The organism is Streptomyces sp. NPDC015130, assembly GCF_043080005.1.
GTDB lineage: Bacteria > Actinomycetota > Actinomycetes > Streptomycetales > Streptomycetaceae > Streptomyces.
This window is the reverse complement of sequence record NZ_JBIBVC010000006.1, coordinates 342584-455903: the sequence shown is the minus strand read 5'-3', so window position 1 is coordinate 455903 and position 113320 is coordinate 342584. Positions and strand designations below refer to the sequence as shown.

The window sequence follows — 113320 nt, the reverse complement described above, 5'->3', positions numbered from 1 at the left end:
TGTTCTGGGCGCGCGGCTACGAGGCGACGACGATGTCGGACCTCGTGGAGCACCTCGGCGTCGGCCGCGCCAGCATCTACGCGACCTTCGGCAACAAGCACGACCTGTACATGAAGGCGATGGACCGCTACCTGGAGACCCGGGACCCGGCGCTCGTCGAGGAGCTGTCCTCGCCGGGCCCGGCCCTGCCGGCGGTCCGGGCGCTCGTCCGCCGCTTCGCCGCGGAGGCGGCGACCGAGGGCGAGCGGCTGAACGGCTGCTTCGTCACCAACTCGGCGGCGGAGCTGGCCCCGCACGACGCGGCGGTCGCCCACCGGGTCGAGCTCAGCTGGGAGCAGATCGAGACGCTGCTGCACGGGGCGCTCGTCCGGGCCCGCGCCGGGGGCGAGCTCCCGGCGGACCGGGACCCGCGCGCGCTGGCCCGGATGCTGCTGGTCCTGCTCCAGGGGATCAGGGTGGTCGGCAAGGCCTCGACGGACCCGGGCAGGGTCCTGGACGCGGCGGAGCAGGCACTGGGACTGCTGGACTGAGGAGCGGGCGCCCGCAGGGGCGCCCTTTCTTCGGGACTGATATTGGAATGAACGGTCAAGTACAGAACTGCTCAGGAACAGAACTCACCGCTCGGGGGGAACGAGTCATGGAAGCGACGAGGACGGCGCGGACGGCGGTCAGGGAGCCCGCGGAGGCGGACGGCCTGGGGGCCCGCACCCGCGGCGGTTTCCTCCTGCTCGGAGGTGTGCAGATGACGCTCGTCTTCACGCTCGCCGCCCTCGCCGTCCCCCTCCCCCGCATCGGCACCGAGTTCCGGCTCGACCGCGCCGACCTGATCCTGCTGAGCGCCGCCTACGGACTGACCTTCGCCGGGCTGCTCCTGCTCGGCGGCCGGCTCGCCGACCGCTTCGGCGGACGACGGACCCTCACCTCCGGGCTCCTGGTCTTCGGCGCCGCCTCCGCCCTGGCACCGCTCGCCCCCGGGTACGAGACGCTGCTCGCCGCCCGCTTCGGGCAGGGCGTCGGCGCGGCGCTCGTCGCCCCGGCCGCGATGGCCGTGCTCCGGGCGCTGTTCCCGGCACCGGCCGCGTACGGCAGGGCGATGGCCACCTGGGGCGGGCTCTCCGTGCTCGGCGCGACCGCCGGGAACCTGCTCTCGGGCGTGATCGCGGCCGCCGCCTCCTGGCGCGGCACCTTCGCCGTCCCGGTCGCCGTGACCCTCGCCGCGCTGCTCCTCGCACCCCGGCTGCTGCCCGCGACCCCGCCCGGTGCGGGCCGGGCCCTGGACCTGCCCGGCGCGCTGCTCGCGACCACCGGGATCACGCTCGCCAGCTTCGGGCTCGTCCTCACCGACGCGCACCCCTGGGGCTCCGCCCCGGTCCTCGTCCCGCTGCTCACCGGCCTCGTCCTGCTCGCCGCCTTCGCGGCGGTGGAACGGCGGACGGACGACCCGCTCCTGCCGCCGGACTTCCTGCGCGACGGCCGCCGCCTCCTGGGGCTCGCGGCGATCGGCCTCACGGCCGCCGGGACGGCGACGGTCTTCGTCCTGCTGTCCCTCGCCCTCCAGGAGGGCCGCGGCTGGTCCGCGCTCGTCACCTCCGCCGCCTTCGTACCCTTCGCGGTCGCTCTGCTCGGCTCGGGCCGCCTCGCGGCCCCGCTGATCGGGCGGTACGGCGCCGGCCGGGTGACCGGGGCCGGGCTCGGCACCGCCGCCGCCGGGCTCGGGCTGCTCGCCGCGACCGGCTTCGACGGCTCCGTCCCGTACGCGTACGGGCTGCTGCCCGGTCTCCTGCTGCTGCCGGCCGGTGGCGCCCTGTCGTTCGCGGGCGCCGCCGTCCTCGCCACCGACGGCGTCCCGGCACACCGCGCGGGGCTCGCGGGCGGCGTCCTGAACACGGCGATGGAGCTCGGGCCGACCGTGCTCTTCGCCGCCCTGCTCACCCTCGGCGGCGACGCGGTGTCGCTGGCGGCCTCGGCCGTCCTGTTCGCCGCCCTCGCCGTCGCCCTCGCGGCCACCACGATCCGCACCGCGTAGAAGCACCTCAAGCAGAAGCAACGCAAGCAGAAGCACCTCAAGCAGAAGCATTCACAAGGGAGTCCACAGACATGTCCGCAGCATCCGCGTCCGCAACCGCCTCCGTATCCGCGTCCGCCTCCGTGCCCGTTTCCTCCGCGCGCTTCGCCGGCCGCACCGCCCTCGTCACCGGCGGCGGCTCCGGCCTCGGCCGGGTCATCGCGCTCGCCTTCGCCGCCGAGGGCGCGAAGGTCGTCGTCGCGGGCCGGACCGCCGGGCCGCTCGACGAGACGGTCGCCCTGATCGAGGCCGCCGGAGGCACCGCGGCGGCGGTGACGGCCGACGTCTCCGGAGCCGAGTCCACGCGGGAGCTGGTCCGGCACACGGTCGAGCTCTTCGGGGGTCTCGACGTCGCCGTCAACAACGCCGGGGTCTTCCGGGGCGGCCACAGCGCGGCCGACTTCCCGCTGGAGGACTGGCACACGCTGCTCGACATCAACGTGACGGGGGTGCTGCACGCCCTCCAGGCCGAGGTGGCGCACATGCGGGCGCACGGCGGCGGGGCGATCGTGAACGTCTCGTCGAACCTGGGGGCGCACGTCCGGTTCCCCGGGATCTTCGGCTACCAGGTCTCGAAGGCGGCCGTCTCCGCCCTGACCAGGGCCGCGGCGCTGGACCACATCGCCGACGGGGTCCGCATCAACGCGGTCAGCCCGGGCGCGTCGGAGTCCTCGATGTCGCTGCTGCCCGGCGAGACCGAGGCCGAGCGTGCGGTCCGGATGAAGGAGCAGTCCCCGCTCGGCCGGATCTCGTCGGCCGCCGAGATCGCGGCGGCCGTCCTGTACCTCGCCTCGGACGCGGCGGGCTCCGCCGTCGGCACCGACCTGGTGATCGACGGCGGGGTCTCCGCCTGACGTACACGGCGACGCGGGGCCGGCCGGGACTCAGCCCTGGGCGGCCTTCGGGTCCATCCAGAAGACCTCCCAGTGGTGGCCGTCCGGGTCGGCGAAGGACCGGCCGTACATGAAGCCCATGTCCATCGGCTCCTTCGCCGGGGAGCCGCCGGCGGCGAGGGCCGCGTCGGCCAGCTCGTCGGCCTTGGCCTTGCTCTCGGCGCTGAGCGTGATGAGCACCTCGGTGGCCTTCGTGGCGTCGGCGATCGTCTTGCCCGGGGCGGTGAAGCTCTTGAACTTCTCCTCGGTGAGCAGCATGGCGAAGATCGTGTCGCTGATGACGACGCAGGCGGCGGTCTCGTCGGTGAAGTCCGGGTTGATGGAGTAGCCGAGCTTCTCGTAGAAGGCCTTGCTGGCGTCGAGGTCCTTCACGGGCAGGTTGACGAAGATCATCTGCGGGGCCATGACGTGCTCTCTTCCGTCGGGCGGCCGGGGTGCTCGGTGCGTTCCGGCGCTGTCGAGAGGTAAGACGGGCGTCCCGCCCGGAACTCATCGCTCTCCCGGGAAATTCTCCGAAGATTTCTCCGGTCAGGCCACCGAGCGCAGCTCGAACGCCGCCAACGGGACGAATCCGCCGCCACCGCCCGCGGTCGCCGCGTCCGGCCCGGCCAGCCGCCGCAGCATCGCGACGGCGATCCGCTCGCCCTGCGCCTTGGCCCGCTCGGCCCTCGGGCCCTCGTGGAGGCCGTCGACGGTGGCGCGCCAGAGCTGCGTCCAGCGTCCGAAGTGGGCGGCGGTGAGCGGGCGCGCGGAGTGGAGGGCGGCGTGCGGCGCGAAGGCGTCCCGTCCGTAGTCGGCGGTACGGAGGAGGGCGCGCTCCCAGAAGTCGGTGATCCGCGGCAGGTGGACCTCCAGGTCCGTGCCGGCGATCTCGGTGAAGAAGGGACCGATGAGCGGGTCCGCGAAGGCGGCCGTGTAGAAGCGGCGCAGGACGACGTCGAGGTCGTCGCGGTCGCTGATGTCCCGGGCGGTGGCGCTCATGCCTCCCAGTCTGCCTGCCCGGCCCCCCGTTCCCCCAGTGCCGAACGTCCCGGACGCCCCGTACTCCCCTCACACCCCAGCCCTCCCCGAGCACGGCCCTTCGCCCCGTCCCCGCCTCTTCCACGTCACCGCTTGTTGATGCACCGTCAACGCGGGACTTCTAGGTTCCGGAAGCGCGCGACCCCGCCGCCGACCGGCGCGGGGCGGTTCATCACCCTCTTCAGGAGTGAGACGTGGAGCGACGCAGTTTCCTGCGTGGAGCGGTCATCGGCACCTCCGCCGCCGCCTTCGGCGGCAGCCTCTGGCACGGAGCGGCCTTCGCCGCCCCCGCCCAGCCCGGCGCGGGCCCCTACGGGGCGCTCGGCGCGGCGGACTCGAACGGCATCCTGCTGCCGGCCGGGTTCACCAGCCGGGTGATCGCCCGGTCCGGCCAGACCGTGACCGGCACCTCCTACACCTGGCACAACGCCCCCGACGGCGGCGCCTGCTTCGCCGACGGCACCGGCTGGATCTACGTCTCGAACTCGGAGATCAACCCGAGCGGCGGCGCGAGCGCGGTGAGGTTCAACTCCGCGGGCACGATCACCGGCGCGTACCGGATCCTCTCCAACACCCGCCAGAACTGCGCGGGCGGCGCCACGCCGTGGAACACCTGGCTGTCCTGCGAGGAGGTCTCCCTCGGCTACGTCTACGAGTCGAACCCGTGGGGCGGCACGAGCTACCGCCGCGACGCGATGGGCCGGTTCAAGCACGAGGCCGCCGCGGCCGACCCGGTCCGCCAGGCGATCTACCTGACCGAGGACGAGTCGGACGGCTGCTTCTACCGCTTCCTGCCGACCACCTGGGGCAACCTCTCCTCCGGCACCCTCCAGGTCTTCAAGGCCGGCACCGGCACCTCCGGCACCTTCACCTGGCAGAACGTGCCGGACCCGGACGGCTCGCCGACCACCACCCGCAACCAGGTCTCCGGCGCCAAGCGCTTCAACGGCGGCGAGGGCTGCTACTACGCGGACGACACCGTCTGGTTCACCACCAAGGGCGACAACCGCGTCTGGCAGGTGAACCTCGCCGCCGGCACGTACGAGCTGGCCTACGACGACTCGCTGGTCTCCGGCGGCGGCGCCCCGCTGACGGGTGTCGACAACGTCACCGGCACCACCTCCGGCGACCTGTTCGTCTCCGAGGACGGCGGCAACATGGAGATCTGCGTCATCACCCCGGACGACGTCGTCGCCCCGTTCCTCCGGATCACCGGCCAGTCCGGCTCCGAGATCACCGGACCGGCCTTCTCCCCCGACGGCTCGCGCCTCTACTTCTCCAGCCAGCGGGGCACGAGCGGCAGCTCCTCGGGCGGCATCACCTACGAGGTGACCGGCCCGTTCCGCGCGTAGCTCGCCGTGTGACATCGCAGTTCCACCGGCCGTTGGGCGCCGCCGAGCAAGGCGGCGCCCAACGGCGTCAGTGTGTGCAGGACCGCGTTGCCGTGGCGGAGGGTCGCGATGAGCCCGGCCTCCCGGAGCACGCCCGCGTGCTGGCTGGCGGAGGCGAGCGAGACCCCCGCGCGGCGCGCGAGCTCGCTCGTCGTACCGCCGTCCCCGATGGCGTGCAGGACCGTCGAGCGGGTCTGGCCGACCAGCTTGGCGAGCGAGGAGCCGCCCGGCTCGCGGACGGTCGGCGCCTCGCCGTGGGTGACGGGGTAGACGAGGACCGGCGGCAGCTCGGGGTCGCGCAGTACGACCGGAGTGCCCCGGCAGAAGTACGAGGGCTGGAGCAGCAGCCCCCGCCCGTCGAGGTGGACGTCCCGGTCGACCGGGTAGTCGGCCTCCAGGACGGGCGCGCGCCAGCGCAGCATCGGCGGCAGCGAGGCGAGCAGTTCGTCGGCGCCGCCGTCGAGCAGGGCCCGGCCGCGGCGCGCCCGGTCGGCCTCCACGCGGGCCCGGATGTGCGGCCAGTACGGCTCGATCGCGGCCCTGTGGTAGCTCCGCAGGGCCCCCACGAGCCGGTCGAAGGGCTCCGCCCCGCCGTCGGCGAGGGCCCGCAGCGAATGGGGCACGGTCCGGGCGCCGGAGCGGTCGGCGGCGAGCAGGGAGAGCTCGCCGCGGAGCCGGCCGGCGTCGGTCGCGCGGATCGCCTGGAGGCCCTCGTCGAGGCCGTGGACGCCCTCGGCGGGCGTCAGGAAGTCGGGAAAATAGCCGCGGCTGGGAACGAGCGCGGCGAGGAGGCGGGTCTCACCGCCGAGCCGCGAGCGGGCCGCCGAGCGCCATTCCCGGTACACGACGGATCCGCGCCGGTCCCTTAAGCGGTGAAAGCTGAGAATGGTTTCCCACAGAACATCCGGCCGGGCGGCCGTCCGCACCCCCGCCAAGTCGTTTCCGGTGAAATGAATCCGCAGCATGACGTCCCCACCTGTGCACTCGCAACCACCCCCGACGACGAGTATGCACAGCATCACAGCACGTTACCAGGGTGTTTCAGCCACAGTTGAAAAGCATCGCGGCGATCGGGGCGGAAACGAAAAGCTGTGCGGGTCGGGCAGGAAACCTTCAGGACCGAGGTGACGTGGCGAAGACCGTGGGGGGCTTTGCGCGTCCGGCGGCGGTCGGCGAGGTTGCGGCTCACCTGCCCGACATCGGTAAAGGGCGCGGCCTCCGGGTGGGGATCCGGGGGTCGCGCCCGCCCCGTTCTTTGCGTCGAGGAAACAGGAAAGTTCAATGGCCAATAATTCAATCGGCCGAAATTGAACAGGAACTCACATCTGATCGACGATCAAGCAAAATGAGCGGCCTCGATCGGGCTGAAACACGACGGGGCGGACACCTCCGCACAAAGGTGTCCGCCCCGTCTCTCTTTGGTGCCCGGGCCCGCCGCCCGCCGGTGAGGGTCGAAAGTGACCGGCGGCGGCCCGGTGGTTCCGCTATTTCCGCTGCTGAACGGGGGTTCAGCAGGGGTCGGCGCCGCTGCTGAACGGGGGTTCAGCCCGGGCCGGTACCGCTGCTGAACCGGCGTTCAGGAGGGCCCGACCGCCGCTCCTGAACACCGGTTCAGCAGGACTCAGCGGCTGTCGCTGCCCTTCGCCTCGGCCGCGGCACGGCCGGCCTCCAGACGCGCCACCGGGATCCGGAAGGGCGAGCAGGAGACGTAGTCGAGGCCGACCTCGTGGAAGAAGTGCACCGACTCCGGGTCGCCGCCGTGCTCGCCGCAGACACCGAGCTTGATGTCGGGGCGGGTGGCCCGGCCGGCCTGGACGGCGCTGCGCACGAGCGCGCCGACACCGTCCTTGTCGATGGTCTCGAAGGGGCTGACGCCGAAGATGCCCTTCTCCAGGTACGCGGTGAAGAACGAGGCCTCCACGTCGTCGCGGGAGAAGCCCCAGACCGTCTGCGTCAGGTCGTTCGTGCCGAAGGAGAAGAACTCCGCGGCCTCGGCGATCTGGCCGGCGGTCACGGCGGCGCGCGGCAGCTCGATCATGGTGCCGAGCGCGAGCTTCAGCTCGACGCCGGTCTGCGCCTGGACCTCGGCGATGACCTGCTCGGCCTCCTCGCGGACGATCTCCAGCTCCTGGACGGTGCCGACGAGCGGGATCATGATCTCGACGCGCGGGTCGCCCTTGGCGTCGACGCGCTGGGCGGCGGCCTCGGCGATGGCGCGGACCTGCATGGTGAACAGGCCGGGGATGACCAGGCCGAGGCGGACACCGCGCAGACCCAGCATCGGGTTCTGCTCGTGCAGGCGGTGCACGGCCTGGAGCAGGCGCAGGTCGTTCTCGTGCGGTTCCTTGCGGGACTCGGCGAGGGCGACGCGCACCGACAGCTCGGTGATGTCGGGGAGGAACTCGTGCAGCGGCGGGTCGAGCAGGCGGACCGTGACGGGCAGCCCGTCCATGGCCTCGAAGAGCTCGATGAAGTCCTGCTTCTGCAGCGGCAGGAGGGCCTTCAGCGACTCCTCGCGCTCGGCGTCCGTGTCGGCGAGGATCAGGCGCTCGACGTACTGGCGGCGCTCACCGAGGAACATGTGCTCGGTGCGGCACAGGCCGATGCCCTGGGCGCCGAAGCGGCGGGCGCGCAGCGCGTCCTCGGCGTTGTCGGCGTTGGCGCGGACGCGCAGGCGGCGGACGCGGTCCGCGTAGGCCATGACGCGGTGCACGGCGGCGACGAGCTCGTCGGCGTCGTCGGCGCCGGCGTGCATGCGGCCCTCGAAGTACTCGACGACCGGGGACGGCACGACGGGTACCTCACCGAGGTACACCTTGCCGGTGGAGCCGTCGATGGAGACGACGTCGCCCTCCTCGACGACCTGGCCGTCGGCCGTGGTCATCCGGCGGCGCTTGGTGTCGACCTCGAGCTCCTCGGCGCCGCAGACACAGGTCTTGCCCATGCCGCGGGCGACGACGGCGGCGTGCGAGGTCTTGCCGCCGCGCGAGGTGAGGATGCCCTCGGCGGCGATCATGCCGTCCAGGTCGTCCGGGTTGGTCTCGCGGCGGATCAGGATGACCTTCTCGCCGGAGCGGGACCACTTGACCGCGGTGTACGAGTCGAAGACGGCCTTGCCGACGGCGGCGCCCGGGGAGGCGGCGATGCCGCGCCCGATCTGCTCGACCTTCGCGTTCTCGTCGAACTTCGGGAACATGAGCTGCGCGAGCTGGGCGCCGGTGACGCGCTGGAGCGCCTCGGCCTCGTCGATCAGGCCCTGGTCCACGAGCTGCGTGGCGATGCGGAAGGCGGCACCGGCGGTGCGCTTGCCGACGCGGGTCTGGAGCATCCAGAGCTGGCCGCGCTCGATGGTGAACTCGATGTCGCAGAGATCCTTGTAGTGGGTCTCCAGGGTCTCCATGATGTGCATGAGCTGGTCGTACGACTTCTTGTCGATCGACTCGAGGTCGGCCAGCGGCACGGTGTTGCGGATACCGGCGACGACGTCCTCGCCCTGCGCGTTCTGCAGGTAGTCGCCGTAGACGCCGGCGTGGCCGGAGGCGGGGTCGCGGGTGAAGGCGACGCCGGTGCCGGAGTCCGGGCCGAGGTTGCCGAAGACCATCGAGCAGACGTTGACGGCGGTGCCGAGGTCGCCCGGGATGCGCTCCTGGCGGCGGTACAGCTTCGCGCGGTCGGTGTTCCAGGAGTTGAAGACGGCCTCGATGGCGAGGTCCATCTGCTCACGCGCGTCCTGGGGGAAGTCGCGGCCGGTCTGGGCCTTCACGATCTTCTTGAACTGCTTGACGACCTTCTTGAGGTCGGCGGCGTCCAGGTCGGTGTCGCTGGCGACCTTCTTCGCGGCCTTGGCCTCGTCGAGGGCCTCCTCGAAGAGCTCGCCGTCGACGCCGAGCACGGTCTTGCCGAACATCTGGATGAGGCGGCGGTACGAGTCCCACGCGAAGCGCTCGTTGTCGGCCTGGCGGGCGAGGCCGGTCACGGACTCGTCGGAGAGGCCGATGTTGAGGACCGTGTCCATCATGCCCGGCATGGAGAACTTGGCTCCGGAGCGGACCGAGACCAGCAGAGGGTCGTCGGCCTGGCCCAGCTTCTTGCCCATCTGCTGCTCGAGCGCGTCGAGGTGGGCGCTCACCTCGTCGCGCAGCGCGACGGGCTCCGAACCGCTCTCGAGGTAGACCTTGCACGCCTCGGTGGTGATCGTGAAGCCGGGGGGAACCGGCAGGCCGAGGTTGGTCATCTCGGCGAGGTTCGCGCCCTTGCCACCGAGCAGGTCCTTCAGGTCCCTGTTGCCCTCGGTGAAGTCGTAGACGAACTTCTGATCATTAATTTCCGACACGGGTCCCGACTCCTCGATGACTCGGTTGGCTGCCCTGACGGCGAGGAACATACCCAGATCGAAGGCGTCTGTGGAGGTACGCCTGCCGGTCACATGGTCTTAACCACCCGTCCGCCAGCACATCGAAAGTAACTGAGAGGTAGCTTCCGCTTTCAGACCCCGAAGCTCAGATAACCCAAAATAGAGGTTCGCCGCTCACTTGAGCGTACATCACAGCACTTGCGTTCACTTCTTGAACGCAAAAAGGGTGGCACCCAGTGCCACCCTTCAGGCTGTGCAGCCGTCCGTTACCTGCTCATGTGAGCACCACCCCCCTCAGGGGTGGCGAGGATCACTCCTCAGGAACGGTCGATTCCTGCCCGGATCTCACCCGCCGGACGTGTCCAGCTCTGCGTCCTCGCTCACGCCCGCGCAGTCGTACGGGTCCTTCAACCAGCCGTCCGGCAGGACAACTCGGTTGTTTCCGGACGTACGACCCCGAGGGCCGTCCGCGCCGACGGGCCACGGCTGGTCCAGGTCGAGCTCGCTCAACTGAGCGCTCAGCTCGTCCAGGGAGGAGGTGACGGCGAGCTTCTTACGCATCTCGGAGCCGACCGCGAAGCCCTTCAGGTACCAGGCCACATGCTTGCGGAAGTCGATGACACCGCGTGCCTCGTCGCCCAGCCACTCGCCGAGCAGCCGCGCGTGCTTCACCATCGCGTCCGCGACCACCCGCAGTCCCGGCTGGGCGTACTCCCCCGTGCCCTCGAAGCCCGCCACGAGGTCGCCGAAGAGCCACGGACGGCCCAGGCAGCCGCGCCCGACGACGACACCGTCGCAGCCCGTCTCCCGCATCATCCGCAGGGCGTCGTCGGCCGACCAGATGTCGCCGTTGCCGAGGACCGGGATCTCGGGCACGTGCTCCTTGAGGCGCGCGATGGCGTCCCAGTCCGCCGTGCCGCCGTAGTGCTGGGCCGCGGTCCGCCCGTGGAGGGCGATCGCCGTGACGCCCTCCTCGACCGCGATCCGGCCCGCGTCGAGGTAGGTGATGTGGTCGTCGTCGATGCCCTTGCGCATCTTCATCGTGACCGGCAGGTCGCCCGCGTTGCTCACGGCCTCGTGCAGGATCGCGCGCAGCAGCGGCCGCTTGTACGGGAGGGCCGAGCCGCCGCCCTTCCGCGTCACCTTGGGGACGGGGCAGCCGAAGTTCAGGTCGATGTGGTCGGCGAGGTCCTCGTCGACGATCATCCGCACGGCCTTGCCGACCGTCACGGGGTCCACCCCGTACAGCTGGATCGAGCGCGGCTTCTCGGTCTCGTCGAACCGGATGAGCTGCATCGTCTTCTCGTTGCGCTCGACCAGGGCGCGCGTCGTGATCATCTCGCTCACGAACAGCCCCTTGCCGCCGCTGAACTCGCGGCAGAGGGTACGGAAGGGGGCGTTGGTGATGCCGGCCATCGGGGCGAGCACCACCGGCGGCTGCACGATGTGCGGCCCGATGGCGAGAGGGGAGAACGCGGTCATTGGGCCATTGTCGCGCACTGCGCCGGTCATTAGTTAGCCGTACTATCCGAACATGCCGGAGCTCACACGCGCGCGGCTCCGTCCTCCTCGGTGACCAGGGCGAGGAGCCGCTCCACGCCGGCCCGGGTCGTCTCGTCCACGGGGACGTACGTCACGAGGCACGGCCCGGAGGTCGGGCCGAGCCACAGGTTGGTGTGCTCGAACCGGAGCACACCGACGAGGGCGTTGTGGATGACCTTGGTGCGCCCGCCCGGGGCGACCACGTCGTGCCGGGCCCAGATCCTCCGGAACTCGGGCGACGCCGCTTCGAGCCGCTGGACGAGCGCCTTCCAGGCGGGCTCCGCGAGGTGCTCGGCCATGGCGGCGCGGAGCTTCCCGGCGAGGACGGGGAGGAGGTCCGGCAGATCGGTGGCGGCGGCCCGGAAGTCCGCGTCGGTGCAGGCCAGCCAGAGGGAGTTCCGGTCCTCGCGGGGCAGGGCGTCCAGGTCGCGGAAGAGCCGCCCGAAGGTGCGGTTGTAGGCGAGGAAGTCGAACCTGCTGTTCTGGACGGCGGCGGGCAGCGGCTCCAGCTGGTCGAGCATCTTCCGCAGCGCGGGCGTGACGGCCGGGGAGCTCGTCCCGGGGTGCGGGTCGGAGTGCCCGGCGAGGGCGAAGAGGTGGCTCCGCTCGGTCGGGTCAAAAAGCAGCGCGTCGGCGAGGGCGTCGAGGACCTGCGGGGAGACCTGGATGTCGCGGGCCTGTTCCAGCCAGGTGTACCAGGTGACGCCGACGGCGGAGAGGTGGGCGACCTCCTCGCGGCGCAGGCCGGGGGTCCGGCGACGGCGGCCCCTGGGCAGGCCGACCTGCTCGGGGGTGATGCGCTCGCGGCGGCTGCGGAGGAAGGCGGCGAGCTCGTGCCGCCGGTCCGCGGGCGAGGCCGCGCCGGTCGCCGGCACGGGAGCCGCGGCCACGGGCGTCGTCATGATCGTCACTCCTCCAGCGTGCCAAGGCGGCCGGCCGGTTGCCAGGTAGTGCTTGTACCAGGATAAGGAGACTCTGGTACCAGTCTGAGCGCGCGCGGATCGTCGAAGGCGTGACTTCGACCTCCGCCTCCCCCTCCGCCTCCGCCCGGTCCGGCGCACCGACCGCCGGCCGGGGCGCCGGCGCCTCGCCGCTCGGCCCGCTGGGCCTGTTCACCGTTCTCCTCGGGGCCGCGCTGCCGCTGATCGACTTCTTCATCGTCAACGTCGCCCTGCCCTCCGTCGGCCGGGACCTGGCGGCCGGCCCCTCGCTGCTGGAACTCGTCGTGACCGGCTACGGCCTGTCGTACGCCGTCCTCCTCGTCCTCGGCGGACGCCTCGGAGACCTCTTCGGCCGCCGCCGTCTCTTCCTCGCCGGCATGACCGCCTTCGGCCTGACCTCGCTGGCCTGCGGGCTCGCGCCGGACGCGTGGACCCTCGTCGCGGCCCGGGTGGCCCAGGGCGCCGCGGCGGCCCTGATGCTGCCGCAGGTGCTCGCGACCATCCACGCCTCGACGTCGGGACCGCGCCGGGCGAAGGCGCTGAGCCTGTACGGGGCGACCGCCGGCCTGTCGATGGTGACCGGTCAGATCCTGGGCGGCGTCCTCGTCGCCGCCGACGTCGCGGGCACGGGCTGGCGCTCGGTCTTCCTGGTGAACGTGCCGGTGGCGGTCGTGGGCCTGCTGCTCGCCCTGCGGACCGTGCCGGAGACCCGCGCGGACCGGCCGGCCCCGGTCGACGTCCGGGGCACCCTGCTCCTCGCGGTCGCGCTGCTCACCCTGCTCGCCCCGCTGACGGAGGGCCGAACGGCCGGGTGGCCGCCGTGGACCTGGGTCTCGCTCGCGGTGTCCCCGTGTGCGGCGGCGGCCTTCTGGCGGGTGGAGCGGCGGGCGGAGGAGCGGGGCGACACCCCGCTGGTCCCGCCGAGCCTGCTCGGCCTGGTCTCGCTGCGGCGCGGGCTGCTCCTGGTGCTGCCGCTGTCCGGCGGCTTCGGCGGCTTCATGTTCGTGATCGCGGTGGCGCTCCAGCAGGGCCTGGGCCTGGGTGCGGTGGCCTCGGGTCTGGCGCTCGTCCCGATGGCGGTGGCCTTCTTCGGGGCCTCGCTGGCGGGTCCCCGGCTCGTACGGCGGTGGGGCACCCGGGTGGTTCCGGCGGGCGCCCTGCTCCAGGCGCTCGGCCTGGGGCTGATCGCCCTGACGGCCTGGCGGTCCTGGCCGGATCTGTCGGTGGGGCGCCTGCTCCCCGGGATGGCCCTCGCGGGCCTCGGGCAGGGGCTCCAGCTCCCGGTGCTCTTCCGGGTGGTGCTCTCGGACGTGCCGCCGGAGCGGGCGGGCGTGGGCAGCGGGGTCCTGGTGACGACGCAGCAGACGGCGCTGACGCTGGGCGTCGCCACCCTCGGCACGCTCTTCCTGAGCCTGTCCGCCGCCGGCCCGGAGTCGGGGACGGCCCTGACGGTGACGCTGCTCCTCCAGCTCGCGGCGGCGCTCGTGACCGCGGTGCTCGCGCTGCGGCTGCCGAGGAACCTGGGCTGAGAGAAGGGCCCGGGGTGGCGACACCCCGGGCCCTCCGCTCACTCGGTGACCGCTACTCCTGGCCGCTCTCGGCGGCCCCGGCTCCCTGCGCGCGCTCGCGCATCTTGCGCAGGAGCTCCTGCTTCTGGTCGTCGGCGGTCCGGCGGACGGTGCCGCGGCTCCGTCCGGTGCCGTGCTGGTCGGCGCGGGACAGCTTCTTGCGCTGTCCGCCGACGCCGAGGAGGTCGTTTCGGCTCTTGCCCATGGGGGTTCTCCCAATCAGTGAGGTGGGCGATGGTCGGTCGGCCTGTGCGGCGCGCTCACTCGTAGATCTGGAAGAACAGAGACATGCCGCTGACGCTACCCCGGCGCCGAAAGGGCGGCACCCGTTTTTCCCCACGCCCCCACCCCACTCCACCCCCACCTGACCCCCGCCCCACCCCCACCTCACCCAGCCTCCCCCACTCTCCCTCCCCCTTCCGACAGATGACAGATATTGAAATCTGTCATCGCACATGTCATGGTTGTCCCATGACCACGAACCAGAACCCCGCCCCCGCCCTCGTCCCCACCCGCCGGCTCGGCACCACCGGCCCCGCGGTCTCCGCCCTCGGCCTCGGCTGCATGGGCATGTCCGCGCTGTACGGGGAGAGCGACCGCGCCGAGTCGATCGCCACCCTCCACGCCGCGCTGGACGCCGGGGTGACCCTGCTCGACACGGGTGACTTCTACGGAATGGGGCACAACGAGCTCCTGATCGCCGAAGCGCTCCGCAGCGCCCCGGCGGCCGCCCGCGAGCAGGCGCTGACCAGCGTGAAGTTCGGCGCGCTGCGCACGGTCGAGGGCGGCTTCACCGGGTACGACGGCCGCCCGGCCGCGGTGAAGAACTTCGCGGCGTACTCGCTCCAGCGCCTCGGCACCGACCACATCGACATCTACCGGATCGCCCGTGTCGACCCCGACGTCCCGATCGAGGAGACCGTCGGCGCGATCGCCGAGCTGGTCGAGGCGGGCCACGTCCGCCACATCGGTCTCTCCGAGGTCGGCGCGGACACCCTGCGCAGGGCGGCGGCGGTGGCCCCGATCGCCGACCTCCAGATCGAGTACTCGCTGATCTCCCGCTCCATCGAGGAGAAGATCCTCCCGGCCGCGCGCGAGCTGGGCATCGGCGTCACGGCGTACGGAGTGCTGTCGCGCGGCCTGATCAGCGGCCACTTCACCCGGGACCGCGAGCTGGCGCCGGACGACTTCCGGGGCATGAGCCCGCGCTTCCAGGGCGACAACCTCCACCGGAACCTCGACCTGGTGGACCGGCTGCGGGCGCTCGCCGAGGCGAAGGGCGTCACGGTCGCGCAGACCGCCATCGCCTGGGTCCTCGCGCAGGGCGAACGACAGGGCGCGGACATCGTCCCGCTGGTCGGCGCCCGCCGCCGGGACCGGCTCGCGGAGGCGCTCGGCGCCCTGGACGTCACGCTCGACGCCGCCGACCTCGCGGCGATCGAGGAGGCCGTCCCGGCGGGCGCCGCGGCCGGCGAGCGCTACCCGGCCGCGCAGATGGCCCACCTGGACAGCGAGCGCTGACAGGTACTGTCGTCGCATGGCCGCCACCGAGACCCTGACCGCCGAGCGCATCCTCGAAGCCACCGAGGAGGTGCTCCGGCGTTACGGCCCCGCGAAGGCGACCGTCGTCGACGTGGCCCGGGTCCTCGGCGTCAGCCACGGCAGCGTGTACCGCCACTTCCGTACGAAGGCGGCCCTCCGCGAGGCGGTCACCGAGCGGTGGCTGGAGCGGACGATCGTCGCCCTGCGCCCGTACGTCGACGGCGGCGAGCCCGCGGACGAGCGGCTCACCGGCTGGCTCACGGCCCTCTTCACCCTGAAGCGGCGCAAGGCGGGCGGCGACCCCGAGCTGATGGCCACGTTCCAGGTCCTGATCGGCGAGAACAGCGCGGTCGTCGACCGGCACGAGGACCACCTCGTCGAGCAGATCGCCCGGATCCTGGCGGACGGCCGCACCGAGAACCTGTTCGCCGCCCCGGAGAAGGACGCCACGACGACGGCCCGCGCGGTCTTCGACGCCACGGACCGCTTCCACAACCCGGCCCACGCCGCCGACTGGTCGGCCCCGGACGTCGAGGAAGCCTTCACGGCGGTCGTCTCCCTGGTCCAGCGGGCACTGAAGGCCTGACGGTCACGGCCCTGAGGGTCATGACCCGGCATGCACGTGAAGGCCCCCGGTTCCGAGGACGGAACCGGGGGCCTTCGCGTACGGACGATCAGATTCAGCAGCCGAGGAGGCGGCTGCCCAGGTAGCCCTGGATCTGGTCGAGGGAGACGCGCTCCTGCTTCATGGTGTCGCGCTCGCGCACGGTCACCGCGTTGTCGTCGAGGGTGTCGAAGTCGACGGTCACGCAGAACGGGGTGCCGATCTCGTCCTGACGGCGGTAGCGGCGGCCGATGGCGCCGGCGTCGTCGAACTCGATGTTCCAGTTCTGCCGCAGGTCCGCCGCCAGGCCCTTGGCCTTCGGGGAGAGCTGCGGGTTGCGGGAGAGCGGCAGGACGGCGACCTTGACCGGGGCCAGGCGCGGGTCGAGGCGCAGCACGACGCGCTTCTCCATGACGCCCTTGGCGTTGGGGGCCTCGTCCTCGTTGTACGCGTCGAGGAGGAAGGCCAGCATCGCGCGGCCGACACCGGCGGCGGGCTCGATGACGTACGGCGTGTAGCGCTCGCCGGTCTCCTGGTCCAGGTACGTGAGGTTGGCGCCGGAGGCCTTGGAGTGCGCGTTCAGGTCGTAGTCGGTGCGGTTGGCGACGCCCTCCAGCTCGCCCCACTCGCTGCCGCCGAACTGGAAGCGGTACTCGATGTCGGCGGTGCGCTTCGAGTAGTGGGAGAGCTTCTCCTTCGGGTGCTCGTACCAGCGCATGTTCTCCTCACGGAGACCCAGGCCCGTGTACCAGTTCCAGCGCTGCTCCATCCAGTATTCCTGCCACTGCTCGTCCTCGCCCGGCTTGACGAAGAACTCCATCTCCATCTGCTCGAACTCGCGCGTGCGGAAGATGAAGTTGCCCGGAGTGATCTCGTTCCGGAAGGACTTGCCCATCTGGCCGATGCCGAACGGGGGCTTCTTGCGCGAGGTCTGCTGGACCTGGCCGAAGTTGGTGAAGATGCCCTGGGCGGTCTCGGGACGCAGGTAGGCGACGGAGCCGGTGTCCTGGGTCGGGCCGAGGTGCGTGGAGAGCAGGCCGGAGAACTGCTTGGGCTCGGTGAAGGTGCCCTTGTTGCCGCAGTTGGGGCAGTTGAGGTCGGCGAAGCCGTTCTCGGGGAGACGGCCGTGCTTCGCCTCGTACGCCTCCTCCAGGTGGTCCGCGCGGAAGCGCTTGTGGCAGGAGGTGCACTCGGTCAGCGGGTCGGTGAACGTGGCGACGTGACCGGAGGCCTCCCAGACCTCGGTGGCCAGGATCACCGACGAGTCGATGCCGACGACGTCCTCGCGCGCGGTGACCATGTAACGCCACCACTGGCGCTTGAGGTTCTCCTTGAGCTCGACACCCAGCGGTCCGTAGTCCCAGGCGGCACGCTGGCCGCCGTAGATCTCACTGCACGGGTAGACGAAGCCACGGCGCTTGCTCAGGCTGACGATGGTGTCGATCTTGTCGGCGGCCACGGTGCTCTCTTCATTACGACGACGAAGTGCGAATGCCACAGGTTACCGGCGCCCGCACCCCCCGTATCAAATCGGTTCTGCGACGGGGAGCGAGCGGCCCGGGCGCGGGGCCCGTCCGACCACCGCCCGACCACCCCGGCGACCGCACCGTGGGCCGCACCGTGGGCCGGACCACACATACGACAATTGACAATCGTTTCCAGTTTTGTTGAAAATGAGTGTCATGAACGTACGTCGCCTGATACCCGCCACCGCCGTCACCGGAGCCGTCGCGCTCGGTCTCGTCACCCTGTCCGCCTGCGCCGGAACCTCCGACGCCGCCGACAAGGGGAGCAGCGGCAAGCTGGACGTGGTCGCGTCGTTCTACCCCATGCAGTACCTGGCCGAGCAGATAGGCGGCGGCCACGTCTCCGTCGACACGCTCACCAAGCCCGGCGTCGAACCCCACGACCTGGAGCTCAAGCCGCGGCAGATCGGCGAGCTCGGCGAGGCCGACGTCATCCTCTACCTCAAGGGCATCCAGCCCGCCGTCGACGACGCCATCGCCCAGGCCGGCGTCGAGAACACCGTCGACGCCGCCGGCCTCACGAAGCTCGAGGCGCACGGCACCGAGGCCGGCCACGAGGGCGAGTCCGCCGAGGAGCACGCCGCACACGGCGAGGAGCACGGCGCCGAGGAAGCCGGGCACGAGGGCCACGAGGGCCACGACCACAGCACCGAGGCCGGCACCGACCCGCACATCTGGCTCGACCCCGTGAAGTACGCCGAGGTCGCCAAGGGCGTCGGCGCCGCCCTGGAGAAGGCCGACCCGGCCCACGCCACGGACTACAAGAAGAACACCGCCGCCCTGGTGAAGAAGCTCGGCGACCTGGACACCCAGTTCGAGACGGGCCTGAAGAACACCACCACCAGGACCTTCATCACCACGCACTCCGCCTTCGGCTACCTCGCCGAGCGCTACGGCCTGGAGCAGGAGGGCATCACCGGCATCGACCCCGAGTCCGAGCCGAGCCCCGCCCGCATCAAGGAACTCCAGGACATCGCGAAGAAGGACAAGGTCTCCACCGTCTTCTTCGAGACCCTCGCGAGCGACAAGACCGCGAAGACCCTCGCGGGCGACACCGGTCTCACGACCGACGTGCTCGACCCGCTGGAGGGAATCACGGACAAGTCCAAGGGCGATGACTACATCGAGGTCATGCAGTCCAACCTCGCCGCGCTGAAGAAGGCCCTCGGCGCCAAGTGACCACAGCAGCACAGCAGGAGGCACGAGCCATGGCCCAGGAACTGGATCCGGAACCCGTCATCTCCGTCCGCGGAGCCACGGCGGCCCTCGGCGCCCGGCCCGTCCTCCGGGGCGTCGACCTCACCGTCCGCCGCGGTGAGGTCGTCGCCCTGCTCGGTGCCAACGGCTCCGGCAAGTCCACCGCCGTCCGCTCCGTCATCGGCCAGGTGCCGCTGACCGGCGGCCGGATCGAGCTGTTCGGCACGGAGCAGAAGCGGTTCCGCGACTGGTCCCGCGTCGGCTACGTACCGCAGCGCACCACCGCGGCGAGCGGCGTCCCCGCGACCATCCGCGAGGTCGTCGCCTCCGGCCGGCTCTCCCGCCGCCGCTTCGGCTGGCTGACGAAGGCCGACAAGGCCGCCGTCGAAGCCGCCATCGACCTCGTCGGCCTCACCGACCGCGCCAGGGACTCCGTCTCCGCGCTCTCCGGAGGCCAGCACCAGCGCGTCCTCATCGCGCGGGCGCTCGCCTCCGAGCCCGAGCTGCTGATCATGGACGAGCCGATGGCCGGCGTGGACCTCGCGAGCCAGGAGATCCTCGCGGCGACCCTGCGCGAGCAGGTCGCGGGCGGCACCTCCGTCCTCCTCGTCCTGCACGAGCTGGGACCGCTGGAGCCGCTGATCGACCGGGCGGTCGTCCTGCGCGACGGCTGCGTCGTCCACGACGGCCCGCCGCCCGAGGCGGTCGGGCAGCACGCGCTCCCCGGCCACGACCACGTCCATCCGCACGCGGCCGGTGAGCCGCTCCGTACGGGTCTGCTGACCTGAGGAAGCAGACCTGATCATGGAAATGCTCGAACTCGCCTTCATGCAGCGCGCGCTCCTCGCGGCCGTGCTCGTCGGCATCACCGCGCCCGCCGTCGGCATCTACCTCGTCCAGCGCCGCCAGGCGCTGATGGGCGACGGCATCGGCCACGTCGCCATGACCGGCGTCGGTCTCGGCTTCCTGCTGAACTCCAGCCCCGTCTGGATGGCGACCCTGGTCGCCATCGCCGGTTCGGTCGCCATGGAGCTGATCCGGGCGTACGGGAAGACCCGCGGCGACCTCGCGCTCGCTCTGCTCTTCTACGGCGGCATGGCCGGCGGCGTCCTCCTGATCAACCTCTCGCCGACCGGCTCCAACGCCAACCTCAGCTCGTACCTCTTCGGCTCGCTCTCCACCGTCTCGTCCGAGGACATCATCGCGATCGCGGTCCTCGCCGCCTTCGTGGTCCTGGTCACGGTCGGCCTGCGCCGCCAGCTCTTCGCCGTCAGCCAGGACGAGGAGTTCGCCCGGGTCACCGGTCTGCCGGTGCGCGCCCTGAACCTGCTCGTCGCGGTCACCGCCGCGGTGACGGTCACGGTCGCGATGCGGGTCGTGGGCCTGCTGCTGGTCAGCGCGCTCATGGTGGTGCCGGTGGCGGCCGCCCAGCAGCTGTCGAAGTCGTTCCGCACGACCTTCGTCCTCGCCGTGGCGACCGGCGTCACGGTCACCCTGGCGGGCACGGCCACCTCGTACTACCAGGACGTCCCGCCCGGCGCGACGATCGTCCTGTACGCGATCGGCGTCTTCGTCCTCCTGACGCTCCTGGCCACCCCGCTCGCCAAGCGGCGGGCCCGGGCGGGCGAGGCGGGCGCGGAGGGCTGCGACGCACCGCAGCCGCCGCGGCCCCGGGCGAGCGACGACGTGAAGGTCTGACCGGCGGTACGAGGTCTGACCGCGGGCGCACGGGGGGCTGGCAGAATGGCGGGGGCAGACAAGCATTCAAGGAGGCCCCCGTGGTGACGGCAGGACCCCCCGTACGAGGCCGCTCGACCAAGCAGCGGGCCGCCGTGTCGGCGGCGCTGAACGAGGTGGACGAGTTCCGCAGCGCCCAGGAGCTGCACGACATGCTCAAGCACCGCGGCGACTCGGTCGGCCTCACCACCGTCTACCGGACGCTCCAGTCCCTCGCGGACGCGGGCGAGGTCGACGCGCTGCGCACGAGCGACGGCGAGACGGTCTACCGCCGCTGCTCGACCGGCGACCACCACCACCACCTGGTCTGCCGCGTCTGCGGCAAGGCCGTGGAGGTGGAGGGCCCGATGGTGGAGCAGTGGGCCGAGACGATCGCCTCGGAGCACGGCTTCGTGAACGTGGCGCACACGGTCGAGATCTTCGGCACGTGCGCGGAGTGCGCCGAGGAGTAGCCCGTACGCAGACGGGAGGGCCCGCACCGGACGCATCCGGTGCGGGCCCTCCCGCGCGTTCACACCCGCGCGATGTTCCGGTCCAGGAGCGCCCGCAGCCGCTCCTCCTCGCCGGGCCCGGCGAGCCCCCGCTTCGGCAGGTACGCGAAGCCGCTGCCGGTCCTGTCCGCGGTGAGCAGGACGAAGAGCCGGGGCGTCTCGACGTACCGGGGCATCAGCGCCCACCGGATCGTCGTCTCGGTGTCCGGCAGGCTCCAGCGGCCCCCGGCCTCGTCGACGACGGCGGTGGCCTCGCCCTGGGACCGGACCGCCATGAAGAAGGCGCGGGCCGTCAGCCAGGGCGTCAGCTCGGCGCCGGCCACGGCCACGAGGCCGAGCCCCGCCATCTTGGCCACCGTGCCCGGCTCGGGCGTGGGCGGCAGCAGGGCGAGGACGCAGACGAGAAGGGCGAGAGCGCAGGCGCCCCACGCCGCCCACCGCACCAGCCGCCACCAGAGGAGGGTCCGCATCCGGATCCGTACGGCCTCGTGCACGTCCTCGAAGACGGCCGGGTAGACCAGCTCGACGGGGCGCCCGGCCTGCTCGCCCTGCCCGACCCGTTCGTTCGCTTCCACGGAACTTCCCCCCGGAGAGTGATCAGGCCTTGTCGAGGACGGCCAGGTCGGCCGGGTCGACGCCGCCGAAGCGGCGGTCGCGGGACGCGTACTCGACACAGGCGCGCCACAGGTCGCGGCGGTCGAAGTCCGGCCACAGCACGTCCTGGAAGACCATCTCGGCGTACGCGCTCTGCCAGATCAGGTAGTTGGAGGTGCGCTGCTCGCCGCTGGGCCGCAGGAAGAGGTCCACGTCCGGCATGTCCGGGTAGTACAGGTACTTCTGGACGGTCTTCTCGGTGATCTTCGCCGGGTCGAGCCTGCCCGCCTTCACGTCCTCCGCGAGCGCCTGCGCGGCGTCCGTGAGCTCCGCGCGGCCGCCGTAGTTCATGCAGAAGTAGAGCGTGAGCCTGGTGTTGTCCCTGGTCTGCTCCTGCGCGACCTGGAGCTCCTTGGCCACCGACTTCCACAGCTTGGGCATCCGGCCGACCCAGCGCACGCGGATGCCGAGCTCGTCGAGCTGGTCGCGGGTCTTGCGGATGAAGTCGCGGTTGAAGTTCATGAGGAAGCGCACCTCCTCGGGCGAGCGCTTCCAGTTCTCGGTGGAGAAGGCGTAGAGCGAGATCGATCCGACGCCCATCTCGATCGCGCCCTGGAGGACGTCGAGCACCTGCTCGGCGCCGACCTTGTGCCCCTCGGTGCGCGGCAGACCGCGCTCCTTGGCCCAGCGGCCGTTGCCGTCCATGACGATCGCGACGTGCTCCGGGACGAACTCGGGCTGGAGCTTCGGCGGGCGGGCACCGGAAGGGTGCGGCTCGGGGGTGCTGTACTCCCGACGCTGCCGCCCGAGAAGTCGTCCGATGGCCATGGGTGGTCTCTCCTAGTTCTTCTCTACGTACCGCAGGGAGCGCAGGCCGCGCTCCAGGTGCCAGTGCAGATAGGCGGACACGAGTCCGCTGCCCTCCCTGACGTGACGCGGCTCGCACGCGTCCGCCGTCGCCCAGTCGCCGGTGAGCAGCGCGCTGAGCAGGCCGATGGCCTCCGCAGAGGGTACGACGCTTCCGGGCACCCGGCAGTCGCCGCATATGACTCCGCCTGCCCCGACCGAGAAGAACCGGTTCGGGCCGGGGAGTCCGCATTTCGCGCAGTCGTCGAAGCTGGGCGCGTAGCCGTTCACGGCGAGCGAGCGGAGGAGGAAGGCGTCGAGGATGAGGTGCGGCGCGTGCTCGCCCCTGGCGAGCGTCCGCAGGCCTCCGACCAGCAGCAGGTACTGCTGCACGGCGGGTTCGCCCTCGTGGTCGGTGAACCGCTCCGCCGTCTCCAGCATGGCCGTGCCGGCGGTGTACCGGGCGTAGTCGGTGACGATCCCGCCGCCGTACGCGGCGATCGTCTCGCTCTGTGTGCAGAGCGGCAGCCCGCGGCCGACCAGCTCACTCCCCCGGGCGAAGAACTGCACGTCCACGTGGGAGAAGGGTTCGAGCCGCGCCCCGAACTTCGACTTCGTCCGCCGCACCCCGCGCGCCACAGCGCGTACGCGCCCGTGACCGCGCGTGAGGATCGTGATGATGCGGTCCGCTTCACCCAGCTTCTGGGTGCGCAGCACGATGCCGTCGTCGCGGAACAGACTCATGGGCCCATTCTCCCGTACGGCGGGGGCGTTCCGACCGCGGGGAACGCCTTCCGCATCCGGGCGAGGAGGACCGCGGCCGCCGGCGCCGCGGGTCCGTCCGCCGGCCAGGCGAGGGCGACGCGGCCGCGGAGGTCCGGTTCGGCGAGAGGGAGGGTACGGAGTCCCAGCTCGGCCGCCGCCCCGGGCGGGAGCTCGGGGAGGACGGCGACCCCGAGGCCGCGGGCGGCGAGCCGCGCGAGGAGCAGCGGGGCGGCGGCCTCGAAGGCGACGCGCGGCCGGAAGCCCGCCCGGGCGCAGGCGTGCTCCAGCACCCCGCGCAGACCGGTGCCGTGCGGCAGGCTGATCAGGGGACGGCCGTCGAGGGCGGCGAGCGGGAGTGCCGCCCGGCCGTCCTCGACGGTGGCGAGCAGCGGGTCGTCCGGGGCGGCAGCGACGATCAGGGGTACGTCGACGAGGACCTGGAGGTCGACGCCCTGCGGGGGCCCGTCGTCGGCGAGGCCGATCACGGCGAGGTCGAGTTCGCCCCGGCGCAGAGCGGTGAGCATCCGCTCCGAGGTGTCCTCGGTGAGGGAGATCTCGACCTGCGGGTGGTCGTCGTGGAAATCGGCCAGGACGGCGGCCACGTCGAACTCCTCGACGGCGGCTCCGGACACGAGCCCGATCGTGACCTGCCCCCGGACGAGCCCGGAGAACTCGTCCACGGTCCGCCGCAGCCCCTCGACGGCCGCGAGCGCCGCCCGCGCGAAGGGGAGGACCGCCTCGCCGACGGCGGTCGTGGTCACGGTCCGCCCGGAGCGGTCGAGCAGCGGCTGCCCGAGCTCCCGCTCCAGCTGCCGGATCTGCGCGCTCACGCCCGGCTGCGCGAGATGGAGGCGGGCGGCGGCGCGGGTGAAGTTTGCCTCCTCGACGACGGCGAGGAAGTACTGCAGCTGGCGAAGCTCCATAAGCAGTGATTCTAGTGAGGAGAAGAACTGGCTCTTGGACTTATGGCAGGTCGTTGACCACGCTGGTGGCCATGGAGACCACGACGACGGAGACACAGGCCGGGACACGGGCCCGGTTGCGGGCCGAGATCGCGGCCGAGCGGCGCGAACTGGCCGACGTCCTGGACGGGCTGACCGACGAACAGTGGGACGCGCCGACGCTGTGCGGAGGCTGGCGCGTACGGGAGGTCGCCGGCCACATGAGCATGGGGTTCCGGTACTCCTTCGGCAGGACGGCGCTGGAGCTCGCCCGCGCCCGCGGCAACCTGCACCGGATGACCGACCGCCTCGCGCGCCGGGACGCCACGGCCCTCACCCCGCACGAACTCGCGGCAGCCCTGCGGGACAACGCCCACCATCCCTGGACGCCACCGGTGGGCGGGCTGACATCGGCCCTCGGCCACGACGTGATCCACGGCCTGGACATCACCGTCCCGCTCGGCCTCGGGCGCCGGATCCCCGAGGAGCGCCTGCGGATCCTGCTGGGCACGGTCACACCTCGGACGCTCCGCTTCTTCGGGGCGGACCTCGCCGGCACCGTCCTGCGGGCCACCGACCTGGACTGGTCGTACGGGACCGGCTCCCGGGCGGTGCGCCGCCCCGCCCAGGAACTCCTGCTGCTCGCCTACGGACGCACGCTCCACCGGCCGGAGTGACGGGCACCGTCCGGCCGGTGGCGCGCGACCTTCAGGGCACCTCGCCCCGGCTCCGGGCGTTCACGTGGGCCGTGGCGGCGCTCAGCCGCTCGGACGAGGTCGCCTCGCGCACACCCTCGGGCTCCACGTCCCATTCCCGCCCGCCACCGAGCGGCCGGATCTGGACGTAGGGCCCTTCGTGCCCCATGACCTTCCCGACCCGTCCGGTGCGGATCTCCACGACGTACGACCCGATGGGCAGCGTCATGTCCTGTTCTCCTCCCCCGGCAGCAGGGCCGCGGCGATGAGCCGCGCCGTTTCCGCCGTGCAGCATCCCAATTCCACGAGCGGCCTCGGAGGGTCGGCGGCGAGGGTGACGACGTCGAGCCCGAGCGAGGGAAGAGTGATACCCGCCCTCGCGAGCGCCTCGCGCAATTCCGTCACTGCCTCTTGAGTGGCTTCGAGTGCCCCCGTGGTCGTCTTCATGGTGTCTTCCTTCACCAACGTATGCCTTTCTGAATCCATTTCCCGCTTCGCCTCACCATGGTGGGCCCGGATCCGTAGGATCGGCAGATGCACAGGTCGTACAACTGCGGTGTAGGGTTGGATAGTTAATCCATGGCCAAGGGCAAGCAGGACGAGGCGTGGGAGTTCTTCGGGGAGCTCCTCAAGGAGCGCCGCGAGGCTTCTCGCCTCTCGCAGGGCGAGCTGGGTGGACGCGTGTTCGTGTCCGGCGGATACATCGGACTTTTCGAGCAGGGAATTCGAAAGCCGCAGCTGGACGTGGCGAAGAGAATCGACGAAGTCCTACAAACCGGCGGTATTTTCGAACGCACGGTACGACAACTCATCAACAGGTCGCCGTACGCCTCTTATTTCCACGAAGTGGCGGAGCTGGAGAAGGTGGCGACGAAGATCTGCGAGTTCGCGCCGCCGGTGGTGCCGGGGCTGATGCAGACGGCGAGGTACGCCGAGGCCGTGACCCTCGGGGGCAACCCGTTCGCCACGAAGGAGTACGTGCAGGAGAAGGTCACCTCACGACCGGACCGGGCCCGGATCCTCAAGGACGTCACAAGGCCCGAGTATTGGGCCATCCTGCTCCGGCCCCGTCCTCCTCGTCCCGGCCGCCGCCTGGTCCGCCTTCGTCGCCTCCCTGGCCGACTGACGGACACAAGGGCTTCACCGGCCTTCACGCGGCCCTTACGATCACCGCCATGCCGAACCTCTCGTCCATACCCGTCCTCACGGGCAACGACCGCACCAACCTCACAGTCATCCCCGAGGGGTTGCTCCTGCGCAGTCGCCACAAGGACCTCAACATCCCGGCGGAGGCCGTGGCCCGCGTGCGGGCCGAAGGGACATCGGTCGCCGTCGAGCTGCGGGTTCGCGCCGGGGAGACGCCGACGGTGTTTCGGATCGAGGGGGTGGACGGGGCCCGCGCCGTCGCCTTCGCCGAGGGTGTGAACTCCCTGCTCGAACCGGAGGAGGAGAGGGAGGAGGTCGACGGCATCTCCCTGGTCGTCTCCGACACCCGAAGGACGCGCTGGACACAGGGGGCCAACCGCCGGCTGAAGTGGTTCACGCTCGCCGTCCTCGCCCTGACCGTCGCCCTGGCCGTGCTCGGCGGGCTGACGCAAGGCGCCGCCTACCCCGTGATCACCGTCCTCTTCACGCCCGTCATCGGCGCCTGCTTCGCAGGCAGCATGCAGGAGTTGACACAGTCGCTCCACGCGCGACGCATTCGCAGGATCGGCGTCAAGGAGTTCGCACGGCCGGCCAACCTGCCGGGGTCGTACGTCTATCAGGACAGCACCCGGCTGAACCACGCCCTCATCAGGCTCAGCGCCGGACCGTACGTGGAGCTCGCGTACGACCCGGCGGACCCGGCGGACTGGGTCACGGTGCGGCCGGGGTTCATGGAGCGCCTCTCCCGCGCGGCGGGGGTGTTCGTCTTCCTCTGCGGGATCGGCGGCGTGGCACTGCTGGCCCTGATGCTGTCGGAGGTCTAGGGCGTGTTGCGAAAGTAGCGCCGGCCGCCCGAAGGTCGGGCAGGCGGGACTTTCGCAACACGCCCTAGGGGTTCACCGGCCGCTCCCCCGGCCCTACGATCACGGCCATGTCCATGACCTCACCCGTACCCGCCCTCACGGGCCCCGACGGCACCGGCGCGCGCGTGGACAGGGACATCCTGCTCGTGCTCGGGGCCACGGAGGAGATGCAGGTCCTGCTGACGGGCGTCGCGCGGCTGAGCGCCGAAGGGCGGGTGCTCACCGTCCAGATGACGGCCGAGGCCGGCACCCTACCCGCGCGGTACCGGTTCGAGGGCGCGGACGAGGCCGCCGTCGCGGCCTTCGCGGACGCGGTGAACGCGCTCCTGCCGGCGGAGCCCGCGCGGGTGGACGGCACGCAGTACATGTCGGGGGTCCGCCGCGGCGGCGACCTCCAGCAGCGGAAGCTCTCGCGCGCGATCAGGCACGGCTCGCTGTACGGCGCCCTCCTGATCGTCGCGATGTGCGTGACGGTCGGCTTCACGGGGCCCGCCGTCAACATCGTCGTGGTCGCCGGGGGCGGCTCCATCGGGCTGCTCCTCCTGGTGGTCTGCGCGACGATCGCCTACGCCCCGTACCGTGAGTGGCACCTGCGCAGACACGGCGTGCGGGTCGCCGCCGAACGCGTCCCGGGCGAGATGCACACGTACGGCTACCGGGATCCCGCCGGGCTTGAGCGGCTGGTGACGAAGCGCGGCGGCGCGTGGACCGTCGACATCGCCTACGACCCCCGGGACCCCGGGCGTGTGGCCGTCCTCAGGCCCCGGGGACCGCGGATCCTGGATCTCGTCGTGCTCGGCATCGTCGCCTTCTTCGGCCTCGGCTTCTTCGCCCTGACGGTGACGGCCACGGTCCTCATCGCGCTCGGTCTCGACGGCGCCTGACGTCCCGGGGCGGTTCGCCCCGCGGCCCCCGCACCCCCCTACGCTCCCCCTTATAGACCCCATAAGTTCGCCTTATGAGTCCATAGACCGGGCCCGGGTACCACTTCGCGTGTGTTGTTATTTAGGGTGACCTAAGTGTCGGCGGCCTCGCCGCCACGTCGCTTGCGAAGGGAACCCAGTCATGCCCCGCCCCCTCCGGGTCGCGATCGTCGGCGCCGGCCCCGCCGGAATCTACGCCGCCGATGCGCTGCTGAAGTCCGAGGCCGCCGCCGAACCGGGCGTGTCCATCGACCTCTTCGAGCGGATGCCGGCCCCCTTCGGTCTCATCCGCTACGGCGTCGCCCCCGACCACCCGCGGATCAAGGGCATCGTCAACGCCCTCCACCAGGTCCTCGACAAGCCGCAGGTCCGCCTCTTCGGCAACGTGAACTACGGCACCGACGTCCACCTCGACGATCTGCGCTCCTTCTACGACGCGGTGGTCTTCTCCACCGGCGCCATGTTCGACCGCGAGCTCCGCATACCCGGCGTCGAGCTCGACGGTTCGTACGGCGCCGCCGACTTCGCCTCCTGGTACGACGGCCACCCGGACGTCCCGCGCACCTGGCCGCTGGAGGCCGAGAAGGTCGCCGTCCTCGGCGTCGGCAACGTGGCGCTCGACATCGCCCGCATCCTCGCGAAGACCGCGGACGAGCTCCTCCCCACCGAGATCCCGGCGAACGTCTACGACGGCCTCAAGGTCAACAAGGCCGTCGAGATCCACGTCTTCGGCCGCCGCGGCCCGGCCCAGGCCAAGTTCAGCCCCATGGAGCTGCGCGAGCTGGACCACTCCCCCACCATCGAGGTCATCGTCAACCCCGAGGACATCGACTACGACGAGGGCTCGATCGCCGAGCGGCGCAAGAACAAGCAGACCGACATGGTCGCGAAGACCCTGGAGAACTGGGCGATCCGCGACGTCGGCGACCGCCCCCACAAGCTCTTCCTGCACTTCTTCGAGTCGCCCGTCGAGATCCTCGGCGAGGACGGCAAGGTCGTGGGTCTGCGCACCGAGCGCACCGAGCTGGACGGCACCGGAAACGTCAAGGGCACCGGCGCCACCACCGACTGGGACGTCTCGGCCGTCTACCGCGCCGTCGGCTACCTCTCCGACGAGCTCCCGAAGATCCCGTGGGACACCACGACCGGCACCATCCCCGACCAGGGCGGCCGCGTGATCGAGGAGTCCGGCGAGCACATGGCCTCCACGTACTGCACCGGCTGGATCCGGCGCGGCCCCGTCGGCCTCATCGGCCACACCAAGGGCGACGCGAACGAGACGGTCGCGAACCTCCTGGACGACTTCGCGAACGGCCGTCTGCTGACGCCCGAGACCCCGGAGACGGACGCGGTCGTGTCCTTCCTGGAGGGCAAGGGCATCACGTACACGACGTGGGAGGGCTGGTACGCCCTGGACGCCGCCGAGAAGGCGCTCGGCGAGCCGCAGGGCCGCGAGCGCGTGAAGATCGTCGAGCGCGAGGACATGCTGCGCGCGAGCGGCGCCATCCAGTAGTCACCGGCGCGAGCCGAGGCCCTCGCCCCTTCCCGGTCCTACCCTGAAAGGACCGGGAAGGGGCGAAGCCATGTCCGCACCCACACTGCACACCGCCGGCGGCACCGGCACCGCCGGAGCCGCCCGGGCCGCTCGCGCCGCGGCTCACCCGGCCGACGAGGTCGAGCGGGCCCGGGACGCCGCCGAGCGGGAGTCCTGGGCCGAGGCGTACGCGCTGCTGCACGCCCACGACCTGCACCCCTCCCGGGCACTGACCGCCGACGACCTGTCCGTGCTCGCCGACGCCGCCTGGTGGTCGGGGCACGTCGACGAGTCCGTCACCGCCCGCCTCCGCTCCCACGCCGCCTTCCTCGCGGCCGGTGACCACCGGGGCGCCGGGCTCGCCGCCTGGTGGCTGCACTACGAGTACCGCGGCCTCGGGCGGCCCGCCGCCGCGGCCGGCTGGCTCCACCGGGCCCGCCACCACCTGGAGGACCAGCCGCCCTGCCCGGAGCAGTGCTTCCTGGCCTGGACGGACGCCGAGGAGGCCGAGCAGCAGGGCGACCGGGCCGCCGCCCTCGCCGCGACCCGCCGGATGACCCGCCTCGCGCTGCGCTCCGCCAGCCCCGACCTCGTCGCCCTCAGCCGCCAGGCCGAGTCCGCCGTGCTCCTCGCGAACGGCCGCAGGAGCGAGGCGCTCGCCCTCCTCGACGACGCGATGTGCGCGGTCACCGCCGGCGAGCTGAGCGGTGTCTTCACCGGCTGGCTGTACTGCCTGGCCCTCACCCAGTGCATGGAGGCCGCGGACTTCGGACGGGCCGTGGAGTGGACGAACGCGGCGATGGAGTGGTGCGCGCCCCCGTGGGCGGGCCGCCCGCCGGAGCCCGGAGCGCAGACCTCGGCGGAGGCCGGGAGCGCGTCGGCGCCCGAGCCGTCGGCCGCCCTGGCCGTCGCCTCCGGCGAGAACCCCTTCCGGGGCGTCTGCCGGGCCCACCGGGTCGAGGTCCTCGACCTCCTCGGGACCTGGGCGCTCGCCGAGGAGGAGGCGCGGCAGGCGTGCCGGGAGGTGCCGGTGGACTGCCTGGAGTCGGCCGCCGCCGCGTTCTATGCCGCCGGGGACGTCCAGCGGCGCCAGGGTCGCCTCGACGAGGCCGCCGTGTCGTACGCGCACGCCCATGAGCTGGGCCGGATCCCGCAGCCGGGGCTCGCGCTGCTGCGCCTCGCGCAGGGCAGGGCGGACGCGGCCGTCGCGGGCGTCGACCTGGCGCTCGCCTGCCAGAGCGACCCGCGCCACGACCTCCTGGGCCGGGCCCGGCTGCTCGCCGCCCGGACCGAGGTGGCGCTCGCCGTCCGGGACGTGCCGGGCGCCTCCCGGGCCGCGCGGGAGCTGGACGCGCTGGCCGGGGACGTACCGCTGCTGCGGGCGACGGCCGACACGGCGCTGGGCGCGGTCGCGCTGGCCGAGGCGCGGACGGGCCCCGCGCTGCGGCTGCTGCGGCAGGCGCTCGCCGGCTGGCTGGAGCTCCGCGTCCCCTACGAGGCCGCGCAGGTGCGGATGCTGCTCGCGGCGGCCGACCGGACGGTGGGCGACGAGGAGGCGGCGCGGCTGGAGCTGGCGGCCGCGCGGGCGGTCTTCGAGCGGCTCGGGGCCGTGCCGGACGCCCGGCGCGCGGCGGCGCTGCTCTCCGGCGGGAAGCGGCGGCGGCTGCCGGGCGGGCTCACGGCCCGTGAGGCGGAGGTCCTGCGGCTGGTCGCCGGGGGCGGCACGAACAAGGACATCGCCCAGGCGCTCGTGATCAGCGAGCACACGGTCTCCCGGCACCTGAACAACATCTTCGCCAAGCTGGGCGTGGGCTCCCGGGCCGCCGCGACCGGTTACGCGTACGCCCACGACCTGGTCTGACCGCGCCTGCAACGGCACCGTCCCGTGTGGCCGCCCGTTCCGCCCCGGCGGGACGACGGCCCACACGGGGGGGGTGGGCCGAATCGCCCATGCCGCACCCACCCCGCCCATGGGCCTTTCCGGCGATGCGCGCCCCGGAGGCAGCGGGCTACACCGGAACCATGACCACCACAGCCAAGCCCATCAAACCTCTCGACACGCTCCGCGGTGCCGTGCGCGGCACCGTCGTCACCCGCGGCGACCCCTCGTACGACGAGTCCCGCCGGGTCTACAACGCCCTGCACGACCGCCGGCCGGCCGTCGTCGTCCACGCGGTGGACGCCGGTGACGTCATCGCGGCGGTGCTCCACGCCCGGGAGCACTCCCTCCCGCTGGCCGTGCGCGGCGGCTCCCACGCGGTCGCCGGCTTCGGCACCGTGGACGACGGCCTCGTGGTCGACCTGTCCCGCATGCGCGGCGTCCGGGTCGACCCGGAGGCCCGTACGGCCCGGGCCGAGGGCGGCGCCACCTGGGGCGACTTCAACCACGCGACCCACGCCTTCGGGCTCGCCACCACCGGCGGGGTCGTCTCGACGACCGGTATCGGGGGCCTGACGCTGGGCGGCGGCATGGGGCATCTGGCCCGCCGCTGCGGGCTGAGCTGCGACAACCTGATCGCGGCGGACGTCGTGACCGCCGAGGGCACGCTCGTCTCCTGTGACGCCGAGCGGCATCCGGACCTGTTCTGGGCGCTGCGGGGCGGCGGCGGGAACTTCGGTGTCGCCGTCTCGCTCGCGTACCGGCTGCATCCGATCGCGGACGTCTTCGGCGGTCTGACCTGCTACCCGCTCGGCCCGGACGTGTTCCGCGCCTGGCAGCGGATGACCGAGGACGCGCCGGTCGAGCTCAACACGATCCTGGTGCTCGCGCTCGGTCCCGAGGAACCGTTCCTGCCGGAGCGCTGGCACGGCCGCCCGATCTGCGCCGCGTTCACCTGCTTCAGCGGCCCGCCGGAGGGCGACGACAAGGTCCTCGGCCTGCTCGACGGGCTCGGACCGGTCGTCGGCCGGTTCATGGACCGGATGCCGTACCCGGTGATCAACACCCTCTTCGACGAGCAGCTGCCGCCGGGGCTCTTCCACTACTGGAAGGGCGCCTTCAGCCCGGAGCTCACGGACGGCGCGATCGACGTGCACGTGGAGTACGGGGGGACGATGCCGTCGATGGAGTCGGACACCGCCATCTTCCCGATCGACGGGGCCTGCCACGAGGTGGGACCGGAGGAGACCGCCTTCGCCTACCGGGACGCCTCGTTCTCGCACTCCATCGGCGCGACCTGGTCGACCGGCACGGCCGACGCGGAGGCGAACATCGCCTGGACCCGAGCCTACGAGAAGGCGCTGCGCCCGCACACCGGGGAGGGCGGGTACGTGAACTTCATGGACGTCGACGACCAGGACCGGGTACGGGTCAACTACCGGCAGAACTTCGACCGGCTGCGCGCGGTCAAGCGCCGGTACGACCCCGACAACGTGTTCCGGCTCAACCAGAACATCGTGCCCTGAGGGGCAAGGCACCCCCTACGGCACCGTCCTACGGCACCGTCCGCGCCGAGGCGAGGAGGCGGACGGTGTCGTCGGGCGCGAGCGCGAGCGCGTTCCCGACGGTCCCGAGGACCTCCATCTCGGTCGGGCTGTAGACGCCGTCGGCGAGGGCGATCCGGGCGGCCTGGAGCAGGATCGACTCGCGTCCGGCGGGCGCCAGGTGCGGGGTGAGCGGCTCCAGGGCCTCGTGGAGCTCGATCGCGAGCAGGCTGCCCTCGGGGTTCACCTCGGGCATGAAGCGCCCGGTGTCGGCCTCCAGGGCCTCGACGAGGTCGACGAGCTGGACGGCAGTGCACTCGGCGAAGCCGGCGGACCGGACCGCGCTCACGGCCCGGTCGAGGACCGCGCGGGAATCCGTACCGCCGGCCGCGAGCACGGCCAGGGCGACGGTGTGCACGCCGTCCCGGAGCATGGCCGAGAAGCGGCTCGTCGTGGGGCGGTCGAGGACCTCCGTACCGAAGTGCGTGTGACAGGCCGCGCACTCGACGACGGGGCCCGTACAGCCCCTGGGCAGGACGGGAACGCCCAGGACGGCGAACCTGCGGCGGCCGGTGCGCCGCCGGTAGTTCCGGTCGCCGCCGCACTCCTCGCAGAAGAACTCGCCGTCTCCGACCGTGTTCCAGGAGGTGCGGATTCCGCAGACGCCCACTTTCCCACCACGTGAATTCCGGGCAGACCGCACACGCACCTCCTCAACGGCCCGGCTGCACTGCCGGCGTTGGCGTGATGTTAGCCACATCCTTGATGTGGCGTCAGCACCCCGTCAGCAGATCGCCGTGGAGATGGCCGAGACACGACACCGTCCGCGAAACCTCGGGAGGCGCGACGACGGCGCTTTGCGAAGGCCAGGAAGCCTCCGCCGGCGAGGACGGCGGCCGCGGCGGCCGCGATCGCGCCGGGACCGATGGCCGAACCGGTCGTCGCGAGATCACCCTCCGGGGTGGCGGACGGCGCCGGGGCCGAGGCCGGGTCGGTGGTCGCGGGGGCCGTGGGCGTCCCGCCGTCCCCGCTCGGGGTCGGCCCGGGAGGCGCGGGCGCGGTGGGGACGGGCGGCTCGGTCGGCGTGGGCGGCTCGGGGGTGACGACGGGGCCGGGCGTGGTCTCCTTCGGGAGGCGGCCGGCGAAGGCGGATGCCCCGCACCCCTCGGAAGGGGTGCGGGGCATCCGTCGTGGAGCGGGCCGGCGGGTCAGCGGGCGGAGCGGTTGACCGCCGAGATGACGGCCTTCAGCGAGGCGCGGGTCGTGTTGGCGTCGATGCCGATGCCCCACAGGACCTTGCCGTCGATGGCGCACTCGATGTACGAGGCGGCCTGCGCGGAGGCGCCCTCGCTCATCGTGTGCTCCTGGTAGTCCAGCAGGCGGGCGTCCACGCCGATCGCCTGCAGCGCGGCGAAGAAGGCCGAGATCGGGCCGTTGCCGGAGCCGGTCAGCACGGTGTCGACGCCGTCCACGACCGCCTCGACGGTCAGCGTGTCCGTGCCGTCGGTGTCGGAGGTGGACTGGCCGGAGCGCAGCTGGATGCGCCCCCAACGAGCACCGGCGTTGTCGGGGTTGGGCAGGTACTCGTCCTGGAAGACGGACCAGATCGCGGCCGGCGTGACCTCGCCGCCCTCGCTGTCGGTCTTCTGCTGGATGATCTTCGAGAACTCGATCTGCATCCGGCGGGGCAGGTCCAGCTTGTGGTCGTTCTTCAGGACGTATGCGATGCCGCCCTTACCGGACTGCGAGTTGACCCGGATGACGGCCTCGTAGGAGCGGCCGACGTCCTTCGGGTCGATCGGCAGGTAGGGCACGGCCCACTCGATGTCGTCGACGGTGACGCCCCGGGCGGCCGCGTCGGCCTCCATCGCGTCGAAGCCCTTCTTGATGGCGTCCTGGTGGGAGCCGGAGAAGGCGGTGTAGACCAAGTCGCCCGCGTAGGGGTGGCGCGGGTGGACCTCCATCTGGTTGCAGTACTCGCTCGTGCGACGGATCTCGTCGATCTGCGAGAAGTCGATCTGCGGGTCGACGCCCTGGCTGAACAGGTTCATGCCCAGGGTCACCAGGTCGACGTTGCCGGTGCGCTCGCCCTGGCCGAACAGGCAGCCCTCGATGCGGTCGGCGCCGGCCATGATCGCCAGCTCGGCCGCCGCGACCGCGGTGCCGCGGTCGTTGTGCGGGTGGACGGACAGGCAGACGTGCTCGCGGCGGGTCAGGTTCCGGGACATCCACTCGAACCGGTCCGCGTGCGTGGACGGCGTCGAACGCTCCACGGTGGCGGGCAGGTTGAGGATGATCTCGCGGCCCGGGCCGGGCTGCCAGACGTCACAGACCGCCTCGCAGACCTCCAGGGCGAAGTCCAGCTCGGTGTCGGTGAAGATCTCGGGGCTGTACTGGTAGCCGAAGGTCGTCTCCGGTCCCAGCAGCTTCTCCGCGTACTCCATGACCAGCCGGGTGCCGTCCACGGCGATCTGCTTGATCTGCTCCTTCGAGCCGCGGAAGACGACCCGGCGGAAGGTGGGCGCGGTGGCGTTGTACAGGTGGACGGTGGCGCGCTTGGCGCCGACCAGTGACTCCACGGTCCGCTCGATCAGGTCCTCGCGGGCCTGGGTCAGTACGGAGATGGTGACGTCGTCCGGGATCGCGCCCTCTTCGATGATGGAGCGCACGAACGCGAAGTCGGTCTCGCCGGAGGAGGGGAAGCCGACCTCGATCTCCTTGTAGCCCATGCGGACCAGCAGGTCGAACATCTCGCGCTTGCGGGCCGGGGACATCGGGTCGATCAGGGCCTGGTTGCCGTCGCGCAGGTCGGTCGACAGCCAGCGGGGCGCCTGCGTGATGCGCTGCTCGGGCCAGGTGCGGTCGGGGATCTGCACGGCCTCGTAGCGGCCGTACTTGTGGATCGGCATCCCGGAGGGCTTCTGCAGCTGCGTCGCGTTGGTGATCGGCGTGGGGCGGCTGACGAAGGGGGACTGGCTCATTGCGTTGGGCTCCTCGGGTCCAGCAAGAAGGACGGCCGACTGTCGAACGCAACACCAGGTCCCGCGGGGAGGGGGTCGGCCTACGACTACAGGCCCTCGCCGCGGCAGCTAAGGAGAAGCAGCCCGAAACGCATGATGTGCCGCAGCTTAGCCCAGGGACGTCGGAGACGGACGTCCTGTTTCAGTATGCGGGACGCGCGGCGCGTCAAGGCTGATCAGTGACGTATCACTCCATTTCGCCAATCCTCGTCTCAGCTCGTGACAGTGGCGTCACGCAGTGCCACATTGCAGAGATGACTCCCCAGACGCCCGTCTTCTGCTCGATCGTCCCACCGCACCTCCTGGAGCACCTGGCGCGCTCCTCGAACCCGGCCGTCGCCGCCGCCGCGCGCCGCACCCTCATCGCGGACGCCTCGGCCCGTACGAGCCGGGTGCTGCCGCTGCCCGGCAGCGCCCCGACCCTCGCCCCGGCGGACGTCGGCCGGCCGCACCGCACCGTGTACGACTGCGAGCGCGGGACCGAGCTGCCGGGCACGCGGGTGCGCGCCGAGGGCGAGGAGGCGACCGGCGACGCCACCGTCAACCGCGCGTACGCGGGCCTCGGCGCCACCTTCGACCTCTTCCTGAACGCCTTCGGGCGGGACTCGATCGACGGCTCGGGGCTGCCGCTGCTGGCCTCCGTCCACTACGACGAGAGCTACGGCAACGCCTTCTGGAACGGCGAGCAGATGGTGTTCGGCGACGGCGACGACGAGATCTTCCTCGACTTCACGCTGCCGGTGGACGTCATCGGCCACGAGCTGGCCCACGGCTTCACCCAGCACACGGCGAACCTGGAGTACTTCAGCCAGTCCGGCGCGCTCAACGAGTCCGTCTCGGACGTCTTCGGCTCGCTCGTGAAGCAGTACGCCCTCGGGCAGAGCGCCGACCGGGCCGACTGGCTCATCGGCGAGGGGCTCTTCCACCCGAACGTGGAGGGCACGGCCCTGCGCTCGATGAAGGCCCCGGGCACCGCGTACGACGACGACGTCCTCGGCAGGGACCCGCAGCCCGGCCACATGGACGACTACGTCCGCACCAGTCGGGACAACGGCGGGGTGCACATCAACTCGGGCATCCCGAACCACGCCTTCTACCTGTTCGCGACCGAGCTCGGCGGGAACGCCTGGGAGCGGCCCGGGCAGGTCTGGTACGACGTGATGACCGGCGGGACGCTCACCCCCGAGACCCGGTTCTCCGAGTTCGCGGCGGCCACGGTGGCGGCGGCCAAGGCCCGGTACGGCGACGGGGAGGAGATCCAGGCCGTTCTGAAGGCCTGGTCGGCGGTGGGGGTGCCCACCGACTGACCGGCTGGTAGACAGGGCCCATGCGGATTCGAGTGCGGCGCACGGGCGGTTTCGCGGGCATCGAGCGGTCGGCGGAGGTGGAGGTCTCGGACCCCGAGTGGGAGTCCCTGGCCGCCGCCGTCCTCGCCGACGGCGACGGTGACGTCCGGGGCGTGCCGGACGGCTTCTCGTACGAGATCACCGTCGACGGCCGTACGGTCCGCTGCTGCGACCCCCACCTCACGGAGGCCCAGAGGACCCTCGTCGCGAGGGTCCTCAAGGAGGGCGCGTAGCGGATCGCCGGGGCGCCGGTCACCCCCGGCGCCAGAACCCGCCCGACCTCTGTTCCTTCGGGGTCCGGACCTCCAGGGTCCAGTCGCCTTCGGCGGATTCCACCACCACCAGCAGGGGCCCCGCGGGCAGCGGCTCCCTGGATCTCGGGTGCTCGGCGGCCACGTTGGCGAGCGACGTGTAGTCGTGGTTGCCGCGGGTGGCCGGGCCGTAGCCCCGCACGCCGAAGTACTCGTGATCGGACACCGCGCGCAGTGTGCCGAGGAGCTCTCCGGCGGGCCCCGTGTGGAGCAGCACGTCCGCACCGCGCCCCTTGGCGCCGCGGCCGAGCTTCGCCACGGCGCTGCCCGGACGGATCGTGATCTTCCACTTGTTGTCCTCGTCGTCGACACGCAGGCGCAGCGGCACCTTGCCGTCGAACCACAGGACCGACCGGCCCTTGAAGTTCTTCAGGTTCGTGTTGGCGAGCGAGTAGCCGTACTTGTCGCCCTCTTCGAGGCTCTGCACGCAGAAATAGCCCTCGCCCCGCCGTTCGGTGTCGACCAGGAGGAGGCCGGGCGGCAGCGGCACGTCGACGGTGAAGACCTGACTGCCCTCGCCCTCCTTCGTGTACTCCGGGAAGTCCGCGCCGAAGAGCCGGCCGGGAGCAGAAGCACCGGCCGCCGGTGCGGGCACCTCGGACGCCGCCGGTGCGGGCAGCTCGGGCGCCGGGAGCTTGGTCACGCCCGGGAGGGGAGCGGGCTCGGACGGACGGGGTGCCTCGACCGGCGCCTCGACCGGGTCATCGCCCACGATGCCGAAGTCCTCGGCGAGGCCGACGAGGCCGGAGGCGTACCCCTGGCCGACCGCGCGGAACTTCCACGCCCCGTCGCGCCGGTAGAACTCGCCGAGCAGGAAGGCCGTCTCGGTGCTCGCGTCGTCGACCTCGTACAGCGCGAGCTGCTCGCCGGTGGCGGCGCTGACCGTCCGGATGTGGAGGCCCGGCACCTGACCGAACGTCCCGTGCTCGCTGGACGCGGTGATCACGATGCGCTGGACGTCGGGCTCGACGCGCTCGGTGTCGATCTCCAGCCAGTCGGCGACCCGCCGCTCCCCGTCCCGCACCTGCCCGGTCAGGCGCACCGCGCCGGACGCGTGCACCGGCTGGTTGTAGAAGACCAGGTCGCCGTCGCCCCTGACCCTGCCCGAGGCGTCGAGCAGCAGGGCCGAGGCGTCGACCTCCGGCACCCCGTCACCGGCGTCCCGCCGGACGACCGCGATCCGCCACGCCTGCCCGGGGACCGGCAGGTTTCCCCCCTTGACGATCTCTGTCACGGCGCCATGCTGACACGCGCCGACGGGGGGTGCCCAGTAGTTGTCAGGTCCCGGAAGCCGTGGTCGGTCGTGCTAGAAACCGAGCTTCCGCAGCTGCTTCGGGTCGCGCTGCCAGTCCTTCGCGACCTTGACGTGGAGGTCGAGGAAGACCGGGGTGCCGAGGAGGGCCTCGATGTGCTTGCGGGACTTCATGCCGACCTCCTTGAGGCGGCTGCCCTTCGGGCCGATGATGATGCCCTTCTGGCTGGGGCGCTCGATGTACACGTTGGCGTGGATGTCGAGCAGCGGCCGGTCCGCCGGGCGGTTCTCGCGCGGGATCATCTCCTCGACGACCACCGCGATCGAGTGCGGCAGCTCGTCCCGTACGCCTTCGAGCGCGGCCTCGCGGATCAGCTCCGCGACCATGACCTGCTCCGGCTCGTCCGTGAGGTCGCCCTCCGGGTAGAGCGGCGGGGACTCGGGCAGCAGCGGGATGAGCAGGTCGGCGACGAGCTGGACCTGCTTGTCGCCGACGGCCGAGACCGGGACGATCTGCTGCCACTCGAAGCCCAGCTCCTTGCCGAGCTGGTCGATCGCGATGAGCTGCTCGGCGAGCGTCTTGGAGTCGACCAGGTCGGTCTTGGTGACGATCGCGACCTTCGGGGTCTTCTTGATCTCGGCGAGTTCCTTGGCGATGAACCGGTCGCCTGGGCCGAGCTTCTGGTCGGCGGGCAGGCAGAAGCCGATCACGTCGACCTCGGCCCAGGTGGTGCGCACGACGTCGTTGAGCCGCTCGCCGAGGAGGGTGCGCGGCTTGTGGAGGCCGGGGGTGTCGACCAGGATCAGCTGCGCGTCCGGGCGGTGGACGATGCCGCGGACGGTGTGCCGGGTGGTCTGCGGCCGGTTCGAGGTGATGGCCACCTTCTGGCCGACCAGAGCGTTCGTGAGTGTGGACTTGCCCGCGTTGGGGCGGCCGACGAAGCAGGCGAAGCCGGCCCGGTGGACGGCTTCGGTTTCAGGGTTGCGAGCGCTCATGGGGGCCATTGTCCCCGATGAGCGCCCGCCTCACGCACTCAGGACGTCCCGGGGCCCGCCTCAGGCCTCGCCCAGGGCCCGGCGGCGCCGCATCCGAAGGCCGAAGTACCCGGTCACGGTCGCGACGAGGAGGGTCGCTCCGGCCAGCCAGGGCAGGGCCGTGAAGGACACGGTGCCGGTCTCCTTCACGTCCTTCGCGCTGGCGGTCAGCGTCACGTCGCCCCAGTCGAACTGCGGGGAGCCGTCCCACCGCTCGGTGAGCCGGATCTTCTGGCGGGGCAGCAGCTCGGAGGGCACCTTCGCCAGGTCGCGGTCGAGGAGGGTGCGGCCGAAGAGCCCCTCGGCCTTCAGGACGACCTTGGGGTTGAGGGTGACGTTGCCCCGGTTGTGGAGGGTGTACGAGACGAGGGCGCTGCTCGCGCCGGTGCCGGGGACGAGGGGCCGGTCCTGGTCGAGGGTGACGTCCTCGACGGCGAGGGCGGGGACGGTCGGTCCGTTGACCCGGAGGTAGACGCGGGCGCCGACCGCGCGCTGCACGCCGACGGCGACGGAGCCCTTCCCGCTCGGGCTGATCCGCTCGTCGAGGGCGACGAGGGCGCCGGGGTGGTCGCCGGGGTCGGCGTCGGCGGGGACGGTCAGGGTGTACGGGACGGTGACGGCGGAGCGCGGCGGGACGGTGACCCGGGTCTGCCGGGGCTTGATCCAGGCGCCGGCCCCGGTCTGCTTCTCCGCCTGCGTGCGGATGGCGAAGCCACCGTCCCGGTCGGTGTTGTAGGCGTCGGCGCCGTACAGCCGGAAGGTGAGCGGGGCGGCCGTCTTGTTGGTGACGGTGACGCGCTCGGTGAGCGAGGTGCCGGGGTCGACGGAGAGGTAGAAGTACGGGCGGCTGCCGAGCTTCGCGGCGGCCGGGTAGACGGCCCACTCGCCGTTCTCGGCGGCGGCGGCCCGCGGTGCGGCGCCCAGGAGCACGAGGAGCGCGCCCAGGAGGAGCGGCAGGGAGAGCGGCAGGAGGACGTACGGCTTGCTGCGCACGGTGCGGAGAACCCCCGGGTGCGGAGCGGGCCGGCCGGGGGTCGCCCGGCCGGCCCGCCGGGTGGTCAGGACAGGGTCAGCGTCAGCACGCCCGCGTACGAGCCGGGCGCGGTGAACGCCGGGACGTCGAGGGAGAGCTTGGCGTCGACGGTGAACTCGCCGCCCGTGAGGGTGCCGTTCGGCGTGGAGGCGAGGGTCGCGCCGCCGCTGCCGACGGGACCGGCCGAGCCGGCCGCGCAGGTGCTGGGGCTGCCGGCCTTGGCGGTGCAGGCAGGGGTCCAGCTGAGGTTCCCGGCGCCGATGGCTCCGCCGGGGCCGGTGAAGTCGGTGACCTTGCCGGTGAGGGACCAGCCCGCGGGGCCGCCGCGGAAGTCCTTGACCGTGACCGTCTTCAGGTCGCCGGTGGCCGCGCCGCCCTGACCGAAGTCGACCGAGGTCAGCTCGACGGCGTCACCGGCCTGGCTCATGGACAGCTCGCCCGCCGTGACGGCCGCGGTGATCGTCTGGCTGTTCGGCGGGGCCGGTACGACGACCTTGTACGCGACGGGTCCGGCGCCCTTCTCCGGGTCCCAGGCCGCGCCCTCGTACGCCACGACACCGGTGGTCGCCGGGTCGTTGACCTTCAGTCGCGCGGCGAAGCCGCCCTCGCTGTCGGTCGTGACGGTCATCCTGTCCGCGGTCTCCGCGCCGCCGGCGCGGCCGACGACGGTGACCTCGGCGAGCGGGGTGAACTTGGCGCCGGTGACGGTCACCCGGACCCCGGGGTCGCCCGAGGCGCTGTCGAGCTGGAGCGTCCGGGTGTTGGGGCTGGTGACGGGGCTCGCGACGACCGTCTCGGAGACCGGGGCGGGCGGGTTGAGCACCGTACAGGGGGTGTCCAGCTCCATGAGGTAGCTGGTGTGGATGTTGTAGTCGCCCGGCGAGAGGGTGATCGATCCGGCCTCGGTGACCGTGAAGGTGCCGGTCATGGAGAAGGCCGGGAAGGTGCCCTTGCCCGGGATGGGCGGGTTCTTCTTGGGTCCCGTGACGTTGACCGCGCCGGTCTGGGCGCCGCCGAGGACGACCTTGCCGCTCGGGGTCATGATGTCGGCCGGGAGCGCGAGGTCGACGGGGTTCGACGCGGCGGGCTTGGTGATCGTGTAGGTCACCGTGACCGTGTCGCCGACCTTGGGCGCCGCCTTGTCGACCGTGATCTCGGCGGTCGTGGTGCCCGTGATGGGCGGGATGCCGGCGATCGGCGGCGGGACGCAGCGGGTCTGGAACTCCACCGGGGTGGCGGTGGTGGTCGCGTGGGCCGGAGCGGCGATGGCGCCGCCGGTGGCGACCGCGAGGGCGGTCGCGCCGAGAACGGCGGTCCAGCGCCGTCTTCGGGTCGCCGCCCTTGATCGGGTGAATGCCATGTGTGGGCCCCCTCCTGAGGGATGAGAGGGCGCCATTGACGGCTGCGGGCCGAGAGAAGTCAATGGAATCGAAAACCATCGACTGATGACCCATCAGATTCTGTCAAGATCACCACATGTCCGGCATTTGCCCAGGTCACGCCAGAGACCGGTGCCGCCGTCGGCGACACCGGTCAGGGGTGGGGCAGGGCTCAGCTGAACACGAACGGGCCCGGCGTCTGCGAGGTCACGGCGTCGCAGTTCACCGTGACCCCGAAGATCACCATCTTCAGGGCGACACCCGCGAAGTACGAGTTGAGGCTGTCGCCCGAGGCCACGGTCCCGCTCAGGGGGCCGATGGTGACGGGCTGCCCGGCGCCGACCGCCGGGTTCTTCTTCCCGGTGAAGACCCGGGTGCCGCCGCCCGCCTTGGCCAGGGTCAGCGTGGCGTTGATCTGGTCGGCGCCGACCGAGATCGGCGTCGTGACGGCCGTGCTGATCGTCATGGTCGCGGACGTGCCGCTCTGGGTCGCGGTGATGTTGGCGGTGCCGCCGCCCCAGCTGCCGCAGTCGTACTGGGCCGACGCGGACCCCGGCGAGACGGCTCCGGCCGTCGGGGCGAAGGCGAGGCCGGCGGCGGCGAGTGCTCCGGTGAGTACCGCGACCGTCCCTAAGGTGCTTCTGCTTCTCATGGCGAGTTCGAACCCCTTCCGATGACGAACGCAGGGGTGCGGGCGCTGCGTGAACGGCGAACATCTGACGGTCCGTCTGGCGAACCGATGCTCATTGAGACGCAGACCGCCGGGGAAGGCAAGAGAAGTTGCGGTGATCCTTCACAAACGCGCAAGGGCCCGGCACCACGGCCGGGCCCTCGATGTCCTGTCGCCGCCGCCTCGGGGGGCGATGTCCTGATGTCGCCCCCTCGGGAGCGATGCCCCGATGTCGCCCCCTCGGAGAGCGACGCCCCGTCGCCTCTCGGGGACGGCCGGGGTTCAGCCCGCGGTGACGGCCGCGCGCAGCTGCCCGTCGGGACCGGCGAGCAGCACCGGCGTCTCCGGGCCGCCGAGGTCCCGTACGGCCGCGCGGTCCTCCGCCGAGGCCGCCCCGGCGTTCGACACGACGGCCGCCGCCTCCAGGGACTGGGCGCCGCTGGCCACCGCCATCGCCACCGCGGTCTGCAGCGCGCTCAGCTTGAGCGACTCCAGCTCCACGGTCCCCGCCACGTACGTCCGCCCGGTCTCGTCCCGTACGGCCGCCCCCTCGGGCACGCCGTTGCGCGCGCGGGCGCTGCGCGCCAAGGTGATGATCTTGAGGTCCTCGGCGCCGAGGTCGCCGTGCTCGCTGCTGAGTGTCATGGCCCGAGCATAGGTCGGAGCCCGCGGACGGCAGCTCGCCGTCTCACGCCACGGCCCCGCGGGTCTCAGCCCGCGACCGGGTACATCGCCCCGCGCCGCCCCTCCGGGGAGACCAGCCACTCCGGCTTCGCCGCCCTCGCGACCACGGGCGGGGACCTGTACGGGGGTGTCCGCACGGTCCTCGCCCTGGACGCGGCGATCGTCCTCGGTACGGCGGTGCTCGTCGCCCTCGGTCTGCGGCGCCGCTCCTGAGTCAGGGGCGGTCGAGGCGGAGCCGTACCGCCTTCGGCAGACCGGCGACGACGAGGTCGTACGAGTCCTCGACGAGCTCCCGGACCATCCGGTCCGGGAGCTCTCCGACGGTCACGGTGTTCCAGTGCCGCTTGTTCATGTGGTAGCCGGGGGCGACGGCGGGGTGCTCCGCGCGGAGCCGTACCGCCTCGTCCGGGTCGCACTTGAGGTTGATCTTCAGTGGGTCCCCGTCGAGCCACGACAGCGCGAACATCTTCCCGGCGACCTTGAAGACGGAGGTGTCCGGCCCGAAGGGGAACTCCTCCGAGGCGTCGTTGAAGTCCAGGCAGAGCGTGCGCAGCTCGTCGGGGGTCATGCCGCCTCGTCCTCCGGTTCCAGGGGTTCCACCAGCACGGTGACGATCTTGTTCCGGCGGCCGGCCGGGGCCTCCGCGGTGAGCCGCAGCGAGCGCCCGTCGGGCAGCTCCACGACGGCCTTCGCGCCCGCGATCGGGACGCGGCCGAGGGCCTTGGCGAGCAGTCCGCCGACGGTCTCCACGTCCTCGTCGTCGTACTCGTCGGGGCCCAGGCCGTACAGCTCGCCGAGGTCCCCGATGTCGAGCCGGGCGGTGACGCGGTGGCGGCCCTCGCCCAGGTCCTGGACGGGCGGCAGCTCCCGGTCGTACTCGTCGGTGATCTCGCCGACGATCTCCTCCAGGATGTCCTCGATGGTGACGATGCCGGCCGTGCCGCCGTACTCGTCGATGACGACGGCGACGTGGTTGCGCTCCTGCTGCATCTCGCGCAGCAGGTCGCCGGCGTTCTTGGTGTCGGGGACGAAGGCGGCGGCCCGCATCGCGGTCGACACGAGGTCGGCCTCGGAGTCGCGGTTGATGTGCGTCTTCCGGACGAGGTCCTTCAGGTACACGATGCCGACGATGTCGTCCTCGTTCTCGCCGGTCACCGGGATCCGGGAGAAGCCGGAGCGCAGCGCGAGCGTGAGGGCCTGACGGATCGTCTTGTACCGCTCGATGCAGATGAGGTCGGTGCGCGGCACCATGACCTCCCGCACGAGCGTGTCGCCCAGCTCGAAGACGGAGTGCACCATGCGGCGCTCCTCGTCCTCGATGAGCGACTCCTGCTCGGCGAGGTCGACCATGGCCCGCAGCTCGGCCTCGGAGGCGAAGGGGCCCTTGCGGAAGCCCTTGCCCGGGGTGAGCGCGTTGCCGATGAGGATCAGGAGCTGCGGGATCGGCCCCATGATCCGGGCCAGCGGCAGCAGGACGTACGCGGCGGCCGTCGCCGTGTTCAGCGGGTGCTGGCGGCCGATGGTGCGCGGCGAGACGCCGACGGCGACGTACGAGACGAGGACCATCACGACGATCGCGACGAGCAGCGCCTCCCAGGTCTCCGGGAAGGCTTCGAGGCAGGCGTACGTGACGAGGACGCCGGCCGCCATCTCGCAGGCGACGCGGACGAGCAGCGCCACGTTGAGATAGCGGGTCGGGTCTGCGGCGACCTGGGAGAGCTTCTCGGCCCCGCGCCGCCCGGACCGGACGGCCTCGGCGGCGCGGAAACTGGAGACGCGGGCGAGGCCGGCCTCGGCGCAGGCGGCGAGCCAGGCGACGACGACCAGCGCGACCGCGCCGAGGATCAGCGAGACGTCCATCCGGGTCAGGAGACGGTCGGAGCGGGGGACGGGCCGGTGAGGCCCTTCTCCGCGCGCCAGCCGTCGACGATCGCCGCCTGGAGGCCGAACATCTCGGCCTTCTCCTCGGGCTCCTCGTGGTCGTACCCGAGGAGGTGGAGCACGCCGTGGACCGTGAGGAGCTGGAGCTCCTCGTCCATGGAGTGCTCCGTCGGCGCGTCCTTGCCCTGCTGGGTGGCGACCTCGGGGCAGAGCACGATGTCGCCCAGGAGCCCCTGCGGGGGCTCCTGGTCGTCCTTGGCCGGCGGACGGAGCTCGTCCATCGGGAAGGACATGACGTCCGTCGGCCCGGGCAGGTCCATCCACTGGATGTGGAGCTGCTCCATGGCGTCCGCGTCCACGACGATCACCGAGAGCTCGGAGAGCGGGTGGATGCGCATGCGCGCGAGCGCGTAGCGGGCGATGTCGAGGATCGCCTGCTCGTCGACCTCGGTACCGGACTCGTTGTTGACGTCGATCGACATGGTGCTTTTTTGCTACTTCCCGTTGCGGCCGTTGCGGCTGTCGTACTGCTCGTACGCGTCGACGATACGGCCGACGAGCTTGTGCCGGACGACATCCTGCGACGTGAGCGTCGAGAAGTGGACGTCCGGGACGCCGTCCAGGATGTCGCGGACCTGACGAAGACCGCTCTTCGTGCCGTTCGGCAGGTCGACCTGGGTGACGTCACCGGTGATGACGATCTTCGAGTCGAAGCCGAGACGGGTGAGGAACATCTTCATCTGCTCGGGGTTCGTGTTCTGCGCCTCGTCGAGGATGATGAACGCGTCGTTGAGCGTCCTGCCTCGCATGTAGGCCAGCGGCGCGACCTCGATCGTCCCGTTCGTCATGAGCTTGGGGATCGAGTCGGGGTCGAGCATGTCGTGCAGCGCGTCGTAGAGCGGCCGCAGGTAGGGGTCGATCTTCTCGTAGAGCGTGCCCGGCAGGAAGCCGAGCCGCTCGCCCGCCTCGACGGCGGGCCGGGTGAGGATGATCCGGGTGACCTGCTTGGACTGCAGGGCCTGGACCGCCTTGGCCATGGCGAGGTAGGTCTTGCCCGTACCGGCGGGGCCGATGCCGAAGACGATCGTGTGCTTGTCGATGGCGTCGACGTACCGCTTCTGGTTGAGCGTCTTGGGGCGGATCGTGCGGCCCCGGCTGGAGAGGATGTTCTGCGTGAGCACCTCTGCGGGGGTCTCGCCGCCGCCGTCCGCCGATCCGTCGTCGCTCGCCCTGAGCATGGCGATCGAGCGTTCCACTGCGTCCTCCGTCATCGGCTGACCGGTGCGGAGCACCAGCATCATCTCGTCGAACAGGCGCTGTATCAGGGCGACTTCCGCCGCGTCCCCGACCGCGCTGACCTGATTGCCCCGGACATGGATGTCGGCCCGCGGGAAGGACTTCTCGATGACGCGGAGCAGCGCGTCACCGGAGCCCAGGAGGCTCACCATCGGATGCTTGGCGGGGACGGTGAACTGGGCACGGGCCTGGTCGGACGTCCCGTCGAGGGACGCTCCGTCATGGGCTGTGGGTGTCTGAGTCATGGGCCGGCACTGTGGCCTGCGCATACCTCCCGTTGCGGGGTTCTCGCTGCTCGACAACCTCTCGGGTTACCAGCCTACGACCTGGCGGCGACGGCCCGAAGGGATTTACGAAGCGGCCGCACGGAAGCCGATCGTGGGCACGGCCCGGCGCAGCGGCCAGGCGCGCGCGGGGGCCGGAAGGAGTCGCTCCAGGAAGGCGTACCGGCCGCGCAGGGCCTCCGGGTCCTGCTGGGCGTGGCCCTGGACGTGCTGCCACCAGGCGGCGATCTCGCCCCAGGTGGGGGCGGAGAGCGAGCCGCCGAACTCCTGGACGGAGAGGGCGGCGGTGAGGCCCGCGAAGGCGAGCCGGTCGGCGAGGGGCCAGTCGGCGAGGGTGCCGGTGACGAATCCGGCGACGAAGACGTCCCCGGCGCCGGTCGGGTCGAGGGCGGAGACCTGGATGGCGGGGACCTCGGCGGTCTCGCCGGTGGCGCCGTCGACGGCGTAGGCGCCCTCGGCACCGAGGGTGACCACGGCGTAGCGGACCTTGTCGGCGAGGGCGCGGGCGGCGGCCCGGGGGCAGTCGGTGCGGGTGTACCGCATGGCCTCGGCGGCGTTGGGCAGGAAGGCCTCGCAGTGCTCCAGGTCCGTGAGGCCCGCCAGGTCCCAGCGGCCGGTGTCGTCCCAGCCGACGTCGGCGAAGACCTTGGCGCCGCCGCGCGCGGCCTGAGCGACCCACTCCTCGCTGCGCCCGGGGACGAGGGAGGCGACGGCGGCGCGGGCGTGCGGCGGGTAGGCGGGCAGGGCGCCGTCGAGCGGCGGGGCCTCGTGGCCGTGGGAGACCATGGTCCGCTCGCCCTCGTAGGCCATGGAGACGGTGACCGGGGAGTGCCAGCCGGGGACGGTGCGGGAGAGCGTCAGGTCGATGCCCTCGCCCTGCTCCAGGGCGTCCCAGCAGTACTCGCCGTAGTGGTCGTCGCCGAAGGCGGCGGCGAGGGAGGTGCGCAGACCGAGGCGGGCGAGGGCGGTGGCCATGTTGGCGACGCCGCCGGGGCTGGAGCCCATGCCGCGGGCCCAGGACTCGGTGCCGCGGACGGGGGCGCTGTCGAGGCCGGTGAAGATGATGTCGAGGAAGACGGTGCCGGTCAGGAAGACGTCGCAGCTGGGGTCGGTGGGCTCGCGCAGGCACACCAACGGGTCGACCCCGGCGTCGTGTTGCGGCTGGTCTCCCCTTGCTGTGCTCACGGCGGCTCCCCGAACGTGGTGCGGATCAGTTCAGTGTGCCCGATGAGGACCAGGTGACGGGTGGGACGCACGAGGAAGCTCGACCGTTACCCGGAAACCGGCACGCCAAACCGATGGTGACCCGGATCACACACATTACTCCCGGACATCTCCTTCTCGGACAACTCACCTGCTTGATACACATGGTTCCGCGACCCCGTGCCCCGCGCACCATCGGGCGCTCCACCCTCCCTTTTCGTTCCCGGGAACGCCCATGTCGTCGCGGCCTCGCGGCTCGGGGGCCCTCGTCGCCCTCGTCGCCCTCTTCACCGCCGGTTACCTCGCCCCGTACCTGCTGCCGACCGTCGTCGGCCGCCTCGCCTCGGGGCTCGGCATCGGCCCCTCCCAGGCGGGCCTGATCGGCTCCGTCCTGCTGCTCGGCTCCTCCACCGCCGGATTCACCCTCGCCGCGCGCGGGGAGCGGATCGGCCCCCGCACGGCGGCCCGCGCGGGCCTCCTGGCCATGGCGGTCGGGTACGGCTCCGCCGCCGCGACCCACTCCGTGCCGCTGGTGGTCGCCGGCGCCGTCCTCGGCGGCCTCGGCTCGGGCACGGCGACCGCGGTCGCCGCGGCCGGGATCGCCGGACAGCCCGACCCGCACCGGGCCTCGTCCCTGGGTCTGCTCACGGTCTCGGCGACCGCGGGCGCCCTCTACCTCACGCTGCCGCACCTGAGCGCCGGGCACGCGCCCCCGCTGCTCGCCATCGCCTGCGCGGCGGCCCTGGTGTGGCCGCTGACGGCCCGGCTGCCCGGGGCGTCACGTGCGGGCTCCGGGCTCGGCCGCCCGGATGCGGCCGCCGCCCCCGCCGGCCCGCTGCCCCACCGCCGGGCCGGGGCCGTGCTCGCCGCGGGCATCCTGTGCTGGTCCCTCGCCCAGAACGCGCTCTGGGGCGTCAGCGGCCGGATCGGGCTCACCCAGGCCGGCCTCTCCGAGGTCGCCGTCGGCGCCGTCTTCGCGGCGGCGCTGGGCGCGGGACTCGTCGGGGTCACGGCGGCGGGCGCGCTCGGCTCGCGCCTCGGCCGGGCGGTGCCGATCGGGGTGGGCACCGCCGTCATCGCTGCCTGCGTGCTCCTGAGCTCGGCCGCCGGGAGCCTGGCCTCCTTCGCGACCGGCGAGATCCTGTGGAACGCCGTCTATCCGGTCGTCCTCTCGTACCTCCTGGGCCTGGCCGCCTCCCTCGACCCGCGCGGCCGCTGGGCCGTCCTGGTCGGCTCGGCCTCCTCCCTGGGCGTGGCCTGCGGCCCCGTCGTCGGCAGCCTGCTCTCGGAGAGCGCCGGGTACACGGGCATGGGCGTGGTCCTCTGCTCCCTGCTCCTCCTCGTCGCGGTGCCCATGACGGCCGTGGCCCGCCACGCCTCCGGCCGGCCGCTCGTCCCGGGCTCCGTCCGGCGCCGCGGCGGCGCCCCCGCCGCCGTCCTCGCGGGCACGGCCTCGGCCTCCTCCGCGCTCGTCCCGCAGATGGGCGCCCCGGAACAGCCGGTGACCGAGTTCCCCGTCCCCTCGGCCCGTCGCCGTACGGCGAAGTCGGCCTTCCGCCTGGCGCGGCCCTCGGACCGCGGGTAGCGACGGTTCCGCCCTCCGCCACCTGCGGTGATCCTCCCGCGGCGGATCTGCCTGTCGGGTGATATGAGCGCCACTCACCCGACTTCTTCGTGCGATCCGCCAATACGGCGTCCGGAAGGGGCGGGCGCAGACTCACTGCCACGACCACCGCCGGCCAACCCTCCTGTTCCGGAGGGCTGTTCGGCGTGGCCGCCCACAGGACGACGACACGTAGATGGGGGAAGCACGTGAGCGTGCAGGACCAGTACGACGCGATCGGCGAGGCCTTCGAGGGATTCAAGTCCCTGCCGCTGATGCGCTACGGCGAGGTGCCCAGCTTCCTGGGCCTGGTGGGGGACGTGACCGGGAAGTCGGTCCTCGACCTGGCGTGCGGCACCGGCTTCTACAGCAGGGAGTTCAAGCGGCGCGGCGCCGCCGAGGTCTTCGGCGTGGACATCTCCGTCGAGATGATCGCCGCCGCCCGGGAGATCGACGCGCGGGACCCGCTGGGCGTCTCGTACGAGGTCGGCGACGTGGCCGAACTGCGGACCCTCGACCGGCGCTACGACATCGCGCTCGGCGTGCAGTGTCTCAACTACGCCGGGGACATCGCGGAGATGGAACGGATGTGCGCCAACATCCACCGGAGCCTGGTGCCGGGCGGGGAGTTCTTCCTGCTCGTCCAGAAGCCCGACTACCGGTTCGACGGCCCGCCGCTGGACAAGTACGGCTTCGTCTGCGAGGCGACCGACGAGGTGATCGAGACGGGCGTCCGGGGGCGGCTCACGGCCCTCCTCCCGGAGCCGATCACCATCATCACCACGTGCCCGCGCCGCGAGGTCTACGAGCACTGCCTGAAGACGGCCGGGTTCGGCGCGCTGGAGTGGGTGCCGCTGTCGGTGTCCGAGTCCGGTGTCCGCGAGTACGGCGAGGAGTTCTGGGCGGACCTCCGCTCCAACCCGCCGCTGGAGCTGCTCCGCTGCCGCGCCTGAGCGGGTCCGGCCCGACACGGTCCGGTCCGCGCGGCCGCCCGCCGGGGGGCGGGGCGGCCGCGCGGGCCGGCCGGGACTACTCGGCTCCGAAGTCGTAGGCCTCGACCGCCGCGAGGTACCGGGCCCGGCGGGGCTCGTCGTCCTCCAGGAAGGAGGCCTCGAAGGAGTTGCGGGCGAGGGCCCGGAGCTGCTCCGGCTCCAGGGCCAGGGCGGCCTCCACCGCGTCGAAGTTGTCGCCCGCGTAGCCGCCGAAGTAGGCCGGGTCGTCGGAGTTCACCGTCACCAGCAGGCCCGCCTCCATCATCGCGCGGAGCGGGTGGTCGGCGAGGGTGTCGATGACGCGGAGCCGGACGTTCGACAGGGGGCAGAGCGTCAGCGGCACCCGCTCGCGGGCCAGCCGGACGACCAGCTCCGGGTCCTCCATGCAGCGCAGGCCGTGGTCGATCCGCTCCACGCCGAGGACGTCGAGGGCCTCGCGGACGTACGCCGCGGGACCCTCCTCGCCCGCGTGGGCGACGCGGCGCAGCCCGAGCCGGGCGGCCTCCTCGTACACCTCGCGGAACTTCGCCGGCGGGTGGCCGACCTCCGCCGAGTCCAGACCGACGCCGGTGATCCGGTGCAGGTACGGCTTCGCGGCCTCCAGCGTGGCCAGGGCCGACTCGGCGGACTCGTCGCGCAGGAAGCACAGGATGAGCCGGGTCGAGATCCCGTACCGCTCCTCGGACCGGTCGAGGGGTGCCCCGAGGCCCTCGATCACGGTGCCGATCGGGACGCCGCGGGCGGTGTGGGCCTGCGGGTCGAAGAAGATCTCGGCATGCCGGACGCCCTGGGCCGCGGCCCGCTCCAGATAGGCGTCGGCGAGCTCGGTGAAGTCCTCGGCGGTGCGCAGGACCGCCATCAGGCCGTAGTAGAGGTCCAGGAAGGACTGGAGGTCGCTGAACTCGTACGCCTCGCGCAGGGCGGTGGTGTCCGCGTACGGCAGGGTGACGCCGTTGCGCGCGGCGAGCGCGAAGGCCAGCTCGGGTTCGAGGGTGCCTTCGATGTGGAGGTGCAGTTCGGCCTTGGGGAGGCCCACCGGGAGGTGCATGGGTGGTGCTCTATCTCTTCGGTACGGGGACCCTCATGAGGTCCTGGGCAATGCTCAGTTCGCCGTCGAACCCGGCCGCCCGCGCCTGCCGCTCGAACTCGCCCGGGTCGCTGTAGCGCTGGGAGAAGTGCGTCAGGACGAGGTGCCGCACGCCCGCGTCGCGCGCGACGGCCGCCGCCTGTCCGGCCGTCAGATGGCCGTGGTCCGTGGCGAGCCGGACGTCCTCATCGAGGAAGGTCGACTCGATGACCAGCATGTCGGCGCCCTCGGCGAGCGCGTGCACCCCGTCGCAGAGGCGGGTGTCCATGACGAACGCGAAGCGCTGGCCGCGCCGGACCTCGCTGACCTCGTCGAGGGAGACGCCGTTCAGGCCGCCCTCCCGCTGGATCCGGCCCACGTCGGGGCCCTTGATGCCGTACGCGGCGAGCTTCTCGGGCAGGATCCGGCGCCCGTCGGGCTCGATGACCCGGTAGCCGTACGACTCGACGGGGTGCGAGAGCCTGCGCGCGTCCAGGGTGAACGCCTCCGTGACCGCGAGCGGCCCGTCGGCGGCGACCGGCGACTCGGTCAGCTTCACGGTCTCGCGGTAGGCCGTGGCGTACCGCAGCCGCTCGAAGAAGTGCTGCCCGCTCGCCGGGTAGTGGGCGGTGACCGGGTGCGGGACCTGGTCGAGGTTGATCCGCTGGATCACCCCGGCCAGGCCGAGCGAGTGGTCGCCGTGGAAGTGCGTCACGCAGATCCGGTCGAGGTCGTGCGCGGCGACCCCGGCCCGCAGCATCTGGCGCTGGGTGCCCTCGCCCGGATCGAAGAGGATGCCCCGGCCGTCCCAGCGCAGCAGGTAGCCGTTGTGGTTGCGGTGCCGGGTCGGGACCTGGCTCGCGGTCCCGAGGACGACCAGTTCGCGTACGGACACGGCTTAGCCGGGAGGCCAGTTGAGGCCGCGGCCGCCCAGCACGTGCGCGTGGGCGTGGAAGACGGTCTGGCCCGCGCCGGCGCCGGTGTTGAAGACGATCCGGAAGCCGTGGCCGTCGACCTTGTCCTGGGCGGCGACCTCGCCGGCCTCACGCAGTATGTCGGCGGCGACGGTCGGCGCGGCGGCGGCCAGCGAGGCGGCGTCCGGGTAGTGGAGGCGCGGGATGACCAGGACGTGCGTCGGCGCCTGCGGGTTGATGTCGCGGAACGCGACGGTCGTCTCCGTCTCGCGCACGATCGTCGCCGGCACCTCCCCTGCCACGATCTTGCAGAACAGGCAGTCGCTCTGCGGCTCTCCGGCCATGGCCCGGGCCTCCTCGCCTCTGTGGTGTCGGGTGCGGACAGGGGTCCGCACCACCAGGAATGCTATCGGCCGCCGCCGGCAGGATCGCGACCCACGGCCGTCCGCCCGATCAGTCCTTGGGCGCGCGGCGGTTCAGGGCCGAGCGGCTCACCCAGTACGTGACGATCACGCCCCAGAACAGGGGCGTGCCGAATCCGCTCACCACCCCCGAGTCGAAGGACCACAGGGCGAGCGCGGCGAGCGAGTAGAGCCCGAGGAGCCCGACGGCCCCGGCCATGAACAGCACGGGACGGCAGTTGCGCGCCACGAGGAGCAGGGGGCGGCGCAGCCGCGGCGGCACCCGGCGGGCCATCCAGACCGCCCACCCGGCCCAGGCGCCCAGGAGCACGGCGCCGCCGAGCAGAAGGGGGACGGCCGCGTCGGACCAGCCCGCGCCGACCGGGATCCAGGCGATCGCCACGGCGGAGGCGATGAAGCCGAGGAGGGCCACCCAGCGGGCGCCGGCCGCCGTGTTCCAGGCCATGGCCTCCAGGTTGTAGCGGGCCTTGCGGTCGTCGAGGTCGAGCGCGGCGGAGGCCACGAAGCCCTCGGCGGCCTGCGTCCAGGCCCCGCGCCGGAACCAGCGGCGGCGCAGCCGCAGCAGCGAGAGGTTGTTGTGGGCCTCGCTGCTCTGCGGGTTGAGCCGCAGGGCCGTCTCGTACGCCCGCTGTGCGGTGGCGTGGTCGCCCCGGCGCTGGGCGGTCAGGCCCACCAGGAAGTGCGCCGCGTCCTCCTCGGGGCCGAGGGCGACGGCGGCCCGCGCCGCCTCGTAGGCCTCGTGCGCGCGGCCGGGGGTGCGGGTGCGCTCGGCGTGCTCGGCGAGGGCCGTGCCGAGCGCGTAGTGGGTGCCCCAGTACTGCGGGGCGAGTTCGACGGCGTGCCGGGCGCTCGCCTCGGCGTCCGGGAACCGCTTCAGGGCCAGCAGGATCTGGACGCGCATCAGCCAGCCCATGAGCAGCTCGGGCTGGACGCGCAGCGCCTGTTCCACGGCGGCCAGGGCGGCCGGGGCGTCGCCGGCCCGGTGGTGGCAGCGGGCGAGCAGGACGAGGGCGTCGGCGTCCTCCGGGTCGGTCGCCAGGTGCTGGGCGACGAGGGCCCCGGCCTGCTCGAACCGTCCGGTGTCGTACAGCGCCTCGGCGCGCAGCAGCGCGGTCGGGGTGGTCACAGCTTCCGCTTCCGCTTCAGGTGGGCGAGGAGGTCGTCGTACAGCCCGCCCTCGTTCGCGAACATGGCGACGTTCCGCGCGGCGGCGAACCACGGCTCCGTGGACGGCTTGATCTGCTTGGCCGCGCCGAGGAGGTCCTTGGTGGTGATGAGGCGTACGGAGCCGGTGCGGGCGGAGTCGAGGAGCGCGGCCTCGGCGGCGGACTCGCAGAGGTGGGCGAGGTCGGCGCCGGAGAAGTCCTCGGTGACCTTGACGAGCTTGCCGAGGTCGACGGCCTCGATGGGGCGCTCGCGCAGGTGGTAGCGGAGGATCGCCTCCCGGGCGGTGGCGTCGGGCGGCAGCACGAGGAGCGTGCGGTCGAGGCGGCCGGGGCGGCGCAGCGCGATGTCCACGTCCCAGGGCACGTTGGTGGCGGCGAGCACGAAGACGCCTTCGTTCCCGGCGCCGCTCGCGATGCCGTCGAGCTCGGTGAGCAGCTGGTTGACGACGTTGCGCAGGCCGCTGTGGTGCGTGCGGGAGCGCTTGGCGCCGAGGGCGTCCAGCTCGTCGAGGAAGACGACGCAGGGGGCCTGGCGGCGGGCCGTCTCGAAGATGTCGTGGATGTTCTTCTCGGAGGCCCCGATCCACATGTCCAGGACGTCGGAGAGCGAGACCGTGAGGAAGTTCGCGCCGAGCTCGCCCGCGACGGCCCGGGCGATGAACGTCTTGCCGCAGCCGGGCGGCCCGTACAGGAGCAGGCCGCCGCGCAGCGACTTGCCGTACAGCCTTCGCAGTTCGGGATTGCGCATGGGCGCGAGGAAGGCTGCCTCCAGGCGGTCCTTGACCTCCTCCATGCCGCCGACGTCGGCGAGGCGTACGGCTCCGGGGGCGTCCACGTCCCAGGCGGCGGCGTCCCCGGCGAGGCCCTCGCCGCCCTCGGCCTGCGGGTCCTCCAGGAAGCGGGGACCGACGAGGTCCTGGACCTGCTGCTCGGCGGCGTCCCAGTCGAAGTCGGGGGCGGCGGCGGACTCCGCCGGGGCGGACGGGGCGGGCGCCTCGGGCTGCGCGGGCGCCGCCTCCGGCGCCGCGGGCTCCTCGGGCACGGGCGGCTGCACCGGCACGGGGCCCGGCTCCGGCACCGGACCCGAGGGCACGCCCATCGCCCGCATCATCAGCGCGCGGGCGTCCGCGTCCCCGGGCGCGTGCTGGAGGGCGACGGCCGCCTCCGCGACGGCCTCCTCGTTGCGCCCCTCGGAAAGGAGCAGCTCGGCGAAGTGGAGGCGCAGGGGCACGTCACCGGGCGCGGCGGCAACGGCGGTGCGCAGACTGCGGATCAGAGGGGACTCGTCGGCCATGCGGCCACCCTATGAAGGACCCGGGGGCGGCCGTCCACCGGGTTCCGGCAAAAACACGTCCGCACCCCGCCGGACGCGGGGGGACGCGGCGGACGTGACAGACCCCCGGGCCCCGGTCGGCCCGGTGCGGTCAGCTCCAGCGGCCGGTGCGCGCCAGGACCAGGGCCGTCGCCGCCGTACCCGCCGTGGAGGTGCGCAGGACGCTGCGGCCCAGCCGGTACGGCTTCGCCCCGGCCGCCTCGAAGGCCGCGAGCTCGTCCGGGGAGACCCCGCCCTCGGGGCCGACGACCAGCACGATCGAGCCCTTCGCGGGCAGTTCCACGGTGGCCAGCGCGTCGCTGCCGTGCTCGCGGTCCTCGTGCAGGACGCCGGCGAAGTCGGCGGCCGCGAGGAGCGCGGCGACCTGCTTGGTCGTCATCAGGTCGGCGACCTCGGGGAATCGGGTGCGGCGGGACTGCTTGCCCGCCTCGCGGGCGGTGGAGCGCCACTTGGCGAGCGCCTTGAGGCCGCGGTCGCCCTTCCACTGGGTGATGCAGCGGGCGGCGGCCCAGGGCACGATCGCGTCGACGCCGGTCTCCGTCATGGTCTCGACGGCGAGTTCGCCCCGGTCGCCCTTGGGCAGCGCCTGGACGACGGTGACGTGCGGCTCCTCCGCGGGGTCCTCGTGCACGGTGGAGAGCTCCACCGTCAGCCGGTCCTTGCCCTCCGCGGCGGAGACCACGCAGTCGGCCCAGCGGCCCCGGCCGTCGGTCAGGACGACGTCCTCCCCCGGGTTCAGCCGCTTCACGGAGACGGCGTGGCGGCCCTCGGGCCCGTCCAGGACGAAGAGCCGGGTGTCCGGGATGGTGTCGACGACGAAGACGGGTGCGGTCATGAGGCGCTCCTGTGAGCCAGGTCGGAGAGTGCGGTGTCGAGTTCGGCGGTCAGGACCTCGACGAGCTGCCCGGCGGGGAGTTCGCGGGCGAGACGGTGGCCCTGCCCGGCCCACAGGGCCATGCCCTGGGCGTCGCCGGAGGTGGCGGCGGCCTTGCGGAGCGGGGCGGTGAGGTGGTGGACCTCGGGGTAGGCGGCGGGGGCGTACGGCCCGTGCTCCCGCATGAAGCGGTTGACGAGCCCGCGCGCCGGCCGGCCGGAGAAGGCCCGGGTGAAGGCGGTCCGGGTGAACAGCGGATCGGTCAGGGCCCGCTTGTGCAGCGGGTGCGCGCCGGACTCGGGACAGGGGAGGAAGGCGGTGCCGAGCTGGGCGGCGTCGGCCCCGGCGGCGAGCGCGGCGGCGATCTGCGCGCCCCGCATGATCCCGCCGGTGGCGACGATCGGGAGCGCGACGCTCTCGCGGACCTCGGTGACGAGGGCGAGGAGCCCGGTCCCCGGGGTGCCGTCGTCGGCCGGGTCGTCGCGGTACGTGCTCTGGTGGCCGCCCGCCTCGGCGCCCTGGACGCAGACGGCGTCCGCCCCGGCCTGCTGGGCGGCGACGGCGTCCTCGGCGGAGGTGACGGTGACGAGCGTGAACGTTCCGGCACGGGCGAAGGCGGCGAGCGTCTCGGGGGCGGGGCAGCCGAAGGTGAAGGAGACGACGCGGACCGGGTCCTCCAGGAGGATCGCCAGTTTGGCGTCGTACCCGTCGTCACGGCCCTCGTCGGCCTCGCCGAGGGAGGTGTCGTACCAGGTCGCCTCGCCCGCGAGCTGGTGCCGGTAGACCTCGACGGCGGCGGGGTCGGCGTGCGGGCCGCCCGGCGGCAGGAAGAGGTTGACGCCGAAGGGCCGCGAGGTCAGCCCGCGTACCCGCTTGATCTCCTGGTACAGCCCTCCGGCCGTCTTGTACCCGCCGGCCAGGAAGCCGAGCGCACCGGCCTCGCAGACGGCTCCGACGAGCTCGGGACAGGAAGCGCCACCCGCCATGGGGGCCTGCACGATCGGAAACCGAAAGAGATCGTTCAGTGCGGTGGTGGACATACGGGCATCGTTTCATGAGCGTGTCGGCGGGCCGAATCGGTGGGCGGGACGGGAAAGGGCGGCACCCGTGAACCACGGGTACCGCCCTTGCCCCTCGCCTGCCACCGCCCGCCGAAGTCGTCCTTCAGCCGCCGGAGAGCACAGGCCCTGCTGCCTTACCGCCCGTTGAACGCGTCCTTCAGACGCGAGAACAGGCCCTGCTGCCCGGGCTGGAACTGGCCCGTGGGGCGCTCCTCGCCGCGGAGCTTGGCCAGCTCGCGCAGGAGCCGCTCCTGCTCCGCGTCGAGCTTGCCCGGGGTCTGCACCTCGACGTGCACGATCAGGTCGCCCCGGCCGTTGCCCCGCAGGTGCGTGACGCCACGGCCGTGCAGCGGGACCGACTGGCCGGACTGCGTGCCCGGGCGGATGTCGATCTCCTCGATGCCGTCGAGGGTCTGCAGCGGCACCTTGGTGCCGAGCGCGCCCGCCGTCATCGGGATGGTCACCGTGCAGTGCAGGTCGTCGCCGCGCCGCTGGAACGTCTCGTGCGGGATCTCGTGGATCTCGACGTACAGGTCTCCGGCGGGGCCGCCGCCGGGGCCGACCTCGCCCTCGCCCGCGAGCTGGATCCGGGTGCCGTTGTCGACACCGGCCGGGATCTTGACGGTGAGCGTGCGGCGGGACCGGACCCGGCCGTCGCCCGCGCACTCGTGGCACGGGGTCGGGACGACGGTGCCGAAGCCCTGGCACTGCGGGCAGGGCCGGGAGGTCATGACCTGGCCCAGGAAGGACCGCGTGACCTGGGAGACCTCGCCGCGGCCGCGGCACATGTCACAGGTCTGCGCGGACGTGCCGGGCGCCGCGCCCTCACCCGAACAGGTGGTGCAGACGACGGCCGTGTCGACCTGGATGTCCTTGGTGGTGCCGAAGGCCGCCTCGTTGAGGTCGATCTCCAGGCGGATCATGGCGTCCTGGCCGCGGCGCGTCCGCGAGCGCGGACCGCGCTGCTGGGACGTGCCGAAGAAGGCGTCCATGATGTCGGAGAAGTTGCCGAAGCCACCCGCGCCGAAGCCGCCCGCGCCACCACCGCCGGAGGCCGACAGGGGGTCGCCGCCGAGGTCGTAGACCTGCTTCTTCTGCGGGTCCGAGAGGACCTCGTAGGCGGCGTTGATCTCCTTGAAGCGCTCCTGCGTCTTCGGATCAGGGTTGACGTCCGGGTGCAGCTCGCGAGCGAGCCTCCGGAAAGCCTTCTTGATCTCGTCCTGGGAAGCGTCGCGGCGCACGCCGAGTACGGCGTAGTAGTCCGTGGCCACTTACGACTCCGCCAGGATCTGTCCGACGTAACGTGCCACTGCGCGTACCGCTCCCATCGTTCCGGGGTAGTCCATGCGGGTCGGTCCGACCACGCCGAGTTTGGCGACTGCTTCGCCGCCCGAACCGTAACCGACCGAGACGACCGAGGTGGAGCTCAGCCCCTCGTGGGCGTTCTCGTGCCCGATGCGTACGGTCATGCCCGATTCCTTGGCCTCGCCGAGCAGCTTGAGGAGCACGACCTGCTCCTCCAGGGCCTCCAGGACGGGCCTGATCATCAGGGGGAAGTCGTGTCCGAAGCGGGTCAGATTGGCGGTGCCGCCGATCATCAGCCGCTCCTCGTGCTCCTCCACGAGCGTTTCGAGGAGGGTCGCGAGCACGGTCGAGACCGTGGCGCGGTCCTCGATCTCCTCGAAGGACTCGGGGAGGTCCTGCACCAGCTGCGGCACGTCGGCGAACCGGCGGCCGACGACCCGGCTGTTGAGCCGGGCCCGCAGGTCGGCGAGGGAGGTCTCGCCGAAGGGCGCGGCGCAGTCGACGACACGCTGCTCGACGCGGCCGGTGTCCGTGATGAGCACGAGCATCAGGCGGGCCGGGGCCAGCGCGAGCAGCTCCACGTGCCGGACGGTCGAACGGGTCAGCGAGGGGTACTGGACGACGGCGACCTGACGGGTCAGCTGCGCGAGCAGCCGCACCGTACGGCCGACGACGTCGTCGAGGTCGACCGCGCCGTCGAGGAAGTTGTGGATGGCCCGCCGCTCGGGCGTCGACAGCGGCTTGACGCCGGCCAGCCGGTCGACGAAGAGCCGGTAGCCCTTGTCGGTCGGAATGCGTCCGGCGCTGGTGTGGGGCTGGGCGATGTACCCCTCCTCCTCCAGCACCGCCATGTCGTTGCGGACGGTCGCGGGCGAGACGCCGAGCTTGTGGCGCTCGGTGAGCGCCTTCGAGCCGACCGGCTCCTCCGTCCCGACGTAGTCCTGGACGATGGCGCGCAGGACCTCGAGTCTGCGTTCGCTGAGCATTCGTGCGCACCTCCAGCTGTCGTCGTCGTTCCGGTTGCTCCGCTTTTGGCACTCGCCCTGCCCGAGTGCCAGCAATCCCCCGGCCAGTGTACGGCGGCGGGCAACGCTCCTGGCAAGGAGGCGGGCGCGCACCGGCTAGCGTCGCCCCATGGACGTCGATTGGGAAGCGTACGGGTGGGAGCGACTGGCGCGCGGGGTCGGCAGGCTCCGACTGCCCGGCTGGGACGCCACGGTGGGCCTTGTCGTGGGGGCGGAGGCGCTGCTGCTGTACGACACGGGTTCCTCGCTCGCGGAGGGCGCCGAGCTCCGCGGGCGGATCGCGGCGCTGACGGACGGCCGAAGAGTGACGCACATCGCATTGAGCCATCCGCACTTCGACCATGTCTTCGGGACGGCGGCGTTCGCGGGCGCGGAGGTCTTCGGCGCGGTCGGTTCGGACGACCTCCTGGCCCGCGCGCGGGACCGGGAGGCGCTGCGCGCGGACGCGGTGCGGCACGGGCTCGACGCGGCCGCGGCGACGGAGGCGGTGGACGTCCTGGTGGCCCCGCGGCACGTGGTCTCCGGCGAGTGGACGCTCGACCTGGGCGGCCGGCAGGTGCTCCTGGCGAACCTCGGCCCGGGCCACACGGGCCACGACCTGGCGCTCTTCGTCCCCGGGGAGCGGGAGGTCGTCTTCTGCGGGGACCTGGTGGAGGAGTCGGGCGAGCCGCAGGCGGGGCCGGACGCGATCCCGGCCCGCTGGCCGGACGCGCTGGACAGGCTGCTGTCGCTCGGCGGCGAGGACGCGGTGTACGTGCCGGGCCACGGGGCCGTGGTGGACGCCACGTTCGTACGGACACAGCGCGAGGAACTGGCACGCCGCTTCGCGGTGTCATAACGTCGCCCGAATGCGCAGCTACGACCCGGATCTGACTCCTTCCTGGAAGAAGTCGAAGCCCGTTCCCGAGGTGCCGGCCGACCCCGATCTCGTCGTGGAGGAGGTCGCCACGGGCTTCTGCGGGGCGGTGATCCGCTGCGAGGCGGGCACGGTCACCCTGGAGGACCGCTTCGGCAAGCACCGGGTGTTCCCGATGGAGCCGCGCGGCTTCCTCCTGGAGGGCCGGGTCGTGACCCTGGTCCGCCCGGCCCCGGCGGCCCCGGTACGCCCCACGCGTACGGCCTCCGGCTCGGTCGCCGTCCCGGGCGCGCGGGCGCGCGTGGCGCGGGCGGGCCGGATCTACGTGGAGGGCCGGCACGACGCCGAGCTCGTGGAGCGGGTCTGGGGCGACGACCTGCGGATCGAGGGCGTGGTCGTCGAGTACCTGGAGGGCGTCGACGACCTGCCGGGGATCGTGGCGGAGTTCGGCCCGGCCCCGGACGCCCGACTGGGCGTCCTCGTGGACCACCTGGTCCCGGGCTCGAAGGAGTCCAGGATCGCCGCGCAGGTCACGTCCCCGGACGTCCTGGTGGTCGGCCACCCGTACATCGACGTCTGGGAGGCGGTGAAACCGTCCTCGGTGGGCATCAGGGCCTGGCCGACGGTGCCGCGCGGCCAGGACTGGAAGACGGGGGTGTGCCGAGCCCTGGGCTGGCCCCCCAACACGGGCGCGGCCTGGCAGCACATCCTGTCGAAGGTCACGTCCTACAAGGACCTGGAGCCCCAGCTCCTGGGCAGGGTCGAAGAACTGATCGACTTCGTCACGGCGCCGTAGCGACGTCACGGCAGGGGGCGGCCCACGGACGGCGCCGCCCCTTGCCGGGCCCAGGCTGCTCGGCCCCCGGACCTCAGTCCACCAGGTCCCGCACCACCGCATCGGCGAGCAGCCGGCCCCGCAGGGTCAGCACCGCGCGCCCGTCCTCGTACGACCCGGGGTCGAGGAGCCCGTCCCCCAGCGCCTTCCCCGCAGCCGCCAGCCCCGCGGGCTTCAGCAGATCCAGCGGGCACCCCTCCCGCAGCCGCAGCTCCAGCAGGATCCGCTCCACCCGGCGGTCCTCCGCCGCGAGGAGCTCCCGCCCGGCACCGGGCGACTTCCCGGCCCCGAGAGCCGCCGCGTACGCCCCGGGATGCTTCACGTTCCACCACCGCACCCCGCCCACGTGCGAGTGCGCGCCGGGCCCCGCGCCCCACCAGTCGGCGCCGCGCCAGTACAGCTCGTTGTGGAGGCAGCGCCCGGCCTCGGAGGTGGCCCAGTTGGACACCTCGTACCAGGAGAACCCCGCCTCCTCGAAGGCCGCGTCCGCGATCAGGTACCGGTCGGCGTGCACGTCGTCGTCGGTCATCGGCACCTCGCCGCGCCGGATGCGGCGCGCGAGCTGCGTCCCCTCCTCGACGATCAGGGCGTACGCGCTGACGTGGTCGGGCCCGGCACCGATGGCCGCGTCGAGGGAGGCCCGCCAGTCGTCGTCGGACTCGCCGGGCGTGCCGTAGATCAGGTCGAGGTTGACGTGCTCGAACCCGGCGGCCCGCGCCTCGGCGACGCAGGCCTCGGGGCGGCCGGGCGTGTGGGTGCGGTCGAGGATCTGCAGGACGTGCTGCTTGGCGCTCTGCATGCCGAAGGAGATCCGGTTGAACCCGCCCTCCCGCAGCTCCGCGAGATACGCGGGGTTCACCGACTCCGGATTCGCCTCCGTCGTCACCTCGGCGTCGTCCGCGAGTCCGAACTCGTCGCGGATGGCCCCCAGCATCCGTACGAGGTCACCGGCGGCGAGCAGCGTGGGCGTGCCGCCGCCGACGAAGACGGTCCGCACGGGCCTGGGGTCGTCGCCGAGGACCTTCCGGGCCAGCCGGATCTCCTCGGCGACCTGCCCGGCGTAGTTGTCCCGGGAGGCGAGCACGCCACCGGCACCGCGCAGCTCGCTCGCGGTGTACGTGTTGAAGTCGCAGTAGCCGCAGCGGGTCGCGCAGTACGGCACGTGCAGGTAGAACCCGAGGGGCCGCTCCCCCGCCCCTTCCAGGGCGTGCGGGGGCAGCGCCCCGTCGTCGGGGACGTTCTCACCATCGGGCAGTACGGAAGGCATGAGCCCATTGTCCCGTACCGCCCGAGGTGGACCGCCGGCCTGTGGACAACAGCCGCACCGACCTGGGGACGACCGTGGCTACGCCTCGCGCGCGCCCTCGTACATCGCGTCGATGAGGTGCTGGTAGGTCCGCTCCACGACGGGCCGCTTCATCTTCAGCGACGGGGTCAGCTCGCCGTGCTCGACGTCGAGGTCGCGCGGGAGCAGCCGGAACTTCTTGATCGTCTGCCAGCGCTGGAGGTTCTCGTTGAGGCGGTCGATGTATCCCTGGACCATCTTCTCGGTCTCCGGGGCGCCGACGACCTCCGCGTACGTCTTGCCGGCGAGGCCCTGCTCGGCGGCCCAGCCGAGGATGGCGGGCTCGTCGAGGGCGATCAGCGCGGAGCAGTAGTTCCGGTCGGCGCCGAGGACCACGATGTTGGAGACGAACGGGCAGACGGCCTTGAACTGGCCCTCGACCTCGGTCGGGGCGATGTACTTGCCGCCGGAGGTCTTGAACAGGTCCTTCTTGCGGTCGGTGATCCGCAGGTACCCGTCGGCGGAGAGCTCACCGATGTCGCCGGTGTGGAACCAGCCGTCCGGCTCCAGGACCTCGGCCGTCTTCTCCGGCAGGCGGTGGTAGCCCTCCATGATGCCGGGGCCGCGCAGCAGGATCTCGCCGTCGTCGGCGATCCGGACCTCGGTGCCGGGGAGCGGCTTGCCGACGGTGCCGGTGCGGTAGGCCTCGCCCGGGTTGACGAAGGAGGCGGCGCTGGACTCCGTGAGGCCGTAGCCCTCCAGGATGTGGATGCCGGCGCCGGAGAAGAAGTAGCCGATCTCGGGGGCCAGGGCGACGGAGCCGGAGACGGCGGCGCGCAGCCGTCCGCCGAAGGCCTCGCGGAGCTTCTTGTAGACCAGCGCGTCGGCGACCTTGTGCTTGGCCGTGAGGCCGAAGGGGGCCGAGGCCGTGCCGGTGCGGCGGAAGTTGTCCTGGGTGACCTTGGCGTACTCGCGGGCGACGCCGGCGGACCACTGGAAGATCTTGTACTTGGCGCCGCCGCCCTCGCGGGCCTTGGCGGCGACTCCGTTGTAGACCTTCTCGAAGATGCGCGGGACGGCGGCCATGTAGGTCGGCTGCACGATCGGCAGGTTCACGATGATCTTGTCGATCCGCCCGTCGAGGGCGGTGACGTGGCCGACCTCGATCTGGCCGGAGGTGAGCACCTTGCCGAAGACGTGGGCGAGCGGCAGCCACAGGTACTGGACGTCGTCCTTGGTGACGAGGCCGGTGGCGGCGATGGCCTTCGCCATGTACGACCAGTTGTCGTGCGGGAGGCGGACGCCCTTCGGGCGGCCGGTGGTGCCCGAGGTGTAGATGAGGGTCGCGAGCTGGTCGGCGGTGATCGCGGCGACCCGCTCCTTGACGGCCTCGGCGTTCTTCTCCAGGTACGCCTTGCCGCGCGCCTCCAGGTCGGCGAGCGAGAGGACCCAGTCGTCGGTCTCCACGCCCTCGGGGTCGAGGACCACGACGTGGTGGAGGTCGGGCAGCTCGGCGCGGCGCTCGACGGCCTTGGCCACCTGGGCCGCGTCCTCCGCGATGAGGACCCTGGACTCGGAGTCCGCGAGGATGAAGGCCGACTCCTCGGCGTTCGTCTGCGGGTAGATCGTGGTCGTCGCGGCGCCCGCGCACATCACGCCGAGGTCGGCGAGGACCCACTCCACCCGGGTGGAGGAGGCGAGCGCGACGCGCTCCTCGGGCCGCACGCCCAGGTCCATCAGGCCGGCGGCGATCGCGTAGACCCGCTCGGCGGCCTGCCCCCAACTGAGCGACTTCCAGTCGTCGGGGCCGGCACCGGACGCGGCGGGGACCGGGTACCGGTACGCCTCCGCGTCGGGAGTCCGCTCGACGCGCTCAAGGAAGAGGGTCGCCACGGAGGGCGGCCGGTTCTCGATCAGGGTCTGTGTGTCGCTCACGACGTCCTCCGGGCGGCGGCGGTGCCTGCTGGCGGTGCGTAAAAAACGTATCTGGCGGTGCGGAACCACGTAACTAACTGGCGAGTAACCTTCGAGTCGGGATCAGAGTAAAGGGCCGAGGACCGGCGCGTAAGGGCTTGCGAGCCGCCGCTTGATAACGAACGGGTCCACGCGCCGTCGGCACGTGGACCCGTTCGATGCACAAGGCACCTACTTCTGACTTCCCGGTCTCTTCCGGCTACTTCTTCTTGCCGGAGGACTCGTCGCTCGACAGGACGGCGATGAAGGCCTCCTGCGGCACCTCCACCGAGCCGACCATCTTCATGCGCTTCTTGCCTTCCTTCTGCTTCTCCAGCAGCTTCCGCTTACGGGAGATGTCACCGCCGTAGCACTTGGCGAGGACGTCCTTGCGGATGGCGCGGATGGTCTCTCGGGCGATGACGCGGGAGCCGATCGCGGCCTGGATCGGCACCTCGAAGGCCTGGCGCGGGATGAGCTCGCGCAGCTTGGCGACGAGGCGCACACCGTAGGCGTAGGCGGCGTCCTTGTGGGTGACGGCGGAGAAGGCGTCGACCTTGTCGCCGTGCAGCAGGATGTCGACCTTGACGAGGCTGGAGGCCTGCTCGCCCGTGGGCTCGTAGTCGAGGGAGGCGTAACCGCGGGTCTTGGACTTCAGCTGGTCGAAGAAGTCGAAGACGATCTCCGCGAGGGGCAGGGTGTAGCGGATCTCGACCCGGTCCTCGGAGAGGTAGTCCATGCCGATCAGGGTGCCGCGACGGGTCTGGCACAGCTCCATGATCGCGCCGATGAACTCGCTGGGGGCGAGGATCGTCGCCTTCACGACGGGCTCGAAGACGTCGTCGATCTTGCCTTCGGGGAACTCGCTCGGGTTCGTGACCGTGTGCTCGCTGCCGTCCTCCATGACCACGCGGTAGACCACGTTGGGGGCGGTGGCGATGAGGTCGAGACCGAACTCGCGCTCCAGCCGCTCACGGATGACGTCGAGGTGGAGAAGACCCAGGAAGCCGACGCGGAAACCGAAGCCCAGCGCGGCGGAGGTCTCCGGCTCGTAGACGAGCGCGGCGTCGTTCAGCTGGAGCTTGTCGAGGGCCTCGCGGAGGTCCGGGTACTCCGAGCCGTCCAGCGGGTAGAGACCCGAGAACACCATCGGCTTGGGGTCCTTGTAGCCGCCGAGCGCCTCGGTCGCGCCCTTGTTCAGGGAGGTGATCGTGTCACCGACCTTGGACTGGCGGACGTCCTTCACACCGGTGATGAGGTAGCCGACCTCGCCGACGCCGAGACCGTCGGACGCGGTCATCTCGGGGGACGAGACGCCGATCTCCAGCAGCTCGTGCGTGGCGCCCGTCGACATCATCTTGATGCGCTCGCGCTTGTTGAGCTGGCCGTCGACGACACGGACGTACGTCACGACGCCCCGGTACGAGTCGTACACGGAGTCGAAGATCATCGCGCGGGCGGGCGCGTCCGCGACGCCGACCGGCGCCGGCACGTCCCGCACCACCCGGTCGAGCAGCGCCTCGACACCCATACCGGTCTTCGCGGAGACCTTCAGGACGTCCTCCGGCTGGCAGCCGATGAGGTTGGCGAGCTCCTCGGAGAACTTCTCCGGCTGGGCGGCCGGCAGGTCGATCTTGTTGAGCACGGGAACGATCGTCAGATCGTTCTCCATCGCCAGATAGAGGTTGGCGAGGGTCTGCGCCTCGATGCCCTGCGCCGCGTCCACGAGCAGGATCGTGCCCTCGCAGGCGGCCAGCGAACGCGACACCTCGTACGTGAAGTCGACGTGCCCGGGAGTGTCGATCATGTTCAGGATGTGGGTCCTGCCCTCACCCTGCCCGTCGGTGGGCGCCCACGGCAGCCGGACCGCCTGGGACTTGATCGTGATGCCGCGCTCCCGCTCGATGTCCATCCGGTCGAGATACTGGGCACGCATCTGCCGCTGGTCGACCACACCGGTGAGCTGGAGCATCCGGTCGGCGAGCGTGGACTTGCCGTGGTCGATGTGCGCGATGATGCAGAAGTTGCGGATCAGAGCCGGGTCGGTACGGCTCGGCTCGGGCACGTTGGTAGGAGTCGCGGGCACGCAGTGATCTCGTCTCGGGCGATGTTTCAGAACGGATACGTAGACACCATGGTCCCATGCCCGCCGCCCTGCGCCCGGTTTGGGCGGCCCCGAGGGTGACTGATACTGTGGACAGCTGTGTCTCGTGTGCCCTCTCAGCTGCGAGTCACACTCCAGAAGGAACATCGAACCTGTAAAGGCTCTTTTCGTGGCGAACATCAAGTCCCAGATCAAGCGGAACAAGACCAACGAGAAGGCGCGCCTGCGTAACAAGGCCGTCAAGTCGTCGCTCAAGACCGCGATCCGCAAGGCCCGTGAGGCTGTCGCCGCCGGCGACCTCGAGAAGGCCACCGTTGCCACTCGTGCCGCCGCGCGTCAGCTCGACAAGGCTGTCTCGAAGGGTGTCATCCACAAGAACGCCGCCGCCAACAAGAAGTCGGCGCTGGCCACCAAGGTTGCCTCCCTCCAGGGCTGAGCTCTGATCTAACCGGCCGTACGGGACCCAGCGGGCCCTCTCTCCCGCTCCCGTCCGGCCACCAGGACTCGCACGCGGACGCGTTCGCCACGCGGGTGCGAGCCCACCATCACCACGCCGAAGGCCCCCTGACCTCCACCCCAGGAGCGAAGGGGGCCTTCGCCGCGTCCGGGGGCAGGGCACGGGGGCGGCTCGGCGCCTTGCGGCGTCCGGGGCTGCCGACGAGCGACGGCGAGCCCGGGTTGCCCGGCAGGCAGGCCGGGGGCCGGCGGCGCAGGCCGGGCATGGGGTTGCCTGGCGGATCGAAGGCGCCGGAGACCCGGAGACCCGCGGGCAGGCCGGAAGTCCGTCGGCACGGGCGGGCCCCGAGTTCCCTAGCGGCTCCGGAGGCACCGTGTTGCCCGGAGCCCCGGGGGCGCCCAGCGGACCCCGGAGGCCCGGGGTTGCCCGGCAGGCGGGCCGACCTGGGGGTGCTCTGCGGACCCGAAAGCCCAGAGTTGCCCGGCAGGCGGGCCGAACCTCGGGGGCTCTGCGGACCCGAAAGCCCGGAGTTGCCCGGCAGGCGGGCCGAACCTAGGGGGCTCTGCGGACCCGAAAGCCCGGGGCTGCCAGCGGGCAAGCCGGGGGTTGCCGGCCAGACGGGTACGGAGGCCCGCGGGCGGAGCCCTGCGGCGCGAAGCTGCCGCCAGCCCCGGAGGCGGAGCCCGGCGGTGCGAAGCTGTCGCCAGCCCCGGAGGCGGAGCCCTGCGGCGCGAAGCTGCCGCCAGCCCCGGAGGCGGAGCCCGGCGGCGCGAAGCTGCCGCCAGCCCCGGAGGCGGAGCCCGGCGGTGCGAAGCTGCCGCCAGCCCCGGAGGCGGAGCCCGGCGGTGCGAAGCTGCCGCCGGTGCTGCCAGGGGCCCGGGGCGGAGCCCCGGATAATGCCTTGTCCCCACCAGCCCCCGGCAGGGTTTCGGGAAGGGGTGGGGTGGGGGAATCGACTCCGGCATCAGCCACGAACGGCGCCGCACCTGCCCACCGGCCCCGGCAGGGCCAGGCACGACCCGGCACGACCCGGCACGACCCGGCACGACCCGGCACGACCCGGCACGACCCGGCACGACCCGGCACGACCCGGCACCGGGGAGCATGGACCAAGCACCCGGTATCCACGTCGGGCACCGGCACCGGAGGTGCCGGCGGAAGAACCGGCCCCCTACCCCCGCCGCATCCTCGCCGCCCGAGCCACCGCGACCACCGCCTTCTCCAGGGCGTACTCGGGGTCGTCGCCCCCGCCCTTCACCCCCGCGTCCGCCTCCGCGATCGCCCGCAGCGCGAAGGAGACCCCGTCCGGGGTCCAGCCCCGCATCTGCTGCCGTACGCGGTCGATCTTCCACGGCGGCATGCCCAGCTCACGCGCCAGATCCGCCGGCCGCCCGCCCCGCGCCGAGGAGAGCTTGCCGATCGCCCGTACCCCCTGCGCCAACGCGCTGGTGATCAGGACGGGCGCCACCCCGGTCGAGAGCGACCAGCGCAGCGCCTCCAGGGCCTCCGCCGCCCGCCCTTCGACGGCCCGGTCGGCCACGTTGAACGACGACGCCTCCGCGCGGCCGGTGTAGTACCGCCCGACGACCGCCTCGTCGATCGTCCCGTCGACGTCCGCCGTCAGCTGCGCGCACGCGGACGCCAGCTCCCGCAGGTCGCTGCCGATCGCGTCCACCAGCGCCTGGCACGCCTCCGGCGTCGCCGCGCGCCCGAGCGCCCGGAACTCCTGCCGGACGAACGTCAGCCGCTCCGCCGGCTTCGTCGTCTTCGGGCAGGCCACCTCCCGCGCGCCCGCCTTCCGCGCCGCGTCGAGCAGGCCCTTGCCCTTGGCTCCGCCCGCGTGGAGCAGGACGAGCGAGATGTCCTCGACGGGGTCGTCGAGGTAGGCCTTGACGTCCTTGACGGTGTCGGCGGAGAGGTCGTGCGCGTTCCGCACGATCAGGACCTTGCGCTCGGCGAAGAGCGAGGGGCTGGTCAGCTCGGCCAGTGACCCGGGCTGGAGCTGGTCGGACGTGAGGTCACGTACGTCCGTGTCGGCGTCGGCGGCCCTGGCGGCCGCGACCACCGCCTGAACGGCGCGGTCGAGGAGCAGGTCCTCCTGCCCCACGGCGAGCGTCACGGGGCCGAGGAGGTCGTCGGGGGAAGTCTTTCTGGTGGCCATCGCGTTCCAGCATCCCACGGGCGACTGACAACCCACGCCCGCCGACCGCCCCACCGAACAAGCCCGCCCATCACCCCACCCATCGAGCACACCCACCGCACCCACCACACCCACCGAGCACACCCACCGCACCCACCGCACCCACCCCACCGCCCCGCCCCACACCCATGCCCGAGAATGGCCCGGTGAGCGAACGACGACACGTACTGGTACTTCCCGACCGCGACGCCGCCGAGGAGGTCGCCGAGGAACTCCCCGACCGCTTCGGCGTCGCCGAGACACCGCAACTCGTGCGGGACGCCCTGGCCGGCGAGGACGACGCCGAGGACGCCCAGTGGCTGGTGGTCGTCGAGGACCCGGACGGCAGGCTCGACGCGGCGGCGCTCGACGAGCTCGCCGCCGAGCACGAGGGCTGGCTGGAGGCCCCCTGACGGGCTCCGCTAGGCGGTCTTGCGGACGATCTGGATGTCGAGGTCGATGCTGATGCTGGACCCGACGGCCGCGATCCCGCGCGCGAGCAGCGTCTGCCACGTGAGGGTGAAGTCCTCGCGGTGCAGCTCGGTGGTGGCCCGACACGCCCCCCGCGTCTCGCCCTCCAGGCCGCTCCCGATGCCCAGGTACTGGGTGTCGAGCGTCACCGTGCGGCTGACCCCGTGGAGGGTGAGCGCCCCGGTGACGGCCCAGCGGCTGCCGCCCCGGTGGACGAAGCGCTCGCTGGAGAACTCCAGCGTCGGGTACGCCCCGACGTCGAGGAAGTCCCCCGAGCGCAGGTGGTCGTCGCGCATCTGCACCCCGGTGTCGATGGAGGCGGCGTCGATGACGACGTGCATCGCCGACCGCTCCATGCGGTCGCCGATGCGCACCGCGCCCGCGAAGCTGTTGAACCGGCCGTGGATGCGCGCGAGCCCGATGTGGCGGGCGGTGAAGCCGATCTGCGAGTGCGTCGGGTCGATCTCCCAGTCGCCGGGCTCCGGGAGCTGGGGCTGAGGAGCGATCTGGAGCAGGACGTCGCCGACGCCCGTGTGTCCGCCCTCGGTGACGACGGCGCTGCCGTGGTACGGCGTGTAGCCCTCGGCGGTGACGGCGAGCCGGTACTCGCCCGCCGGCACCGTCGCGAGGGCCGTGCCGTACGGGTCGGTCTCCCCGCCCAGCACCTTGCGGCCCGCCGCGTCACTGAGCACGAACTCCGCCTGCCGGACCGGCTCGTGTACGGGGTCGATGACCCGGCAGGTCAGCACCCCCGCCGAGGCCGGCACCGCGAGGCCGGCGAGCGGGCCGCCCCGCGCCGCCCCCGCCGCCCTCTTCCCGAAGAGACGATCGAACATTCTTCACGCACCCCCGCATGACTCGTTCACTATGCAACGAAGATGCATTCGATCACTGATGGGGCGTTCGAGGCAAACGAACCAAGTGTTACCGAGAGTCCGAATTGAGGGTTCTGGTCGATGCGTGGTCGATGTCCGGTCGATGTCCGGTCGATGCCTCCGCTCAGCTGCTCCCCTCCGGGGCTTCCGCGCCGCGCGGTGCCGTCGGCAGCTCGTCGAGCACGATGCCGAACAGCTCCCGGTACGCGCCCCGCACCTCCTCGTCCCCGTCGAGCACCCGCTCGGCGCGCTCCCCGTGGGCGCGGGTGATCAGCTTCCGGTCGCTGAGGGTGATCCGACCCTCCTCGGTGAGCAGGGAGCAGATGAGCGAGCGCGGAAAGTGCGAGTCGGGCGAGGTCCGGTGGTACCAGGCGCCGGCCGTGAAATCGGCGAGCTCACGGGGTCGCACCTCCAGCCGGTACTGCGGCTTGCCGTCCTTGAGCACCTCCAGATCGCCCAGATCGCCGTCGGCGGCTTCCCGGAGGCGGAAGAGGCCGCCCGGGTCCTGCTGCTCCCCGCGCTCGTCGAAGGCCAGCGGGTGGTGACCGTGGTCGCCGAAGCCGACGTCGGCCAGCCACCGCTCCCCGTCGGCCGTCTCCACGAGCAGCGCCATGTGGTCGTACGGGATGCCGAGCCTCCCCGCCGGGTCGACGACACGCGCCTGGAGCAGCGAGACCCGGTAGCCGAGTGCCCGCAGCAGGACCGCGAACGCGGTGTTGAGCTCGTAGCAGAAGCCGCCCCTCCTGCTGCCGACCACCTTGTCGACCAGCGCCTTCTCGTCCAGGACGATGTCCTCGCCGAGGTGGATCGAGAGGTTCTCGAAGGGCACGCTCAACAGGTGCCGCACATGCAGCTCGCGCAAGGCGGCGGCGTCCGCGCGCTCGGGCCGGCCCGCGCCGATCCGCGCCAGGTAGGCAGCGGCGTCCGGGAGGGCGGTCGCCGTGGCGGAATCCGTCTGGTCGGGTGCGTCCGTCATCTCGTCAGTCATGCGGCCAGTCTCCCTCTTCCCGTGCGGTCACGACGCTCCGACGGGCGTCGACTCCTCTTCCACGGTGGGCAGTTCACGCATGCGTGCCAGCGGCGAGGGCAGCAGCCAGAGCACCGCGAGGACGGCTCCGCCGGTGGCGATCCACAGCGTCGGGCGCAGCCCGATCGCCGTGCCGAGCAGGCCTCCGGCGAGTGCGCCGAGCGGGCGGAAGCCGTGGTTGAGCGTGCGGTACGCGCCCATGACCCGGGCCCGTACGGCGTCGGGGATCGCCGCCATCTGGAACGACCCCGCGGCGATGTCCGCGATCATCACGCCGACGCAGGAGAGGAACTCGGCCGCGAACATCACGGCCACCACCAGCGGAAGCGGCCCGTCGGCCAGGGGTATCAGGAGCAGGGGCAGCGTGAACCCGAGGAAGCCGGCGACGATCGAGGGACCGACGCCGATCCGCCGGACGACGGCTCCGCTGCACGCGGCCCCGATGAGACCGCCCACCGCTCCGGCTCCGAGGATCAGGCCGAGCAGCCCGGCGCCGATGCCGAGTTCGGCGGTTGCGTAGAGCACGAAGAGCGTGTGGAACATGTAGTTGAACAGCTGGATCGTGCCGGAGGCGGCGAACAGCGCGCGCATGGACGAGTCGCGCAGCACCCAGCGCAGCCCCTCGGTGAAGTGCCCCTTGACCACGGGGGCCGGCGGAGGTTCGACCGCCTTGATCCGGGCCAGGTACCCGGCCGACACCACGTAGGTCAGGGCGTCGGCGAGCAGGGCGAAGGGTGCGGTGAGGACCTGTACGAGGACGCCTCCGATGCCGGGGCCCGCGAGCCAGGACATCGAACGGCTGCCGTTGACCAGCGCGTTCGCCTGTATGTACCGGTCGGTGGGGACGAGCGCGACGAGGAGCGTGGTGTTGCAGACCTCGAAGAGCACGGTGAGCGCCCCGATCCCGAAGGCCACCGCGTACAGCTGGCCGAGCGTCAGCGCGTCGAGCGCGTAGGCCACGGGAAGCGTCAGCATGAGCGCGGCCCGCCCGAGGTCCGCGGCGATCATGGCGTGCCTGCGGCGGGCGTGCCGGTCCGCCCAGGCGCCGAGCGGCAGGTTGAGCAGGAGGGCGGGGAGGAGTTCGGCGGTCTTGAGCCAGCCCATCTCGGCGGCGTCGGCGCCCAGGATCAGGACGGCGGCGAGCGGGATGGCGATGAGCGAGATCTGGTCCCCGACGAGCGAGACGGTCTGCCCGGTCCAGTAGCGGCGGAAGGTCCGCTCGCGCAGCAGTGCGGGTATGCGTTCCACGAGGGCCATCTCACTCACTCCTCTTCCTGGCTGTCGGGGATGTTCCGGTCGAGGTAGGCGATCCGCAGGACGCTGACGGCCCGGGCACCCTCGGGCCTGCGGGACGGGGACTCCCGCCCCTCGTAGGACTGGAGCAGTTCGCCCATCCGCTCTCCGAGCTCGCGGAGCTCCTCGGGGGTGAGGTAGAGCACGGAGTCGCTGAAGTTCTCGGCCTCCCGCCACTCCTTCGGCAGCGCGTGCCGGTTCCCGATCGCCTGGACGACGCCCTCGAAGTACCTCTGGACGGCGGCGGCGCTCAGCGCGTCGGCGGCCTCCGCGACCGTGGCGTCCTCGCTGTATCCGGGCCACTCCGTGTACCGGGCGGTGGCGCGCCAGGGCTTCTCGCGCCCCTTGCCCCCCGGCGCCTCCTCCACGAGGCCGTACTTGGCGAGTGTCCGCAGGTGGTACGAGCAGTTGGCCACGGACTCGCCGGTCAGCTCGGCGGCCTTGGTCGCGGTGAAGGGGCCGCTGCTGCGCAGCAGTCCCACCAGGGTCATCCGCAGGGGGTGAGCGTAGGCCCGCAGGGCGCGCGGGTCGGTGAGGCGGATACTGCGGGGCTGCTCGCCCTCGGGTCGCGGTTCGCTGGTCTCCGGCATGATGGAAAGGTATCTTTAGAAAGACTTCTTTACAAGCGTTTCTTTACATCGACTCGCCCCTGTTCACTCCGCCGGCTCACCCACCCCTCGGTACGGCCGTCAGCCCGCGCCCCGAGCCCACCACCGCGACGGCCCCGTCCCGATCGGTCCGCAGCACCCGCGCCCCACCGGCCCGCAGCGCCTCCACCGTCCGTGGCGACGGGTGTCCGTACGGGTTGTCGCGGCCCGCCGACACCAGCGCGAGACGCGGCCGCACCGCCCGTATCAGGTCGGGATCCTGGTGCGCGGACCCGTGATGGGCGACCTTCAGCACGTCCACCGGACCCAGCCCCGGACCGCTCCTCAGAAGCGCACGCTGAGCCGGTGGTTCGAGGTCTCCCAGGAGCAGCACGCTCTGCCCGCCGACGGCCCTGACGAGGAGGGTGACACTGGCGTCGTTCGCCCCACCGGCCGACCCGTCGACCGGCCCGGCGGTACCGGTCGGCGGCCACAGCACCCACCACTCCAGCGCCCCCAGCCTCCGGTGCTCCCCCGCCCCCGCCCGGACCAGCGGCACCCCGGCGGCGGCCGCCGTCCGCCGCACGAACGCGGCCTGGGCGGGCGGCTCTTCGAGCCCCGTGGTCTGGATCGCCCCCACCGACCGCCCACGCAACACCCCCGACAGCCCGGCCACATGATCGGCGTGGAAGTGCGTGAGCACCAGCAACGGCACCCGTCGCACCCCGAGTTCCCGCAGGCAGCGGTCCACCGGCACCGGGTCGGGGCCCGCGTCCACCACGACGGCCGCGTCACCACCCGCCGCGAGCACCGTCGCGTCCCCCTGTCCCACCTGGCACATCGCGAACACCCAACCCGGCGGCGGCCACCCGGTGGCCCAGCGCGTCAACGGCACCGGCCGAACGGCCACGAGGACAAGCACCGCGGCGACGAACCCGGCGATCCACCCCCGGTGCGGCAGTCTGCGCGCCCCGAGCACCACGAGCACCGTGAGCAGCGCCAGAGCCGACCCGCCCCACCACCCGCCGGGCCAGGCCAGCTGGGCCCCCGGCAGCTCCCCGCCCGCACGGGCCACCCCCGCGATCCACCCGGCCAGCCACCCCGCCACCCACGCGACCCCCTCCGCGGCCGGCTCCCACACCTGCGCCAGGGCGAGCGCGGCGAAGCCCAGCACCGTCGCGGGCGCGACCGCCAGCTCGGCGAAGAGGTTCGCCGGGATCGCGACCAGACTCACCCGGGCCGCGAAGACCACCACGACCGGCGCGCACACCGCCTGCGCCGCGAGGGCCGCCGCCAGCGCCTCCGCAAGCCGCCCCGGCACCCGGCGCCGCCTCAGCGCATCGCTCCACCGCGGGGCCACCGTCAGCAGGGCCCCGGTGGCGAGCACCGAGAGAAGGAACCCGTAACTCCGCGCCAGCCAGGGGTCGTAGAGCACCAGGAGCAGGACGGCGGTGGCCAGCGCGGGGAGGAGCGATCTCCGGCGCCCGGTGCCGATCGCCAGGAGGACGACGAGTCCGCAGGCGGCGGCGCGCAGCACGCTCGGATCGGGCCGGCACACCACCACGAAGGCCAGCGTCAACACTCCCCCGGCCACCGCGGTCGCCCGCAGCGACAGCCCGAGCCGGGGAGCGAGCCCGCCGCGCTCCACCTGATGCGCCCTCCCGGGACGCCCGATGAGCAGGAGCAGGACCACCGACAGATTGCTGCCGCTGACCGCCAAGAGGTGCGTGAGGTCGGTCGCCTCGAAGGCGTCCCGCAGGTCGGGCCCGATCCTGGAGGTGTCCCCGACCACCAGCCCCGGCAGCAGGGCCCGCGCGTCCGGCGCCAGCCCCTCGGTCACTCTCCGCAGCCCGGCACGCAGCTCGCCCGCCACGCGCTGCGGCGCGCTCGGCGGACCCACGATCCGCGGCGAACCCGCTCCGTCGACCTTCAGGACCGCCGCGAAAGGCTCACCGGAGCTCAGCGGCAGCGCCAGCCGGGCGCCGACCCGCAACCGGGTCGAGGGCAGGAGCCGCAGCCACTCCGCCCTGCCCTCACCCGGCGGGACGATCAGCAGCACCGGCGCCCGCGTCCGGTGAACCGCGCCGTCCGACCGCTCCACGCGGGTCACCTCGCCGTCGAGGACGACCGAGACCGGCGCCATCACGTGTCCCCGCACCTGGGGCCGGGTGAGCCGCGGATCGGAGGTGACGGTGACCTCCATCTGCGCCCGGCCGTACTCCCGCGCCAGCACCGGCACGGGACCGCGCCGCAGGTCCGCCGCGTGCAGCCCCGCCGAGGCCGCCCCGGCCGCCGCGCACAGCAGGATCCCCGCACACGCTGTCGCCCGCAACCGCCGCCCCGGCCTCGCGTGTGATGCCTCCGGCGCGTCCTGCTCCCCGCCCTCGGCGCACCCGGCCCGGTCCGCGCCGCCGAGCCGCCGGGCCAGACCAGGAGCCAGCAGGGCGAACGCCCCGACCAGGCAGACCGCGACACCGGCCACCGTCCACCACCCGGTGACGCCCACCGCACAGGCCGCGGCCGCCCAGGCCGCCAGCGCGAGCGGAACGAGCCGCAGGTCGAGCGGCCCCTCCTCGCCCGTCCCCCCGGCCCGGTTCACGGCCGGACCAGCGGTTCGAGGTCGGCGAACCGACGCTCCCCGATGCCGTTGACCTCCCGCAGCTCGGCCACCGACCGGAAGCCGCCCTGCTCCGTGCGATGGTCCACGATGTGCCGCGCGAGGACCGGACCGACGCCCGGCAGGGTGTCGAGCTGTTCCACGGTGGCCGCGTTGAGACTCAGCGGCGCCCCCGGCCCGCCGCCCCCAGCCCCGCCTCCGGGACCGGAGCCGCCGACCGGCACACCCGGCAGCCCGACCAGGACCTGCTCGCCGTCCATGAGCACCCGGGCCCGGTTGATCCCGGTCAGATCGGCCCCTGGTTCCGCCCCGCCCGCGGCCCGCAGTGCGTCCGCCACCCGCGAGCCACCCGGCAGGGTCAGCACACCGGGCCTGCGCACCTTGCCGCCGACGTCGACGACCACCTCGGCGCCACCCGCCCCGGGTACCGGAGCCCGCTCACTCCCCGGCCCGGCACGTGCCGCGCCCGTGGCGGGCGCAGCCGCCACAGGCGCGGCACGCACGATCTCAGGGGCCCGCACCTGCTCCGGCCGCCCCGTCCAGAAGTACCCGCCCGCGAGCCCCGCGGCCACGAGCAGGACCACGGTCAGCGCGGCCAGCGCCCGGGGTTCGAGCCCGCACCGCGTCTGCACCCACAACGGAGTCCGCTCCCGCAGCGCCGCCGCCAGCCGCCCCGGCGCCGCCCGCGCCGGGGAACCCCGCTCCGGCGCCTCCGGAGCCTCGCCCGCCTCCGGCACCACAGGCGGGAACAGGGCGTCCCCCCGCCGCCGCACGCCGGCCCCCGGCACCTCGGAGACCCTGCGCACCCGGGTGCGCCTCCGCGCCCGCCCAGGAGGCGCGCCACGCCCTCCTGTGCGGCTGCGCCCGTCCGAACCCGGCGCCCTGCCGGGCCCGCTCGTCGGAGCCCCCGGCCTGTGCGGGACTCCGGTGGTGATCGATGAGATACGTGTACGAAGTGCCATGCTCGTGACGGTAGAGATCACGAGGGCCCTGTGCGGGACCCACCCAAGTCCCGTGGAAAAGACTCCGGTTGTGGATAACTCCGTCACCCGTACAGGGGGGCGAGTCCCTCAGCGCGGTGAGACGACGACCGCGAGGAGCCCCGGGCCCGTGTGAGCGCCGATGACCGCTCCCACCTCGCTGACGTGGAGTTCCTCGATACCCGGGATCCGCTCCTTGAGCCGGTCGGCCAGCACGGCGGCCCGTTCCGGCGCGGAGAGGTGGTGCACGGCGATGTCGACGGCGCCGGAGCCGGCCTGCTCCACGGCGATCTCCTCCAGCCGCGCGATGGCCTTCGAGGCCGTCCGCACCTTCTCCCGCAGCTCGATGCGTCCGCCGTCGAGTTCGAGGAGCGGCTTCACCGCGAGCGCGGAACCGAGCAGCGCCTGCGCGGTGCCGATGCGCCCGCCCCGGCGCAGATAGTCGAGCGTGTCGACGTAGAAGTAGGCGGAGGTTCCCGCGACGCGCTTCTCCGCCGCCGCGACCACCTCGTCGAGGGAGCCGCCGGCCTCCGCGACCTCCGCCGCGGCCAGTGAGCAGAAGCCCAGCGCCATGCCGACCATGCGGGTGTCCACCACGCGCACCGGCACGGGGGCGTCCTTCGCCGCGAGCACGGCGGCGTCGTACGTCCCGGAGACCTCGGCGGAGAGATGGAGCGAGACGATTCCCCGCGCCCCCGCCTCGGCCGCCTCGCGGTAGGCGGCGGCGAAGATCTCGGGGCTCGGCCGCGAGGTGGTGACGGGCCGCCGCTTCTGCAGCGCCTCGGCCAGGGACCGCGCCGAGATCTCCGTGCCCTCCTCCAGCGCGCGGTCACCGATGACAACGGTCAGCGGGACCGTCGTGATGGCGTGCCGCTCCCTCGTCTGGGGTGGCAGGTAGGCCGTGGAATCGGTGACGATCGCGACATGCCGGGACATGAGCGGGAGGTTACCTGGCGCAGCCGCGGCGCGGCAGCCCGGCCCCCCGACGGAAGCCCCCGACGCCTCTCCAGCACCACCAGGCGTCACGAACCATCGAGGCGGGCCACCTCAGATCAGGGGCAGCGACGCAGACATGGCCAGGAGCAGGGGCAGGAGGAGGGGCAGGGGCATGGCCAAGAGCACGGCCACGATCAGGTGGTGGTCTCCGGCCGGGCCGACTTCTCCCACGGATACGTGGTGCGTCGCGGGTCGGGCGGGGTGATCGCGGGCGGCTCGTCCGCGGCCGCCGGACCCGTCGTCCCGGCAGGGCTCCCCCACGCGTCCGCCGGGGTCGTGTCCGGCGCCGGCTCGGTACGGTCCCAGTGGCGCAGGGCGCCCGCCTCGACGTCGATCTGAGCGCTCAGCGAGGACAGGTCGTCCTCCGCGAACCTCAGCGCCCGGTCCCGGGCGGCCCGGCGCAGCGCCTCGGCCGACCCCGTGATCTGCTCCGTACGCCGGGTGAGCTCGGGCAGCTGTCCGCCCACCCACGTCTTGTCCGGCTCCCGCTCCATGCGCTTGAGGTCCTCGTCCAGTTCGAGCCCGTGTGCGCTGAGCCGGTGGAACAGGTCGAGCGACTCCTTGAGCGAGGCGTCCTCGCCGACGCCCGCCTGCAAGGCCTCCTGGGTGGCCCTCATCGAGGTGCGCAGCGAGAGCCGCAGCCGGGCCAGCTCGCCCGCCACCCCGGCCTGGCCGAAGCTCTTGGCGCGCAGGGTGGTGTCCTCCACCGTGCGTCGTGCCTGGTCAAGGGTGCGGTCCACCCCTCGCTTGGTCGCCTTGGCCACCTTCACGGTGGCGTAGACCCCGAGCGCCACGAAGGCCAAGAAGAGCAGCGCCATGATCGTGATAATCGCGGCTTCCATGTCCGCCCCTCCGGCATCCGTCGAGTCCCACGGCTGTGGTCCTTCCACCGTAAACGGAACAGGCAGGCTGGTGGTTCCATCGGAACCCCCAACCTGCCCGTAGGGGAAACCCCCCATACCTCCGTCGTCAGCCGACAGAGGTCAGCCGACGGACATCAGCCGCCGACGTCAGCCGGCGACGATGTTGACCAGCTTCGGCGCGCGGACGATCACCTTGCGGATCTCCGCGCCGCCCAGCGCCCCGACCACGTGCGGGTCGGCCAGCGCCAGCGTCTCCAGCTCCGCGTCCGTGATCGACGGCGAGACCTCCAGGCGGGCCTTGACCTTGCCCTTGATCTGCACGACGCAGGTCACGGTCTCGTCGACGACGTACGCCGGGTCGGCGACCGGGAAGCCCTGGTGGACGACCGACTCGGTGTGGCCCAGCTTGCGCCACAGCTCCTCGGCGATGTGCGGGGCCAGCGGGGCGACCAGCAGCACCAGCTGCTCGGCGACCTGCCGGGACAGCGCGCCGCCGGTCTTCGTCAGGTGGTTGTTCAGCTCGGTGACCTTGGCGATGGCGGTGTTGAAGCGCATCGCCGCCATGTCCTGCGCGACGCCGTCGATCGCCTTGTGCAGGGCACGCAGCGTGTCCTCGTCGGGCGCGTCGTCGACGACGGTGACCTCGCCGGTCGCCTCGTCGACGATGTTGCGCCACAGCCGCTGCAGCAGCCGGTACTGGCCGACCACGGCGCGTGTGTCCCAGGGACGCGAGACGTCCAGCGGGCCCATCGCCATCTCGTACAGGCGCAGGGTGTCGGCGCCGTACTCGGAGCAGATCTCGTCCGGCGTCACGGCGTTCTTCAGGGACTTGCCCATCTTGCCCAGGACGCGGCTGACCTTCTCGCCCTCGTACCAGAAGGCGCCGTCCCGCTCCTCGACCTCGGCCGCCGGGACGGCGATGCCGCGGGCGTCCCGGTAGACGAAGGCCTGGATCATGCCCTGGTTGTACAGCTTGTGGAAGGGCTCGGCCGAGGAGACGTGGCCCAGGTCGAACAGCATCTTGGACCAGAAGCGCGCGTACAGCAGGTGCAGCACGGCGTGCTCGGCACCGCCGACGTACAGGTCGACGCCACCGGTGGGCATGCCCTCGCGCGGGCCCATCCAGTACTGCTCGACAGCCGGGTCGACCAGCTTCTCGGAGTTGCGCGGGTCCAGGTAGCGCAGCTCGTACCAGCAGGAGCCGGCCCAGTTGGGCATGGTGTTGGTCTCGCGGCGGTAGCTCCGCGGGCCCGCTCCGTCACCCAGGTCCAGAGTGACGTTGACCCACTCCTCGTTGCGGGACAGCGGGGTCTCCGGCTGGGTGTCCGCGTCGTCCGGGTCGAAGGTGCGCGGCGAGTAGTCCTCGACCTCCGGCAGCTCCAGCGGCAGCATCGACTCGGGCAGCGAGTGCGCGACGCCGTCCTCGTCGTAGACGATCGGGAAGGGCTCGCCCCAGTACCGCTGACGGCTGAACAGCCAGTCACGCAGGCGGAAGTTGACGGTGCCCTCGCCGATGCCGCGGTCGGCCAGCCAGGAGGTGATCTTCGCCTTGGCGTCGACGACGCCCAGGCCGTCCAGGGAGATCGCGTCGTTGGCGGAGTTGACCAGCTTCGCCTCGTAGGAGGCGAAGGCGTCGTCCCAGGTGGACGGGTCGGTGCCGCGGTCGTCGCTCGGCTCGACGACGCAGCGCATCGGCAGCTCGAAGGCGCGCGCGAAGGCGAAGTCGCGGGTGTCGTGGGCCGGGACGGCCATGATGGCGCCGGTGCCGTAGCCCATCAGGACGTAGTCGGCGATGAAGACGGGGACCTGCTCGCCGCTGACGGGGTTCGTCGCGTACGCGCCGGTGAAGACGCCGGTCTTGTCCTTGGCCTCGGCCTGCCGCTCGACGTCGGACTTGGAGGCGGCCTGCTTGCGGTAGGCGTCGACGGCCTCGGACGGCGTGGCGTGCCCGCCGGTCCAGATGTCGTGGGTGCCCTCGGGCCAGACGGCCGGGACGATCTTCTCGACCAGGTCGTGCTCGGGGGCCAGGACCATGTAGGTGGCGCCGAACAGGGTGTCCTGGCGGGTGGTGAAGACGGTGATCGCGCCGGTGTCGCCGACCTGGAAGTCGACGCGGGCGCCCTCGGAGCGGCCGATCCAGTTCCGCTGCTGCAGCTTGATGGCCTCGGGCCAGTCCAGCGCGTCCAGGTCGTCCAGCAGGCGGTCCGCGTAGGCGGTGATCCGCATGTTCCACTGGCGCAGCTTGGACTTGAAGACGGGGAAGTTGCCGCGCTCGGAGCGTCCGTCGGCGGTGACCTCCTCGTTGGCCAGGACCGTGCCCAGGCCGGGGCACCAGTTGACGGGCGCGTCGGAGGCGTAGGCCAGGCGGTACTCGCTCAGCACGTCGGAACGCTCGGCGGCGGTCAGCTCGCTCCACGCGCGCGTGGAGCCGGGAACCTCACGCGTGCCGTTCTCGAACTGCTCGATCAGCTCGGCGATCGGACGGGCCTTGCCGGCCTCGTCGTCGTACCAGGCGTTGAAGATCTGCAGGAAGATCCACTGGGTCCACTTGTAGTACTCCGGGTCGATCGTCGCGAACGACCGGCGCTTGTCGTGGCCCAGGCCCAGCCGACGCAGCTGGACCTTCATGTTCTCCATGTTGGCCTCGGTGGACACGCGCGGGTGCGTGCCCGTCTGCACGGCGTACTGCTCGGCCGGCAGGCCGAAGGCGTCGAAGCCCAGGGTGTGCAGCACGTTGTGGCCGGTCATGCGCGCGTGGCGGGCGTAGACGTCCGTGGCGATGTAGCCCAGCGGGTGGCCGACGTGCAGGCCCGCACCCGAGGGGTACGGGAACATGTCCATGATGAACTTCTTGGGCCGGGCGGCGACCTCGGGGTCGCCCGCCAGGTCACCGGAGGGGTTCGGCGCCTCGTAGGTGCCCTCGGCGTCCCAGAAGTCCTGCCAGCGTGCCTCGATGTCGGCGGCCATGGCCGCCGTGTAGCGATGCGGGGCCGCCGTCTCGGCGGTCGTATTGATCTCGGTCATGGTCCTTGAAGCTCCATCGATCGTCTCTGCCCACTGCCACGAACTGCCACGAAATGAAAAATCCCCTCGCACAGGAGGGGACGCCGCGCCGACTCCGGCGGGATGACGGTCGACGGACGACGGTCATGCGCCGGGACTGATCAGCGCGGCTCGGTAAGCAGGAGGCGTACGGCACGCATGGCGCCAGGGTACCGCAGGGCTCGCGGGGGCCGCACCGACGTTCCATGCGCGCGTACGGGCGGAGTGCGCGGACGCGCGAACGAAGAGCGGAGCGCGGAGACGCAAACCAAGAGCGGACGCGCAGACGAAGAAGCGGGCCACCCGATCCGGGTGGCCCGCTTCTTTCTTGTGGAGCTAAGGAGAATTGAACTCCTGACCTCCTGCATGCCATGCAGGCGCTCTACCAACTGAGCTATAGCCCCTTGTTTCTTTCTCGTCTCCGTTTCGGTTTCCCTCGCGGCGACAGACAGAACATTAACCGGCTCCCGGGCAGATCACCAAATCCATTCCCCGAGCCCCTCCGACCTGCCCGGTAGGGTCGCCGACTGTGTCCGTCTCCGTGCTCTCGAAAACCCGCGTCCGGCCGTGGCCCCTGGCCACCGCCGCGGCGGTCTGCCTGCTCTCCTTCGCGTCCTTCTGGGTGGCGCAACGCCTCGCCCACGTGAACATGCTCGACGTGATGGTCTACCGGGCCGAGGGCGAGACGCTGCGGGCCGGCGGGGACCTCTACGCGATGCGCGCCACCTCGGCGAACCTCGCCATGACCTATCCGCCGTTCGCGGCGGTGCTGTTCCTCCCGCTGACCCTGGTGAGCGTCCCCCTGATGCGGACGCTCTCGACCGCGGGGAACCTGCTCCTGGTGATCGCCCTGGTCCAGCTGTCGCTCCAGCTGGTCCGCCCGGCGCTGTCCCGGACGGACCTGTGGCGTACGACACTGTTCGTCGCCGCGGTCGTGGTCTGGTGCGAGCCGGTGTGGACGACGCTGCGGTACGGCCAGATCAACCTGCTCATAGCGGTGGCGGTCCTCTGGGACCTCACGCGCCGCGAGGGCAGCCGCTGGGCCGGTCTGGGCATCGGGCTCGCGACAGCGGTGAAGCTCACACCGGGGCTCTTCGTGGTCCTGCTGCTCGCCGCCGGTCTGCTGCTGTGGCGCAGGGACCGCCGCTGGAACCAGTGGCTGCGCACGGGGGTGACGGCGACCGGGGTGTTCCTGGCGACGACGCTGACCGTGGCGCTGGCCCTGCCGGCGGACTCGAAGAAGTTCTGGACGGAGACGCTCTTCGCGACCGGCCGGGTCGGTTTCGCCGAGGAGACCGCCAACCAGTCCATCAGCGGCGTCCTGGCCCGCCTGATGCACACGGACTCCCCGGGACTCTGGTGGCTGCTGACCGCCGCAGTCATGGGCGGCGCGGCGATGTACCTCGCGGTACGGGCCGCCGTCCGCGGCGACAGGGCGGTGGCCGTGATCATCTGCGCGTTCACGGCGCTGATGATCAGCCCGATCTCCTGGTCCCACCACTGGGTCTGGTGCGTGCCCCTGCTGATCCTGCTCGCGGACCGCTCCACGCGCGCGTGGCCGGTGACGGGTGCGGTGGCCCTGGCCTTCGCGTCGTTCGCGCTGTGGTGGGTGCCGCACGACCCGGGCCGTCCCGAACTGGACCAGAACGCGGGACAGATGCTGCTGTCCGCCGTCTACCCGCTGACGGCGACGGCGCTGCTCGTGGCCTATGTGCTGAAGGAGCGGCGTCAGGCTCTGGCGAAGGAGTAGAACCGCTTGAGGGTGCAGTGCTCGTCGAGGAGCCGGCCGTAGATCGGCTCCCCCTCCAGCTCGCGGTACGTCTCGATGGGGTCGCCTTTTATGATCAGCGCCCGCGCGCACTCCTCGCACCAGTACTGGAAGTCGGGATTGACGGGGTCCATGTCGCGCACGATGGGCGTACCGCTGCCGCACCAGTCGCACTTCCGCCTGTGTGCACCCATCAGTCAGCTCCAGCTGTGGCCGCAGGCCGCGCACCCATAGGACACCCTGCCGTTGTCGCCGAGCACTTGGGTCACCCTCCCGTCCGGATTCTCGTCCCCCTCCGGCCGTCCGATTCTGCCATGGCCCCGCAAGGGCGTCAGCGCGCTCGCCGAGGCAGTCCGGCCACGGCCCCCACGAGCGCCGCGGCGGCCATGGCGAGGCCGGTCGCCCAGAACGCGTCGGCGGACGCCTGCGCTCCGGTGTCTGCCAGCCGGCCCAGGAAGAGGGTGCCGAAGGCGGCGACTCCGATGAGCTGGCCGAGTTGGGTCACGGTGGCGAGCAGTCCGCTGGCGTCGGCGGCGTCCTCGGGCCGTACGGTGGCCAGCGCGCCGGTCAGGGCGGGGCTGAAGGCCAGTGCGATGCCGACGCCCACGCCGCACAGGGCCGGGTAGAGACCCCAGCCGCCCGTGCCGCCGTCCGCGAGGGTCCGGCCGAGGACGAGCACGGAGCCCGCCGCGAGCAGGAATCCGCCGGGGATCAGCGCGCGTTGCGTCCGGGCCGGCCAGCTCCGCCAGGTCAGTCCGACGACGCCGAACGCGACGGCGGCCGGACCGAAGGTGAGTCCGGCGCGCAGTGCGCTGTGACCGAGCCCGCCCTGCAGGTGCAGGGTGAGGGTGAACAGGAATCCGGCGTTGACGCCCATCGCCAGGGCGATCCGGAGGACAGCCCGCCCCATGCCGGGCACCCGCAGGACGCGCGGGGCGATGAGGGGCGTGCCACCGCGCCGGGCGAGCACCGACTCGTACGCGCCGAACGCGGCGAGGAACAGCACGGAGCCGCCGAGAGAGAGCCACGACCACAGCGGCCAGTCCTGTTCCTCCCCGAGGACCAGGGGGACGGTCAGCAGGGCCACGGCGGCCGCGAGGAGCAGCAGCCCCGGCAGGTCGAGGCCGCGGTTCCGCTCGGGGCCGGTCCGGGCGTCGCGTGGGAGGACCCGGGCGCCGAGGGCGAGGAGGGCGAGCCCGATCGGGACGTTCACGAGGAAGACCGGCCGCCAGCCCGTGCCGAACAGGTCGGCGCTGACGAGGACGCCGCCGACGACCTGGCCGGCGGCGGCGCCGGTGGCCAGGACGGCGGAGTACGCGCCGAGCGCGCGGACCCGGCCCTCGCCGGTGAAGTTCCGCTGGATGAGGCTGAGCACCTGCGGGATCATCAGCGCCGATCCGGCGCCCTGGGCCATCCGGAAGGCGATCAACTGGCCGGTTCCGGAGGCGAGTCCGCAGGCGAGCGAGGCGGCGGTGAAGAGGACGAGGCCGCCGAGGTACATGCGGCGGTGGCCGAGCAGGTCGCCGAGTCGGGCCCCGGTGATGAGCAGGACCGCGTAGGTGACGGTGTATCCGGCGACGACGAGCTGGAGTCCGGCTCCGGACGCGGAGAGCTCCGCGCGGATGGTGGGGGCGGCGACGTTGACGATGAAGACGTCGAGGAGCGCCATGAACTGGGCGGCCAGCACCACACCGAGCAGCGTTCCGGGTCGATTGTCGGTGCCACCGTCTTTACTGAGTACGGGACGTGTTGTGGTCGAGGGCATGCGAGGAGCGTGCCCGCGGTCCGATACGGGTAACGAGAGCCCGCTGATGCTGGTACTGACAGCACCTGGCAACGGCGGCACGGGGACTCGACCATGGGGGTGTGACGACTTTGGCAGCTGTACCGACCCCGCCGCGCCGACGGCCCGAGCTGGCCGCGTTCCTGCGCGGCCGCAGGGCCCGGGTGACCCCGGAGGACGTGGGCATGCCGCCGGGGCTGCGCCGGCGCACACCGGGGCTGCGCCGCGAGGAGGTCGCCCAGCTCTCCGGCGTCGGTGTGACCTGGTACACATGGCTGGAGCAGGGCCGTCCGATCAACGCTTCGGCGCAGGTGCTCGACGCCGTCGCCCGCACGCTCCGCCTCGACCGGCCCGAGCGGGAGCACCTCTACCACCTGGCCGAGGTGCCGTACGCCCCGGAGCGGGCCGCCCCGGACGCCGAGGTCGTCAGCCCGGAGATCCAGGGGATCCTCGACGCCCTGGACCCGCACCCGGCGGTGCTCTACAACGCGCGGTACGACGTGCTGGCGACCAACACGACGTACGAGCGGCTGTTCCTGTGGGAGGGCAGCGGCCTGGACACGGGCCCGTTCGGTTTACGCAACGTGCTGTGGGCGCTCTTCACCGCGTCGAAGACGATGTGCCCCCTGGTCGACCGGGATCAGGAGGTGCCGCTGATGGTGGCCCAGCTGCGGGGTGCGTACGGACGCCATGTGGGCGAGCCCGCCTGGGAGGGGTTCGTACGGCGCCTGGCGGAGGTCAGCCCCGATTTCGCGCGGCTCTGGCGGAGCGGCGACGTCGTGCCGCCGGGGACCCGGGTGAAGACCTTCCGCCACGAGGCGGTCGGAGAGATGCGGATGACCTCGGTGTCGCTCTCCGTCAACGGGATGCCGGAGTGCCGGATCGTGACGTACACGCCGAAGGACGAGGAGAGCCGTCGCGCGATCCGGGCGCTGGGCGGAAACGACGAATCCCGCCCCCTGTTGGGGACGGGATCCGGTGACTGTGGAGCTAAGGAGAATTGAACTCCTGACCTCCTGCATGCCATGCAGGCGCTCTACCAACTGAGCTATAGCCCCTCGTGTTCTTCGCGCTCCTGCGCTGCGAACAAGATGAACTTTAGCCTGTGACCTGCCGGAAAGTGAAATCCGGGTCCGGCAGGCCGCTCACACGCCTCAGTCGTCGTCGCCGAGGACCGGCTCGGGCAGCGTGCCGGCGTTGTGCTCCGTCAGGCGCCAGCCACGGGCGCCCTCTCCGAGGACGGACCAGCAGCAGTTGGAGAGCCCGCCCAGGCTCTCCCAGTGCCGGGCCTCCAGGCCCAGCAGCCGGCCGATGGTGGTGCGGATGGTGCCGCCGTGGCTCACGACGACGAGCGTGCCGTTCTCGGGAAGCTTCTCGGCGTGCTCCAGGACCACCGGGGCGGCCCGGTCGGCCACCTCGGTCTCCAGTTCGCCGCCACCCCGGCGCACGGGCTCGCCGCGCTTCCAGGCGGCGTACTGCTCGCCGTAGCGCGCGACGATCTCGTCGTGGGTGAGGCCCTGCCACTCGCCCGCGTACGTCTCGCGCAGGGCGGAGTCGTGGGCGATGGTGTGGCCGGTGAGCGCGGCGAGCTCGGCGGCGGTGGCCGCCGCCCGCTTCAGGTCGGAGGAGACGACGGCGTCCGGCTTCAGCGCGGTGAGCAGCCGGGCGGCCCGGCGCGCCTGGGCGACGCCGGCCTCCGTCAGCTCGATGTCCGTCGAACCCTGGAACCGGCGCTCCAGGTTCCAGGAGGTCTGGCCGTGACGCCAGAGGACGATGCGGCGGCCGCTGCCGCCCTTGGTGGTGCTCAGCTCAGCTCACCGTCCGGTCCGTCGGGAAGGCCGGACCCGGCCTCCAGGTCGACACCGGTCAGGGCGGCGTGCTCGGCCGCCTTGCCGCGGGTCTTCAGGGCTTCCTCGGGCAGCGGGAGCTCGGGGCAGTCCTTCCACAGGCGCTCGAGGGCGTAGAAGACCCGCTCCTCGCTGTGCTGGACGTGGACGACGATGTCGACGTAGTCCAGGAGGATCCAGCGGGCGTCGCGGTCGCCCTCGCGGCGCACGGGCTTGGCGCCGAGGTCCTTGTTGAGCCGCTCCTCGATCTCGTCGACGATCGACTTGACCTGGCGGTCGTTGGGGGCGGAGGCGAGCAGGAAGGCATCGGTGATCGACAGCACGTCGCTGACGTCGTAGGCGATGATGTCGTGAGCGAGCCGGTCGGCAGCCGCCAGAGCGGCGGCGTTGACGAGCTCGATGGAGCGATCCGTGGCGGTCACAAGCAGGCTTTCGTCGGCGGTCCAGTACCCCTCCAGGGTCTCACGGACCGCCGACGACGCCGCCAACGTTTGTCCCGGGGCCGCTAGCGGGCCCCCGGGACCTTGTAGTCCTGGCCCAGGACGACGGTCACGGCGGCCGTTCCCGAGGGCTTGCCCTTCCGGACCGAGCCGGCCGGGAGGCCCAGGGTCTTCGCGACCTCGGCGGCGGTCGCCTTCTGGGCGTCGTCACCGTAGACGACCTGCGACTTCTCCTGGGTGTCCGCCTCGGCGCCGCCGATGAAGGCGTAGCCGCCGTTGATCAGGACGACCCGGGCCGCCTCGGTCGCGTCCTTGCCGGAGCCGTCCCGCAGGGAGACCCGCGGCACGTCGCCGGCGTCGGGGGCGGAGACCTTGCCGCCGAGGATGTCCTTCACCACGCTGTCGCTGGCGCCCTCGGTCAGCGTGCCGTCCTGGCCGACCGGCAGCAGGGCCGTCTTGTGGTCGCCGATCTTGGCGTGCTCGGCGAGCTTCGCGAGGGAGGCGCCGAGGTCCTTCTCGGGGAGCGACGGATCGAGGATCTGGACCAGGGACTCGACGGTGACCGTCGCGGCCTTGGGGTCGTCGGAGATCTTCCGCAGCACCCCGTACATGACCTGGCCGAAGCGCTGGAGCTGCTTGACCTCGGCCTCGCCGGGAGCCCGGTAGGTCGCGTAGGCGGCGGCCGCGCGGCCGTTCAGGGTCTGCTTCTCGCCCTTCTCGACGAGCGGGCCCGCGCCCTTCCTCGTGTCGGGAACGGCCGTGTCCGTGTCGACCTCGATGCCGCTGACCAGCTCGACCAGGTTCTCCAGGAACGGGGTGTCGAGCCGCCACGTGCCGGTGATCTTCGTGCCGAGGAGGTTGCCGATCGCCTCGCGGGTGCCGCCCGAACCGTCGTCCTCGACGGACTTGCCGAGGGTGGTCGCGGAACCCTCGCCGTCGGCGACGGTGAGGTTGTTGGGGAGCAGGACCGTGGTGCCCTGTTTGGTGGTGGTGTTGTCGACGAGCAGGGCGGTGGAGGTCCCGCCGCCCTTCGTGTTGTGCAGGTGGACGACGATCGTGTCGCGTTTCTGCGGGCCGGTCGCCGTGTTCTGCTTCTGCTCCGGGGCGGAGGTGCCGGGGAGCATGCCGGCGGACCAGAGGTAGCCGACACCGCCCGCGACGGCGACAACGAGGACGACGACGAGCGCGACGATCCGGTTGCGGCCGCGCCGCCTGGCCTCCTCGCGCCGCTCCGAGCGGCTCTCGGTGAACTTGAGCCAGTCGATGACGTCCTCGGAGTCCTCGTCGGGCTCCTCGATGAACGAGAACTGCTCGGTGCGGTAATCGCGGTCGTCGTCGCCCTTCCGGGCCGGGCCGGGGCGCTCGGGCGCGGGCCGCTGCCCGGGGACACCGGCCGGGGCCGCGACGGGGGCCGCGGGTGCGGCCTGCGCCGGCCGCGCGGTCGGCATCGCCTGGGTGGCCTGTACGGGCGCGGGGGCGGGCTCGGCCTGCGCGGCCCACTGCTGCCCGGTGTCCGTGTCGTACGAGGGGTAGGCGTAGCCCCCCTGCTGCCCGTACGGGTCGTACTGCGGCTGCTGGGGCGGCTGGGCGGGCTGCTGCTGGGCGTAGGGGTCGTAGCCGTACGCCTGCTGTTGCGGCTGCGCCTGCTGCGCGCCGCCGTACGGGTCGTAGTGCTGCTGACCGGGCTGCTGCGGCTGCTGGTACACCGGCTGGCCGTACTCGTCGTAGCCGATGATCTGCGGCTGCGGATAGTACGGATCGTACGGATTCTGCTGGTCGTTCACCGGTGGCCCTCCCCGAAGCTCACTCGCCGCGGTACAACTGGCGCTTGTCGATGTAGCGCACCACACCGTCCGGGACGAGATACCAGACGGGATCGCCCTGGGCGACCCGCGCCCGGCAGTCGGTGGACGAGATCGCGAGGGCGGGGACCTCCACCAGCGAGACGCCGCCCTTGGGCAGTCCGTCGTCGGTGAGGTCGTGGCCCGGTCGGGTGACGCCGATGAAGTGCGCGAGCGAGAAGAGCTCCTCGGCGTCGCGCCAGGTGAGGATCTGCGACAGCGCGTCGGCCCCGGTGATGAAGAACAGGTCCGAGTCGCTGTTGAGAGAGCGCAGGTCCCTCAGCGTGTCGATGGTGTAGGTCGCGCCGGGCCGGTCGATGTCGATCCGGCTGACCGAGAACTGTGGGTTGGACGCGGTGGCGATGACCGTCATCAGATAGCGGTCCTCCGCCGCGGACACGGTCTTGTGACCCTTCTGCCACGGCTCACCGGTCGGCACGAACACCACCTCGTCGAGGTGGAACAGGGCGGCCACCTCGCTGGCGGCCACCAGGTGACCGTGGTGGATCGGGTCGAACGTTCCGCCCATCACGCCGAGTCGGCGTTTGCCGCGGCCGCCGGTAGACACTTCCTGCTCTCCCATGCGTGCAGAGCCTACTGGCACCGCGGCGGACGCCGGATCAGCGGTCGTCGGATCAGCGGTCGCGGTTGAAGCGCGTGGTGATCCACAGCAGCAGGAGCAGCGCACCGAAGGCGCCGAAGCCGGTGAGGTAGGGGTTGAGGCTGTCGTGGTTGCCGCCGTGCTCGGCGGCGCCCTCGGCGAGCGTGACCAGGTTGGCGGCGGTGCTGTGGAGGCTCATCGTCAGCAGGACCTATCGATCGGGAATGGGAGCGGAGACTTCGCGCACATCGTATGCGGGCCGTCCGGACACTCTCACGCCGACTCAGGCGTTGGCGTTGTCGTCGGTGTTGGCGTCGGTGGCGGTGCCGGCGTCGGCGTGGCCGTCGGTGCGTGTGTCGGTGCCGTCCGAGCGGTAGCCGCGGAGCAGGAACCAGGCGAGCAGGGCGGCTCCCACGAGCGAGGCGAGCAGCACGATCCGGAGGGTGTCCCCCGGTCCTTCCTGCGCGGCGGCCGCCAGCAGGGCCGCGGCGGTGTCGGTGGTGTCCGGCATGTCGGTCGTGCTCCTCGGTGGTCCGCTGTGCCCGAGTTATCCACAGGCTCCGGCACACGGTAGCGCCACCGCCTAGGCTGGGTCCCGTCAGGGGGACGAGCACCGACTCGTACGAACAGGGGGCATCCATGACCGAGAACCACCAGGGGAACGTGCCGAGCAGGCAGCGAAAGCGGTTCCCCGGCATCTCCTCGCGGGCCTACGAACACCCGGCCGACCGCTCGGCGCTGGTCGCGCTGCGGAAGCTCAGCGGCTTCGACACGGCCTTCAAGGCGCTCAGCGGACTCCTCCCCGAGCGCAGCCTGAGACTGCTGTTCCTCTCGGACTCCGTCCGGGTGAGCGACGCGCAGTTCAGTCAGCTCAACGACATGCTGAGGGACGCCTGTTACATCCTGGACCTGGAGAAGGTCCCGTCGATGTACGTCACGCAGGACCCCAAGCCCAACGCGATGTGCATCGGCATGGACGAGCCGATCATCGTGGTCACCACCGGACTCGTGGAGCTGCTCGACGAGGAGGAGATGCGGGCGGTCGTCGGCCACGAGGTGGGGCACGCGCTCTCCGGCCACGCCGTGTACCGCACGATCCTCCTCTTCCTCACCAACCTCGCGCTCAAGATCGCCTGGGTGCCGCTCGGGACCGTGGCGATCACGGCCATCGTGACGGCGCTGCGCGAGTGGTTCCGCAAGTCGGAGCTCTCCGCCGACCGGGCCGGGCTCCTCGTCGGACAGGACGTGCAGGCCTCGATGCGCGGTCTGATGAAGATCGCCGGCGGCAACCACCTCCACGAGATGAACGTGGACGCGTTCCTCGCCCAGGCCGACGAGTACGAGAAGGCCGGCGACCTGCGGGACTCGGTCCTGAAGATCCTCAACGTGCTGCCCCGCTCGCACCCGTTCACCACCGTGCGGGCCGCGGAGCTGAAGAAGTGGTCGGAGAGCCGCGACCACCAGCGGATCATGGACGGGCACTACCCCCGGCGCTCCGAGGACAAGGACACCTCGGTCACGGACGCCTTCCGCGAGTCGGCCGGGCACTACGCCGACACGGTGCGGACCAGCAAGGATCCGCTGATGAAGCTGGTCGGGGACATAGCGGGGGGCGCCGGTGACCTCGCGGGCGACCTGGGCGGCCGGCTGCGCAGCCGCTTCGCCGGCCAGGGCAACGGCCAGGCCGGCGGCCAGGGTGCCAAGGAGGCCGACGGCAAGACCGGGGACGGTCAGAGCGAGGGCTGAGCGCTCGGCGCCAGCGCGCCGCACAGGGACGGGGCCGCGGGCCTTTCCGTGGCGTACGGGTCGGTGACCGCCGGCCCGCCCGCCTCCGGGGTCCGCGCTCCGGCCAGGAGCGGCGTCAGCGCGCCGGTGGAGCCGGGGCCGCAGGCCTGCGGTCCGGCCTCCACCGTGCTGGCCAGCAGCTCGGTCCGGTGCATGCGCAGGTCCTCGCGGTCGAAGCGGAAGTGCATCACGCGGTGGACGGTGAAGAGCGAGGCCGCGGCAGCCGGTCCCACGCCGTCGGCGGCCGGCCGCAGGGCGTAGGTGAAGGTGTGGTCGGCGGTGACGTCGAGTGTGTCCGGGCTGCTCTCCGCGAAGCGGAGCGTGCCCTGTACGCGGACGGCGGGGTCGGCGAGCGCGACCTGCCGCGGGTCGAAGCGGACGAGCCAGCCGGCGAGGGCGTGCCGTCCGTCGTCGGCCGGTGACTCGACGCTCCGGTCGAACTGGGCCAACTGGTCGGGGTCGAGCAGCAGCCGTACGGGCCGCACGGTCGTCCCGGAGAGGGTGTCGGGCTCCAGGGACGAGGCGACGAGGTAGTCCTTGGCGATGCTGAGGGCGGTGACGACCTGGCTCTCGGCGAAATGGGACGTCCGTCCGACGACGGGCAGGTTGATGCCCGCGGCGCCCGTGCGGTACTCGGCGACGGGGCTGGCGGCGAAGAGCTGCTCGGGCTGCCCGCCCGGGACGGCGCCCTGCGGGGCGAGGGGGACCACGGTGGTCCGCAGCGGTTCGGCCCGCTGGTCGGCGGGGGGCTGGTACGGGTTGCGGACGCCGAGGTAGATGGCGGTGCCGAAGGCGAGGAGGATCAGCAGGACCAGCAGGACGGCCTGGCGGGATCCGGTTCTGCCCTCCCGGGCGGCCCGGGACCGGACGGGCTGGGCGTACTCCCCCATCCGCTCCTGGGCGGAGAACTCCTGGAGGCGGGCAGCCCGGACGAACGACTCGTCGAAGACGACGGATCGGTACTCGTCCTCACCACCGCCGGGGAGACCCTCGGGTGTCCCCTCAGGCGGGTCGCCACGCCCTGCCATACCTTCAGGGTAGGTCGGCGGGGGCTTCGGTAAACGCCGAGCAGTACGACAACTTCGGACGAGTGCAGCCGTCAGGGTGTACGGGGGGCGACGGAGACCCGTGGCGGGGCGTACTCGGCGGGCGGGGCAGGGGCCGGGTTCGGGGTGTCCACGCCGGTCGTGGCCGGTGGCGGGACCGGGTCCTGGCGGCTGGCGACGGCTCCGCGGTAGACGGCGCTGAAGGCGAGGGCGACCATGCCGATGCCCATGAGGAGGGCCAGGATCCAGGCGACGGGACGGTGCCAGCGGGCGCTGCCCCGGTAGGGGCGCAGGGCGCCGCCGTGGCGCCCGTACGGGCTGGCGTCGTCCCCGACGTCGTCGGGCTCGTAGGTGAGGCCCGCGGGGTCGTGGCCGTCCTCGTAGGGGTCGTCGTCGCCGGATCCGACGGCGGCGCGGGTCCGGGCCGATTCGGCCTCCGCGCGGGCCTGGGCGGAGGCGAGGAGTCGCTCGACCGCGCTCGGTTCGTGGACTGTGGCGGCCCGGACGAAGGCCTCGTCGAAGACCACGGCGGCGTAGTCGTCTGCGCCTCCGCGGTCGACAGAGTCCTCAGGGTCCCCGCCGTCCGGAAACGGCGTGCCCCCCACGTCGTCCGGCACGGATTCAGAGTAGACCCGGGAGGGGGTTTTGGGCAGGGAGTGTGCGAAGCCTCCCTGCCCGTACCGAAAGGAGCCGGTTATCGAACGTGACCGTCGCCGGTGACGATGTACTTGGTCGAGGTCAGCTCGGGAAGGCCCATGGGGCCCCGGGCGTGCAGCTTCTGCGTGGAGATGCCGATCTCGGCGCCGAATCCGAACTGGCCGCCGTCCGTGAACCGGGTGGAGGCGTTCACGGCCACCGTGGTGGAGTCGACCAGCTGGGTGAAACGGCGCGCCGCGGCCTGCGAGGTGGTGACGATCGCCTCGGTGTGGCCGGAGGACCAGGTGCGGATGTGCTCCACTGCCCTGTCGAGGGAGTCGACGACGGCGGCGGCGATGTCGTACGAGAGGTACTCGGTCTCCCAGTCCTCGGGCGTGGCCGGGACGACGGTGGCCTTGGAGGCCGGGGCGTGGGCGAGGACCCGCTCGTCGGCGTGGACGGTGACGCCGGCCTCGGCGAGGGCGTCGAGGGCCCGGGGCAGGAAGGCCTCGGCGATGTCCCGGTGGACGAGGAGGGTCTCGGCGGCGTTGCAGACGCTGGGCCGCTGGGCCTTGGAGTTGATCAGGATGTCCACGGCCGTGTCGAGGTCGGCGTTGGCGTCGACGTAGACGTGGCAGTTGCCGGTGCCGGTCTCGATGACCGGGACGGTGGACTCCTCGACGACGGTGCGGATCAGGGAGGCGCCGCCACGCGGGATGAGGACGTCGACGAGGCCGCGGGCGCGCATCAGCTCGCGGACCGACTCGCGGGACTCGCCGGGGACGAGCTGGATGGCGTCGGCGGGCAGGCCGGCGCCGCCGACGGCGTCGCGCAGGACCTTCACGAGGGCGTTGTTGGAGGCGTACGCGGAGGAGGAGCCGCGGAGCAGGACGGCGTTGCCGGACTTGAGGCAGAGGGCGGCGGCGTCGACGGTGACGTTGGGGCGGGCCTCGTAGATGATGCCGACGACACCGAGGGGGACGCGGACCTGGCGGAGGTCGATGCCGTTGGGGAGGGTCGAGCCGCGGACGACCTCGCCGACGGGGTCGGGCAGCGCGGCGACGTGGCGGACGTCGGCGGCGATGGCCCGGACGCGCTCGGGGGTGAGGGTGAGGCGGTCGATGATGCCCTCGCCGGTGCCGGCCTCGCGGGCCTTGGCGATGTCCTCGGCGTTGGCCTCGACGATCTCGGCGGTACGCACTTCGAGGGCGTCCGCGATCGCCAGCAGGGCGTCGTCCTTGGCCGAGCGCGGGAGTGGCGCGATTTCGGCGGCGGCGCCACGGGCCCGGTAGGCGGCCCGGGTGACCGGGGAGAGGTTGTCGAGGGGCGTGAGCGAGGTCATGTCCGCAGGGTACTGGCACCCCTGCGGACATCCCTCACGTATCCCGCACTCCGAGACAGGCCCGGCCCGGTGTGAGACGTCCTCAGTAGGGGTGGACGCCGACCGGGGCCGCCGGCGGCGGGCCGTAGCCCTCCGCGATCCGCTGGTGGTAGGTCTCGCGGTCGATGACCTCGAGGCCGACGATCTCCCAGGGCGGCAGCTTCGCGGTCTGCCGGTGCTCGCCCCACAGGCGCAGGGCGACGGCCGCGGCGTCGTGCAGGTCGCGGGCCTCCTCCCAGTACCGGATCTCGGCGTGGTCGTTGGCATAGCGGCTGGTCAGCAGGAAGGGGTGGTCATGGGCCAGCTGTTCGAGCCCGCGCCGCACCTCCTTCAGCGGTGCCTCCGCCCCGGAGACGCTGAGGGTGATGTGCCAGAGTTTGGACACGGGTCGCTCCTCGGCGCGCGACTCCCGTGTCTCGGTGGTGGTCTCGGTCTTCCTGTCCGTGGACCTGTCCCGTGCCTCGTCGAAGTCGGCTCCGGCCTCGACACTGGTCAGGGCGCGTTCGGCAGTCCCGCGGGGCGGTGCCCCAGGGCGCGCTCGTCTCACCGGCGGCCTCCTGTGTGATGCGTGTGGTGCTGTACCCCGCCTTGCTCTTACCCCCGAGACAAAGTTGACCAGCCCGCGGCGGCGGATGGGGCGGTTTTGACGAACGTCCCTTCCGGATGGCCGTACTTTCAGCCGTTTCAGCGGATGACGACCAGGTCGTCGCGGTGGACGACCTCGCGCTCGTACTCAGGGCCGAGTTCCCTGGCGAGCTCGGGCGTGGACCGGCCGAGCAGCTGGGGGATCTCCTTGGCGTCGAAGTTGACGAGACCGCGGGCGACGGCCCTGCCCTCCGCGTCGCGGAGCTCGACGGGATCGCCTGCCACGAACTCGCCCTCGACACCCGCGATACCGGCCGCGAGCAGGGACTTCTTGCCGTCGACGACGGCTCGTACGGCTCCGTCGTCGAGGGTCAGGGAGCCCTGCGGGGTGGAGGCGTGGGCGAGCCAGAGGAGCCGGTCTGCGGAGCGGCGGCCGGTGGGGTGGAAGTACGTGCCGGTGTCACGGCCCGCGAGCGCGTCGGCGGCGCGGCTGGCGGAGGTGAGGACCACGGGGACGCCGGCGGCGGCGGCGATCCGGGCGGCCTCGACCTTGGTGACCATTCCGCCGGTGCCGACGCCGGCCTTGCCGGCCGAGCCGATCTCGACGTGGGCGATGTCCTGGGGGCCGGTGACCTGCGCGATCCTCGACGTGCCGGGCTTGGCCGGGTCGCCGTCGTACAGCCCGTCGACGTCGGAGAGCAGGACGAGCAGGTCCGCCCGGACGAGGTGGGCGACGAGGGCTGCGAGCCGGTCGTTGTCGCCGAAGCGGATCTCGTCCGTGGCGACGGTGTCGTTCTCGTTGACGACGGGCAGCGCGCCCATGGCGAGGAGCTGGTCGAGCGTCCGGTAGGCGTTGCGGTAGTGGGCGCGGCGGCTGGTGTCGTCCGTGGTGAGGAGGACCTGGCCGACGCGGACGCCGTAGCGGGCGAAGGAGGCGGTGTAGCGGGCGACGAGGAGGCCCTGGCCGACGCTGGCGGCGGCCTGCTGGCGGGCGAGGTCCTTGGGGCGGCGGGTGAGGCCGAGCGGTGCGAGTCCCGCCGCGATGGCACCGGAGGAGACGAGGACGATCTCCTTCTCGCCGCCGCTGCGGACCTTGGCGAGGACGTCCACGAGGGCGTCGACGCGGTCGGCGTCGAGGCCTCCGGAGGCGGTGGTGAGCGAGGAGGAGCCGACCTTGACGACGATCCTGCGGGCCTCCGTCACGTACTGCCTTGCCACGTCCGTCTGTCCCGTCACCTGCGTCGTCACCTGCGTCGTCCTCACTCGGCTGTCCCACGCGCCGCGGGTGCCCCGCCGCGGCTGCCAGGCAATCTACGCGAGGCGGGAGGGCTGCCGCTCGTCCATTCCGTTCTCTGGACCGGACCCTTCCGGTCCTCCGGGGCCCTCCGATGTTCCCGCCGCCTTGCCGCGGGGCACCAGGATGCGCTGGGAGATCAGATAGGTGAACGGGATGGCGACGACGGCGGCGACGAGGGGGGCGATCCGGTCGTCCATGCCGGCCCAGGTGACGAGCGCGTACAGCCCGACGCTCTGCACGAGGTAGTTGGTGACGTTGGTGAGGGGGAAGAGGGCGAACTTCTTCCAGGTCGGCCGGGTGCGGTAGGTGAAGTAGGTGTTGAGGAAGAAGGAGCCGACCATGCTGAGGACGAAGGCGAGGGAGTACGCGGCGAAGTACGGCATCCAGGGGTGGAGCAGCAGGTAACACCCGAAGAACGTGCAGGTGTTGACGCCGCCGACCAGCGCGAAGCGGAAGATCTCGGCCAACCGCGCCCGCCGCGCCCTCCGTCCCTCTCCCCGCGCACCCGGCGCCTCCCGAGCCGGCGCCTCCTGCACCTCCTGCGCCCCTCGCACCTCCTGCGCCCCCTGCGCCCCTCGCACCCCCCGCGCCTCCTCCGTCGCGCGTGCCTCCCCCGCCTCCCGCGCCTTCCCTTCTCCGCCCGCCCCCATCAGCGGTCCCGGTCGGTGGCCGTGACGCGGATGCGCTCGGCGGCGGCGAGTTCGGCGGCCCCGCGCCCGAAGGAGCGGTGGGTCTCCTTCACGAGGAAGTGCGGCCGCCGCTTCGTCTCGTAGTAGATGCGGCCGATGTACTCGCCGATCAGCCCCAGCATCACCATCTGCACTCCCCCGAGCCCGACGATGATCGCGACCAGGGTGACGTATCCGGGGGCGGTGACGCCCTGGGTGATCGCGGCGACGGCCACCCAGGCCGCGTACAGGACGGCGAGGCCGCTGAGCATCATTCCCAGCCACAGCGCGATGCGCAGCGGGCGGTTGTTGAAGGAGATCAGCCCGTCCATGCCGTAGTTGAGCAGGGAGCTGAACTTCCACTTCGTCTCGCCGCCCTCGCGCGCGGCGTTCTGGTAGTCGAAGGTGACGGTGTCGAAGCCGATCCAGGAGAAGAGGCCCTTGGAGAAGCGGTTGTACTCGGGCAGCGAGAGCAGGGCGTCGACGGCCGGACGGGACAGCAGACGGAAGTCCCCGACCCCGTCGGTGAGTTCCACGTCGACCCAGCGGTTGACGGCCCGGTAGTACACGCGGCTGAGCGCCGAGCGGAGCTTCTTGTCGCCCTCGCGGGTCCGCCGCGCCATGACCTGGTCGTGGCCCTGGTGGTAGAGGTCCAGCATGCGCGCCAGGAGCTCGGGCGGGTGCTGGAGGTCGGCGTCCATGATCACCACGGCGTCGCCGGTGGACTTGCGCAGTCCGGCGAGCATGGCGGCCTCCTTGCCGAAGTTGCGGCTGAAGGAGGCGTACTGGGTGCGGTGCGGGTGCCGGGCGGCGATCGCGCGCAGCTTGCCGAGGGTGCCGTCGGAGCTGCCGTCGTCCACGTAGCAGATCTCGTAGCCGACCGGGAGGCCGTCGAGCACCTGTCGCATGCGCGCGTCGAAGCGTTCGACGACGTCCTCCTCGTTGTAGCAGGGGACGACGACGGAAAGCCTGGTCATGGAACGGTCACTCCAGAGGGATGAGCGAGAGTACGTCCTGAGGGACCGCCACCGAACTCCGCTTCGAGCAGCGCGGCCAAGGTACTGAGCGGCGGTGGCCGCGGGGCGTCGCCCGGGTGACCTCTCCTGGTCGGCATGTCGTCCATGCAGCAAAGCATGCGGGGAAGATATTCATATACGGGGCATCCTTACCCATTTGTCACCCATAGAGACGCCGTGCCACGAATCTTGACCACCTGGAGCGAAGACCGGTGAGTAGGACGACCACCCCGGAGCACGGCAGCGCACCGACGGACGAGGGCGAAGGGGAGGGAGAGGACCGGCACGCGGCGGGCGCGGACGGCATGCGGCGGGCGCTCGCCGGGATCGGGCTCGTCGTCGCCGCGGGCGCCGGGGCGCTCCTCTCGGTCGGCGCCTTCCTCGGGCTCTACACGCGCCCCACCTCGGACGACTGGTGCGCCTTGTGGAAGGCCCGGGACATGGGCGTCCTGGGGATCACCGCGGACTTCTACCGCACCCAGAACGGACGCGTCACCAACGCCTTCCTGACCGGACTGATCTACTCCGACGACATGCGGGGGCCGAAGCTGCTGCCCGCCGTCCTCGTGGTCGCGCTCGGTGTCGCGCTCCTCCTCCTCGCCCGCGCGGTGCTGCGCGCCCTGCGCGTGCCCCCGCCCTCCCTGGTCCTGCTCGCCGCGGCGGCCGCGCTCCTCTCCGCGCTGCTGTTCTTCGCGGGCACCCGCTCGTACCAGGTGCTGCTCTGGGCCCCGGCGACCATCTCCCACACGCTGCCGAGCGTGATCGCCCTCTGGGCGGTGCTCGGCGCCGTCCGGGCGGCCCGCGGTCGGCGCGGGTGGGAGCGGTCGGTGGCGGTGGGCGGGGCGCTGCTGGTCGGGACGGCGCTCGGCATGCTCAGCGAGCCGTTCTCCTTGGTGGCCGGGGTGTTCGCGGTCGCGGCCGGGCTCCTCTGTCTGCCCCGGTTCGGCTGGGCGAAGGACCGGTACGCGTCGACGTGGTGCGCGGCGGCCTGTCTGGGCCTCGCGGCCGGTCTCGTCCTGCTCTCCACGTCACCGGGGGCACGGTGGCGGCGCGCCCAGCATCCGCCGGAGCCGATGTCGTTCGCGCTCCTGAGAGAAACGTTCCGCGACTGGTGGCGCGTGTGGGAGACGATCGGCGGCCAGTCGGCGTACGCGGGCGCCGCCGCGGTCGGCGTGCTGCTGGGCCTGTGGATCTCCCGCACGGCGAAGGGACCCGCCGCCGGGCTCCCCCCGCGCCGGCTGTTCCGGATCGCGGTGCTGCTGCCGCTGCCGCTCATCGCCCTCGCGAGCCTGGCCGTCACCTACGGGCTGCGCACCGGGTACGGGGACGTGGGCTGGACGTACGGGCGCACCTGGACGAGCTTCCTGCTCCCCCTGCTGCTCGTCCTCTGTGCGTACGGGACGTGGGGCGGGTACCGGATGGGCCTGCTGCTCCGGGCCTCGGGCCGGTCCGCCGCCCGCGCCGCGGCGCTGATCGCGGTGGGGGCGGTCGCCGTCGGGAGCACGGCCGCCCTGGTGCGGCCGGTGTACGCGCTGACCACGAGCACGGTGGTGCGCGCGACGGCCTGGGACCGGCAGAACGCGCGGATCCGGGCGGAGGTCGCGGCGGGCGCACGCGAGGTCGCGTACCGCCCGCTCCTCATCGGCGGGCTGACCGAGCCGCTGTTCGCCCGCACGTACGAGCGGGACTGGGCGGCGCGGTGCACGGCCACGTACTACGGCGTGGACCGCATCCACCGCCCCTGAGGCCGCCCGGGCCCGCTCCGGACTCCTGATCGGGGCCTCTGACAGGCCCCCGGACACGGCGGAGTGGGGCGCCCCCGGACGAACCCGGGACGCCCCACTCCGTACCGCTCGGTGCTGTGGATCAGCCGGCCGTGCGGGCCGCGCGGTTCGCGCCCCAGCCCTCCCAGGCGGAGCTGATCATGGCGCGGACGTCGTGCTGCGCCTTCCAGCTCAGCTCCGACTCGATGCGCTCCGCCGAGGCGACCACGCGCGCCGGGTCGCCCGGACGGCGCGGGGTGACCAGCGGCTCGACGCTGTGGCCGGTGATCTCGTTGATGAGGTTCACCATCTCGCGCACCGACACGCCCTCGCCGCGCCCGATGTTCAGGGTCAGCGTGGCGGTCTCGCCGGCCTCGCCCGCCGCGACGAGCGCGCGGGCGGCGGCAAGGTGCGCGTCCGCGATGTCGGCGACGTGGATGTAGTCGCGGATGCAGGTGCCGTCCGGCGTCGGGTAGTCGTCACCGAAGATGCGCGGGGCCTCGCCGGCGTCGAGCCGCTCGAAGACCATCGGCACCAGGTTGAAGACGCCGGTGTCGGCGAGCTCGGGGGCCGCGGCGCCCGCCACGTTGAAGTACCGCAGGCAGGCGGTGGACAGGCCGTTCGCCTGGCCGGCGGCACGCGCCATCCACTCGCCGACGAGCTTGGTCTCGCCGTACGGGCTGAGCGGCAGGCACTCGGTGTCCTCGGTGACGAGGTCCACGTCGGGCATGCCGTAGACGGAGGCGGAGGAGGAGAAGAGGAAGCTCTTCACGCCCGCGGCCGCCGCCGCTTCGAGGATGACCTGGAGGCCCGTCACGTTCTCGCGGTAGTAGTACAGCGGCTTCTCGACGGACTCGCCGACCTGCTTCTTGCCGGCCAGGTGGACGATGCCCTTGATCCGGTGCTCGCGCAGCACGCGGTCGAGGAACTCGCGGTCGAGGACCGTGCCCTGCTCCAGGACGATGCCCTCGGGGACGCGCGCGGGGTTGCCGGTGCTGAGGTCGTCGACCACGACGACGGACTCGCCGGCCTCGGTCATTGCTTTGACGACGTGGGAACCGATGTATCCGGCGCCGCCGGTGATGAGCCAGGTCATTCCGACAGTTTAGCCACATGCCGACGGCCCCCCGGTGGACCGCTGCAAGGGTCCGCCGGGGGGCCGTCGAGGTCCGCCGGGGGTCCGCCGAGCCTCGGCGGAACCGTTCTCCAGCACTTCTCTAGCGGTCTATCTCCGCGAAGACGGAGTCCCACCGGTCGAGGACGCTCGGCAGCGAGAGGCGCGCGACGTGCTCCCGTCCCGCCGCCCCGTACCGCCGCCGCTTCCCGGCGTCGTCCATGAGGTCGCCGAACGCGGCGGCGAGCCCGGGCACGTCGGCCGGCGGCACCAGGGTGCCCGTGACGCCGTCGTCGACGAGCTCCCGGACACCGCCCGAGACGTCGAAGCTCACACACGGCACACCGCACGCGGCGGCCTCCGCCAGCGCCATCGGACGGCCCTCGCGCTCACTGCTGATCGCGACGACCGACAGCTCGCGGTAGGCGGCCGCCATGTCCTTGACCGTGCCGCGCAGGACGACCTGGTCGGCGACGCCGAGGTCCTCGGCCTTCATCCGCAGCTCCTGCTCCAGCGGACCGTCGCCGAAGAGGTGCAGCTCCCAGCCCTCGCGCCCCGCGCGGGCCTGTGCGAAGGCCTCGATCATCCGGTCGTAGCGCTTGATCGGGTCCAGCCGGCCGACCGCGCCGATCTTGCGGGTGTCGAGCGGAGCCGGCTGGTCCGGGTAGAACGGCAGCGGGTTCGGCATGACCCGGACGTTCGGCACGCGCTGGTTGACGAACTCGACCGCGTCGCCCCGGGAGAGGACCAGGGTCTGCTCCAGAGCCGGGTAGTGGCGCCGGATCAGCCCCAGGTTGGCGCTGCGCCGGGCCTGCGCGAAGGACTCGTGGTACTGCCCGATGCCCTTCAGGTGCTGCCATTCCAGCGGCATGACCCAGTCCGCGGCCCACGGCGAGCCGAAGACGATGTAGCCGTCCTCTACCGCCGACAGCCTGCGCTGCATCTCCGCCCGCGCGTGCTCGCGGGCGGCCCGGGCCCGGCGGGCGTCGGCACGCCGGGCCAGGCTGAGCCGGTCGCCGACCGTCCGCACCGGCGGCTTGGGCTCGGGGCTCGGCGGGTAGAGCGTCGCGTGGCGGTACGCGCGCGTGGCGTTGTACGGGAAGGGCTCGGGGCTCGGCCGGATGCCGATCAGCTCGACGCGGTGGCCCCGCTCGCCCATGCCCTGGGCGAGGGTGTGCAGCACCCGCTGGGAGCCGCCCATCGAGTCGACGTCGACCCCGACGAAGAACACGTTGCGGGCAGGGGAGGCCTCAGTCATGGGTGCCGCCTTCGAAAAAAGCATCGACCACCAGCTTGCTGGCGTGGCCGGTCTCGTACGAGCAGAACATCTCCTGGAAGCGCGCGTAGCGCTGGGCGTGCCGCTCCTGCACGCCTTCCAGGTCCCGCACGGCGGCGGCGAGGTCCTCGGTGGTCGTCAGCATCGGACCCGGCGCGATGTCCTCGAGGTCGTAGTACGTGCCCCGGTCACCGCCCTTGTAGTCCTCGTAGTCGTCCGTGTACAGCAGTATCGGGCGACCGGTGTTCGCGTAGTCGAACATCAGCGACGAGTAGTCCGTGAGGACCGCGTCCGAGGCCAGCATCAGGTCGTTGACGTCGGCGAACCCCGAACCGTCGCGGAGGAAGTGGCCGAGCGCCGGATCGACCTTGAACCGGTCGTACGGGTGGGCGCGCACGACGATCGTCCACTCGTCGGACAGGAGCGGGGCCAGCGCCTCGAAGTCCACCCGGATCGACTGTCCGGTGCGGCGGGCCGCGTCACGGAAGGTCGGGGCGTAGAGCAGCACCTTGCGGCCGGCCGGGATGTCCAGGGCCTCGCGGGCGGCGGCCGCCCTGGCCCGCTGCTCCGGCTCCGCCCAGCGGACGAGGACGTCGTTGCGCGGGTAGCCGGAGCGGATCAGCTCGGCCCCGACCTCGAAGGCGGGGACGAAGGTCCGCTCGAACTCGGCGCTCGGACAGACCAGCGCGTCCCAGCGGCCGACGGCGGAGCGGAAGCGCCCCTTCTCGATCTCCGAGGCGCCGCGCAGCGACGGGACGTCGAAGCCCATCGCCTTGAAGGTCTGGCCGTGCCAGGTCTGGAGGTAGCGCGTGCCCTTGGGCTTCTCGTACAGGTACGGCAGGTTGTGCGAGTCGACCCAGTACGCGGCCCGGGCCAGCGCGCTGCCGTAGGCGAAGCTGCCGCGCTTCACGAGCTTGACGTCGTCGGGGAAGGAGTCCCGGCTGCCCGAGTACGCCCAGACCACGTCGATCGGGAGGTTGCGGCGCTTGAGCTCCTCGTAGACGTAGCGGGGGTTGTCCGCGTAGCCGCGGCCCTCCACCGCCTCGAAGACGGCCAGGCCGCGCTTGCGCGGGAGCCTGGCGACGGCGTCGTAGGCGCTCGCCTTGCCCTCGTTGCCGACGAGGATCTTCTTGACCTTGCCGACCTTGGCCTTGGTCTTGCGGGCGAGGGGGCCGAGCGGTTCGAGGGACTTCAGGACGCCGGAGCGCTGCCAGGTCACCTCGAGGCGCCCGGCGCCCTTCTGCTCGGCCTGGACGCGCAGGTGGTGGATGCCGAACTGGTGGTACCGGAGGGTGGCGCGGAAGTCGGGCTGGTCGTGCTGGGCCAGCAGGATGTCCGTGCGCCGCGCGCCGTCGCGCTCCAGGGCGATGACCGGGTGGCGGCGGGTCGCCACGCCGACCTTGCCGACCGGGACCTTCCGCAGGTCCACCTCGGCCCGGGAGACGTACTGCCCCGGGCCGTCCTGGACGAGCGTCAGCGGCACGGTCAGCGGCGTCTTGTGGGCGGCCAGCTTCACCGAGGCCTTGACGTCCTCGGTGATCAGGCCGACGGGGTCGTACGTCCGGATCTCCAGGCGCAGGACCGGGCCGCGCATCGACACGGAGGTCAGCTCGTGCCGCAGACGGCCGCTGCCGAGGGCCTGGTCGTGGAGGTACCACTCGCTGAGGTCCAGCTCGGCGCGGCTCGCGTCGTCGGCCGGGGCGACGTCGCCCCAGTACGAGACGCCGTCGACCTCGGTCACGGCGCGGGGCGCGAGCTGCGGCCGGCCGAACTGGCGGGCGGCCACGGCGACGTCCTCCAGCCTGCCGGTGCGCAGCAGGTGGAGGCAGACGCGCTCCTCGCGCGAGAGCCGCTCGTAGGTCTCGTCGGCGATCTCGTCGAGGTACGGGGTGACCTCGGCGGCGAACTCCGCGATCCAGTCGCCGTCGCGGAACGGCAGGTCGCCCAGGTACAGGCGGAAGTCGTGGCGGAGGAACTTGTAGTCCTTCTCCGCGCGGAGCCCGGCCTCGCCGCGCTCCTCCAGCCAGGCGTCGATCAGGCGTGCGACACCGATGCGATCGCGAACGTTCTGGATCTTGTGGCGGCTCGACGAGATGGAGACGCTCTCGGGGGCGAGGCGCCAGGTGTAGACCGACCACGGCACGACGCCGAAGGTCTCCGCGAGCGTGTAGGCCTGCGCGGAGAACAGCTGGTCCTCGTAGTGGATGCCCTCGGGGAAGACGAGGCCGTTGTCCCGGATGAAGGAGGTCCGGTAGAGCTTGTTCGTCGACAGGTGGTCGAAGAAGTACTCGGGCGCCTCGGCGATGCCGCTCACGACCCGCTGCTCGGTGAAGAGGTGCGGGTACCACAGGCCCGTGGAGTCGGTCGCCTCGTAGAAGCGGGTCACCTCGCCGGTCACGAAGTCGACGCCGGTCTCCTCGGCGACGAGCAGCATGCTCTTGCAGGCGTGCCGGGGCAGCTCGTCGTCACTGTCGAGGAACATGACGTAGGGGGCGCGGGCGAGTGCGATCCCGTGGTTGCGGGGGGCGCTGCAGCCGCCGCTGTTCTGTTCCAGGCGCGCGTACCGCACGCGGGGGTCGGCGGCTTCGAGTGCGCGCGCGACCCGCTCGGTGCCATCGGTCGAGCAGTCGTCGGCGATGATCACTTCGAGATTGTTCAGGGTCTGGTCGAGTACGGACCGAACCGCTCGCGGGAGCCGTTCCTCATCGTTGTAGACGATGACGACGACGCTCACATCGGGGACGTCGGTGGTCGGCATCCAAGTCCTCTCACACAGGCATGCGGTAGTACACAGCGCGTTCTCAGTTGACTGATGAACGCCCTCGGCGACCGCCAAGTCACTCCCCCGGGGGGAATTGTTCTGAAACTGGTTTCCCGTTCGTCGGGGGGGTGCTCACCGTTTCGCCACGTACCTCCTGATACGTCCGGACAGCACCTGGCGGGCGCCCGCCAGTCCGCCCGTGAGGCGGAGGATCAGGGCCCGGCGCGGCGAGGCCACGACCTGGACGAGGAGCACGCGGCCGAACCTGCCGAGGGCCACGCCCCGCCGGGCGGCGAAGCCGTCCGGGGTCCTGACCTCGGCGCGGCCGGTCGAGCCGTCCGCGTAGCGCAGCACGGCGACGAGCGACCAGGAGGCGAGCCGGCCGGCCCGGAGCAGCCGGGCGCTGGGGATCCGCGCGGTGGCGGTCCAGCCCTCGGCGGCGGGGCGCAGCGGGGCGGCCTCGGTGAGGAGCTTCGCGCCCGAGACGCGCTCGGTGAACTCGACCCGGACGGACTCCGGCTTCAGCTCGCCGACCCGGCCGTACAGCTCGTGCACGGTCAGGTCGACCCGGGCGCTGCCGCCGACGGCGGCGACACCGTCCACGGCGACCGGCAGCTCGGCCGGCGACAGCGCTTCGAGACCGTCCAGCGGTACGTCGGCGGGGGCGGCGGCCAGCACGGGGGCGCCGTCCTCGGAGCGGGGGTACGGGGGGACGAGCCGCGGCCGGCCGGCGGCGAGCTCGGCGAAGCGGGTGAGCTCGCGGCCCTCGGGTACGGCGGCGCGGGCCGTGATCCCGGCGTGCAGCCAGCGGTGCGGCACCCGGGCGGCGGCGACGGCGGCGTCGTCGAAGCCGGCGACGTGGTCGCGGGTGACCGTCCACCAGTCGGCGCGGTAGGCGGCGGGCCGGCGCGGCAGCTCGCGGAGGTACATGGGGAGGTCGTAGTCGAGGAACTTCGTCTGCGCGGGGACGGCGAGCGCGGGACGCCCGGCCTTGCGGAACACCTCGACGACGGCGCGGTGCGCGGCGACCCGGTGCTCCCAGTTCGCCAGGGAGCCCTGGCGCAGCGAGATCGACAGGTTCGCGGCCCGGCGCCGTACGTGCCAGACGTACAGGGGGACGTCGGTGACGGCGAGCCGGGGGGCCGCGGCCTGGACGCGGGCGCTGAAGACGAAGTCCTCGTAGTGGAAGGCGCCCTCGGGGAAGCGGATCGCATGCGCGTTCAGGAAGTCGCGGCGGTAGAGCTTGTTGACGGAGAGGGTGTCGAGGACCAGTTCGGGGTGGTCGTCGACGCCGTCGAGGACGGTGCCGGGGAGGGTGGCGCCGCGGGAGACGTCGTACAGCGAGGACGCCCAGATCTTCTCCCGGCCCTCGGGGAGCTCGCGGCGCACGCAGAGGCCGGTGACGACGTCCGCGGCCTCCTCGGCCGCGACGGCGAGGAGCCGGTCGACGGCGCCGGGGACCAGCACGTCGTCGCTGTCGAGGAACATGACCCACGGGTGGACGGCGGCGGCGATGCCGTCGTTGCGGGGGGTGCCGCAGCCGCCGCTGTTGTCCTCGCGGACCAGCGGCTTCACGCGCGGCTCGGCGGCGAAGCCGGCCAGCACCTCGGGCGTCGCGTCCACGGAGGCGTCGTCGACGACGACGACCTCACCGACGGCCTCGCCCTGCGCGAGGGCGGACCGGATCGCGTCGCCCACGTGCTCGGCGTCGTTGTACGCGATGACGACGACACTGACTCGTGCCGCGTGGGGTGGCTCGACCATCCGTGCATCGTAGCGGGAGCAAACCGGACCCCTGACCGGAGCGCCGGAAGGGAGGGCCGCCGAGCGCGTCGACGGCACCCCCTTGACGACGGACATGCTAGAAGGGGTCGAACTCGTCGTACTCGCGCTGGGCCTCGTCACGCGCCGCGTCCCGGTCGCGACGGCGCTGTGCCGCCGGACGCGGGGCCTCCAGACGGTGATCCTCGCCACGGCGGCCGAGCATCTCGGCGCCCGCCATCATCGTGGGCTCCCAGTCGAAGACGACCGCGTTGTCCTCGGCACCGATGGCGACGCCGTCGCCGGCCCGCGCGCCCGCCTTCATCAGGCTGTCCTCGACGCCGAGGCGGTTGAGGCGGTCGGCGAGGTAGCCCACGGCCTCGTCGTTGTTGAAGTCGGTCTGGCGGACCCAGCGCTCGGGCTTGTCGCCGCGCACCCGGTACACGCCCTCGGCCTCGTCGTACGTGACCGTGAAGCCCGCGTCGTCGACGGCCTTCGGGGTGATGACGATGCGGGTCGCCTCCTCCTTCGGCTTGGCGGCGCGCGCCTCGCCGACGATGCCGGCAAGGGCGAAGGAGAGCTCCTTCAGTCCCGTACGGGCGACGGCGGAGACCTCGTAGACCTGGTAGCCGCGGGCCTCCAGGTCCGGGCGGATCATGTCGGCGAGATCCTGGCCGTCCGGGATGTCGATCTTGTTGAGGACGACGATCCGGGGACGGTCGTCCAGGCCGCCGTACTGCCGGAGCTCCTCCTCGATGATGTCGAGGTCGGAGACCGGGTCGCGGTCGGACTCCAGGGTCGCCGTGTCCAGGACGTGGACGAGGACGGAGCAGCGCTCGACGTGGCGCAGGAACTCCAGGCCCAGGCCGCGGCCCTGGCTCGCGCCCGGGATCAGGCCCGGCACGTCGGCGATCGTGTAGACGGTCGAGCCGGCCGTGACCACGCCCAGGTTCGGGACGAGCGTCGTGAAGGGGTAGTCGGCGATCTTCGGCTTGGCGGCCGACAGGACGGAGATGAGCGAGGACTTGCCCGCGCTCGGGTAGCCGACGAGGGCCACGTCCGCGACGGTCTTGAGCTCCAGGACGATGTCCCGCGACTCGCCGGGCTCGCCGAGGAGGGCGAAGCCGGGGGCCTTGCGGCGGGCGGAGGCCAGCGCGGCGTTGCCGAGGCCGCCGCGGCCGCCCTGGCCCGCGACGAAGGTGGTGCCCTCGCCGACGAGGTCCGCGAGCACGTTGCCCTGCTTGTCGAGGACGACGGTGCCGTCCGGAACGGTCAGGACGAGGTCCTGGCCCTCCTTGCCGGAGCGGTTGTCACCGGCACCCGGCTGGCCGTTGGTGGCCTTGCGGTGCGGGGAGTGGTGGTACTCGAGCAGGGTGGTGACCGACTGGTCGACGACCAGGGTCACGTCGCCGCCGCGGCCGCCGTTGCCGCCGTCGGGGCCGCCGAGCGGCTTGAACTTCTCCCGGTGGACGGAGGCGCAGCCGTGGCCTCCGTTACCCGCGGCGACGTGCAGCTCGACGCGGTCCACGAAGGTGGTCATGGTGGTGCCTCCATTGGGGGGTCCCCGGCCGACGGCGGGGAAGTGCGGAATGTCTATCTAGTAACACGCGAAAGGCGGACCCGCTTCCCGTACGGGAAGTGAGGTCCGCCTCCGCAAAGATCCGATCAGGCGACCGGAACGATGTTCACGACCTTGCGGCCACGGTGGGTGCCGAACTGCACCGAGCCGGGCAGCAGGGCGAACAGCGTGTCGTCGCCGCCACGGCCGACGCCCGCGCCGGGGTGGAAGTGGGTGCCGCGCTGGCGGACGAGGATCTCACCAGCGGAAACGACCTGACCGCCGAAGCGCTTCACGCCGAGCCGCTGAGCGTTGGAATCGCGCCCGTTCCGGGTGGACGATGCGCCCTTCTTGTGTGCCATGTCTCAGTCCCTCTTACTTCGCAGCCGCGGGGATACCGGTGACCTTGATCGCCGTGTACTGCTGGCGGTGACCCTGGCGACGGCGGTAGCCGGTCTTGTTCTTGTAGCGCAGGATGTCGATCTTGGCGCCCTTGTGGTGGTCCACGACCTCGGCCGTGACCTTGATGCCGGCCAGGACCCACGGGTCGCTGGTCACGGCGTCGCCGTCGACAACGAGCAGGGTCGAGAGCTCGACCGTGTCGCCAACCTTGGCAGTGGAAATCTTGTCAACCTCAACGATGTCGCCGACAGCAACCTTGTGCTGGCGACCACCGCTGCGCACGATGGCGTACACGCGGATCTCTCTCTCACTCGGGATGAAACCTCTGAAGCCAGCCGCCCACACGGGCCCGGGGGCCCGCGGCGATCCGGAATCGGACGAGCGGCCTCTCCCGGCGAGCGGGAGGGAGGTGCTCAGAGGCGCGACGCGTCCAGTCAGACACGCCGACGGTCTAGGTTACGGGCGGCTGCCACAGAGGGTCAAATTCGCCCGATGGTGTGCGGGCCGCCCCGAAGGGGACGGCCCGCACACCGTGGATCAGTCCTGGGCCGGAGCCGGGGTCTTCTCCGCCGCCTTCTTGGCCGGGGCCTTCTTGGCGGTGGTCTTCTTCGCCGCGGTCTTCTTGGTCGCCGCCGTCTTCTTGGTGGCGGCCTTCTTGGCCGTGGCCTTCTTCGCGGTCTTGCGCGCGGCCGTCTTCTTGGCCGGCGCGGCCTCGGTCTCGGCCTCGGCCTCGGGCTCCGCCGGGGCGGCCTCGGTCTCGGCCGGGGCCGTGGCGACCACGACGACGGCCGCCTCCTCGGCGCCCGCGGGGGAACCGGCGGGAGCGGTGGCCTTGCGGACCACCCGGCGGCGGGCGCGCGGCGGGGCGGCCACGGGGGCCTCCTCGACCACGGGCTCGGGCGCGGTCTCGACGACGGGCTCCGGCTCCGGGGCGGCCGCGGGGGCCTCCTCGGCGACGGGCTCGGCCACCGGCTCGACGACGGCGGGCTCGACGGCCTCCGTGGTCGACACGACCGGGGACGTCGCCCGGCGCGTGGCGCGACGGCGGGCGCGCGGGGCCGGGGCGGCGGTCTCCTCGGCGACGGGCTCGACGACCGGGGCGGCCTCGGCGACCGGGGCCGGCGCGGCGGCCGGCTCGGCCTCCACCACGTAGGTCTCGGTCTCCACGACACGGGCCGGCGCGGTCGGCGCGGTCACCCGGCGGGTGGCGCGGCGGCGGCCACGACCGCGCGTGGCGGCGGCCTCGGCCTCGGCGGCGCTGCCGTACAGCTCCTCGTCCGGGGCGATGGGCTCGGGCAGGGCCACCGGCGCGGCGAGCTCCGCCGCGACCTCGGCCTCGGTCTCCGGCTCGGTCTCGGCGCCGGACTCGACGGTCTCGGTTCCGTGCTCGTGCTCGTGGACGTGCTCGGCGCCGCCGCGGCCGCGCTTCTTCGCCCGCTTGCCGCCACCGCCGGTGACCGCCGGCTGCTCCATGTGGACGATGACGCCGCGGCCGTTGCAGTGGACGCAGGTCTCGGAGAAGGACTCCAGAAGGCCCTGGCCGACCCGCTTGCGGGTCATCTGGACCAGGCCGAGCGAGGTGACCTCGGCCACCTGGTGCTTGGTCCGGTCACGGCCCAGGCACTCCAGGAGGCGGCGCAGCACCAGGTCGCGGTTGGACTCCAGGACCATGTCGATGAAGTCGATGACGACGATGCCGCCGAGGTCGCGCAGCCGGAGCTGGCGCACGATCTCCTCGGCCGCTTCGAGGTTGTTCCTCGTCACGGTCTCTTCGAGGTTGCCGCCCTGGCCGGTGAACTTGCCGGTGTTGACGTCGACGACGATCATCGCCTCGGTCTTGTCGATCACCAGCGAGCCGCCGGACGGCAGCCAGACCTTGCGGTCCAGCGCCTTCATGAGCTGCTCGTCGATCCGGTACGTCGCGAAGACGTCGACCTCGCTCGTCCACTTGGACAGGCGGTCGGCCAGGTCCGGGGCGACGTGCGAGACGTAGCCGTGGATGGTCTCCCAGGCCTCGTCACCGCTGACGATGACCTTGGAGAAGTCCTCGTTGAAGATGTCGCGGACGACGCGGACGGTCATGTCCGGCTCGCCGTACAGCAGGCTCGGCGCGCTCGTCGAGATCTGCTTCGCCTTCTTCTGGATGTCCTCCCACTGCGCCTGCAGGCGTTCGACGTCGCGGCGCAGCTCGTCCTCGCTCGCGCCCTCGGCTGCGGTGCGCACGATGACGCCCGCGTCCTCGGGGACGATCTTCTTGAGGATGGTCTTCAGCCGGGCGCGCTCGGTGTCCGGGAGCTTGCGGCTGATGCCGGTCATCGAGCCCTCGGGCACGTACACGAGGTAGCGGCCGGGGAGGGAGACCTGGCTGGTCAGGCGGGCACCCTTGTGGCCGATCGGGTCCTTCGTGACCTGCACGAGGACCGACTGGCCGGACTTGAGGGCGGTCTCGATGCGGCGCGGCCCGTTGGCCATGCCGAGCGCCTCGAAGTTGACCTCGCCGGCGTACAGGACGGCGTTGCGGCCCTTGCCGATGTCGACGAACGCGGCCTCCATCGACGGCAGGACGTTCTGGACCTTGCCCAGGTAGACGTTGCCGACGTACGAGGTGGCCTGCTCCTTGTTGACGTAGTGCTCGACGAGCACGTTGTCTTCCAGGACGCCGATCTGGGTGCGCTCGCCGCTCTGGCGGACGACCATGACGCGCTCGACGGCCTCGCGGCGGGCGAGGAACTCGGCCTCGGTGATGATCGGGACGCGGCGGCGGCCCTGCTCGCGGCCCTCGCGGCGGCGCTGCTTCTTGGCCTCCAGACGGGTCGAGCCCTTGATGGACTGGACCTCGTCGGCGCCGGTGCCGGCCTCGGTCTTCTCGCGGGCCGGGCGGGGCTCGCGGACCTTGACGACGGTGCGGACGCCCTCCTCGTCGGTGGTCTCGACGTCGGCGGCGGCGTCCCCGCTGCGGCGGCGGCGACGACGGCGACGGCGGGAGCTGCTGGAGCCGCCGGCGTACGCCTCGGCCTCGTCCTGCTCCTCCTCGCCGTCCTCGGCCTCGCCCTCGTCCTCGGCGCGGAGCTCGTCGGTCTCCTCGGACTCCTCGACCTCGGTGAGCTCACCGCGGCGACGGCGGCGGCCGCCCCGGCGGCGACGGCGGGACGGGCGGTCCCCGTACTCGTCGCCGTCCTCGGTCTCGTCGGCCTCTTCGAGCTCGTCGGCGGCGGCCTCGACCTCGGGCTCGTCGGCGACGGTGGCCGGGACGGGCTCGACGGCGACGGGCTCGCCGCGGCGACGACGGCGACGGCGGGAGCCGGCCTCGGCGCGCTCCGTGGTCTCGGGGGCGGCGACGGGCTCCGCGACGGCCTCGACGGCCTCGTCGAGCTCGTCGGTGTCCTCGATCTCGTCGAGCTCGGGCTCCACCGTCGCGGCGGCGGCCGCGGCGGCCGTCTCCGGGGTCTGGAACATCGGCTCGGCGAAGACCGGGGCCTGGAAGACGGCGACGGCGGGACGCTCGGCGCGGCGGGCGCGGGAGGTCTCCGGCTTCGCGACGGGCTCGGAGGTGAACTGCGGCGAGGTGGCGCGGCGGCGGCCGCGGCCGCGGGTGGCGGCGGTCTCGGCGGCGGCGACCTCGGCCTCGTCGGCGGCGATCTGCGCGACGGCGGCCTGCGGCAGGGACTCGCCGGTGGCGGTCTCGGCGGGCGCCTCGGCGACGGCCTCGGGCGAGGTGGCCTTGCGGGTGGCGCGGCGGCGGGTGCGCGGCGCGGGGGCGGCCTCGACGGCCTCCTCGGCCGGGGCGGCGGCCTCGGCGACCGGGGCGGCGGCGG

Annotated in this window: 101 protein-coding genes, 2 tRNA genes and 1 pseudogene (1 of these 104 only partly in view); 30 read left to right on the top strand and 74 right to left on the bottom strand. The window is 72.2% G+C overall.

Translation table 11 applies throughout. The features are described from left to right. The 3 genes from ACF08F_RS15920 to ACF08F_RS15910 form a co-directional block, all read left to right on the top strand. Window positions 1–530, top strand: partial view of a TetR/AcrR family transcriptional regulator gene (locus ACF08F_RS15920; protein WP_392299057.1) — the 3' portion only. The gene continues 55 nt to the left of window position 1, outside the view; 530 of the gene's 585 nt are visible here — the last part of the coding sequence; its start codon lies beyond the left edge, outside the window; its stop codon occupies window positions 528–530. 107 nt (window positions 531–637) lie between these two features. After that, window positions 638–2026 (top strand): MFS transporter, encoded by a 1389-nt coding sequence (locus tag ACF08F_RS15915; RefSeq protein WP_392299056.1) that lies wholly within the window; start codon window positions 638–640, stop codon window positions 2024–2026. Window positions 2027–2097: 71 nt separating this feature from the next. Next, window positions 2098–2919, top strand: coding sequence for an SDR family NAD(P)-dependent oxidoreductase (locus tag ACF08F_RS15910; RefSeq protein WP_392299055.1), 822 nt, complete (start codon window positions 2098–2100; stop codon window positions 2917–2919). Window positions 2920–2949: 30 nt separating this feature from the next. On the opposite strand, the gene ACF08F_RS15905 is transcribed toward ACF08F_RS15910, so the two are convergent. Both ACF08F_RS15905 and ACF08F_RS15900 read right to left on the bottom strand, forming a co-directional pair. Next, on the bottom strand, window positions 2950–3363 hold the full coding sequence (locus tag ACF08F_RS15905; protein WP_392299054.1) for a VOC family protein: 414 nt from the start codon (window positions 3361–3363) through the stop codon (window positions 2950–2952). Between the two features lie 123 nt (window positions 3364–3486). Continuing rightward, entirely contained in the window at window positions 3487–3939 is a 453-nt protein-coding gene (locus ACF08F_RS15900; RefSeq protein ID WP_392299053.1) for a group III truncated hemoglobin, read from the bottom strand. Window positions 3940–4172: 233 nt separating this feature from the next. On the opposite strand from ACF08F_RS15900, the gene ACF08F_RS15895 reads away from it, so the two are divergent. Then, entirely contained in the window at window positions 4173–5330 is a 1158-nt protein-coding gene (locus ACF08F_RS15895) for an alkaline phosphatase PhoX (protein ID WP_392299052.1), read from the top strand. Here the strand turns inward: ACF08F_RS15895 and ACF08F_RS15890 are convergent. From ACF08F_RS15890 to ACF08F_RS15875, 4 genes are all read right to left on the bottom strand, one after another. After that, on the bottom strand, window positions 5300–6334 hold the full coding sequence (locus ACF08F_RS15890) for a helix-turn-helix domain-containing protein (protein WP_392299051.1): 1035 nt from the start codon (window positions 6332–6334) through the stop codon (window positions 5300–5302). The two genes, ACF08F_RS15895 and ACF08F_RS15890, sit on opposite strands and share 31 nt — an antisense overlap. Before the next feature lie 656 nt (window positions 6335–6990). Then, window positions 6991–9702, bottom strand: coding sequence for a pyruvate, phosphate dikinase (ppdK, locus tag ACF08F_RS15885; RefSeq protein WP_392299124.1), 2712 nt, complete (start codon window positions 9700–9702; stop codon window positions 6991–6993). A gap of 366 nt (window positions 9703–10068) precedes the next feature. Next, entirely contained in the window at window positions 10069–11205 is a 1137-nt protein-coding gene (gene dusB, locus ACF08F_RS15880; RefSeq protein WP_392299050.1) for a tRNA dihydrouridine synthase DusB, read from the bottom strand. A gap of 62 nt (window positions 11206–11267) precedes the next feature. Then, complete coding sequence (locus tag ACF08F_RS15875; protein WP_392299049.1) at window positions 11268–12167, bottom strand: helix-turn-helix transcriptional regulator; 900 nt, start codon at window positions 12165–12167, stop codon at window positions 11268–11270. A gap of 110 nt (window positions 12168–12277) precedes the next feature. Between ACF08F_RS15875 and ACF08F_RS15870 the strand changes: the two genes are divergently transcribed. Then, complete coding sequence (locus ACF08F_RS15870) at window positions 12278–13735, top strand: MFS transporter (protein WP_392299048.1); 1458 nt, start codon at window positions 12278–12280, stop codon at window positions 13733–13735. Window positions 13736–13787: 52 nt separating this feature from the next. Here the strand turns inward: ACF08F_RS15870 and ACF08F_RS15865 are convergent, their stop codons facing one another. After that, complete coding sequence (locus ACF08F_RS15865; RefSeq protein WP_392299047.1) at window positions 13788–13979, bottom strand: DUF6243 family protein; 192 nt, start codon at window positions 13977–13979, stop codon at window positions 13788–13790. A 266-nt stretch (window positions 13980–14245) separates the two neighbouring features. Between ACF08F_RS15865 and ACF08F_RS15860 the strand changes: the two genes are divergently transcribed. Next, window positions 14246–15295, top strand: a complete 1050-nt coding sequence (locus ACF08F_RS15860) for an aldo/keto reductase (protein WP_392299046.1) — start codon at window positions 14246–14248, stop codon at window positions 15293–15295. Between the two features lie 16 nt (window positions 15296–15311). Next, window positions 15312–15902 (top strand): TetR family transcriptional regulator, encoded by a 591-nt coding sequence (locus ACF08F_RS15855; RefSeq protein WP_392299045.1) that lies wholly within the window; start codon window positions 15312–15314, stop codon window positions 15900–15902. 94 nt (window positions 15903–15996) lie between these two features. Here ACF08F_RS15855 and ACF08F_RS15850 read toward each other — a convergent pair whose 3' ends face one another. Continuing rightward, on the bottom strand, window positions 15997–17379 hold the full coding sequence (locus ACF08F_RS15850; protein ID WP_392299044.1) for a glycine--tRNA ligase: 1383 nt from the start codon (window positions 17377–17379) through the stop codon (window positions 15997–15999). Between the two features lie 223 nt (window positions 17380–17602). On the opposite strand from ACF08F_RS15850, the gene ACF08F_RS15845 reads away from it, so the two are divergent. The 4 genes from ACF08F_RS15845 to ACF08F_RS15830 all read left to right on the top strand — a co-directional run bounded on the left by ACF08F_RS15845 (window position 17603) and on the right by ACF08F_RS15830 (window position 20832). Continuing rightward, entirely contained in the window at window positions 17603–18625 is a 1023-nt protein-coding gene (locus ACF08F_RS15845) for a metal ABC transporter substrate-binding protein (RefSeq protein WP_392299043.1), read from the top strand. Window positions 18626–18654: 29 nt separating this feature from the next. After that, a complete protein-coding gene (locus ACF08F_RS15840) occupies window positions 18655–19431 on the top strand; it encodes a metal ABC transporter ATP-binding protein (RefSeq protein WP_392299042.1) in 777 nt (258 codons plus the stop codon). A gap of 16 nt (window positions 19432–19447) precedes the next feature. Then, window positions 19448–20341 (top strand): metal ABC transporter permease, encoded by an 894-nt coding sequence (locus ACF08F_RS15835; protein WP_392299041.1) that lies wholly within the window; start codon window positions 19448–19450, stop codon window positions 20339–20341. A gap of 80 nt (window positions 20342–20421) precedes the next feature. Next, window positions 20422–20832 carry a Fur family transcriptional regulator gene (locus ACF08F_RS15830; protein ID WP_392299040.1) on the top strand — a complete coding sequence of 137 codons (411 nt, stop codon included), beginning with the start codon at window positions 20422–20424 and terminating at the stop codon, window positions 20830–20832. A gap of 59 nt (window positions 20833–20891) precedes the next feature. Here the strand turns inward: ACF08F_RS15830 and ACF08F_RS15825 are convergent, their stop codons facing one another. The 4 genes from ACF08F_RS15825 to ACF08F_RS15810 are packed head-to-tail and all read right to left on the bottom strand — an operon-like array spanning window position 20892 to window position 23999. Continuing rightward, a complete protein-coding gene (locus tag ACF08F_RS15825) occupies window positions 20892–21446 on the bottom strand; it encodes a YcxB family protein (RefSeq protein WP_392299039.1) in 555 nt (184 codons plus the stop codon). Between the two features lie 22 nt (window positions 21447–21468). Beyond that, window positions 21469–22293 (bottom strand): isoprenyl transferase, encoded by an 825-nt coding sequence (locus ACF08F_RS15820; protein WP_392299038.1) that lies wholly within the window; start codon window positions 22291–22293, stop codon window positions 21469–21471. Window positions 22294–22305: 12 nt separating this feature from the next. After that, window positions 22306–23055, bottom strand: a complete 750-nt coding sequence (gene recO, locus ACF08F_RS15815) for a DNA repair protein RecO (protein ID WP_392299037.1) — start codon at window positions 23053–23055, stop codon at window positions 22306–22308. After that, a complete protein-coding gene (locus tag ACF08F_RS15810) occupies window positions 23052–23999 on the bottom strand; it encodes a LysR family transcriptional regulator (RefSeq protein WP_392299036.1) in 948 nt (315 codons plus the stop codon). The genes recO and ACF08F_RS15810 overlap by 4 nt, the downstream gene beginning before the upstream one ends. Before the next feature lie 71 nt (window positions 24000–24070). Between ACF08F_RS15810 and ACF08F_RS15805 the strand changes: the two genes are divergently transcribed. Continuing rightward, window positions 24071–24694, top strand: coding sequence for a maleylpyruvate isomerase family mycothiol-dependent enzyme (locus ACF08F_RS15805; RefSeq protein ID WP_392299035.1), 624 nt, complete (start codon window positions 24071–24073; stop codon window positions 24692–24694). A gap of 31 nt (window positions 24695–24725) precedes the next feature. Here the strand turns inward: ACF08F_RS15805 and ACF08F_RS15800 are convergent, their stop codons facing one another. Further along, window positions 24726–24941 carry a hypothetical protein gene (locus ACF08F_RS15800; RefSeq protein ID WP_392299034.1) on the bottom strand — a complete coding sequence of 72 codons (216 nt, stop codon included), beginning with the start codon at window positions 24939–24941 and terminating at the stop codon, window positions 24726–24728. Continuing rightward, window positions 24938–25159 carry a hypothetical protein gene (locus tag ACF08F_RS15795; protein ID WP_359670489.1) on the bottom strand — a complete coding sequence of 74 codons (222 nt, stop codon included), beginning with the start codon at window positions 25157–25159 and terminating at the stop codon, window positions 24938–24940. Before ACF08F_RS15795 ends, ACF08F_RS15800 begins: the two co-directional genes overlap by 4 nt. Before the next feature lie 132 nt (window positions 25160–25291). Here ACF08F_RS15795 and ACF08F_RS15790 point away from each other — a divergent pair. The 6 genes and pseudogenes from ACF08F_RS15790 to ACF08F_RS15765 form a co-directional block, all read left to right on the top strand. Continuing rightward, window positions 25292–25771, top strand: a pseudogene (locus ACF08F_RS15790) (Scr1 family TA system antitoxin-like transcriptional regulator); the annotation flags it as partial. A gap of 116 nt (window positions 25772–25887) precedes the next feature. Continuing rightward, window positions 25888–26682, top strand: coding sequence for a hypothetical protein (locus ACF08F_RS15785; RefSeq protein ID WP_392299127.1), 795 nt, complete (start codon window positions 25888–25890; stop codon window positions 26680–26682). A gap of 107 nt (window positions 26683–26789) precedes the next feature. Then, entirely contained in the window at window positions 26790–27605 is an 816-nt protein-coding gene (locus ACF08F_RS15780; protein WP_392299033.1) for a hypothetical protein, read from the top strand. A gap of 181 nt (window positions 27606–27786) precedes the next feature. Further along, complete coding sequence (locus tag ACF08F_RS15775; RefSeq protein WP_392299032.1) at window positions 27787–29157, top strand: FAD-dependent oxidoreductase; 1371 nt, start codon at window positions 27787–27789, stop codon at window positions 29155–29157. A 70-nt stretch (window positions 29158–29227) separates the two neighbouring features. Beyond that, the gene (locus ACF08F_RS15770) at window positions 29228–31039 is read left to right on the top strand and encodes a LuxR C-terminal-related transcriptional regulator (protein WP_392299031.1); all 1812 of its coding nucleotides are present in this window, start codon (window positions 29228–29230) and stop codon (window positions 31037–31039) included. Window positions 31040–31200: 161 nt separating this feature from the next. Continuing rightward, window positions 31201–32583 (top strand): FAD-binding oxidoreductase, encoded by a 1383-nt coding sequence (locus tag ACF08F_RS15765; protein ID WP_392299030.1) that lies wholly within the window; start codon window positions 31201–31203, stop codon window positions 32581–32583. A gap of 28 nt (window positions 32584–32611) precedes the next feature. On the opposite strand, the gene ACF08F_RS15760 is transcribed toward ACF08F_RS15765, so the two are convergent. Both ACF08F_RS15760 and leuA read right to left on the bottom strand, forming a co-directional pair. Continuing rightward, the gene (locus ACF08F_RS15760) at window positions 32612–33304 is read right to left on the bottom strand and encodes a TerB family tellurite resistance protein (RefSeq protein ID WP_150270389.1); all 693 of its coding nucleotides are present in this window, start codon (window positions 33302–33304) and stop codon (window positions 32612–32614) included. Between the two features lie 505 nt (window positions 33305–33809). Beyond that, entirely contained in the window at window positions 33810–35582 is a 1773-nt protein-coding gene (gene leuA / locus ACF08F_RS15755) for a 2-isopropylmalate synthase (protein ID WP_392299029.1), read from the bottom strand. Window positions 35583–35875: 293 nt separating this feature from the next. On the opposite strand from leuA, the gene ACF08F_RS15750 reads away from it, so the two are divergent. Beyond that, complete coding sequence (locus ACF08F_RS15750) at window positions 35876–36928, top strand: M4 family metallopeptidase (protein ID WP_392299028.1); 1053 nt, start codon at window positions 35876–35878, stop codon at window positions 36926–36928. A gap of 20 nt (window positions 36929–36948) precedes the next feature. After that, on the top strand, window positions 36949–37200 hold the full coding sequence (locus tag ACF08F_RS15745) for a protealysin inhibitor emfourin (RefSeq protein WP_392299027.1): 252 nt from the start codon (window positions 36949–36951) through the stop codon (window positions 37198–37200). A gap of 19 nt (window positions 37201–37219) precedes the next feature. Here the strand turns inward: ACF08F_RS15745 and ACF08F_RS15740 are convergent, their stop codons facing one another. The 11 genes from ACF08F_RS15740 to ACF08F_RS15690 all read right to left on the bottom strand — a co-directional run bounded on the left by ACF08F_RS15740 (window position 37220) and on the right by ACF08F_RS15690 (window position 47977). Next, window positions 37220–38512, bottom strand: coding sequence for a TerD family protein (locus ACF08F_RS15740; protein WP_392299026.1), 1293 nt, complete (start codon window positions 38510–38512; stop codon window positions 37220–37222). A 72-nt stretch (window positions 38513–38584) separates the two neighbouring features. After that, window positions 38585–39535: a GTPase Era gene (era, locus tag ACF08F_RS15735; protein WP_392299025.1), complete on the bottom strand. Its 951-nt coding sequence runs from the start codon at window positions 39533–39535 to the stop codon at window positions 38585–38587. Window positions 39536–39586: 51 nt separating this feature from the next. Further along, window positions 39587–40558, bottom strand: a complete 972-nt coding sequence (locus ACF08F_RS15730; RefSeq protein WP_392299024.1) for a WxL protein peptidoglycan domain-containing protein — start codon at window positions 40556–40558, stop codon at window positions 39587–39589. A gap of 65 nt (window positions 40559–40623) precedes the next feature. Then, window positions 40624–41958 carry a beta-xylosidase gene (locus ACF08F_RS15725; RefSeq protein ID WP_392299023.1) on the bottom strand — a complete coding sequence of 445 codons (1335 nt, stop codon included), beginning with the start codon at window positions 41956–41958 and terminating at the stop codon, window positions 40624–40626. 191 nt (window positions 41959–42149) lie between these two features. Beyond that, window positions 42150–42629, bottom strand: a complete 480-nt coding sequence (locus ACF08F_RS15720) for a hypothetical protein (RefSeq protein ID WP_392299022.1) — start codon at window positions 42627–42629, stop codon at window positions 42150–42152. Window positions 42630–42929: 300 nt separating this feature from the next. Next, window positions 42930–43292, bottom strand: a complete 363-nt coding sequence (locus tag ACF08F_RS15715; protein ID WP_392299021.1) for a cytidine deaminase — start codon at window positions 43290–43292, stop codon at window positions 42930–42932. Between the two features lie 253 nt (window positions 43293–43545). After that, window positions 43546–43899 carry an MmcQ/YjbR family DNA-binding protein gene (locus ACF08F_RS15710; protein ID WP_392299020.1) on the bottom strand — a complete coding sequence of 118 codons (354 nt, stop codon included), beginning with the start codon at window positions 43897–43899 and terminating at the stop codon, window positions 43546–43548. Beyond that, window positions 43896–45191: a hemolysin family protein gene (locus tag ACF08F_RS15705; RefSeq protein ID WP_392299019.1), complete on the bottom strand. Its 1296-nt coding sequence runs from the start codon at window positions 45189–45191 to the stop codon at window positions 43896–43898. The genes ACF08F_RS15710 and ACF08F_RS15705 overlap by 4 nt, the downstream gene beginning before the upstream one ends. A gap of 5 nt (window positions 45192–45196) precedes the next feature. Next, entirely contained in the window at window positions 45197–45694 is a 498-nt protein-coding gene (ybeY, locus tag ACF08F_RS15700) for an rRNA maturation RNase YbeY (RefSeq protein ID WP_392299018.1), read from the bottom strand. A 12-nt stretch (window positions 45695–45706) separates the two neighbouring features. After that, window positions 45707–46753, bottom strand: a complete 1047-nt coding sequence (locus ACF08F_RS15695; protein ID WP_392299017.1) for a PhoH family protein — start codon at window positions 46751–46753, stop codon at window positions 45707–45709. Window positions 46754–46858: 105 nt separating this feature from the next. Then, window positions 46859–47977: a carbohydrate kinase family protein gene (locus ACF08F_RS15690; protein ID WP_392299016.1), complete on the bottom strand. Its 1119-nt coding sequence runs from the start codon at window positions 47975–47977 to the stop codon at window positions 46859–46861. A gap of 253 nt (window positions 47978–48230) precedes the next feature. Here ACF08F_RS15690 and ACF08F_RS15685 point away from each other — a divergent pair, with 253 nt between their 5' ends. Next, window positions 48231–49580, top strand: coding sequence for an MFS transporter (locus tag ACF08F_RS15685; RefSeq protein ID WP_392299015.1), 1350 nt, complete (start codon window positions 48231–48233; stop codon window positions 49578–49580). A gap of 227 nt (window positions 49581–49807) precedes the next feature. Beyond that, the gene (locus tag ACF08F_RS15680; protein ID WP_392299014.1) at window positions 49808–50551 is read left to right on the top strand and encodes a class I SAM-dependent methyltransferase; all 744 of its coding nucleotides are present in this window, start codon (window positions 49808–49810) and stop codon (window positions 50549–50551) included. A gap of 76 nt (window positions 50552–50627) precedes the next feature. Here the strand turns inward: ACF08F_RS15680 and ACF08F_RS15675 are convergent, their stop codons facing one another. From ACF08F_RS15675 to hrcA, 9 genes are all read right to left on the bottom strand, one after another. Beyond that, complete coding sequence (locus tag ACF08F_RS15675; RefSeq protein WP_392299123.1) at window positions 50628–51626, bottom strand: adenosine deaminase; 999 nt, start codon at window positions 51624–51626, stop codon at window positions 50628–50630. 22 nt (window positions 51627–51648) lie between these two features. Continuing rightward, window positions 51649–52551: a ribonuclease Z gene (locus ACF08F_RS15670; protein ID WP_392299013.1), complete on the bottom strand. Its 903-nt coding sequence runs from the start codon at window positions 52549–52551 to the stop codon at window positions 51649–51651. Window positions 52552–52554: 3 nt separating this feature from the next. Then, on the bottom strand, window positions 52555–52914 hold the full coding sequence (locus tag ACF08F_RS15665) for a histidine triad nucleotide-binding protein (protein ID WP_392299012.1): 360 nt from the start codon (window positions 52912–52914) through the stop codon (window positions 52555–52557). Between the two features lie 109 nt (window positions 52915–53023). Beyond that, window positions 53024–54118, bottom strand: a complete 1095-nt coding sequence (locus tag ACF08F_RS15660) for a tetratricopeptide repeat protein (protein WP_392299011.1) — start codon at window positions 54116–54118, stop codon at window positions 53024–53026. Further along, entirely contained in the window at window positions 54115–55452 is a 1338-nt protein-coding gene (locus tag ACF08F_RS15655; RefSeq protein ID WP_392299010.1) for an ATP-binding protein, read from the bottom strand. Before ACF08F_RS15655 ends, ACF08F_RS15660 begins: the two co-directional genes overlap by 4 nt. Window positions 55453–55582: 130 nt before the next feature. Beyond that, window positions 55583–56326, bottom strand: a complete 744-nt coding sequence (locus tag ACF08F_RS15650; protein ID WP_392299009.1) for a 16S rRNA (uracil(1498)-N(3))-methyltransferase — start codon at window positions 56324–56326, stop codon at window positions 55583–55585. Further along, window positions 56323–57405 carry a nitronate monooxygenase gene (locus ACF08F_RS15645; RefSeq protein ID WP_392299008.1) on the bottom strand — a complete coding sequence of 361 codons (1083 nt, stop codon included), beginning with the start codon at window positions 57403–57405 and terminating at the stop codon, window positions 56323–56325. The genes ACF08F_RS15650 and ACF08F_RS15645 overlap by 4 nt, the downstream gene beginning before the upstream one ends. Window positions 57406–57560: 155 nt before the next feature. Next, on the bottom strand, window positions 57561–58697 hold the full coding sequence (gene dnaJ, locus ACF08F_RS15640; protein ID WP_392299007.1) for a molecular chaperone DnaJ: 1137 nt from the start codon (window positions 58695–58697) through the stop codon (window positions 57561–57563). Further along, on the bottom strand, window positions 58698–59717 hold the full coding sequence (gene hrcA / locus ACF08F_RS15635) for a heat-inducible transcriptional repressor HrcA (RefSeq protein ID WP_392299006.1): 1020 nt from the start codon (window positions 59715–59717) through the stop codon (window positions 58698–58700). A 148-nt stretch (window positions 59718–59865) separates the two neighbouring features. Here hrcA and ACF08F_RS15630 point away from each other — a divergent pair, with 148 nt between their 5' ends. Both ACF08F_RS15630 and ACF08F_RS15625 read left to right on the top strand, forming a co-directional pair. Further along, entirely contained in the window at window positions 59866–60594 is a 729-nt protein-coding gene (locus tag ACF08F_RS15630) for an MBL fold metallo-hydrolase (protein WP_392299005.1), read from the top strand. A gap of 10 nt (window positions 60595–60604) precedes the next feature. Further along, the gene (locus ACF08F_RS15625; protein ID WP_392299004.1) at window positions 60605–61408 is read left to right on the top strand and encodes a DUF3097 domain-containing protein; all 804 of its coding nucleotides are present in this window, start codon (window positions 60605–60607) and stop codon (window positions 61406–61408) included. A gap of 73 nt (window positions 61409–61481) precedes the next feature. On the opposite strand, the gene hemW is transcribed toward ACF08F_RS15625, so the two are convergent. The 3 genes from hemW to lepA all read right to left on the bottom strand — a co-directional run bounded on the left by hemW (window position 61482) and on the right by lepA (window position 66771). Next, the gene (gene hemW, locus ACF08F_RS15620) at window positions 61482–62714 is read right to left on the bottom strand and encodes a radical SAM family heme chaperone HemW (protein ID WP_392299003.1); all 1233 of its coding nucleotides are present in this window, start codon (window positions 62712–62714) and stop codon (window positions 61482–61484) included. Between the two features lie 78 nt (window positions 62715–62792). Next, complete coding sequence (locus tag ACF08F_RS15615; protein ID WP_392299002.1) at window positions 62793–64667, bottom strand: AMP-dependent synthetase/ligase; 1875 nt, start codon at window positions 64665–64667, stop codon at window positions 62793–62795. Between the two features lie 238 nt (window positions 64668–64905). Further along, the gene (lepA, locus tag ACF08F_RS15610; RefSeq protein WP_392299001.1) at window positions 64906–66771 is read right to left on the bottom strand and encodes a translation elongation factor 4; all 1866 of its coding nucleotides are present in this window, start codon (window positions 66769–66771) and stop codon (window positions 64906–64908) included. A gap of 187 nt (window positions 66772–66958) precedes the next feature. On the opposite strand from lepA, the gene rpsT reads away from it, so the two are divergent. Further along, window positions 66959–67225, top strand: coding sequence for a 30S ribosomal protein S20 (rpsT, locus tag ACF08F_RS15605; RefSeq protein ID WP_392299000.1), 267 nt, complete (start codon window positions 66959–66961; stop codon window positions 67223–67225). 1192 nt (window positions 67226–68417) lie between these two features. Here rpsT and holA read toward each other — a convergent pair. After that, the gene (gene holA / locus ACF08F_RS15600; RefSeq protein WP_392298999.1) at window positions 68418–69407 is read right to left on the bottom strand and encodes a DNA polymerase III subunit delta; all 990 of its coding nucleotides are present in this window, start codon (window positions 69405–69407) and stop codon (window positions 68418–68420) included. A gap of 167 nt (window positions 69408–69574) precedes the next feature. On the opposite strand from holA, the gene ACF08F_RS15595 reads away from it, so the two are divergent. Beyond that, window positions 69575–69838: a hypothetical protein gene (locus tag ACF08F_RS15595; RefSeq protein WP_392298998.1), complete on the top strand. Its 264-nt coding sequence runs from the start codon at window positions 69575–69577 to the stop codon at window positions 69836–69838. 9 nt (window positions 69839–69847) lie between these two features. On the opposite strand, the gene ACF08F_RS15590 is transcribed toward ACF08F_RS15595, so the two are convergent. The 10 genes from ACF08F_RS15590 to ACF08F_RS15545 all read right to left on the bottom strand — a co-directional run bounded on the left by ACF08F_RS15590 (window position 69848) and on the right by ACF08F_RS15545 (window position 82580). Then, window positions 69848–70732 (bottom strand): YceI family protein, encoded by an 885-nt coding sequence (locus ACF08F_RS15590; protein WP_392298997.1) that lies wholly within the window; start codon window positions 70730–70732, stop codon window positions 69848–69850. Between the two features lie 163 nt (window positions 70733–70895). Further along, on the bottom strand, window positions 70896–71747 hold the full coding sequence (locus ACF08F_RS15585; RefSeq protein WP_392299122.1) for an arylamine N-acetyltransferase: 852 nt from the start codon (window positions 71745–71747) through the stop codon (window positions 70896–70898). 39 nt (window positions 71748–71786) lie between these two features. Further along, the gene (locus ACF08F_RS15580) at window positions 71787–73055 is read right to left on the bottom strand and encodes an MFS transporter (protein ID WP_392298996.1); all 1269 of its coding nucleotides are present in this window, start codon (window positions 73053–73055) and stop codon (window positions 71787–71789) included. Window positions 73056–73060: 5 nt separating this feature from the next. Next, a complete protein-coding gene (locus ACF08F_RS15575) occupies window positions 73061–73681 on the bottom strand; it encodes a winged helix-turn-helix domain-containing protein (RefSeq protein WP_392298995.1) in 621 nt (206 codons plus the stop codon). Between the two features lie 76 nt (window positions 73682–73757). Next, window positions 73758–76277, bottom strand: coding sequence for a ComEC/Rec2 family competence protein (locus tag ACF08F_RS15570; protein WP_392298994.1), 2520 nt, complete (start codon window positions 76275–76277; stop codon window positions 73758–73760). Then, on the bottom strand, window positions 76274–77257 hold the full coding sequence (locus ACF08F_RS15565; protein WP_392298993.1) for a helix-hairpin-helix domain-containing protein: 984 nt from the start codon (window positions 77255–77257) through the stop codon (window positions 76274–76276). The genes ACF08F_RS15570 and ACF08F_RS15565 overlap by 4 nt, the downstream gene beginning before the upstream one ends. 108 nt (window positions 77258–77365) lie before the next feature. Next, window positions 77366–78211 (bottom strand): DegV family protein, encoded by an 846-nt coding sequence (locus ACF08F_RS15560; RefSeq protein ID WP_392298992.1) that lies wholly within the window; start codon window positions 78209–78211, stop codon window positions 77366–77368. Between the two features lie 194 nt (window positions 78212–78405). Then, window positions 78406–79113 (bottom strand): hypothetical protein, encoded by a 708-nt coding sequence (locus ACF08F_RS15555; RefSeq protein WP_392298991.1) that lies wholly within the window; start codon window positions 79111–79113, stop codon window positions 78406–78408. Window positions 79114–79281: 168 nt separating this feature from the next. Continuing rightward, on the bottom strand, window positions 79282–82158 hold the full coding sequence (leuS, locus tag ACF08F_RS15550; RefSeq protein ID WP_392298990.1) for a leucine--tRNA ligase: 2877 nt from the start codon (window positions 82156–82158) through the stop codon (window positions 79282–79284). Between the two features lie 349 nt (window positions 82159–82507). Continuing rightward, window positions 82508–82580, bottom strand: a tRNA-Ala gene (locus ACF08F_RS15545). 125 nt (window positions 82581–82705) lie between these two features. Between ACF08F_RS15545 and ACF08F_RS15540 the strand changes: the two genes are divergently transcribed. Continuing rightward, the gene (locus ACF08F_RS15540; protein ID WP_392298989.1) at window positions 82706–83926 is read left to right on the top strand and encodes a glycosyltransferase 87 family protein; all 1221 of its coding nucleotides are present in this window, start codon (window positions 82706–82708) and stop codon (window positions 83924–83926) included. Here the strand turns inward: ACF08F_RS15540 and ACF08F_RS15535 are convergent. Next, window positions 83905–84138, bottom strand: coding sequence for a hypothetical protein (locus ACF08F_RS15535; protein WP_055643500.1), 234 nt, complete (start codon window positions 84136–84138; stop codon window positions 83905–83907). The two genes, ACF08F_RS15540 and ACF08F_RS15535, sit on opposite strands and share 22 nt — an antisense overlap. A gap of 137 nt (window positions 84139–84275) precedes the next feature. Beyond that, entirely contained in the window at window positions 84276–85631 is a 1356-nt protein-coding gene (locus tag ACF08F_RS15530) for an MFS transporter (protein ID WP_392299121.1), read from the bottom strand. 179 nt (window positions 85632–85810) lie between these two features. Here ACF08F_RS15530 and ACF08F_RS15525 point away from each other — a divergent pair, with 179 nt between their 5' ends. Further along, window positions 85811–86731, top strand: a complete 921-nt coding sequence (locus ACF08F_RS15525) for a helix-turn-helix transcriptional regulator (RefSeq protein WP_392298988.1) — start codon at window positions 85811–85813, stop codon at window positions 86729–86731. Here ACF08F_RS15525 and ACF08F_RS15520 read toward each other — a convergent pair. The 7 genes from ACF08F_RS15520 to ACF08F_RS15490 all read right to left on the bottom strand — a co-directional run bounded on the left by ACF08F_RS15520 (window position 86713) and on the right by ACF08F_RS15490 (window position 90967). Continuing rightward, window positions 86713–86785: transfer RNA gene (locus tag ACF08F_RS15520), tRNA-Ala, on the bottom strand. The genes ACF08F_RS15525 and ACF08F_RS15520 overlap by 19 nt on opposite strands. A 96-nt stretch (window positions 86786–86881) precedes the next feature. Beyond that, window positions 86882–87535, bottom strand: a complete 654-nt coding sequence (locus ACF08F_RS15515; protein WP_392299120.1) for a histidine phosphatase family protein — start codon at window positions 87533–87535, stop codon at window positions 86882–86884. Then, on the bottom strand, window positions 87532–87996 hold the full coding sequence (gene rsfS / locus ACF08F_RS15510) for a ribosome silencing factor (protein ID WP_150270304.1): 465 nt from the start codon (window positions 87994–87996) through the stop codon (window positions 87532–87534). The genes ACF08F_RS15515 and rsfS overlap by 4 nt, the downstream gene beginning before the upstream one ends. 83 nt (window positions 87997–88079) lie before the next feature. Then, window positions 88080–89798, bottom strand: a complete 1719-nt coding sequence (locus ACF08F_RS15505; RefSeq protein ID WP_392298987.1) for an LCP family protein — start codon at window positions 89796–89798, stop codon at window positions 88080–88082. A gap of 19 nt (window positions 89799–89817) precedes the next feature. Beyond that, window positions 89818–90438: a nicotinate-nucleotide adenylyltransferase gene (gene nadD / locus ACF08F_RS15500; protein ID WP_055643497.1), complete on the bottom strand. Its 621-nt coding sequence runs from the start codon at window positions 90436–90438 to the stop codon at window positions 89818–89820. A gap of 52 nt (window positions 90439–90490) precedes the next feature. After that, a complete protein-coding gene (locus ACF08F_RS15495) occupies window positions 90491–90655 on the bottom strand; it encodes a hypothetical protein (RefSeq protein ID WP_099054282.1) in 165 nt (54 codons plus the stop codon). Window positions 90656–90739: 84 nt separating this feature from the next. Next, entirely contained in the window at window positions 90740–90967 is a 228-nt protein-coding gene (locus ACF08F_RS15490; protein ID WP_392299126.1) for a hypothetical protein, read from the bottom strand. 128 nt (window positions 90968–91095) lie between these two features. Between ACF08F_RS15490 and ACF08F_RS15485 the strand changes: the two genes are divergently transcribed. Next, a complete protein-coding gene (locus ACF08F_RS15485) occupies window positions 91096–92202 on the top strand; it encodes a M48 family metallopeptidase (RefSeq protein ID WP_392298986.1) in 1107 nt (368 codons plus the stop codon). Here ACF08F_RS15485 and ACF08F_RS15480 read toward each other — a convergent pair. From ACF08F_RS15480 to ACF08F_RS15450, 7 genes are all read right to left on the bottom strand, one after another. Beyond that, the gene (locus tag ACF08F_RS15480) at window positions 92187–93269 is read right to left on the bottom strand and encodes a hypothetical protein (protein ID WP_392298985.1); all 1083 of its coding nucleotides are present in this window, start codon (window positions 93267–93269) and stop codon (window positions 92187–92189) included. The genes ACF08F_RS15485 and ACF08F_RS15480 overlap by 16 nt on opposite strands. A 71-nt stretch (window positions 93270–93340) precedes the next feature. Further along, window positions 93341–93904 carry a hypothetical protein gene (locus ACF08F_RS15475; RefSeq protein ID WP_392298984.1) on the bottom strand — a complete coding sequence of 188 codons (564 nt, stop codon included), beginning with the start codon at window positions 93902–93904 and terminating at the stop codon, window positions 93341–93343. A 77-nt stretch (window positions 93905–93981) separates the two neighbouring features. Next, on the bottom strand, window positions 93982–95265 hold the full coding sequence (locus ACF08F_RS15470) for a glutamate-5-semialdehyde dehydrogenase (RefSeq protein WP_392298983.1): 1284 nt from the start codon (window positions 95263–95265) through the stop codon (window positions 93982–93984). 82 nt (window positions 95266–95347) lie between these two features. Continuing rightward, the gene (locus tag ACF08F_RS15465; protein WP_390480639.1) at window positions 95348–95851 is read right to left on the bottom strand and encodes a hypothetical protein; all 504 of its coding nucleotides are present in this window, start codon (window positions 95849–95851) and stop codon (window positions 95348–95350) included. A gap of 137 nt (window positions 95852–95988) precedes the next feature. Beyond that, a complete protein-coding gene (gene proB / locus ACF08F_RS15460) occupies window positions 95989–97092 on the bottom strand; it encodes a glutamate 5-kinase (protein ID WP_392299119.1) in 1104 nt (367 codons plus the stop codon). A 108-nt stretch (window positions 97093–97200) separates the two neighbouring features. Next, window positions 97201–97653 carry a GtrA family protein gene (locus ACF08F_RS15455; protein WP_392298982.1) on the bottom strand — a complete coding sequence of 151 codons (453 nt, stop codon included), beginning with the start codon at window positions 97651–97653 and terminating at the stop codon, window positions 97201–97203. Window positions 97654–97835: 182 nt separating this feature from the next. Continuing rightward, a complete protein-coding gene (locus ACF08F_RS15450) occupies window positions 97836–98831 on the bottom strand; it encodes a glycosyltransferase family 2 protein (protein ID WP_392298981.1) in 996 nt (331 codons plus the stop codon). A 251-nt stretch (window positions 98832–99082) separates the two neighbouring features. Here ACF08F_RS15450 and ACF08F_RS15445 point away from each other — a divergent pair, with 251 nt between their 5' ends. Then, window positions 99083–100615, top strand: coding sequence for a hypothetical protein (locus ACF08F_RS15445; RefSeq protein ID WP_392298980.1), 1533 nt, complete (start codon window positions 99083–99085; stop codon window positions 100613–100615). A gap of 121 nt (window positions 100616–100736) precedes the next feature. Here ACF08F_RS15445 and galE read toward each other — a convergent pair whose 3' ends face one another. The 8 genes from galE to ACF08F_RS15405 form a co-directional block, all read right to left on the bottom strand. Then, window positions 100737–101729 carry a UDP-glucose 4-epimerase GalE gene (gene galE / locus ACF08F_RS15440; protein ID WP_392298979.1) on the bottom strand — a complete coding sequence of 331 codons (993 nt, stop codon included), beginning with the start codon at window positions 101727–101729 and terminating at the stop codon, window positions 100737–100739. Window positions 101730–101850: 121 nt separating this feature from the next. Beyond that, complete coding sequence (locus ACF08F_RS15435; protein ID WP_392298978.1) at window positions 101851–103005, bottom strand: glycosyltransferase; 1155 nt, start codon at window positions 103003–103005, stop codon at window positions 101851–101853. Next, window positions 102998–105781 (bottom strand): CDP-glycerol glycerophosphotransferase family protein, encoded by a 2784-nt coding sequence (locus ACF08F_RS15430; protein ID WP_392298977.1) that lies wholly within the window; start codon window positions 105779–105781, stop codon window positions 102998–103000. Before ACF08F_RS15430 ends, ACF08F_RS15435 begins: the two co-directional genes overlap by 8 nt. A 135-nt stretch (window positions 105782–105916) precedes the next feature. Continuing rightward, window positions 105917–107548: a glycosyltransferase gene (locus tag ACF08F_RS15425; protein WP_392298976.1), complete on the bottom strand. Its 1632-nt coding sequence runs from the start codon at window positions 107546–107548 to the stop codon at window positions 105917–105919. 97 nt (window positions 107549–107645) lie between these two features. Further along, window positions 107646–109085: a GTPase ObgE gene (obgE, locus tag ACF08F_RS15420; protein ID WP_392298975.1), complete on the bottom strand. Its 1440-nt coding sequence runs from the start codon at window positions 109083–109085 to the stop codon at window positions 107646–107648. Between the two features lie 125 nt (window positions 109086–109210). Beyond that, window positions 109211–109465, bottom strand: a complete 255-nt coding sequence (rpmA, locus tag ACF08F_RS15415; RefSeq protein ID WP_024756701.1) for a 50S ribosomal protein L27 — start codon at window positions 109463–109465, stop codon at window positions 109211–109213. Between the two features lie 13 nt (window positions 109466–109478). Beyond that, window positions 109479–109799 carry a 50S ribosomal protein L21 gene (gene rplU / locus ACF08F_RS15410; RefSeq protein ID WP_015033583.1) on the bottom strand — a complete coding sequence of 107 codons (321 nt, stop codon included), beginning with the start codon at window positions 109797–109799 and terminating at the stop codon, window positions 109479–109481. Between the two features lie 243 nt (window positions 109800–110042). Beyond that, window positions 110043–113320 (bottom strand): Rne/Rng family ribonuclease (locus ACF08F_RS15405; protein ID WP_392298974.1); only part of this gene is annotated, 3278 nt, incomplete at its 5' end.

Coding starts and splice junctions, on each gene's coding strand:
- ACF08F_RS15915 (WP_392299056.1), top strand. CDS start 638: ATGGAAGCGACGAGGACGGCGCGGACGGCGGTCAGGGAGCCCGCGGAG.
- ACF08F_RS15910 (WP_392299055.1), top strand. CDS start 2,098: ATGTCCGCAGCATCCGCGTCCGCAACCGCCTCCGTATCCGCGTCCGCC.
- ACF08F_RS15905 (WP_392299054.1), bottom strand. CDS start 3,363: ATGGCCCCGCAGATGATCTTCGTCAACCTGCCCGTGAAGGACCTCGAC.
- ACF08F_RS15900 (WP_392299053.1), bottom strand. CDS start 3,939: ATGAGCGCCACCGCCCGGGACATCAGCGACCGCGACGACCTCGACGTC.
- ACF08F_RS15890 (WP_392299051.1), bottom strand. CDS start 6,334: ATGCTGCGGATTCATTTCACCGGAAACGACTTGGCGGGGGTGCGGACG.
- dusB (WP_392299050.1), bottom strand. CDS start 11,205: ATGACCGCGTTCTCCCCTCTCGCCATCGGGCCGCACATCGTGCAGCCG.
- ACF08F_RS15875 (WP_392299049.1), bottom strand. CDS start 12,167: ATGACGACGCCCGTGGCCGCGGCTCCCGTGCCGGCGACCGGCGCGGCC.
- ACF08F_RS15865 (WP_392299047.1), bottom strand. CDS start 13,979: ATGGGCAAGAGCCGAAACGACCTCCTCGGCGTCGGCGGACAGCGCAAG.
- ACF08F_RS15860 (WP_392299046.1), top strand. CDS start 14,246: ATGACCACGAACCAGAACCCCGCCCCCGCCCTCGTCCCCACCCGCCGG.
- ACF08F_RS15855 (WP_392299045.1), top strand. CDS start 15,312: ATGGCCGCCACCGAGACCCTGACCGCCGAGCGCATCCTCGAAGCCACC.
- ACF08F_RS15845 (WP_392299043.1), top strand. CDS start 17,603: ATGAACGTACGTCGCCTGATACCCGCCACCGCCGTCACCGGAGCCGTC.
- ACF08F_RS15840 (WP_392299042.1), top strand. CDS start 18,655: ATGGCCCAGGAACTGGATCCGGAACCCGTCATCTCCGTCCGCGGAGCC.
- ACF08F_RS15835 (WP_392299041.1), top strand. CDS start 19,448: ATGGAAATGCTCGAACTCGCCTTCATGCAGCGCGCGCTCCTCGCGGCC.
- ACF08F_RS15820 (WP_392299038.1), bottom strand. CDS start 22,293: ATGGCCATCGGACGACTTCTCGGGCGGCAGCGTCGGGAGTACAGCACC.
- recO (WP_392299037.1), bottom strand. CDS start 23,055: ATGAGTCTGTTCCGCGACGACGGCATCGTGCTGCGCACCCAGAAGCTG.
- ACF08F_RS15810 (WP_392299036.1), bottom strand. CDS start 23,999: ATGGAGCTTCGCCAGCTGCAGTACTTCCTCGCCGTCGTCGAGGAGGCA.
- ACF08F_RS15805 (WP_392299035.1), top strand. CDS start 24,071: ATGGAGACCACGACGACGGAGACACAGGCCGGGACACGGGCCCGGTTG.
- ACF08F_RS15800 (WP_392299034.1), bottom strand. CDS start 24,941: ATGACGCTGCCCATCGGGTCGTACGTCGTGGAGATCCGCACCGGACGG.
- ACF08F_RS15795 (WP_359670489.1), bottom strand. CDS start 25,159: ATGAAGACGACCACGGGGGCACTCGAAGCCACTCAAGAGGCAGTGACG.
- ACF08F_RS15785 (WP_392299127.1), top strand. CDS start 25,888: ATGCCGAACCTCTCGTCCATACCCGTCCTCACGGGCAACGACCGCACC.
- ACF08F_RS15780 (WP_392299033.1), top strand. CDS start 26,790: ATGTCCATGACCTCACCCGTACCCGCCCTCACGGGCCCCGACGGCACC.
- ACF08F_RS15775 (WP_392299032.1), top strand. CDS start 27,787: ATGCCCCGCCCCCTCCGGGTCGCGATCGTCGGCGCCGGCCCCGCCGGA.
- ACF08F_RS15770 (WP_392299031.1), top strand. CDS start 29,228: ATGTCCGCACCCACACTGCACACCGCCGGCGGCACCGGCACCGCCGGA.
- ACF08F_RS15765 (WP_392299030.1), top strand. CDS start 31,201: ATGACCACCACAGCCAAGCCCATCAAACCTCTCGACACGCTCCGCGGT.
- leuA (WP_392299029.1), bottom strand. CDS start 35,582: ATGAGCCAGTCCCCCTTCGTCAGCCGCCCCACGCCGATCACCAACGCG.
- ACF08F_RS15750 (WP_392299028.1), top strand. CDS start 35,876: ATGACTCCCCAGACGCCCGTCTTCTGCTCGATCGTCCCACCGCACCTC.
- ACF08F_RS15745 (WP_392299027.1), top strand. CDS start 36,949: ATGCGGATTCGAGTGCGGCGCACGGGCGGTTTCGCGGGCATCGAGCGG.
- era (WP_392299025.1), bottom strand. CDS start 39,535: ATGGCCCCCATGAGCGCTCGCAACCCTGAAACCGAAGCCGTCCACCGG.
- ACF08F_RS15725 (WP_392299023.1), bottom strand. CDS start 41,958: ATGGCATTCACCCGATCAAGGGCGGCGACCCGAAGACGGCGCTGGACC.
- ACF08F_RS15720 (WP_392299022.1), bottom strand. CDS start 42,629: ATGAGAAGCAGAAGCACCTTAGGGACGGTCGCGGTACTCACCGGAGCA.
- ACF08F_RS15715 (WP_392299021.1), bottom strand. CDS start 43,292: ATGACACTCAGCAGCGAGCACGGCGACCTCGGCGCCGAGGACCTCAAG.
- ACF08F_RS15710 (WP_392299020.1), bottom strand. CDS start 43,899: ATGACCCCCGACGAGCTGCGCACGCTCTGCCTGGACTTCAACGACGCC.
- ACF08F_RS15705 (WP_392299019.1), bottom strand. CDS start 45,191: ATGGACGTCTCGCTGATCCTCGGCGCGGTCGCGCTGGTCGTCGTCGCC.
- ybeY (WP_392299018.1), bottom strand. CDS start 45,694: ATGTCGATCGACGTCAACAACGAGTCCGGTACCGAGGTCGACGAGCAG.
- ACF08F_RS15695 (WP_392299017.1), bottom strand. CDS start 46,753: ATGACTCAGACACCCACAGCCCATGACGGAGCGTCCCTCGACGGGACG.
- ACF08F_RS15685 (WP_392299015.1), top strand. CDS start 48,231: ATGTCGTCGCGGCCTCGCGGCTCGGGGGCCCTCGTCGCCCTCGTCGCC.
- ACF08F_RS15665 (WP_392299012.1), bottom strand. CDS start 52,914: ATGGCCGGAGAGCCGCAGAGCGACTGCCTGTTCTGCAAGATCGTGGCA.
- ACF08F_RS15655 (WP_392299010.1), bottom strand. CDS start 55,452: ATGGCCGACGAGTCCCCTCTGATCCGCAGTCTGCGCACCGCCGTTGCC.
- ACF08F_RS15650 (WP_392299009.1), bottom strand. CDS start 56,326: ATGACCGCACCCGTCTTCGTCGTCGACACCATCCCGGACACCCGGCTC.
- ACF08F_RS15645 (WP_392299008.1), bottom strand. CDS start 57,405: ATGTCCACCACCGCACTGAACGATCTCTTTCGGTTTCCGATCGTGCAG.
- hrcA (WP_392299006.1), bottom strand. CDS start 59,717: ATGCTCAGCGAACGCAGACTCGAGGTCCTGCGCGCCATCGTCCAGGAC.
- ACF08F_RS15630 (WP_392299005.1), top strand. CDS start 59,866: ATGGACGTCGATTGGGAAGCGTACGGGTGGGAGCGACTGGCGCGCGGG.
- ACF08F_RS15625 (WP_392299004.1), top strand. CDS start 60,605: ATGCGCAGCTACGACCCGGATCTGACTCCTTCCTGGAAGAAGTCGAAG.
- hemW (WP_392299003.1), bottom strand. CDS start 62,714: ATGCCTTCCGTACTGCCCGATGGTGAGAACGTCCCCGACGACGGGGCG.
- holA (WP_392298999.1), bottom strand. CDS start 69,407: ATGGCCACCAGAAAGACTTCCCCCGACGACCTCCTCGGCCCCGTGACG.
- ACF08F_RS15595 (WP_392298998.1), top strand. CDS start 69,575: ATGCCCGAGAATGGCCCGGTGAGCGAACGACGACACGTACTGGTACTT.
- ACF08F_RS15590 (WP_392298997.1), bottom strand. CDS start 70,732: ATGTTCGATCGTCTCTTCGGGAAGAGGGCGGCGGGGGCGGCGCGGGGC.
- ACF08F_RS15585 (WP_392299122.1), bottom strand. CDS start 71,747: ATGACGGACGCACCCGACCAGACGGATTCCGCCACGGCGACCGCCCTC.
- ACF08F_RS15580 (WP_392298996.1), bottom strand. CDS start 73,055: ATGGCCCTCGTGGAACGCATACCCGCACTGCTGCGCGAGCGGACCTTC.
- ACF08F_RS15575 (WP_392298995.1), bottom strand. CDS start 73,681: ATGCCGGAGACCAGCGAACCGCGACCCGAGGGCGAGCAGCCCCGCAGT.
- ACF08F_RS15565 (WP_392298993.1), bottom strand. CDS start 77,257: ATGGCACTTCGTACACGTATCTCATCGATCACCACCGGAGTCCCGCAC.
- ACF08F_RS15560 (WP_392298992.1), bottom strand. CDS start 78,211: ATGTCCCGGCATGTCGCGATCGTCACCGATTCCACGGCCTACCTGCCA.
- ACF08F_RS15555 (WP_392298991.1), bottom strand. CDS start 79,113: ATGGAAGCCGCGATTATCACGATCATGGCGCTGCTCTTCTTGGCCTTC.
- leuS (WP_392298990.1), bottom strand. CDS start 82,158: ATGACCGAGATCAATACGACCGCCGAGACGGCGGCCCCGCATCGCTAC.
- ACF08F_RS15535 (WP_055643500.1), bottom strand. CDS start 84,138: ATGGGTGCACACAGGCGGAAGTGCGACTGGTGCGGCAGCGGTACGCCC.
- nadD (WP_055643497.1), bottom strand. CDS start 90,438: ATGGGAGAGCAGGAAGTGTCTACCGGCGGCCGCGGCAAACGCCGACTC.
- ACF08F_RS15495 (WP_099054282.1), bottom strand. CDS start 90,655: ATGAGCCTCCACAGCACCGCCGCCAACCTGGTCACGCTCGCCGAGGGC.
- ACF08F_RS15490 (WP_392299126.1), bottom strand. CDS start 90,967: ATGCCGGACACCACCGACACCGCCGCGGCCCTGCTGGCGGCCGCCGCG.
- ACF08F_RS15485 (WP_392298986.1), top strand. CDS start 91,096: ATGACCGAGAACCACCAGGGGAACGTGCCGAGCAGGCAGCGAAAGCGG.
- ACF08F_RS15480 (WP_392298985.1), bottom strand. CDS start 93,269: ATGGCAGGGCGTGGCGACCCGCCTGAGGGGACACCCGAGGGTCTCCCC.
- ACF08F_RS15470 (WP_392298983.1), bottom strand. CDS start 95,265: ATGACCTCGCTCACGCCCCTCGACAACCTCTCCCCGGTCACCCGGGCC.
- ACF08F_RS15450 (WP_392298981.1), bottom strand. CDS start 98,831: ATGACCAGGCTTTCCGTCGTCGTCCCCTGCTACAACGAGGAGGACGTC.
- galE (WP_392298979.1), bottom strand. CDS start 101,729: ATGACCTGGCTCATCACCGGCGGCGCCGGATACATCGGTTCCCACGTC.
- ACF08F_RS15435 (WP_392298978.1), bottom strand. CDS start 103,005: ATGACTGAGGCCTCCCCTGCCCGCAACGTGTTCTTCGTCGGGGTCGAC.
- ACF08F_RS15430 (WP_392298977.1), bottom strand. CDS start 105,781: ATGCCGACCACCGACGTCCCCGATGTGAGCGTCGTCGTCATCGTCTAC.
- ACF08F_RS15425 (WP_392298976.1), bottom strand. CDS start 107,548: ATGGTCGAGCCACCCCACGCGGCACGAGTCAGTGTCGTCGTCATCGCG.
- obgE (WP_392298975.1), bottom strand. CDS start 109,085: ATGACCACCTTCGTGGACCGCGTCGAGCTGCACGTCGCCGCGGGTAAC.
- rpmA (WP_024756701.1), bottom strand. CDS start 109,465: ATGGCACACAAGAAGGGCGCATCGTCCACCCGGAACGGGCGCGATTCC.